Annotated in this window: 105 protein-coding genes, 2 tRNA genes, 1 other RNA gene and 1 pseudogene (1 of these 109 cut by a window edge); 73 read left to right on the forward strand and 36 right to left on the reverse strand. The window is 68.8% G+C overall.

Translation table 11 applies throughout. The features are described from left to right. On the reverse strand, nt 1–434 hold the 5' end (the start) of the coding sequence (locus QRN16_RS18705; protein ID WP_285188881.1) for a hypothetical protein. Its footprint begins 448 nt before the window's first position; 434 of the gene's 882 nt are visible here — the first part of the coding sequence; it begins with the start codon at nt 432–434; the stop codon falls past the left edge of the window. Nucleotides 435–557: 123 nt separating this feature from the next. Then, a complete protein-coding gene (locus QRN16_RS18710; protein WP_027506823.1) occupies nt 558–1,937 on the reverse strand; it encodes a zinc-dependent metalloprotease in 1,380 nt (459 codons plus the stop codon). Between the two features lie 133 nt (nt 1,938–2,070). On the opposite strand from QRN16_RS18710, the gene QRN16_RS18715 reads away from it, so the two are divergent. Continuing rightward, on the forward strand, nt 2,071–3,096 hold the full coding sequence (locus QRN16_RS18715; protein ID WP_056448064.1) for a YlbL family protein: 1,026 nt from the start codon (nt 2,071–2,073) through the stop codon (nt 3,094–3,096). A 17-nt stretch (nt 3,097–3,113) separates the two neighbouring features. On the opposite strand, the gene QRN16_RS18720 is transcribed toward QRN16_RS18715, so the two are convergent. Then, entirely contained in the window at nt 3,114–3,752 is a 639-nt protein-coding gene (locus QRN16_RS18720; protein WP_231476446.1) for a PPA1309 family protein, read from the reverse strand. A gap of 178 nt (nt 3,753–3,930) precedes the next feature. Here QRN16_RS18720 and QRN16_RS18725 point away from each other — a divergent pair, with 178 nt between their 5' ends. Beyond that, nucleotides 3,931–6,927: a UPF0182 family protein gene (locus tag QRN16_RS18725; protein ID WP_222638652.1), complete on the forward strand. Its 2,997-nt coding sequence runs from the start codon at nt 3,931–3,933 to the stop codon at nt 6,925–6,927. 535 nt (nt 6,928–7,462) lie between these two features. Here the strand turns inward: QRN16_RS18725 and QRN16_RS18730 are convergent. Continuing rightward, entirely contained in the window at nt 7,463–7,993 is a 531-nt protein-coding gene (locus QRN16_RS18730) for a transglycosylase family protein (RefSeq protein WP_027506819.1), read from the reverse strand. A gap of 462 nt (nt 7,994–8,455) precedes the next feature. Here QRN16_RS18730 and QRN16_RS18735 point away from each other — a divergent pair. After that, nucleotides 8,456–8,532: transfer RNA gene (locus QRN16_RS18735), tRNA-Met, on the forward strand. A 99-nt stretch (nt 8,533–8,631) separates the two neighbouring features. On the opposite strand, the gene QRN16_RS18740 is transcribed toward QRN16_RS18735, so the two are convergent. The 4 genes from QRN16_RS18740 to QRN16_RS18755 all read right to left on the reverse strand — a co-directional run bounded on the left by QRN16_RS18740 (nt 8,632) and on the right by QRN16_RS18755 (nt 12,478). After that, nucleotides 8,632–8,841, reverse strand: coding sequence for a hypothetical protein (locus QRN16_RS18740; protein WP_037186691.1), 210 nt, complete (start codon nt 8,839–8,841; stop codon nt 8,632–8,634). A 102-nt stretch (nt 8,842–8,943) separates the two neighbouring features. Then, on the reverse strand, nt 8,944–10,164 hold the full coding sequence (locus QRN16_RS18745) for an acyl-CoA dehydrogenase family protein (RefSeq protein ID WP_056447862.1): 1,221 nt from the start codon (nt 10,162–10,164) through the stop codon (nt 8,944–8,946). A 31-nt stretch (nt 10,165–10,195) separates the two neighbouring features. Then, nucleotides 10,196–11,614 carry an acyl-CoA dehydrogenase family protein gene (locus QRN16_RS18750; protein ID WP_027506817.1) on the reverse strand — a complete coding sequence of 473 codons (1,419 nt, stop codon included), beginning with the start codon at nt 11,612–11,614 and terminating at the stop codon, nt 10,196–10,198. A gap of 39 nt (nt 11,615–11,653) precedes the next feature. Further along, nucleotides 11,654–12,478, reverse strand: a complete 825-nt coding sequence (locus tag QRN16_RS18755; RefSeq protein ID WP_285188887.1) for an inositol monophosphatase family protein — start codon at nt 12,476–12,478, stop codon at nt 11,654–11,656. A gap of 57 nt (nt 12,479–12,535) precedes the next feature. Between QRN16_RS18755 and prfB the strand changes: the two genes are divergently transcribed. The 15 genes and pseudogenes from prfB to QRN16_RS18830 all read left to right on the forward strand — a co-directional run bounded on the left by prfB (nt 12,536) and on the right by QRN16_RS18830 (nt 26,476). Then, nucleotides 12,536–13,651: a peptide chain release factor 2 gene (prfB, locus tag QRN16_RS18760; protein WP_027506816.1), complete on the forward strand. Its 1,116-nt coding sequence runs from the start codon at nt 12,536–12,538 to the stop codon at nt 13,649–13,651. Between the two features lie 66 nt (nt 13,652–13,717). Further along, nucleotides 13,718–14,542, forward strand: coding sequence for a mechanosensitive ion channel family protein (locus tag QRN16_RS18765; protein ID WP_081821432.1), 825 nt, complete (start codon nt 13,718–13,720; stop codon nt 14,540–14,542). Then, nucleotides 14,539–14,991: an Rv3103c transmembrane domain-containing protein gene (locus tag QRN16_RS18770; RefSeq protein WP_222650444.1), complete on the forward strand. Its 453-nt coding sequence runs from the start codon at nt 14,539–14,541 to the stop codon at nt 14,989–14,991. The genes QRN16_RS18765 and QRN16_RS18770 overlap by 4 nt, the downstream gene beginning before the upstream one ends. Nucleotides 14,992–15,044: 53 nt before the next feature. Continuing rightward, on the forward strand, nt 15,045–15,734 hold the full coding sequence (ftsE, locus tag QRN16_RS18775; RefSeq protein WP_027506813.1) for a cell division ATP-binding protein FtsE: 690 nt from the start codon (nt 15,045–15,047) through the stop codon (nt 15,732–15,734). A gap of 69 nt (nt 15,735–15,803) precedes the next feature. Continuing rightward, nucleotides 15,804–16,709 (forward strand): permease-like cell division protein FtsX, encoded by a 906-nt coding sequence (gene ftsX, locus QRN16_RS18780; protein ID WP_027506812.1) that lies wholly within the window; start codon nt 15,804–15,806, stop codon nt 16,707–16,709. Between the two features lie 87 nt (nt 16,710–16,796). Beyond that, nucleotides 16,797–17,270, forward strand: coding sequence for an SsrA-binding protein SmpB (smpB, locus tag QRN16_RS18785; protein ID WP_285188891.1), 474 nt, complete (start codon nt 16,797–16,799; stop codon nt 17,268–17,270). Beyond that, nucleotides 17,267–18,136, forward strand: a complete 870-nt coding sequence (locus QRN16_RS18790; protein WP_155957108.1) for a DMT family transporter — start codon at nt 17,267–17,269, stop codon at nt 18,134–18,136. The genes smpB and QRN16_RS18790 overlap by 4 nt, the downstream gene beginning before the upstream one ends. A gap of 69 nt (nt 18,137–18,205) precedes the next feature. Continuing rightward, nucleotides 18,206–19,723 carry an SDR family oxidoreductase gene (locus QRN16_RS18795; protein ID WP_051613594.1) on the forward strand — a complete coding sequence of 506 codons (1,518 nt, stop codon included), beginning with the start codon at nt 18,206–18,208 and terminating at the stop codon, nt 19,721–19,723. 62 nt (nt 19,724–19,785) lie between these two features. Beyond that, nucleotides 19,786–20,156: a transfer-messenger RNA gene (gene ssrA / locus QRN16_RS18800) on the forward strand. Between the two features lie 123 nt (nt 20,157–20,279). After that, on the forward strand, nt 20,280–20,936 hold the full coding sequence (locus QRN16_RS18805; protein ID WP_222638647.1) for an alpha/beta hydrolase: 657 nt from the start codon (nt 20,280–20,282) through the stop codon (nt 20,934–20,936). A gap of 59 nt (nt 20,937–20,995) precedes the next feature. Then, on the forward strand, nt 20,996–22,294 hold the full coding sequence (locus QRN16_RS18810) for an NAD(P)/FAD-dependent oxidoreductase (RefSeq protein ID WP_027506808.1): 1,299 nt from the start codon (nt 20,996–20,998) through the stop codon (nt 22,292–22,294). A 41-nt stretch (nt 22,295–22,335) separates the two neighbouring features. Beyond that, nucleotides 22,336–22,962, forward strand: a pseudogene (locus QRN16_RS18815) (DUF1365 domain-containing protein); the annotation flags it as partial. A gap of 156 nt (nt 22,963–23,118) precedes the next feature. Further along, nucleotides 23,119–24,393, forward strand: coding sequence for an SAM-dependent methyltransferase (locus QRN16_RS18820; RefSeq protein ID WP_285189058.1), 1,275 nt, complete (start codon nt 23,119–23,121; stop codon nt 24,391–24,393). Next, a complete protein-coding gene (locus QRN16_RS18825; RefSeq protein WP_285188895.1) occupies nt 24,390–25,685 on the forward strand; it encodes an SAM-dependent methyltransferase in 1,296 nt (431 codons plus the stop codon). The genes QRN16_RS18820 and QRN16_RS18825 overlap by 4 nt, the downstream gene beginning before the upstream one ends. Further along, nucleotides 25,682–26,476 carry a DUF1295 domain-containing protein gene (locus QRN16_RS18830; RefSeq protein WP_222638644.1) on the forward strand — a complete coding sequence of 265 codons (795 nt, stop codon included), beginning with the start codon at nt 25,682–25,684 and terminating at the stop codon, nt 26,474–26,476. The genes QRN16_RS18825 and QRN16_RS18830 overlap by 4 nt, the downstream gene beginning before the upstream one ends. A gap of 79 nt (nt 26,477–26,555) precedes the next feature. On the opposite strand, the gene treY is transcribed toward QRN16_RS18830, so the two are convergent. The 4 genes from treY to QRN16_RS18850 form a co-directional block, all read right to left on the reverse strand. Continuing rightward, nucleotides 26,556–28,904 carry a malto-oligosyltrehalose synthase gene (treY, locus tag QRN16_RS18835; RefSeq protein WP_285188899.1) on the reverse strand — a complete coding sequence of 783 codons (2,349 nt, stop codon included), beginning with the start codon at nt 28,902–28,904 and terminating at the stop codon, nt 26,556–26,558. 9 nt (nt 28,905–28,913) lie between these two features. Further along, the gene (gene glgX / locus QRN16_RS18840; RefSeq protein WP_285188901.1) at nt 28,914–31,232 is read right to left on the reverse strand and encodes a glycogen debranching protein GlgX; all 2,319 of its coding nucleotides are present in this window, start codon (nt 31,230–31,232) and stop codon (nt 28,914–28,916) included. Nucleotides 31,233–31,312: 80 nt separating this feature from the next. Continuing rightward, entirely contained in the window at nt 31,313–32,242 is a 930-nt protein-coding gene (locus QRN16_RS18845; protein WP_285188902.1) for an NAD(P)/FAD-dependent oxidoreductase, read from the reverse strand. Beyond that, a complete protein-coding gene (locus QRN16_RS18850; protein ID WP_285188904.1) occupies nt 32,239–32,835 on the reverse strand; it encodes a TetR/AcrR family transcriptional regulator C-terminal domain-containing protein in 597 nt (198 codons plus the stop codon). Before QRN16_RS18850 ends, QRN16_RS18845 begins: the two co-directional genes overlap by 4 nt. Before the next feature lie 66 nt (nt 32,836–32,901). Between QRN16_RS18850 and QRN16_RS18855 the strand changes: the two genes are divergently transcribed. Beyond that, the gene (locus QRN16_RS18855; RefSeq protein ID WP_222647060.1) at nt 32,902–33,477 is read left to right on the forward strand and encodes a DUF2567 domain-containing protein; all 576 of its coding nucleotides are present in this window, start codon (nt 32,902–32,904) and stop codon (nt 33,475–33,477) included. A gap of 113 nt (nt 33,478–33,590) precedes the next feature. Next, complete coding sequence (locus tag QRN16_RS18860; protein ID WP_285188907.1) at nt 33,591–34,667, forward strand: GGDEF domain-containing protein; 1,077 nt, start codon at nt 33,591–33,593, stop codon at nt 34,665–34,667. On the opposite strand, the gene QRN16_RS18865 is transcribed toward QRN16_RS18860, so the two are convergent. Next, nucleotides 34,660–35,415, reverse strand: coding sequence for an NUDIX hydrolase (locus QRN16_RS18865; protein ID WP_502944016.1), 756 nt, complete (start codon nt 35,413–35,415; stop codon nt 34,660–34,662). The two genes, QRN16_RS18860 and QRN16_RS18865, sit on opposite strands and share 8 nt — an antisense overlap. A gap of 80 nt (nt 35,416–35,495) precedes the next feature. On the opposite strand from QRN16_RS18865, the gene nadA reads away from it, so the two are divergent. From nadA to hisI, 13 genes are all read left to right on the forward strand, one after another. Then, complete coding sequence (gene nadA / locus QRN16_RS18870) at nt 35,496–36,533, forward strand: quinolinate synthase NadA (protein WP_285188909.1); 1,038 nt, start codon at nt 35,496–35,498, stop codon at nt 36,531–36,533. Continuing rightward, complete coding sequence (locus tag QRN16_RS18875) at nt 36,530–38,170, forward strand: L-aspartate oxidase (protein WP_285188910.1); 1,641 nt, start codon at nt 36,530–36,532, stop codon at nt 38,168–38,170. The genes nadA and QRN16_RS18875 overlap by 4 nt, the downstream gene beginning before the upstream one ends. Beyond that, a complete protein-coding gene (gene nadC / locus QRN16_RS18880) occupies nt 38,167–39,036 on the forward strand; it encodes a carboxylating nicotinate-nucleotide diphosphorylase (RefSeq protein ID WP_056447907.1) in 870 nt (289 codons plus the stop codon). Before QRN16_RS18875 ends, nadC begins: the two co-directional genes overlap by 4 nt. Nucleotides 39,037–39,073: 37 nt before the next feature. Further along, nucleotides 39,074–39,541 carry an SRPBCC family protein gene (locus tag QRN16_RS18885; protein ID WP_027506797.1) on the forward strand — a complete coding sequence of 156 codons (468 nt, stop codon included), beginning with the start codon at nt 39,074–39,076 and terminating at the stop codon, nt 39,539–39,541. A 135-nt stretch (nt 39,542–39,676) separates the two neighbouring features. Further along, on the forward strand, nt 39,677–41,014 hold the full coding sequence (hisD, locus tag QRN16_RS18890) for a histidinol dehydrogenase (protein ID WP_027506796.1): 1,338 nt from the start codon (nt 39,677–39,679) through the stop codon (nt 41,012–41,014). Next, nucleotides 41,011–42,147, forward strand: a complete 1,137-nt coding sequence (locus tag QRN16_RS18895) for a histidinol-phosphate transaminase (RefSeq protein ID WP_285188914.1) — start codon at nt 41,011–41,013, stop codon at nt 42,145–42,147. Before hisD ends, QRN16_RS18895 begins: the two co-directional genes overlap by 4 nt. A 34-nt stretch (nt 42,148–42,181) precedes the next feature. Then, a complete protein-coding gene (gene hisB / locus QRN16_RS18900) occupies nt 42,182–42,799 on the forward strand; it encodes an imidazoleglycerol-phosphate dehydratase HisB (RefSeq protein ID WP_222647117.1) in 618 nt (205 codons plus the stop codon). Continuing rightward, entirely contained in the window at nt 42,796–43,434 is a 639-nt protein-coding gene (hisH, locus tag QRN16_RS18905; RefSeq protein WP_056447919.1) for an imidazole glycerol phosphate synthase subunit HisH, read from the forward strand. Before hisB ends, hisH begins: the two co-directional genes overlap by 4 nt. Then, nucleotides 43,431–43,670, forward strand: a complete 240-nt coding sequence (locus QRN16_RS18910) for a hypothetical protein (RefSeq protein WP_285188917.1) — start codon at nt 43,431–43,433, stop codon at nt 43,668–43,670. The genes hisH and QRN16_RS18910 overlap by 4 nt, the downstream gene beginning before the upstream one ends. Nucleotides 43,671–43,722: 52 nt before the next feature. Next, entirely contained in the window at nt 43,723–44,475 is a 753-nt protein-coding gene (priA, locus tag QRN16_RS18915) for a bifunctional 1-(5-phosphoribosyl)-5-((5-phosphoribosylamino)methylideneamino)imidazole-4-carboxamide isomerase/phosphoribosylanthranilate isomerase PriA (protein ID WP_285188920.1), read from the forward strand. Further along, on the forward strand, nt 44,472–45,317 hold the full coding sequence (locus QRN16_RS18920; protein ID WP_502944017.1) for an inositol monophosphatase family protein: 846 nt from the start codon (nt 44,472–44,474) through the stop codon (nt 45,315–45,317). The genes priA and QRN16_RS18920 overlap by 4 nt, the downstream gene beginning before the upstream one ends. Continuing rightward, entirely contained in the window at nt 45,314–46,087 is a 774-nt protein-coding gene (gene hisF / locus QRN16_RS18925; protein ID WP_222638632.1) for an imidazole glycerol phosphate synthase subunit HisF, read from the forward strand. Before QRN16_RS18920 ends, hisF begins: the two co-directional genes overlap by 4 nt. Then, nucleotides 46,084–46,446, forward strand: coding sequence for a phosphoribosyl-AMP cyclohydrolase (gene hisI / locus QRN16_RS18930; protein WP_056447928.1), 363 nt, complete (start codon nt 46,084–46,086; stop codon nt 46,444–46,446). The genes hisF and hisI overlap by 4 nt, the downstream gene beginning before the upstream one ends. Before the next feature lie 10 nt (nt 46,447–46,456). On the opposite strand, the gene QRN16_RS18935 is transcribed toward hisI, so the two are convergent. Beyond that, entirely contained in the window at nt 46,457–46,963 is a 507-nt protein-coding gene (locus tag QRN16_RS18935; protein WP_056448080.1) for a MarR family winged helix-turn-helix transcriptional regulator, read from the reverse strand. Between the two features lie 140 nt (nt 46,964–47,103). On the opposite strand from QRN16_RS18935, the gene QRN16_RS18940 reads away from it, so the two are divergent. The 9 genes from QRN16_RS18940 (at nt 47,104) to QRN16_RS18980 (ending at nt 56,531) form a co-directional block, all read left to right on the forward strand. After that, entirely contained in the window at nt 47,104–48,645 is a 1,542-nt protein-coding gene (locus QRN16_RS18940; RefSeq protein WP_235578963.1) for an anthranilate synthase component I, read from the forward strand. After that, entirely contained in the window at nt 48,642–49,301 is a 660-nt protein-coding gene (locus tag QRN16_RS18945; protein ID WP_285188924.1) for a TIGR02234 family membrane protein, read from the forward strand. Before QRN16_RS18940 ends, QRN16_RS18945 begins: the two co-directional genes overlap by 4 nt. 114 nt (nt 49,302–49,415) lie before the next feature. Beyond that, nucleotides 49,416–50,225: an indole-3-glycerol phosphate synthase TrpC gene (gene trpC / locus QRN16_RS18950; protein WP_027506784.1), complete on the forward strand. Its 810-nt coding sequence runs from the start codon at nt 49,416–49,418 to the stop codon at nt 50,223–50,225. A gap of 55 nt (nt 50,226–50,280) precedes the next feature. Continuing rightward, nucleotides 50,281–51,540 (forward strand): tryptophan synthase subunit beta, encoded by a 1,260-nt coding sequence (trpB, locus tag QRN16_RS18955; protein WP_027506783.1) that lies wholly within the window; start codon nt 50,281–50,283, stop codon nt 51,538–51,540. A gap of 20 nt (nt 51,541–51,560) precedes the next feature. Further along, complete coding sequence (gene trpA / locus QRN16_RS18960) at nt 51,561–52,364, forward strand: tryptophan synthase subunit alpha (protein WP_502944023.1); 804 nt, start codon at nt 51,561–51,563, stop codon at nt 52,362–52,364. Further along, nucleotides 52,364–53,374 (forward strand): prolipoprotein diacylglyceryl transferase, encoded by a 1,011-nt coding sequence (lgt, locus tag QRN16_RS18965; RefSeq protein ID WP_285189068.1) that lies wholly within the window; start codon nt 52,364–52,366, stop codon nt 53,372–53,374. Before trpA ends, lgt begins: the two co-directional genes overlap by 1 nt. Beyond that, nucleotides 53,352–54,077: a TM2 domain-containing protein gene (locus QRN16_RS18970; RefSeq protein ID WP_051613589.1), complete on the forward strand. Its 726-nt coding sequence runs from the start codon at nt 53,352–53,354 to the stop codon at nt 54,075–54,077. Before lgt ends, QRN16_RS18970 begins: the two co-directional genes overlap by 23 nt. Before the next feature lie 99 nt (nt 54,078–54,176). After that, nucleotides 54,177–55,595, forward strand: coding sequence for a pyruvate kinase (pyk, locus tag QRN16_RS18975; protein WP_027506780.1), 1,419 nt, complete (start codon nt 54,177–54,179; stop codon nt 55,593–55,595). A gap of 60 nt (nt 55,596–55,655) precedes the next feature. Further along, nucleotides 55,656–56,531, forward strand: a complete 876-nt coding sequence (locus QRN16_RS18980; protein WP_027506779.1) for an acyl-CoA thioesterase — start codon at nt 55,656–55,658, stop codon at nt 56,529–56,531. Here the strand turns inward: QRN16_RS18980 and QRN16_RS18985 are convergent. Next, nucleotides 56,506–56,754 carry a helix-turn-helix transcriptional regulator gene (locus QRN16_RS18985; protein ID WP_027506778.1) on the reverse strand — a complete coding sequence of 83 codons (249 nt, stop codon included), beginning with the start codon at nt 56,752–56,754 and terminating at the stop codon, nt 56,506–56,508. The two genes, QRN16_RS18980 and QRN16_RS18985, sit on opposite strands and share 26 nt — an antisense overlap. A gap of 128 nt (nt 56,755–56,882) precedes the next feature. On the opposite strand from QRN16_RS18985, the gene QRN16_RS18990 reads away from it, so the two are divergent. Further along, a complete protein-coding gene (locus tag QRN16_RS18990; RefSeq protein WP_082544652.1) occupies nt 56,883–57,248 on the forward strand; it encodes a helix-turn-helix domain-containing protein in 366 nt (121 codons plus the stop codon). Between the two features lie 9 nt (nt 57,249–57,257). Here the strand turns inward: QRN16_RS18990 and QRN16_RS18995 are convergent, their stop codons facing one another. Genes QRN16_RS18995 through QRN16_RS19005 form a run of 3 tightly spaced genes read right to left on the reverse strand, consistent with a single transcriptional unit; the run spans nt 57,258 to nt 58,866 of the window. Then, nucleotides 57,258–57,917, reverse strand: coding sequence for a YoaK family protein (locus QRN16_RS18995; protein WP_056447941.1), 660 nt, complete (start codon nt 57,915–57,917; stop codon nt 57,258–57,260). Beyond that, nucleotides 57,914–58,411, reverse strand: a complete 498-nt coding sequence (locus QRN16_RS19000) for a DNA-deoxyinosine glycosylase (protein ID WP_285188933.1) — start codon at nt 58,409–58,411, stop codon at nt 57,914–57,916. Before QRN16_RS19000 ends, QRN16_RS18995 begins: the two co-directional genes overlap by 4 nt. Next, a complete protein-coding gene (locus QRN16_RS19005) occupies nt 58,408–58,866 on the reverse strand; it encodes an anthrone oxygenase family protein (protein ID WP_037186651.1) in 459 nt (152 codons plus the stop codon). The genes QRN16_RS19000 and QRN16_RS19005 overlap by 4 nt, the downstream gene beginning before the upstream one ends. Before the next feature lie 72 nt (nt 58,867–58,938). Between QRN16_RS19005 and QRN16_RS19010 the strand changes: the two genes are divergently transcribed. Beyond that, nucleotides 58,939–59,316 (forward strand): hypothetical protein, encoded by a 378-nt coding sequence (locus QRN16_RS19010; protein WP_056447944.1) that lies wholly within the window; start codon nt 58,939–58,941, stop codon nt 59,314–59,316. 21 nt (nt 59,317–59,337) lie between these two features. On the opposite strand, the gene QRN16_RS19015 is transcribed toward QRN16_RS19010, so the two are convergent. Continuing rightward, a tRNA-Leu gene (locus tag QRN16_RS19015) sits at nt 59,338–59,414 on the reverse strand. A 150-nt stretch (nt 59,415–59,564) separates the two neighbouring features. On the opposite strand from QRN16_RS19015, the gene QRN16_RS19020 reads away from it, so the two are divergent. Both QRN16_RS19020 and QRN16_RS19025 read left to right on the forward strand, forming a co-directional pair. Continuing rightward, complete coding sequence (locus QRN16_RS19020; protein WP_027506773.1) at nt 59,565–60,170, forward strand: ANTAR domain-containing response regulator; 606 nt, start codon at nt 59,565–59,567, stop codon at nt 60,168–60,170. 189 nt (nt 60,171–60,359) lie between these two features. Beyond that, a complete protein-coding gene (locus QRN16_RS19025) occupies nt 60,360–61,697 on the forward strand; it encodes an ABC transporter substrate-binding protein (protein WP_027506772.1) in 1,338 nt (445 codons plus the stop codon). Nucleotides 61,698–61,911: 214 nt separating this feature from the next. On the opposite strand, the gene QRN16_RS19030 is transcribed toward QRN16_RS19025, so the two are convergent. From QRN16_RS19030 to QRN16_RS19045, 4 genes are read right to left on the reverse strand one after another with little or no spacing between them, the layout of a single operon-like run. Next, complete coding sequence (locus QRN16_RS19030; protein ID WP_285188937.1) at nt 61,912–62,736, reverse strand: ABC transporter ATP-binding protein; 825 nt, start codon at nt 62,734–62,736, stop codon at nt 61,912–61,914. Next, entirely contained in the window at nt 62,733–63,746 is a 1,014-nt protein-coding gene (locus QRN16_RS19035) for an ABC transporter ATP-binding protein (RefSeq protein ID WP_027506770.1), read from the reverse strand. Before QRN16_RS19035 ends, QRN16_RS19030 begins: the two co-directional genes overlap by 4 nt. After that, the gene (locus QRN16_RS19040; RefSeq protein ID WP_027506769.1) at nt 63,736–64,728 is read right to left on the reverse strand and encodes a branched-chain amino acid ABC transporter permease; all 993 of its coding nucleotides are present in this window, start codon (nt 64,726–64,728) and stop codon (nt 63,736–63,738) included. The genes QRN16_RS19035 and QRN16_RS19040 overlap by 11 nt, the downstream gene beginning before the upstream one ends. Before the next feature lie 2 nt (nt 64,729–64,730). Next, a complete protein-coding gene (locus QRN16_RS19045; protein WP_027506768.1) occupies nt 64,731–66,113 on the reverse strand; it encodes a branched-chain amino acid ABC transporter permease in 1,383 nt (460 codons plus the stop codon). A gap of 215 nt (nt 66,114–66,328) precedes the next feature. Here QRN16_RS19045 and polA point away from each other — a divergent pair, with 215 nt between their 5' ends. Next, nucleotides 66,329–68,992, forward strand: coding sequence for a DNA polymerase I (gene polA / locus QRN16_RS19050; protein WP_222628453.1), 2,664 nt, complete (start codon nt 66,329–66,331; stop codon nt 68,990–68,992). A gap of 81 nt (nt 68,993–69,073) precedes the next feature. Here the strand turns inward: polA and trxA are convergent, their stop codons facing one another. Then, nucleotides 69,074–69,445: a thioredoxin gene (gene trxA, locus QRN16_RS19055; protein ID WP_027506766.1), complete on the reverse strand. Its 372-nt coding sequence runs from the start codon at nt 69,443–69,445 to the stop codon at nt 69,074–69,076. Between the two features lie 103 nt (nt 69,446–69,548). Further along, complete coding sequence (locus QRN16_RS19060) at nt 69,549–70,547, reverse strand: GlxA family transcriptional regulator (RefSeq protein WP_027506765.1); 999 nt, start codon at nt 70,545–70,547, stop codon at nt 69,549–69,551. 83 nt (nt 70,548–70,630) lie between these two features. On the opposite strand from QRN16_RS19060, the gene QRN16_RS19065 reads away from it, so the two are divergent. Together QRN16_RS19065 and QRN16_RS19070 are read left to right on the forward strand one after the other, a co-directional pair. Further along, a complete protein-coding gene (locus QRN16_RS19065) occupies nt 70,631–70,756 on the forward strand; it encodes a hypothetical protein (protein WP_261769712.1) in 126 nt (41 codons plus the stop codon). A gap of 2 nt (nt 70,757–70,758) precedes the next feature. Continuing rightward, nucleotides 70,759–71,652 carry a DMT family transporter gene (locus tag QRN16_RS19070; protein WP_285188944.1) on the forward strand — a complete coding sequence of 298 codons (894 nt, stop codon included), beginning with the start codon at nt 70,759–70,761 and terminating at the stop codon, nt 71,650–71,652. Here QRN16_RS19070 and QRN16_RS19075 read toward each other — a convergent pair. Further along, nucleotides 71,642–72,184 (reverse strand): 2'-5' RNA ligase family protein, encoded by a 543-nt coding sequence (locus tag QRN16_RS19075; RefSeq protein ID WP_027506763.1) that lies wholly within the window; start codon nt 72,182–72,184, stop codon nt 71,642–71,644. The genes QRN16_RS19070 and QRN16_RS19075 overlap by 11 nt on opposite strands. 20 nt (nt 72,185–72,204) lie before the next feature. Between QRN16_RS19075 and QRN16_RS19080 the strand changes: the two genes are divergently transcribed. Beyond that, nucleotides 72,205–73,341, forward strand: coding sequence for an isocitrate/isopropylmalate dehydrogenase family protein (locus QRN16_RS19080; protein WP_285188946.1), 1,137 nt, complete (start codon nt 72,205–72,207; stop codon nt 73,339–73,341). A 4-nt stretch (nt 73,342–73,345) separates the two neighbouring features. On the opposite strand, the gene QRN16_RS19085 is transcribed toward QRN16_RS19080, so the two are convergent. Further along, entirely contained in the window at nt 73,346–74,158 is an 813-nt protein-coding gene (locus QRN16_RS19085) for a class I SAM-dependent methyltransferase (protein ID WP_285189071.1), read from the reverse strand. Between the two features lie 356 nt (nt 74,159–74,514). Between QRN16_RS19085 and rpsA the strand changes: the two genes are divergently transcribed. Then, nucleotides 74,515–75,993: a 30S ribosomal protein S1 gene (gene rpsA, locus QRN16_RS19090; protein ID WP_027506761.1), complete on the forward strand. Its 1,479-nt coding sequence runs from the start codon at nt 74,515–74,517 to the stop codon at nt 75,991–75,993. A gap of 179 nt (nt 75,994–76,172) precedes the next feature. Here the strand turns inward: rpsA and QRN16_RS19095 are convergent, their stop codons facing one another. Then, nucleotides 76,173–76,403: a hypothetical protein gene (locus QRN16_RS19095; RefSeq protein ID WP_081821417.1), complete on the reverse strand. Its 231-nt coding sequence runs from the start codon at nt 76,401–76,403 to the stop codon at nt 76,173–76,175. A gap of 169 nt (nt 76,404–76,572) precedes the next feature. Between QRN16_RS19095 and coaE the strand changes: the two genes are divergently transcribed. Further along, nucleotides 76,573–77,790, forward strand: a complete 1,218-nt coding sequence (gene coaE / locus QRN16_RS19100; RefSeq protein ID WP_285188949.1) for a dephospho-CoA kinase — start codon at nt 76,573–76,575, stop codon at nt 77,788–77,790. A gap of 7 nt (nt 77,791–77,797) precedes the next feature. On the opposite strand, the gene QRN16_RS19105 is transcribed toward coaE, so the two are convergent. Continuing rightward, a complete protein-coding gene (locus QRN16_RS19105) occupies nt 77,798–78,319 on the reverse strand; it encodes a ribonuclease FAU-1 family protein (RefSeq protein ID WP_056448098.1) in 522 nt (173 codons plus the stop codon). A 23-nt stretch (nt 78,320–78,342) separates the two neighbouring features. Continuing rightward, entirely contained in the window at nt 78,343–79,866 is a 1,524-nt protein-coding gene (locus tag QRN16_RS19110) for an ATP-dependent DNA ligase (RefSeq protein WP_056447957.1), read from the reverse strand. A gap of 109 nt (nt 79,867–79,975) precedes the next feature. On the opposite strand from QRN16_RS19110, the gene uvrB reads away from it, so the two are divergent. Further along, nucleotides 79,976–82,138, forward strand: a complete 2,163-nt coding sequence (gene uvrB / locus QRN16_RS19115) for an excinuclease ABC subunit UvrB (protein ID WP_027506756.1) — start codon at nt 79,976–79,978, stop codon at nt 82,136–82,138. Nucleotides 82,139–82,195: 57 nt separating this feature from the next. Here the strand turns inward: uvrB and QRN16_RS19120 are convergent, their stop codons facing one another. Together QRN16_RS19120 and QRN16_RS19125 are read right to left on the reverse strand one after the other, a co-directional pair. Further along, the gene (locus QRN16_RS19120) at nt 82,196–83,080 is read right to left on the reverse strand and encodes an ABC transporter permease (protein WP_222638621.1); all 885 of its coding nucleotides are present in this window, start codon (nt 83,078–83,080) and stop codon (nt 82,196–82,198) included. After that, entirely contained in the window at nt 83,077–85,965 is a 2,889-nt protein-coding gene (locus tag QRN16_RS19125) for an alpha/beta fold hydrolase (protein WP_082544653.1), read from the reverse strand. Before QRN16_RS19125 ends, QRN16_RS19120 begins: the two co-directional genes overlap by 4 nt. A gap of 127 nt (nt 85,966–86,092) precedes the next feature. Between QRN16_RS19125 and QRN16_RS19130 the strand changes: the two genes are divergently transcribed. Continuing rightward, nucleotides 86,093–86,545, forward strand: coding sequence for a universal stress protein (locus QRN16_RS19130; protein WP_027506754.1), 453 nt, complete (start codon nt 86,093–86,095; stop codon nt 86,543–86,545). Between the two features lie 56 nt (nt 86,546–86,601). Here QRN16_RS19130 and QRN16_RS19135 read toward each other — a convergent pair whose 3' ends face one another. The 3 genes from QRN16_RS19135 to QRN16_RS19145 form a co-directional block, all read right to left on the reverse strand. Beyond that, nucleotides 86,602–88,887: a HelD family protein gene (locus QRN16_RS19135; protein WP_285188959.1), complete on the reverse strand. Its 2,286-nt coding sequence runs from the start codon at nt 88,885–88,887 to the stop codon at nt 86,602–86,604. Between the two features lie 155 nt (nt 88,888–89,042). Further along, complete coding sequence (locus QRN16_RS19140) at nt 89,043–90,065, reverse strand: DoxX family protein (RefSeq protein WP_285188961.1); 1,023 nt, start codon at nt 90,063–90,065, stop codon at nt 89,043–89,045. Nucleotides 90,066–90,228: 163 nt separating this feature from the next. Continuing rightward, entirely contained in the window at nt 90,229–90,918 is a 690-nt protein-coding gene (locus QRN16_RS19145) for an MBL fold metallo-hydrolase (protein WP_285188964.1), read from the reverse strand. A 210-nt stretch (nt 90,919–91,128) separates the two neighbouring features. Between QRN16_RS19145 and uvrA the strand changes: the two genes are divergently transcribed. Then, on the forward strand, nt 91,129–94,047 hold the full coding sequence (uvrA, locus tag QRN16_RS19150) for an excinuclease ABC subunit UvrA (RefSeq protein ID WP_222627015.1): 2,919 nt from the start codon (nt 91,129–91,131) through the stop codon (nt 94,045–94,047). A gap of 19 nt (nt 94,048–94,066) precedes the next feature. Here the strand turns inward: uvrA and QRN16_RS19155 are convergent, their stop codons facing one another. Then, complete coding sequence (locus QRN16_RS19155) at nt 94,067–94,459, reverse strand: DUF1844 domain-containing protein (RefSeq protein ID WP_285188967.1); 393 nt, start codon at nt 94,457–94,459, stop codon at nt 94,067–94,069. A gap of 501 nt (nt 94,460–94,960) precedes the next feature. Between QRN16_RS19155 and infC the strand changes: the two genes are divergently transcribed. The 18 genes from infC (at nt 94,961) to tyrS (ending at nt 114,804) form a co-directional block, all read left to right on the forward strand. After that, on the forward strand, nt 94,961–95,638 hold the full coding sequence (gene infC / locus QRN16_RS19160) for a translation initiation factor IF-3 (protein ID WP_285189073.1): 678 nt from the start codon (nt 94,961–94,963) through the stop codon (nt 95,636–95,638). 50 nt (nt 95,639–95,688) lie between these two features. Continuing rightward, on the forward strand, nt 95,689–95,883 hold the full coding sequence (rpmI, locus tag QRN16_RS19165) for a 50S ribosomal protein L35 (RefSeq protein ID WP_027506747.1): 195 nt from the start codon (nt 95,689–95,691) through the stop codon (nt 95,881–95,883). Between the two features lie 47 nt (nt 95,884–95,930). Further along, the gene (gene rplT, locus QRN16_RS19170) at nt 95,931–96,320 is read left to right on the forward strand and encodes a 50S ribosomal protein L20 (RefSeq protein WP_027506746.1); all 390 of its coding nucleotides are present in this window, start codon (nt 95,931–95,933) and stop codon (nt 96,318–96,320) included. Then, nucleotides 96,320–97,159 (forward strand): TrmH family RNA methyltransferase, encoded by an 840-nt coding sequence (locus QRN16_RS19175; protein ID WP_285189076.1) that lies wholly within the window; start codon nt 96,320–96,322, stop codon nt 97,157–97,159. Before rplT ends, QRN16_RS19175 begins: the two co-directional genes overlap by 1 nt. A gap of 85 nt (nt 97,160–97,244) precedes the next feature. Then, nucleotides 97,245–98,324 (forward strand): phenylalanine--tRNA ligase subunit alpha, encoded by a 1,080-nt coding sequence (pheS, locus tag QRN16_RS19180; protein WP_235578964.1) that lies wholly within the window; start codon nt 97,245–97,247, stop codon nt 98,322–98,324. A gap of 48 nt (nt 98,325–98,372) precedes the next feature. After that, on the forward strand, nt 98,373–100,874 hold the full coding sequence (gene pheT, locus QRN16_RS19185) for a phenylalanine--tRNA ligase subunit beta (RefSeq protein WP_285188970.1): 2,502 nt from the start codon (nt 98,373–98,375) through the stop codon (nt 100,872–100,874). 48 nt (nt 100,875–100,922) lie between these two features. Next, a complete protein-coding gene (argC, locus tag QRN16_RS19190) occupies nt 100,923–101,981 on the forward strand; it encodes an N-acetyl-gamma-glutamyl-phosphate reductase (protein WP_285188971.1) in 1,059 nt (352 codons plus the stop codon). Further along, the gene (gene argJ, locus QRN16_RS19195) at nt 101,978–103,219 is read left to right on the forward strand and encodes a bifunctional glutamate N-acetyltransferase/amino-acid acetyltransferase ArgJ (RefSeq protein WP_285188973.1); all 1,242 of its coding nucleotides are present in this window, start codon (nt 101,978–101,980) and stop codon (nt 103,217–103,219) included. The genes argC and argJ overlap by 4 nt, the downstream gene beginning before the upstream one ends. After that, nucleotides 103,216–104,118 carry an acetylglutamate kinase gene (gene argB / locus QRN16_RS19200; RefSeq protein ID WP_285188975.1) on the forward strand — a complete coding sequence of 301 codons (903 nt, stop codon included), beginning with the start codon at nt 103,216–103,218 and terminating at the stop codon, nt 104,116–104,118. Before argJ ends, argB begins: the two co-directional genes overlap by 4 nt. Then, nucleotides 104,115–105,323 carry an acetylornithine transaminase gene (locus QRN16_RS19205; RefSeq protein ID WP_285188976.1) on the forward strand — a complete coding sequence of 403 codons (1,209 nt, stop codon included), beginning with the start codon at nt 104,115–104,117 and terminating at the stop codon, nt 105,321–105,323. The genes argB and QRN16_RS19205 overlap by 4 nt, the downstream gene beginning before the upstream one ends. Continuing rightward, a complete protein-coding gene (gene argF, locus QRN16_RS19210) occupies nt 105,320–106,267 on the forward strand; it encodes an ornithine carbamoyltransferase (RefSeq protein ID WP_285188977.1) in 948 nt (315 codons plus the stop codon). Before QRN16_RS19205 ends, argF begins: the two co-directional genes overlap by 4 nt. Then, on the forward strand, nt 106,264–106,767 hold the full coding sequence (locus QRN16_RS19215; RefSeq protein ID WP_027506737.1) for an arginine repressor: 504 nt from the start codon (nt 106,264–106,266) through the stop codon (nt 106,765–106,767). Before argF ends, QRN16_RS19215 begins: the two co-directional genes overlap by 4 nt. A 53-nt stretch (nt 106,768–106,820) precedes the next feature. Beyond that, nucleotides 106,821–108,047, forward strand: a complete 1,227-nt coding sequence (locus tag QRN16_RS19220) for an argininosuccinate synthase (RefSeq protein WP_056447988.1) — start codon at nt 106,821–106,823, stop codon at nt 108,045–108,047. Beyond that, nucleotides 108,044–109,471, forward strand: coding sequence for an argininosuccinate lyase (gene argH / locus QRN16_RS19225; RefSeq protein WP_285188978.1), 1,428 nt, complete (start codon nt 108,044–108,046; stop codon nt 109,469–109,471). Before QRN16_RS19220 ends, argH begins: the two co-directional genes overlap by 4 nt. Before the next feature lie 109 nt (nt 109,472–109,580). Further along, nucleotides 109,581–112,538: an AMP-binding protein gene (locus QRN16_RS19230; RefSeq protein WP_056448110.1), complete on the forward strand. Its 2,958-nt coding sequence runs from the start codon at nt 109,581–109,583 to the stop codon at nt 112,536–112,538. Nucleotides 112,539–112,587: 49 nt separating this feature from the next. After that, complete coding sequence (locus QRN16_RS19235) at nt 112,588–112,812, forward strand: Trm112 family protein (protein ID WP_027506733.1); 225 nt, start codon at nt 112,588–112,590, stop codon at nt 112,810–112,812. Nucleotides 112,813–112,843: 31 nt separating this feature from the next. After that, complete coding sequence (locus QRN16_RS19240) at nt 112,844–113,491, forward strand: DNA-3-methyladenine glycosylase (RefSeq protein WP_285188979.1); 648 nt, start codon at nt 112,844–112,846, stop codon at nt 113,489–113,491. Nucleotides 113,492–113,535: 44 nt separating this feature from the next. Continuing rightward, complete coding sequence (gene tyrS, locus QRN16_RS19245) at nt 113,536–114,804, forward strand: tyrosine--tRNA ligase (protein ID WP_285188980.1); 1,269 nt, start codon at nt 113,536–113,538, stop codon at nt 114,802–114,804. Nucleotides 114,805–115,156: the final 352 nt, after the last annotated feature.

Below are 115,156 nucleotides of genomic sequence, written 5' to 3' on the forward strand. Positions count from 1 at the left end.
ACGTGCCGGCGCTGGACGCGGCCCGTCGGGGACAACCCGATGGACACCGCATCCGACAGGGGACCGCGTCCCAGAACGAGGACCGTGCGGACGGCGGACGACCGCGGACGACGACGTCCGAGCACGCCCAGTCGTTCGAGTTCGGCCTGCACCGCGGTGAGCGCTGCCGCGTCCACGCCGAGTTCGGCTGCACGCCAGTAGACGTCGGGTATCGACCGTCGTCCGTCCAGGAGACGCAGCACCGAGGCCATGACGGCCGGTGTCACGCCGTCCGGCGGGGTGAGGACCACCCGGCGCTCGGGATGCCAGCCGACCTGCAGCCGACCGTCTCGGCGCACGAGGAGCGTGACCGACTCGGCCAGGTGCGGGAGGCCGTCCCGGTCGGCGCGCGTGCGGGCGATCTCGGGCGAGCTCGCGTGGCGTGTCTCCGTCATGCGCAGACGATGGCACGCCCCACACTGCGGACGGGGGTGTCCCGCGCCGCTTGTCCACAGGCTTACGGCGCTCCGACCTGCGACGCAGTCACGCGGGCGTCGGGAAGTCCCAGGTCGGCGGAATCAGACGGGGGCGGGGCCCTCGTCGTCTCCCTCGGCCTTCTTCTCGGCCGCGCGCTTGCGCTCGAACTCCTCGAGCTGAGCGATGGGGTCGTCGAAGGACCCGGTGTCCCCGCCCACGATGCGATCGATGAAGGACGACGAGTCGTCGAGGTCCGCGGTGTCGGGCAGCAGATCGGGGTGGGCCCACACACCGTCGCGGCCGTCGATACCCGCAGCGTCGGTCAGTCGACGCCACAGATCGGCTGCTTCACGCACCTTGCGCGGCCGCAATTCGAGGCCGATGAGCGTCGCGAAGGTCTGCTCGGCCGGGCCGCCGGACGCGCGACGGCGCCGCATCGTCTCCGACAGCGCGGACGCTCCCGGCAGCCGCTCGCCCAGAGCGGTGGTCACCACCGTGTCCACCCACCCCTCGACGAGGGCCAGCAGTGTCTCGAGGCGCTCCAGGGCCGCCTTCTGCTCCGGGGTCGTCTGCGGCTCGAACGCACCCTGCTGCAGGATCTTCTCCAGCTGGCTCGGGTCGGTGAGCGCGGACGGATCGATACCGCGGGCCGCCTCCTCGATGGCACCGAAGTCCATCCGGATGCCGCGCGCGTACTCCTCGACGGTGGCCAGAACGCGCTGACGCAGCCACGGCACGTGCGAGTAGAGACGGTGGTGGGCGACCTCGCGCGCGGCGAGGAACACGAGGACCTCGCGCTCGGGCAGCTCGGTGCCCTCGCTGAACACCGCGACGGCGTCGGGAAGCAGCGCCGCAGTGTCCGAGGGGCCGAGCGGCAGGCCGATGTCGGTCGAGGTGAGGACCTCCTTGGCCAGCTGGCCCAGCGCCTGGCCCAGCTGTGAGCCGAACGCCATACCGCCCATCTGACCGAGCATGCCGATCATCGGACCGACCATCTGTTGCGCCTCCGGCGGCAACGCGGAGGTCCACATGCCGGAGATCTGCTCGGCGACGGGATCGCACAACCGCTTCCACGTGTCGAGCGTGTTGTCCAACCATTCCTGCGGAGTCCACGCCTCGGTGCGCACCGCGCCGGCCGGGAGGATGGTGGCCTCGTTCAGCCACTGCTCCGCCAGGTGCGCCGCGTCGACGACGGCGGACTTCGATCCCTCCCGCACGGGGGTGGTGGACCCGATCTGCTGGAGGGCCAGCTTCTTCGCCAGGTCGTAGTTCACCGGTCCCGACGTGGCACCGGATCCCATCCCGCTGAACATCTGACCCATCTGCGTGAACATCTGGCCGAGCGCCGCCGGATCGAAACCCTCGGCGCCGAAACCGAATCCGCCGGCACCACCTCCGGGCGTGCCGGAGCCGCCGCTCGACCCCTCGTTCTTGTCCGGGTCGTCGTCGGAATTGGAGAATCCGAAAGGCGTGTTGGTCATGGTTCAACGGTACAAGCCGAACACGGGTTCGGCGGCGATGCCGAGTGCGCCGAGCGCGAACACAGCGACGCCGCGGGCGACGTCGACGCGTCTCCCCGACAGCGTTGACGGTGTCGTTCTCTACTGTGGTGACGTGAATCGAAGGATCGCGACGCTCCTGGTCGCTCTGTTGCCGGTGGTCGTCCTCGGAGTTCTGGGATCTGCGGTCACCGTTCCGTTCGCGGCCCTCGGGCCCGGACCGACGTTCGACACACTCGGTGAGGTGGACGGCAAGCCCGTCGTGGACGTCCAGGGCACCGACGTCGATCGGCCGTCCGGCCACCTGAACATGACGACCGTGGCGGTGCGGGACGAGTTGACGGTGTTCGACGCCCTCGGCCTCTGGCTCAGCGGCAGGCAGGGGCTGGTCCCGCGCGACGAGATCTACCCGCCCGATCGCAGCCGAGAAGAGGTCGAGAACGCCAACCAGGCCGACTTCGCGGAATCCGAGGACAGTGCGGAACTCGCCGCCTTGGATCACCTCGGACTGCCCACGGTGCTCACGGTCGCGCAGATCGGCGACGACAGCCCCGCGGCGGGCGTCCTCGAGGAGGGTGACCGAGTGACCGCGATCGACGGCGCGCCCGTGTCCACTGTGGCCGACGTCCAGAAGGCTGTCGGTGCCGTGAATCCCGGCACGACCATCTCGGTGGACGTCACGCGGGACGGCGCGACGACGACGGAGAACGTCACCGTCGCCGCCCGTCCGGACGACGCCGAGCGCGGCTATCTCGGCATCACCCCGGAGGAGACACCGGACGTGCCGTTCACCGTGGAGTTCAATCTCGCCGACGTCGGCGGCCCGTCCGCCGGACTGATGTTCTCGCTGGCGGTGGTGGACAAGCTCAGTCCCGGCGACCTCAGCGGCGGTGCCTTCGTCGCCGGCACAGGAACGATCGACGCCGACGGCGTGGTGGGTCCCATCGGCGGGATCCCGTACAAGTTGGTCGCCGCACGCGAGGCCGGCGCGACGATCTTCCTCGTTCCCGCGGACAACTGCGCCGAGGCGGCGCCGCGGACGCCGGAGGGGCTACGCCTGGTGAAGGTCACGAGCCTGGACGATGCGATCGGGTCGCTCGACGCTCTGGCCGGTGGGGGAGACGCCCCGTCCTGCTCGTGACGATCCGGGTGCGAACGCTAGTAGTCCTCGTCCTCGGGATCCGCGTCGAGCGTGGCGTGCAGCGCCGCGACGACGTTCGGCGCCAGGTTCTCGTAGGTCAGTAGCTCCGGCGCCTCGTCGAAACTGCTGTCGTCCTCGTTCTCGGGACGCAGCTGCAGCAGGGCGATGGACGGACCGTCCCGAAGTACGGCGACGATGAGCCGCCCGTCGCGCCGGTCGGGGTGCTCCTCGGCCGTGAGGCGCGCGGCCTGGTCCGCCGCGTCGCGATCCGCCAGGAGCGGAGCGAGGGCGCTGTCGAGATCCGATTCGGCCTCGGGCGGCAGAACGACGATCTCCTCGACCAGTGCGCACCCGGCGACCGAGGCCGGCCAGGTGGTCGTGCCGAGGAACTCGTCGAGCGCGTGCGATCCGCCCGCGACGTCGGCGGGCAGCCGCTCCTGGGCGACAGGGGTCAGGTCGGCGCCGTCCTCGAGCTGGTCGAGCAGGCTGGGCTCCGCGGCCGCCAGATCCTCGGTCGGGACCAACGCGAACAACTGAGGCCCCTGGTCCCACCCGCCGGCGTCCACGTAGTCGACGACCTCGCGCACACAGCGGGCGAGGGCGCGTTCGGCGCGGGCGTCCCCGGATTCGGGATCGAACCACTCGCTCCCGGTCACGATGCATCCTCGTTGTCACTCACCGCTCCATCCTCGCATCGAGGGCTAGAGTCGTGGACGTCGCCACGGCGGGACACTTCGCGTTCGAGGGTGTCCGTACAGTGGTCGAAAACGGACATGTGGTGTCGTCACGGTGGTGTCACGAGGCGACGGCGCGCGAGATCTTGGAGTGTGGCACGTGGGCATGAGGCCCCCAACCGGTTTACCGTCGTTGTCGAGACGGAGCCGTACGTTACTGGTCCTGGCGTTGGTTCTGGCCGCGCTGTTGCTCATCGGTCCCCGGTTGGTGGACACGTACACGGACTGGTTGTGGTTCGGGGAGGTCGGCTTCCGCAACGTCTTCACGACGGTGCTCCTCACTCGCGTGATCACGTTCCTCGTCGTCGCTCTGCTGGTGGGCGGCACGGTGTTCGGTGCTCTCACCGTCGCCTACCGGTCGCGTCCGGTCTTCGTACCCACGGCCGGACCGAACGATCCCATCGCTCGCTACCGCACCACCGTCATGTCGCGTCTGCGCGTGTTCGGTATCGGCATCCCGGTCGTCATCGGCCTGCTCTCCGGCCTTGTCGCACAGGGCAACTGGGTCACGGTGCAGATGTTCCTGCACGGTGGATCCTTCGGCGTGCAGGATCCGCAGTTCAACCTGGACGTCGGCTTCTACGCCTTCGATCTGCCGTTCTACCGGTCGATCCTCAACTGGCTCTTCGTCGCCGTCGTCATCGCCTTCTTCGCGGCACTGGTCACGCACTACATCTTCGGCGGCCTGCGCCTCAGCGGCCGCGAGGGTGCGCTGACCAAGTCGGCGCGCATCCAGTTGGCCGTGCTCGCCGGCACCTTCGTCGTCCTCAAGGCGGTGGCGTACTGGTTCGATCGTTACGCACTCTTGTCGAGCAGCCGTAAGGAGCCCACGTTCACGGGCCCCGGCTTCACCGACATCAACGCCGTCCTGCCCGCGAAGCTCATCCTGCTGGCCATCGCCGTCATCTGTGCGGGTGCCTTCTTCGCGGCGATCTTCCTGCGCGATCTGCGGATCCCGGCACTCGCCACCGCGCTTCTCGTCCTGTCGTCGATTCTCGTCGGCGCCGTCTGGCCGTTGGTCGTCGAGCAGTTCTCGGTGCGCCCCAACGCTGCCGACAAGGAGCGGGCGTACATCGAACGGAACATCGAGGCCACCCGAGCCGCCTACGGCATCACGGACGACACCGTGACCTACGAGGACTACACGGGCGTCGGTTCCGCGTCGCCTCGGGACGTCCCCGCGGACCAGACCACCATCGCCAACACCCGTCTGCTCGATCCGAACGTGCTCTCGCGCACCTTCACCCAGCAGCAGCAGCTCAAGAACTTCTACGGGTTCCCGTCCACGTTGGACGTCGACCGCTACGAGATCGACGGGCAGCTCCAGGACTACATCGTCGCGGCGCGTGAGCTGTCTCCCAACAGCCTCACCGGCAACCAGACCGACTGGATCAACCGCCACACGGTGTACACGCACGGCAACGGTTTCGTGGCGGCCCCGGCCAACCGCGTGAACGCCGCCGTGCAGGACGCGACGAGCACCGAGTCGAACAGCAACTCCGGGTACCCGATCTACACCGTCAGCGACCTCGCGTCGCAGGCCGCGGACGACCAGGTCATCCCGGTGGAGCAGCCCCGCATCTACTACGGCGAGGTCATCGCGTCGTCCAACCCCGACTACGCCATCGTCGGTGGCAGCGAAGGCTCGGACGGCCGCGAGTACGACACCGACACCTCGCGCTACACCTACACCGGTTCGGGTGGCGTGAGCATCGGCAACTGGTTCAACCGGTTGGCGTTCGCGGCGAAGTACACCGAACGCAACATCCTCTTCTCGGGCGCCATCGGCGACGACTCGAAGATCATCTTCAACCGCGATCCTCGTGAGCGCGTGCAGAAGGTCGCACCGTGGCTGACCGCGGACGGCAACTCCTACCCGGCCGTGGTCGGTGGAAAGATCGTCTGGATCGTCGACGCGTACACCACGCTGGACCAGTACCCCTACGCGCAGCGCAGTTCGCTCGAGGGACTGGTGCAGGACAGCATCGACGCCAACACGGGTCGACTGCTTCCGCGTGACGAGGTGTCCTACATCCGCAACTCGGTCAAGGCCACCGTCGACGCCTACGACGGGTCCGTGAACCTGTACCAGGTGGACGACAACGATCCCGTCCTCGCCGCGTGGATGGGCGCGTTCCCGGGTGCGGTCCAGCCCGAGTCGGCGATCTCCGACGAACTGCGTCAGCACTTCCGCTACCCCGAGGATCTGTTCAAGGTCCAGCGCGAGATGCTCGCCAAGTACCACGTCAACGATCCCGGCGAGTTTTTCACCAACAATGCGTTCTGGTCGGTTCCCAGTGACCCGACCGTCGAGGGTGGCACCAACCTCAACCAGCCGCCGTACTACGTCCTGATCGGTGATCCGGACACGGGCCAGCCGTCGTTCAGGTTGACCAGTGCGATGGTGGGCTTCAACCGAGAGCTGTTGTCCGCGTACATCTCCGTGCGCTCCGATCCGGAGGGTTACGGCGAGTTCACGGTGCTGCAGTTGCCCACCGACACGCAGACTCAGGGTCCGCAGCAGGCGCAGAACTCGATGACGTCGGACACCCGTGTGGCGTCGGACCGAACGCTGCTGCAGCAGTCCAACAGGATCCAGTACGGCAACCTGCTGACACTGCCCATCGCCAACGGCGGAATCCTCTACGTCGAGCCGCTGTACACCGAGCGCAACACGACGAACACCTCCACGTTCCCGCAGTTGTCCCGCGTACTCGTGAGCTATCGCGAGCCGGGTGCGGGCGGCGGAGTCCGCGTCGGGTACGCGGCGACGCTGGCCGAGGCACTGGACCAGGTGTTCGGCTCCGGTACGGGCAGCGTGGCGACCGCGCCGGGCGGTGAGGCGACAGAGCCCCAGCCGGACAACGGCTCGTCGACCGGCACCACCCCGGCACCCACCGAGGGGTCTGCCACCACGCCTCCGTCCACGTCGGCCGCACCCGCTGCGCCCGTCGACCGGACGGCCGCGGTGAACAACCTCAACAGTGCGCTGGCAGCAGTGCGGACCGCGCAGCAGTCGGGTGACTTCGCCCAGCTCGGTACCGCGTTCGACAACCTGCAGCGCGCGATCGACCAGTACAACAGCACCGGGGGATAGTCGGCCCGGTAGTCACGACCGAAGCCCCGTCACTCGTCACGAGTGGCGGGGCTTCGTCGTGAGCGCGGGTCGTTGTGTTCGGGTCGTTGGGCGCGGGTTCCAGCGCCCCGCACGCGTTGCCGCCGGCGGGTGGGGGTGTGCGGCTTGTGCGACGTGTGCGGATGGCAGTGGTGGTATCGGGGAGCCGGGTTGCGGGGGAGCCGCTGCGTCGACCCGCACGGGTTCCAGCGCCCCGCACGCGTTGTCGCCGGCGGGTGGGGGTGCGCGGCTAAGGAAACGTGTGCGGATCGCCTGCGCCGACGACGGGGCCGGGGCGTGGCCGGGTGTGGGGGAGCCGCCGCGTCGACCCGCACGGATTCCAGCACCCCGCACCCCTTCCCGCCTGCTGGAGGGGGTGTGAGCCCCGAGCGCAGGGTGCAGATCGCGTCGCGGGGCCGGTGCGGCGACACCAGGGCACCAGCAGACGCCCCGCACACGACGAAGCGGGCGCACCCGATGATCGGGTGCGCCCGCTTCGGACGTTCGAGAGGATGCTCTAGCGAGCGAGGCCCGCGAGGACGCCGGAGTTGGCGGCCACGAAGTCCTGGTACTGCTGGCCGACGCCGTACTGCTGGGCCAGTGCTGCGCCCTGCTCGACGGCGGACTGCACGGGTGCCGGTGCGGCGGGTGCAGCAGGCGCGGGAGCGGGTGCCGGTGCGGGCGCCTCGGCGACCGACGTGGTGCCCGACGAGAGGTACTGGCCGCAGGTGGGCCATGCGCCGACGCCCTGGGTCGCGAGAACGTTCTCGGCGACGCGGATCTGCTCGGCCTTGGAGGCGCTGGACGCGGTGCCGGAGCCGCCGTTGGCCGCCCAGGTGCTCTGCGAGAACTGCAGGCCACCGTAGTAGCCGTTGCCGGTGTTGATGCCCCAGTTGCCGCCGCTCTCGCACTGTGCGACGCCGTCCCAGTTGTGGGCGGGTGCTGCGGAGGCGGTTCCGGTGCTCAGGACGAGCGGTGCGGCGACGACGGCGCCGGTGACGGCGGCCCATCCGAGCGCTCGGGTGGTGAAGTTACGTGCAGTGGTCATGCGGGGTAGATCCTCTCAGCGCTGGTCGACGTGAGCGCGCAGGCGAGTGACGCCTGCATTCGCTCGAATCCCTGCCCCCATCGAGTCGGGTCTCCGATCCCGCGGGGCAGAAGAATCCAGCGGCGGGTCGGCCTGGCCCTTGTTTCGGGCCGAGCGCGACGGTAACGAAACAATCACGAGCCGTCACCCGGCCCTCTGGCGAGGTCGGAAACGGGCGAGATGATGGGTTCGTGACATCTCTGCAGGTCATGACGGATGACAACCGTCTCGTGTCCTCTTCGTGACCCCATCGTTATGTGAGGGGGAACACGGGTGAAAAGAGACCGCGGTCACCCTCCGAGGCTCGATCTCGTTGCTCATCAGGCGATTTGCAATTCACCGACGCCGTCCGGTAACTTCTTGTTCAGCAAGAACGCAGTACAGCTTGCACCGCAGACGGAGCCGAAAGGTTCTCGACGCTGACGCGGGGTGGAGCAGCTCGGTAGCTCGCTGGGCTCATAACCCAGAGGTCGCAGGTTCAAATCCTGTCCCCGCTACCACCACGAAAGGCCCGACAGTCTCAGACTGTCGGGCCTTTCGCGTTGCCGCAGGCACCGGCGTCGACTCGATCGGATCAGAGCGACGTCGGTGCCTGGTGCTCAGTGAGAGATGTCTGGATCCGCCGACGTCATGCCCGTGCTGGGCGCGTCGTTCTCGTCGACGTCCCCGCCGGCGTCCGTACGGTCCCCCGAGTCGTCCGTCTCGTCCAGATCGACGGCGTCCGCACCCTCGAGGTGGGTGAGGCCCACCTCGGCCTCCGCGACGAGGCCCTTGGCTTTGTCCTCGATCTTCTTCGCCCAGTCCGACATGGCAGTCTCCCTCGTGTTCGCCGTGCTTCGTCCGTTCCAGCTTGCCAGAACAGCAGAAAGGCCCGGCACACGTGCCGGGCCTTTCTCAGGGTCGCGTGACCGTCACTTCAGCTCGGCGGACGTCTTCCCGAGCACGCGGCGAGCCACGATCAGCTGCTGGATCTGCTGGGTGCCCTCGAAGATGTCGAGGATCTTCGAGTCGCGTGACCACTTCTCGAGCAGCAGGTGCTCGGAGAAGCCGAGCGTGCCGGCCAGTTCCACCGCCTTGAGTGTGATGTCGGTGGCGCTACGGCCTGCCTTCGCCTTGGACATCGACGCCTGCAGCGAGTTGGGCTCCTTGTTGTCCGCCATCCACGCAGCGCGGAGAGCGAGCAGGTAAGCAGCCTCCCAGTCGGCCTCGAGCCGGATGTACTCCGCAGCAGCGGCCGACTGGCTGTAGGTGGCAGCGTCGTAGTCGATGACCACTCCGGCGTCGGTCAGGATCGACCGGAGCTCCTCGAGCGCTGCACGGGCGACTCCGATGGCCATGCCGGCGACCAGAGGACGGGTGTTGTCGAACGTCTGCATGACGCCGGCGAAGCCCTTGTCCGTGTCGACGTCCGGGGAACCCAGGAGGTTGTCCTTCGGAATGCGGCAGTTGTCGAGGAGCAGGGCTGCGGTGTCGGACGCCTTGATGCCCAGCTTGTGCTCGAGGCGTGCGACGGACAGGCCCGGTGCGTCCCGCGGGACGACGAAGGACTTGATCGCGGCGCGGCCCTTGGTCTTGTCCACGGTGGCCCACACGACGATGTGCGTGGAGCGCTCGCCGGCCGTGACGTAGATCTTCTCGCCGTTGAGGACCCACTCGTCACCGTCGAGTACCGCGGTGGTGCTCACGGCGGCCGAGTCGGAACCGAACGAGGGCTCGGTGATGGCCATCGAGGCCCACACCTTGCCGAAGCGCTCGAGCTGCTCGTCGGTGGCGACGGCGGCGATGGCGGAGTTGCCGAGGCCCTGGTAGGGGATGGACAGGGTCAGACCCACGTCGCCCCAGCAGGTCTCGATGACGTTGACCAGAGCGGACATGTTGCCGCCGTTGGCATTTGCGGTCTTGCTCGGCTTCGGAGCGTCGCCCTTGGCCTCACGGCCGCCCTTGGCGCCGCCGATCTCACCGCCGGCGTCGCTCATGCCCTCGATCATGGCGGCCATGGTGTCGAGCTCGACCGGGTAGGCGTGCTCCGCCAGGTCGTACTTGCGCGACACGGGGCGCATGATCTCGGCCGCGACCTGGTGAGCCTGGTTGGCCGACGCCCTGAGCTTGCGAGGAAGTTCGAGATTGATCATGAGAGTTCCAATCGAAAGGTGGGGTGTCGGATCAGATCAGGACGATGCCCTCGGCAACGCCGACGGCGCGGAGATCGCGGTACCAGCGCTCGACCGGGTGCTCCTTGGTGAAACCGTGTCCGCCGAGAAGCTGGACACCGTCGAGGCCGATCTGCATGCCCTTGTCCGTCGCGAGTCGTCGGGCGAGCGAGGCCTCGCGTGCGAAGGACAGTCCCTGCTCCGCACGGGACGCACCACGCTGAATGACCAGGCGCAGACCGTCGAGCTCGATCGCGATGTTGGCCACCATGAAGGCGACGGCCTGACGGTTGCTGATCGGCTCGCCGAACGCGGTGCGGTCGTTGACGTAGGGGACCACGTAGTCCAGGACGGCCTTCGATGTGCCGGCGGCCATGGACGCCCAGCCGAGACGCGCGAGCCGGATGGCGTCGGTGTAGTCGGACACGTGGGCGTCCGCGTCGCCGTCGCCCAGCAGGTTGGCCTCGGGTACGGCGACGCCGTCGAGATGCAGTCGGCCGATGCCCGCTGCACGCAGACCCATGCTGGGGTCCGCCTCGACACTCAACCCGGCGCTGTCCGACTCGACGATGAAGAGAGCGGGACGGCCGTCGAGTTCGGCGGCGACGATGAACAGCTCGCAGGCGGCGGCCGACGGTACGAGGCTCTTGACGCCCGTGAGCTTGTAGCCGCTGGGGGAGCGGACCGCCTTGGTCTGCAGCGCGAACGGGTCGAAGAGCGCGCGCGGCTCGTTCACGACGAGAGCCGCACTGGGTACCTTCTCACCCGTGAAGGACGGCAGGTACGTCTTCTGCTGAGTCTCGGTGCCCCACTGCGTGAGCGCCACCGCCACGCCGCTGGGGGCGAGGATCGGCAGGGCCAGGCCCATGTCCCCGTACGCGAGCGCCTCGGCGACGAGGGCGTTGGTGACGGCGCCGCGCTCACTGGCCGCGCCCTCGAGGTTCTCGGGGACGTTGATGAGGGTGATGCCCAGTTCGGCGGCGCGAGCGACGAGGTCGTCCGGCGATGCCGCGGCCTCGTCGGCGTCGTGCGCTGCCGGGCGCATGATCTCCTCGGCGAACTCGAGCACCGTCTCGACGATCATCTTCTGCTCGTCGTCGGGAGTCAGGTCGAAGTAGTCGAGTCCCTTGGTGGAGGACTCGGGCAGACGCTCGGGCTTGCCTCCGCCGGACACCTTGGAAAAGGTCCGGGTGGCGGCACCGAGCGTCTTGAAGCCGGTCTTCGTGCTCTCGTACGTGACACGGTCGATCGTCTGGCGCAGGTTGTACTTCTCGGCCAGGTCGGAGCCGGAGAGCTTGGTGAGCACGCGCATCGCGGTTCCGATGGCGTCGCGTCGGATCGGGTTGAGCCCGACCGCTGACGTGTCGCGCACCGGGCGCCGAGACGCATCGGTCTTGGTCGTGGGGGCGCTGTCGTTCTTCGTCATGATCACCCAGCTGTTCTCGGTGTTCGGTCGTGGACGGGACCTATCTTACTCGTCGGTAAGTTCGGTGTCTACCGTCGAGTAAGGTCGGCGCGTCAGGCGCCCGAGGACGGCGTCGTGCAGAAGCGCGTTCGACGCCACCGCGCTGCCCCCGTGCGGCCCCGCCGCACCGTCGAGAGCGGTGAAACGGCCGCCCGCCTCCCGTACCAGCACGTCGAGCGGAGCCAGGTCCCACAGTGATACTTCGGGCTCGGCGGCCACATCGATCGATCCCTCGGCGACCAGGCAGTACGAGAGGAAGTCGCCGTAGCCGCGGACGCGCCACACCTCGTCGGTCAGATCCAGGAAGTTCTCTCGCAGACCGGCGTCCCTCCACCCGCTGAGGCTGGAGAATCCCAGGCTCGCCGAGGACGGAGACGCCACCGACGACACCGACAACCGTCGCGGCTCGTCGGCACCGAAGCGTGCGAACGCTCCCAGCCCGTCGGCCGCCCACCATCGCCGCGCGAGAGCGGGAGCGCTGACCACTCCCACGACCGGCACGCCGTCGGAGAGCAGCGCGACCAGCGTCGCCCAGATCGGCACACCGCGGACGAAGCTCTTGGTGCCGTCGATGGGATCGAGCACCCACTGACGCCCGGAGAGGACGGCGTCGCCGCCGAACTCCTCGCCCAACACCGCATCGCCCGGTCGGACCTCGCCGAGCAGCCGCCGGATCTCGGTCTCGACGGCCAGATCCGCGTCCGAGACGGGGGTGAGATCCGGCTTGTCCTCGATGCGCAGGTCCACGGCCAGGAATCGCGCCGTGGTGATGGCGTCGGCCGCGTCCGCGAGACGGAGGGCGAGGGTGAGATCGTCGGCGAGGTCGGTCACGGCACAGGACGTTACTGCGGTGCGGGCCCGTCGGTCGTTGCCGGTAACCTCGGGCGCGTGCATCCTGACGTATCCGCTGACATCGCCGAACTCGACACCACCCTCAAGACCGTGGAGTCGGTGCTCGACATCGAGGAACTCCGTCGCCGGATCGACGAGCTCGAACACCAGGCTGCCGACCCCGAGCTGTGGAACGACCAGGACCACGCCCAGCAGGTGACCAGCGCGTTGTCGCACGCGCAGACCGAGTTGCGGCGGGTCGAGGCGCTGCGCCAGCGGCTCGACGATCTTCCGGTGCTGTACGAGCTCGCCGAGGCGGAAGAGGGCGAGGCCGCCGCCGAGGCGCTCGCGGAGGCGGACGCCGAGCGCGTCTCCCTGCACACCGACGTCGAGCTGCTCGAGGTGCGGACCCTGCTGTCGGGTGAGTACGACAAGCGTGACGCGCTGGTCAACATCCGGTCCGGCGCCGGCGGGATCGACGCCGCGGACTGGGCCGAGATGCTGATGCGCATGTACATCCGCTGGGCCGAGAAGCACGGATACGGCGTGGAGGTCTACGACACCTCGTACGCCGAGGAGGCCGGCATCAAGAGCGCCACCTTCGCGGTGAAGGCGCCCTACAGTTACGGAACTCTGTCGATCGAGCAGGGCACGCATCGTCTCGTGCGCATCAGCCCCTTCGACAACCAGGGTCGCCGCCAGACGTCCTTCGCCGAGGTCGAGGTGCTGCCGGTCGTCGAGACCACCGATCACATCGAGATCCCCGAGAACGACATCCGTGTCGACGTGTACCGCTCGTCGGGACCGGGTGGTCAGTCCGTCAACACCACCGACTCCGCCGTGCGGCTCACCCACATTCCGACCGGCATCGTCGTCACCTGCCAGAACGAGAAGTCGCAGCTGCAGAACAAGGTGTCCGCCATGCGCGTGCTGCAGGCCAAGCTGCTCGAGGTCAAGCGCAAGGAGGAGCGCGCCGAGATGGACGCCCTCAAGGGCGACGGCGGCAGCTCCTGGGGTAACCAGATGCGCTCGTACGTCCTGCACCCGTACCAGATGGTGAAGGATCTGCGGACCGAGTACGAGGTCAACAACCCGTCCTCGGTGCTCGACGGTGACATCGACGGCTTCATCGAGTCGGGCATCCGCTGGCGTATGCGTGCAGAGCAGGAGTAACAGGTGAGCGCCTTCTGGCCACTGCCTCCCGATTTCGTCTTCTGGCTCCAGAACAACTTCCTCGAGATGATCCTGTGGATACTCGGCGGCATGCTCGCGGCGCGGGCGGTGGGGTGGGCCGGCGGCAAGATCACCGGCCGCATCGACCGGACCTACCAGCAGACCGACGCGCTCGTGCGCACCGAGGCGGCGAAACACCGCCACTCGGTGGCGCAGGTCGTCACCTGGGTGGTCGTGGCACTCATCTACGTGCTGGTCGCCATCCGGGTCCTGCAGCGCCTCGGCTTCCCGATCACCAGCCTCGTGGCTCCGGCGACCGTGCTCGGTGCCGCGCTCGGTTTCGGTGCCCAGCGCATCGTCCAGGACATCCTGTCCGGGTTCTTCATCATCACCGAGCGTCAGTACGGGTACGGCGACGTGGTCCAGCTCGCGATCACCGGCACCGCGGGCGACGCGATCGGCACCGTCGAGGACGTGACGCTGCGCGTCACGCGGGTGCGGTCGGCCGAGGGCGAGGTGATCACCGTGCCCAACGGGCAGATCGTCAAGGCGGTCAACCTGTCGAAGGACTGGGCGCGCGCGGTCATCGACGTGCCGGTGCCGCCGTCCGCGGATCTCTCGCGCGTCACCGAGCTGCTGAAGTCGGTGGGCGAGGAGGCCTACCGCGACGGTCGGCTCACCGAGTTGCTGCTCGACGAGCCCACCGTCATGGGTGTCGAGAGCATCGAGGTGGACCAGGTCAACCTGCGCCTCGTCGCCCGCACCCTGCCGGGAAAGCAGTTCGAGGTGGGACGCGAGCTCCGCGCGCGCATCGCTCTGACACTGCGTAACGACGGCATCACCGTCTCGCCCGAACTCTCCGCCGACCGTCCCGTGGGAGGCGAACAGTGACCTCGAACGAACCCGAGAGCCCGGCGACCGAGCACCCGGACGCTCCGCGATCGACGTTCCGCCCCGGGTGGATGTCGCGCATACCGGCGCGCATCCTCGGCCGTTTCCGCACGACCACCGTGGTGATGGTGCTCGCCTTCCTGGCAGTACTGGTGCTGTGGAACAACGTGCGCTTCGACCCGACCCTCAACGAGAACTCGCCGGTGTACGTCCCGCCCGCGCCGTCGTCGTCCGAGGCGCCGCCCCCGGCGGAGACCTACGCCCCGACGACCACCACGTTCCGGTCGACCACGACGCCCGTGCCGACCACGACTGATCCGGCCTCGCCGCAGGACGGTGTCACGACGACCGCGCCGGCGCCCACGACCACCACCGGCACGACGACGCGAGCGCCCGGGTTCCAGCTGCCGACCATCCCCGGTCTGCCGTTGCCGAGCGGAACGAACTGACCCGCGCGTCGCTGTAGCGGCACCGTCGGGACGCGCGGCTACACTGGCGACCCGTGATCAGCGTGGAGAACGTCTCGAAGTCCTACAAGTCCTCGACTCGACCCGCGCTGGACAAGGTGTCGGTGAAGGTGGAGAAGGGCGAGTTCGTCTTCCTCATCGGGCCGTCGGGCTCGGGCAAGTCGACCTTCATGCGCCTGCTCCTGCGCGAGGAGATGCCGACCTCGGGCGACATCACGGTGGCGGACTTCCACGTGAACAAGCTCGCCGGGCGGCGCGTGCCGAAGCTGCGGCAGAGCATGGGATGCGTCTTCCAGGACTTCCGCCTGCTGCAGAACAAGTCGGTGTCGGAGAACGTCGCGTTCGCCCTCGAGGTGATCGGCAAGCCGCGCGGGGTGATCGAGCGGACGGTGCCGGAGGTGCTCGAGCTGGTCGGCCTGTCCGGCAAGGCGGATCGTCTCCCGTCCGAGCTGTCCGGCGGTGAGCAGCAGCGAGTCGCCGTGGCCCGCGCCTTCGTGAACCGGCCGCTCGTGCTGCTCGCGGACGAGCCCACCGGCAACCTGGACCCCGACACCAGCCAGGACATCATGTTGCTGCTCGAGCGCATCAACCGCACGGGCACGACCATCCTCATGGCAACTCACGACAACCACATCGTCGACTCGATGCGTCGCCGCGTCGTCGAGCTCGACAACGGCCGGGTGGTCCGCGACGAGGCACGAGGGGTGTACGGCGTGGGTCGTTAGATCCCGCTCTCGGCTCCGTCCCCTCCTCGCGCCTCGGCGCAACGACCTCTCGAAGAAAGTGTGTGAACCGTGCGCGCTAGTTTCCTTCTCGGCGAAGTTCTCACCGGACTGCGCCGCAACATCACGATGACCATCGCGATGGTGCTGACCACCGCCATCTCCCTCGGTCTGTTCGGTGGTGGCCTGCTGGTCGTGCAGATGGCGGGGAAGACGCAGCAGATCTTCCTGGATCGCGTCGAGGTCCAGATCTTCCTGACCGACGACATCTCGACCACCGACCCGGACTGCACCTCGGGCATCTGCGCCGGCCTCCGCACGGACCTCGAATCGACGCCGTCCGTGGTGTCGGTGCAGTACCTCAACCGGGAGGACGCCGTCGCCGACGCCACCGATCGCGTCTTCAAGGATCAGCCGGAGCTGGCGTCCCTGGTGTCACCCGAGAGCTTCCCCGCGTCGTTCAAGGTGAAGCTCAGCGATCCCGAGCGGTTCGGCGTGATCAACGACGAGTTCGGGGCGCGGCCGGGTGTGCAGAGCGTGCTCAACCAACGCGAACTGGTCGACCGGCTGTTCAGCGTCCTCGCGGGCGTCCGCAACGCCGCGTTCGCGGTGGCTGTGGTCCAGGCCGTCGCGGCGGTACTGCTGATCGCCAACATGGTGCAGATCGCCGCGTTCACCCGTCGGACCGAGGTGGGCATCATGCGCCTGGTCGGCGCCACGCGGTGGTATACGCAGCTGCCCTTCCTGCTCGAGGCCATCGCGGCATCGCTGGTGGGTGCGGTGCTCGCCATCGCCGGACTGTTCACCGCCAAGGCGGCGTTCATCGACTCGGTGCTGGACGACCTGTACCAGGCCAACATCCTGGCTCGGGTGACGACGAGCGACGTCCTGTTGGTCTCGCCGATCCTGCTTCTGGTCGGCGTCGGCATGGCCACGATCACCTCCTACATCACCCTGCGCCTGTACGTCCGGCAGTAGCGCACCCGGCACCCGGAACAAACGGGTGGACGGAGTCCTTATGGTTGTCAGAAGTCACGTCCACCCGCGCCCGAAGGAGTTCCAGCTGTGAAGGAGAAAGGTCGCAAGGCGATTGCGACCAATCGCAAAGCGCGACACAACTACACGATCCTCGACGTCTACGAGGCCGGAGTCGCCCTCGTCGGCACCGAGGTCAAGAGCCTGCGTGACGGGAAGGCGTCGCTGGCCGATGCCTTCGCCACCGTCGACGACGGCGAGGTGTGGCTGCGCGGCCTGCACATTCCCGAGTACATGGCGGGAAGCTGGACCAACCACGCGCCGCGGCGCAACCGCAAGCTTCTGCTGCACAAGCGGGAGATCGAGGTCCTCATCAGCAAGACGCGTGAGGGCAACATGACGCTGGTACCGCTCTCCATGTACTTCAACGAGGGCAAGGTGAAGGTCGAGCTGGCCCTGGCGAAGGGCAAGCAGGACTACGACAAGCGTCAGGACCTGGCTCGCCGAACGGCGGAACGCGAGGTCACCCGTGAGCTCGGTCGTCGCATAAAGGGAATGCGCTGACCGCGATCGTCCTCGCGCTGATCGCGGCGCTCGGGTACGGCGTCAGCGACTTCGTCGGAGGAGTCGCGTCCCGACGCGTCGCCGCGCTGCGCGTGGTGATCGTCTCGTACCCGGTCTCGGTACTCGTCGTGGCGGCGGTGATGCCGTTCGTCGGAGGCACTCTCACCGCGTCGTCCGTGGTGTGGGGTGCGTTGTCCGGACTGGCCGGCGGTGTCGCCGTGTGGTGGTTCTACCTGGCACTCGCCGCCGGGCCGATGGCCGTCGTGTCGCCGATCACGGCCGTTCTGGTGGCCGGTGTACCGGTCGGCGTCGGGCTCGTCCTGGGCGAGCGACCCGGCGTCCTGGCATACATCGGCATCGCGCTGGCGCTGGTGGCTGTGCTCATGGTCAGCAAGGAATCACCCGACGACGCCGCAGGTGACGTGGCCGGCGGACGGACTCTGCGATTCACGCCCCGGGTGGCATGGCTGACCGTCGGTTCCGGTCTGGCATTCGCGTTGACGTTCATCTTTCTCGACCGGGCCGGGGAGGACGACGCGGGTCTGTGGCCGTTGCTGGCAAACCGGGTCACCGCCACCGCCCTCGTGTGGGCGGTCGCCCTCGGCACCGGCATGTTCTCGTTCCCCCGTGGCGGCGTTCTGAAGCTGGCCGCCTGGATCGCTCTTCTGGACGTCGCCGCCAACGCCGCGTTGCTCTATGCCTTCCAGGGTGGGCTGCTGTCCCTCGTCAGCGTGATCGCCTCGCTGTATCCCGCCGCGACCGTGCTGCTGGCCATGGTGATGCTGGGGGAGCGGGTGGCCAAGGTTCAGATCGTCGGCATGGTCATCGCCCTGGGCGCGGTCGGGCTGATCACCGCGGGTGCCTGACCACCTGGCGGTAGCTTCGCTCCGGGTGGGCGCCACACTCGAGGTGCTCCTCTGCTACGAATGGAGTGCATGAACACCGAAGCAGGCGCCCGTGTCGTGGTCACCGGAGCGACGGGCTACATCGGCGGTCGACTCGCCCCGCGACTGACGGAGGCCGGCTACCGGGTTCGCGTCCTCGCCCGGTCGCCTCAGAAGCTTCGCGACGTGCCGTGGGCTGCGGACGTCGAGGTGGTGCAGGGCGATCTGAGTGATCGCGAGTCGCTGGACGACGCGTTCCGGGACGTCGACGTCGTCTACTACCTCGTCCACTCCATGGGGGGATCCGACCACTTCGCCGAGGCGGAGCGTCGGAGTGCGGAGAACGTGGCCGAAGCGGCGAAGGCCGCCGGGGTGCAGCGCATCGTGTATCTCGGCGGCCTCCACCCGGTGACCGGCGCGTTGTCCCCGCACCTCGAATCGCGTGCCGAGGTGGGCCGGATCCTCATCGAGTCCGGCGTCTTCACCGTGGTGCTGCAGGCGGGTGTCGTCATCGGCTCCGGATCCGCGTCGTTCGAGATGATCCGGCACCTCACCAATCGACTGCCCGTCATGACGACCCCCAAGTGGGTGCACAACCAGATCCAGCCGATCGCCGTCCGCGACGTGCTGCACTACCTGATCGAGTCGGCGACCGCTCCGTTCGAGACTTCCCGTACCTGGGACATCGGTGGGCCGGACGTCCTGCAGTACGGCGAGATGATGAACGAGTACGCGAGTGTGGCGGGTCTGCGCAAGCGTCGCATGCTGGTGTTGCCGGTGCTGACTCCCCGACTCGCCGGTCACTGGATCGGGTTGGTCACGCCGATCCCACGCGGACTGGCCATGCCCCTCATCGAGTCACTGCAGTACGACGCCATCGCCCACGAACAGGACATCGACACGGTCGTCCCTCCGCCGGAGGGTGGATTGACCACCTTCGCTGATTCCGTGCACCTCGCGCTGCGGCGCATCGAGGACGGGGAGGTGGAGACCACGTGGTCCAACGCGACCGATGCCGGCGCCCCCTCCGATCCGCTGCCGTCGGACCCCGACTGGGCCGGTGAGGTGGTGTACGTCGACGAACGCGCACAGGACTGCAACGCACCACCGGAACTGCTCTGGGACGTCGTCGAGGGCATCGGTGGTGAGAACGGGTGGTACTCGTTCCCCGCTGCCTGGGTCATCCGCGGCTGGATGGACAAGATCGTCGGGGGCGTGGGACTCAAGCGCGGCCGTCGGGATCCACGTCGGTTGGTCAACGGCGAGGCGCTCGACTGGTGGCGCGTCGAGGAGATCGAGCGCGGGTCGCTGCTGCGTCTGCGCGCCGAGATGAAGGCGCCGGGCGGTGCCTGGCTGGAACTGCGCGTCCTTCCGCGCGACGGCGGGACCCGCTCCCGCTACGAGCAGCGCGCGATCTTCTTCCCGCGGGGGCTGGGCGGACGGCTGTACTGGTTCGCCATCATGCCGTTCCACGGTGTGATCTTCCGCGGAATGCTCGAGAACATCACGGGCAAGGCCGAACGCGCGGCCGACACCGGTGACAAACGGGATGAAACCCGCGTCGGATGACGTTAGACTGACGTGTCCACCGGGAAGACCGGTGGAACGAGACTTCGCCACAGCGGAGGAAAGGGGCTGAACGGTTTCGACTGTGTGCGTCTAGTCAGGGGAAGCGTGCCGGTGCAGGCGAGAGACCACCGCAAGCGTCATCGCAAAAATATAAGCGCCGATTCCAATCAGCGCGACTACGCACTCGCTGCCTAAGTAGCGACTGCGTGTCTGTCAGTCCGATCTTGCCCTCGGGTCGGGTACTGGCATCAGCTAGAGGGCTCACCTGGTCACTCGGTCACGGAGTGATGTGGGACATCAAACAGTGGCTGGGATCGTCATCCAGGCTTGTCTGCGAGATCTGGAGATCCGAGTAGAGGCTTAGCAGACTGCGCACGGAGAAGCCCTGGCAAACCGACACAGGACCCGGGTTCGATTCCCGGCAGCTCCACCGAACGGCCGGACACCATCAGGTGTCCGGCCGTCGTCGTGTCACCCCCCCTGACGTCCGGCAGTGAGGGCGCGACGTTCGCCACTGCCAGGCATCCAGCGGCCGGAGCGCCCCGAATCAAGAACCATGAGTGTTGACGACGTCGCGGCCCCGACTCTGCACGGGCTCCGGTCCGGGCCCGCCGACTCCGCGGTGCTGGTTCTGCACGGCGGCAAGGTGACCAGTCACGACCGTGCCCGTCCGTGGCAGCTGTCGGCCCTGCGCATGGTCCCCTTCACGCGCATGCTCCGGCGCGCGACGGGGCCATCGGTCGCGGTGACCCAGTTGCAGTACCGGTACCGCGGCTGGAACGGCGCCGACCGCAGTCCCGTCGCGGACGCGTGGTGGGCGTGCGAGCAGATCCGCGACACGTACGGACCGGGGACTCCCATCACCGTGCTCGGTCACTCCATGGGCGGTCGCACGGCAGCAGCGATCGCGGGGCACCCCGACGTCGTGGCTCTCGTCGCCCTGGCGCCGTGGTGGCCCGATGGCAGGGAGACCGACACCCTGCGCGCCGATCAGCGCCTGTTGGTCCTGCACGGCACCGTCGACCGGTGGACCGACCCCGTCGCGTCCCGCGCCGCGACCGAACGCGCCGCCGCGCGCGGTGTCGACGCCTCGTTCGTTCCGATGGCGGGAGCGGGTCACTTCATGCTTCGATCACCGCGGACATGGTCGCGGCGGGTACGGGAGTTCGTCGTCGACCAATCGCGCGAGGTGTCGTCTACGAAACCCGAGTGACACTGCGAGCGGTCCGACGCACAGCGGCCGGCCGATCGCATCACGTAGGGAGAAGACACATGGCTCACGATGCTCACACCGACCGGCGCATCGCCGTGGTCGGCGCCGGCGTCGCCGGCCTCACGGCAGCGTACGTGCTGTCGAAGACTGCTCGCGTCACGCTGTACGAGGCCGACGGCCGTCTCGGCGGTCACGCGGACACCCACGTCGTGTCCACCCCGCAGGGTGATCTGCCCGTGGACACGGGCTTCATCGTCCACAACGACCGGACATACCCGACACTGCAGCGACTGTTTCGCGAATTGGACATTCCGACACAGGAATCGGACATGAGCATGTCGATCCGCTGCGACGGATGCGGGCTCGAGTACTCGGGTGGGCAGGGCCTCTCCGGGCTGATCCCCGGCCCCGGCAGCGTGGTCCGCGGTCGCTACCTGCGGATGCTGCTCGAGGTCACCCGCTTCCACCGTGTCGCCCGTGCGCTGCTCGCGTCCGGCGACGACGATGCGACGGTCGCCGATGTGCTTGCCCGGCACGAGTTCTCGCAGTACTTCGAATCGCACTTCATGACGCCCCTCGTGTCCGCCGTGTGGTCGTGCGAGCCGTCACGGGCCCTGGACTACCCGGCCCGGTACCTCTTCTCGTTTCTCGAGCATCACGGGATGCTCGGCGTCGGCGGTTCGCCGACCTGGCGCACCGTGACCGGTGGATCCGCCCGCTACGTCGAGCGTGTCGCCGAGACGATCGCCGAGATCCGTTCGGGTACACCGGTGGCCGCCATCCGTCGGGGCGACCGGTCGGTCGAGATCGAGGACGCCTCCGGGCACACGGAGACGGTCGATGCCGTCGTCGTCGCGACGCATCCCCAGCAGGCGCTGAAGATGCTCGCTGAGCCCACCTCGACGGAGCACCTCGTTCTCGGTGCCATGCCGTACTCGCCCAACGTTGCTCGGCTCCACACCGACGAGAGCGTGCTCCCGCGTCTGCGGCGTGCCCGCGCCTCGTGGAACTACCGCATGCCGGCGTGCGATGCGGCGCCGGGCGGAGTGGTGGTCACCTATGACATGTCACGGCTGCAGCGGCTGCCCGACACCGGCTCCCGGTACCTCGTGACGTTGGGCGACGAGGACGATCCCACGGCCGAGGGTGCCGCACTCGACCCGTCCGCCGTGCTCGAGACGATGCGGTACGAGCATCCCCTCTACACGTCCGAGTCGGTCGCCGCGCAGGCGCGACTCGGCGAGCTCGACACCGACCTGGTCGCTTTCGCGGGCGCCTACCACGGGTGGGGCTTCCACGAGGACGGTGCGGCCTCGGGCCTGCGCGCGGCGGAACGTCTGGGCGGGGTCTGGGCATGACCGCCGTCGACACCCGCGCCGCTGCCGGTACTCGCACCGCCATGATCTACGAGACCTCCATCAGGCACGTGCGGCGCGAGCCGATCGAGAACGAGTTCACGTATCGCAGCTACTCGTGGTTCGTCGACATCGACGCACTCCCGTCGCTGCCCGGCCCGCTCGCGCCGTTCGCGAAGATCGACGCCGCCGACCACGTGGGCGATCCGTCGGCGACGCTGCGGGCCAACCTCGACGACTTCCTCCGGGCACACGGCCGGGTACCCGTCGCGGGGCGGATCACGATGCTGACCAACGCTCGTGTTCTCGGGTACGTCTTCAACCCCCTGACGGTCTACTGGCTGCACGATGTCGCCGGCCGCGTCGAGCACGTGGTCGCCGAGGTGCACAACACCTACGGCGAACGTCACCGCTACCTGCTGGACACGGACGCGCGCGGGGCGGCGCGCACGCCCAAGGAGTTCTACGTCTCGCCGTTCAACGACGTCAGCGGGGAGTACGCGATGCGCCTCCCGGAGCCCGACGGCTCCCTCGCCCTGTCGATCACGCTGCTCCGGGACGGGCACCCCCCGTTCGTCGCGGTCATGTCCGGCACCGGACGCCCCGCGACGACGGGCCGCGTCCTGGGCGTTCTCGCACGAGCCCCCCTCGCCCCGCACGTGGTCACCGCGCGCATCCGGCGTCAGGGGATCGGGTTGTGGGCGCGTGGACTCCGCACGGTTCCGCGTCCGCCGGTGCGCGGCGACGTACCCGCCGTGGTGGACCGGCACGGTCCGCTCTCCACTCCGCTCGGCCCGGCAGTACCCCCTCGATCAGAAGGCACCAGGATGACTCAGTACGCCGTGGCATCGACCGTCGACGCCGAACGTTGGCCCTCCATCGCGACGGCGCCGGTCACCGTCAAGGCGCGCCTCGCCGCGCCCGTCGCCGACGCTCTCTTCCGCAGGGCGGCAGAACATCTCGCGATCCGGGTCGAGATGCCGAACGGCGTCGTCATCGGAGGTGGCGCGAACGATCCCACCGCCCCGGTGATGACGATCCACCGCCCACGCGACTTCGCGGCGCGCGTGGGGGAGAGTGGGCTCATCGGATTCGGTGAGGCCTACATGGCCGGCGACTGGGACGCGCCCGATCTCACGGCGGCACTCGGTGTCTTCGCCGAACGCATGGCGACCCTCATCCCGAAGTGGTTGCAACGCCTGCGCGGCCTGTACATCCCCAAGCAGCCGGTCTCCGAGACCAACACCACGAGCAACACGCGCTCGAACATCTCGCGCCATTACGACCTGTCGAACGAGATGTTCGAACTGTTCCTGGACGAGACCATGACCTACTCGAGTGCGCTGTTCCCGTCGCTGATCCCGCAGCCCGGATGGGACGACATCGCCGCCGCGCAGCGGTCCAAGATCGATCGACTGCTCGATCGCGCGGGGGTGACCGCGGGAACACGCGTTCTGGAGATCGGCACGGGCTGGGGCGAACTCGCCATCCGCGCCGCCGAACGCGGTGCCACGGTGCGGTCGGTGACCCTGTCCACCGAGCAACTGGAACTCGCGTGCAAGCGCATCGACGCCGCCGGCCACGCCGACCGGGTCCAGGTCGATCTCCTCGACTACCGGCTGGTCGACGGCGAGTACGACGCGATCGTGTCCGTCGAGATGATCGAGGCCGTGGGACACCAGTACTGGGGCGAGTACTTCCGCACCATCGACTCGTTGCTCGCCCCCGGAGGCAAGGTGGCGATCCAGGCCATCACCATGCCGCACGAGCGCATGCTGGCCACGCGCAACACGTACACGTGGGTACACAAGTACATCTTCCCCGGCGGGTTCCTCCCGTCGATCCGCGCGATCGAGAGCATCACCGAGAAGGAGACGACGCTGCGCGTGCGAGAGCGTCTGTCCATCGGCGACCACTACGCCCGCACCCTGCGCCTGTGGGACGAGCGCTTCCACGCGCACGCCGAGGAGGCCCGGATGCTGGGCTTCGACGACGTGTTCGCCCGCATGTGGCACTTCTACCTCTGCTATTCCGAGGCCGGTTTCGGCTCCGGCTACATCGATGTCCAGCAGATCCTGCTCGAACGAAGGAGCGACCGATGACCGGCACCCCCACCGTGGCCGCACGGCTCGAAGACCTGATCGCCCCCTTCGTCGGCGGCGCGCTGCCGGTGCACCTGACTGCGTGGGACGGCTCGACCGCCGGCCCCACCGACGCGCCGAAGGTGACGCTGTACAGCCCGAACGTCCTGCGACGGTTGCTGTGGAGCCCGGGGGAACTGGGTGCTGCTCAGGCGTACGTCACCGGTGAACTCGACGTGGAAGGTGACCTCGACGAGGCGCTGACGCACGTGTGGGACGTGGTGCGCACCCGTCGGCTGACGGCCGTGCGGCCCAGCCCGAAGGCGATCGTCGAGCTCGTCCGCACCGCGGCGTCGCTCGGTGTCGTCGGGGTGAAGCAGGCCCGTCCTCTTCCCGCCCCCGCCTCCCAGGCGGTCATCAAGGGTCGACTGCACTCGCTGGTGCGCGATCGCGCGGCGATCAGCCACCACTACGACCTCTCGAACGAGTTCTACGAGATGGTGCTCGACCCGCAGATGGCGTACTCCAGCGGCTACTGGACGTCGGACTCGCCCGACTACGGCCTCGAGGACGCGCAGCGCGACAAGCTCGACCTCGTGTGCCGCAAGATCGGCCTCGGCCGCCCCGGAATGCGGTTCCTCGACGTCGGGTGCGGATGGGGGTCGCTGAGCCTGCACGCGGCGGAACACTTCGACGCGCATGTCGTCGGCGTCACCATCTCCCGCGAGCAGAAGGCCTTCATCGACAAGCGCATCGCGGACCGCGGCCTGCAGGACCGGGTGGAGATTCGCATCCAGGACTACCGCGAGGTGCCCGACGGCCCCTTCGACGCCGTCGCGTCCATCGAGATGGGCGAGCACGTCGGCGAGAAGAACTATCCGATCTACGCGAAGGCGCTGCACGACAACGTGGTGCCCGGCGGCCGGGTGCTGGTGCAGCAGATGTCGCGCAAGGCGGGGGACAACCCGGGCGGCGGTGCCTTCATCGAGTCGTTCATCGCCCCCGACATGTACATGCGGCCCGTGGGTGCGACGGTCGCCATGATCGAGGAGTCGGGTCTCGAGGTCCGCGACGTGCACGCCCTGCGCGAGCATTACGTCCGCACCGTCGACGCGTGGTACGCGACCTTCGAGAGCCGCTGGGACGATCTGGTCGCACTCGTCGGAGACGAGGTGGCGCGGGTGTGGCGCCTGTACCTCGTGGGCGGCGGAATGGCGTTCCGCGACGGCCGGATGGGTGTCGACCAGATCCTGTCCGTCCGCCCGGACGACCGCGGCGTGTCCTCGATGCCGCTGGTCCGGACACACGGATGACGGACTTCTCCTGGTCCGATCTGGCTGTCGTGTCGGCGGTCTCCCTGCTGGCGGTGGTCGTTGTCCTCACCGTCACCGCGGTCGTCGGCTTCCGCATCGGGCGGCACAACGTGGTCGACGTGAGCTGGGGAGCAGGCTTCGTCGCGGTGGCGATCGCCGCAGCACTGGCCGGGTCCGGCGACGGGTGGCGGCGAGTGCTGATGCTGGTGCTCGTCGGAGCCTGGGGCACCCGTCTCGCGGTCTCGATGTTCCGCCGCTCGCGGGGCAAGGGCGAGGACCCGCGGTACGAGAAGATGCTGTCGAACGCGTCGGGCAGCCCCGCTGTGTACGCGATCCGCAAGATCTATCTCACGCAGGGTGTCGCGCTGTGGTTCGTGTCGCTGCCGGTGCAGGTCGCCGCCGTGTCCGACGGATCGTTCGGCGTCGTCACTGCGGTGGGCGTCGCTCTGTGGGTCCTGGGCATCGTCTTCGAGACGGTGGGGGATCGTCAGATGGACGCCTTCAAGGCGGACGCGTCCCGCAAGGGCACCATCATGGACCGGGGCTTGTGGCGGTACACGCGCCACCCCAACTACTTCGGTGACGCCTGTGTCTGGTGGGGCATATTCCTGGTCTCCGCGGCGCACTGGCCCGGTGTACTGACCGTGCTCTCGCCGGTCGCCATGACGTACTTCCTCGTGTTCGCTACGGGTGCGCGGCTGCTCGAGCAGCACATGGCGGAGCGGCCCGGATATCGCGAGTACCAGCAGCGCACCAGCTACTTCGTTCCGCTCCCGCCCCGCAAGGCCTGAGCGGGCCCGACTTCCGGTCACGCACGCAGCCCCGAGGAGGGGTGGTCTGCGCGCGTGACCGGTTCACCTCGAGCTCAGGTCACCGTCGGACGAGGAGCGCGACCGGGAGCGCGGAGAGCAGTGAGGACACGGTGACCGTTCCGCTGAACGACCCACCATTCACGAGGTCGGTCCACTCACCGTCCGGCAACGCCAGCGAGGTGTCACCCCATCCTGCCTCGCCGAGGCGCATCGACCACCGCGTGGCGACGGCGACGACGTCGGCATCACCGTCGGCAGGTCCACGACCGAACGCCACGACGTGGTCGGCGGCGGCGCCGGTCGCGAACACCGGAACGTAGGACCCGCCCACGAAGCTGTCCGGACGGTCGCGACGCAGCCGTGCGGCACACCGGGTCACGTGGAACTTGGCGGCGCCGCTCGCGTCGAGCGCCGGCGTCCCGTCGATGTCCAGCAGAGCCTTGCGGGCGTCGTAGTCCACGTCCCGGCGGTTGTCGGGGTCGACGAGAGAGTCCTCCCACAGCTCCGTGCCCTGGTAGATGTCCGGGATGCCGGGACCCGCCAGGTGGAGGAGCTTCTGTCCGAGCGAATCGCTCCACGCGTGCGGAGCGATCTGCTGGACGAACGTCGTGAGCGAGGGACCCACCGCTCCGTCGACGATGCCGTCGATCCACGTGTGGACGGCAGACTCGAAGTCCTCGTCCACGTCGTTCCAGCCGGTGTACGAGCCCGCCTCGCGGATGGCCTTCTCGGCGTAGGCGTGCAGTCGCTCGCGGTACTCGTCCATGACCAGGCCGTCGGTCGGCCAGGTGCCGACGATGTTCTGCCACAAGAAGAGTCCGGTGGACCCGTTGGGCGACGGAGCCTGCTCCTCCCAGTCGCTCAGGCACGCGCGCCACAGGTCGGGCACCTGGGACAGCACGCCGATGCGCGCCCGGACGTCCTCGCCGCGCTTGGTGTCGTGTGTCGAGAGGGTCGTCATCGCGGCAGGCCACAGCCGGGCCCGCTCGGACAGGCGGAGGTGGAACTCCGGCACCGACCGACCGAAGCGGGACGGGTCACCGCCGACCTCCTGGAGCGAGACCAGCCGCGACGTGCGGTAGAACATGCAGTCCTCGACGCTCTTCGCCATCACGGCGCCCGCGACCTGCTGCAGACGTCCCGACGCCTCGCCGCGTGCGGCCACGGCGGCCGCGACGACATCGAGGGCGGGAACCAGTTCGGGGCGATCCGCGGCGACGTCGCCGAGCAGGCGGGGCAGCATGCCGGCCAGCGGCGCGTAGTCGGAGCGGTACACCGGCATGCGGGCGACGATCTCGGTCACGGCCTGGCGGGCGAGGTCGGCGTCGAACGACGTTCCGGTGTCGCGGGCGATCGCCGCTACCAGGCGCCGCACCTCGGGAGCGAGCTGTGTGCTCGCCGTGTCGGCCTTGATGGTCCGCTCGGCCTCGTGCACCCAGTGTGCGTCCCCCGCGTGGCCGGTGACGTCCGACGACAGTCGCGTCAGCGGCTCCTCGCCCGACGGGTCGAGGAACACCCCACCGAGATCGGCGAGAGCGTCGTACCCGGTGGTTCCGTCGACGGGAAGGGTGACGTCGAGCGGCTCCTCGGCGGTGAGGATCTTCTCGACGACGAGCCACGAGTCGGGTCCGACGACGCCCCGCAAGCGAGCGAGATACTCGGCCGGTGCGGTGAGCCCGTCCGGATGGTCGACGCGCACACCGTCGACGAGACCGTCGCGGAACCAGCTGCCGACCTCGGCGTGCGTCGCGTCGAAGACCGCGGGGTCCTCCTGACGGAGACCGGCCAGGTCGCTGACGGAGAAGAACCGGCGGTACCCGATGCGCCCGGAGCGCCATCCGACCAGTTCGTAGGACTGCTTGTCGTGCAGTGCTTTCGCGTCGTCCCCGCCGTCGTCGGTCGCAGGGTCCACCGGGAAGCGGTTCTCGTAGTAGGCCAGCGTGGCCTCGTCTCCCGACCGGTCGACCGAGAGTTCGTTCACGTCGGCATCGTCGCCCAGCACGGGGAGCGCGATGCGCTCCGCACCGGCCCAGTCGATGTCGAACCACGAGGCGTACTGCGATGCGCGTCCGTGTCTCAGCACGTCCCACCAGAACGGGTTCTCCCGCGCCGTGGCCACACCGAGGTGGTTGGGCACGATGTCGACCACGACGCCCAGGCCGTGGGACCGGCACTCGGCGACGAGGTCCTCGAGAGCGGCTCGACCACCGAGTGCCTCGGAGACGGTGCGCGGATCGGTGACGTCGTACCCGTGGGTGGAGCCCTCGGCCGCCGTCAGGATCGGCGACAGATAGACGTGGGAGACACCGAGTTCGGCGAGATAGGGAACCAGCGACGCGGCATCGCGGAGAGTGAAGCGATCACCCCGTAGCTGGAATCGATAGGTCGAGGTGATCGCGTGGCTCATGTCGCTTCCTTACCCCGTTTTCCGTAGCACCAACAGTGACCGTGCTTGCACCTCGACAGCGGTGCCGGCGACGATGACTCGATCGTCGGCTCCGGTGGCCGAGGCGGTGTCGAGCGCGACGGTCCACTCGTCGGCGTACTTGCCGTCCAGTGTGGTGAAGTCGATCGGCTCGTGATGGGCGTTGAAGCACAGGTAGAACGTGTCGTCGACGACCCGGTTGCCCCGGTTGTCGGGCTCGGGGATGTTCTCGCCGTTGAGGAACACCGCCAGCGACTTGCCGAAGCCGCTGTCCCAGTCCTCCTCGGTCATCTCCTCGCCGGTCGGGGTGAGCCACGCGATGTCGCGCGTCTGCTCCGCCTTGCGGATCGGCCGGCCCTCGAAGAAGCGTCGTCGACGGAACACCGGGTGGTCGTTGCGGAGTGCGATCACGCGGGACGTGAACTCGACCAGATCGGCGTTCGTCTCCGCCAGCGACCAGTCCATCCAGGCCAGTTCGGAGTCCTGGCAGTAGACGTTGTTGTTGCCCTGCTGGGTCCTGCCCATCTCGTCGCCGTGCGCGAGCATCGGCGTGCCCTGGCTCAGCATGAGCGTCGCCAGCATGTTGCGGATCTGACGGGCGCGCAGCGACAGCACCTCGGGGTCGTCCGTCGGCCCCTCGACACCGCAGTTCCAGGACCGGTTGTGGCTCTCGCCGTCGTTGTTGTCCTCGCCGTTGGCCTCGTTGTGCTTGTCGTTGTAGGACACCAGATCGTGCATCGTGAAGCCGTCGTGCGCGATGACGAAGTTGATGCTCGCACCGGGGCGGCGACCCGTCGCCTCGTAGAGGTCGGAGGATCCGGTGAGCCGCGACGCGAACTCGCCGAGTGTCGCCGGCTCACCGCGCCAGTAGTCGCGGACGGTGTCGCGGTACATGCCGTTCCACTCGGTCCAGAGACCGGGGAAGTTGCCGACCTGGTAGCCGCCCTCACCGACGTCCCACGGCTCGGCGATCAGCTTGACCTGGCTCACCACCGGGTCCTGCTGGACCAGGTCGAAGAACGCGCTCAGCTTGTCCACGTCGTGCAGTTCGCGGGCCAGGGTCGATGCGAGGTCGAAGCGGAAGCCGTCGACGTGCATCTCGGTGACCCAGTAGCGCAAGGAGTCCATGATCAGCTGCAGGGTGTGCGGGTGACGGACGTTCAGGCTGTTACCCGTGCCCGTGTAGTCCATGTAGAAATACGGGTCGTCGTCGACCAACCGGTAGTACGCGGCGTTGTCGATGCCGCGGAACGCGATGGTCGGACCCATGTGGTTGCCCTCGGCGGTGTGGTTGTAGACCACGTCGAGGATCACCTCGATGCCGGCTTCGTGGAACGAGCGCACCATCGTCTTGAACTCCGACACGGCCGAACCGGCCATGGGGGAGGACGCGTACTCGTTGTGCGGGGCCATGAAACCGAACGAGTTGTAGCCCCAGTAGTTGCGAAGTCCCCTGTCCACCAGTGTCTGATCCTGCATGAACTGATGCACCGGCATCAGTTCGATGGCGGTGACGCCGAGCTTCTCCAGGTGGCTGATCACGGCCGGATGGCCGAGACCGGCGTACGTACCGCGCAGATCCTCCGGGATGTCCGGGTGGGTCATCGTCATGCCCTTGACGTGGGCCTCGTAGATGACGGTCTCGTTGTAGGGGCGACGCGGCGAGCGGTCGTTCTGCCAGTCGAAGAACGGGTTGACGACGACCGTCGTCATCGTGTGCCCCAGCGAGTCGTGCTGGGGGAAGTGGTTCTCGGACTCGGGCTCGGGCTCTGGATCAGGCTCGGGTGCAACGGTTCTGGCAGTCGCGACGTTGGCGCGGGTCGCGTCGACGGTGCGCGATGCGGTGGCCGATCCCGCGGGGCCGGCGACGTGCGCCTCGCCGGGATGCACGGCGTCGTCGTTCTCCTGCGCTGCGGGCACGGGACGTTCGGGGATGTCGATGTCGTAACTGAAGAGCGAGCGGTCACCGTCGAACGATCCGACGAACGCCTTGCCGTAGGGGTCGAGCAGCAGCTTGCTCGCGTCGCACCGCTGTCCCGCTCCGGGATTCCACGGGCCGTGCACGCGGTAGCCGTACCGCTGGCCGGGCTGGACCTGGGGGATGTAGGCGTGCCAGACGTACCCGTCGACCTCTTCGAGGCGGACGCGGGTCTCGTGACCGTCGGCGTCGATGAGGCAGAGATCGACGGCCTCGGCGACCTCGGAGAAGAGCGCGAAATTGGTTCCGGCGCCGTCGTAGGTGGCGCCCAGGGGATACGCGCTGCCGGGCCATACCTGGATCGATGGTTCGTGTGCATGGTCGACGGACATGCTCGGAACCCTATCCCGGCAGCGGCGAAGGACACCTGTCGGCGAGGTCCGTCGCAGGCCGGAGCGTCGGCCGCCCGGGCTCAGCCCAGTCGTGCGATCAGCGCGTGCCCGAGGTCGGTGCCCGATCGCCAGGCGCTCTCGACGCGGGGCGAGCCCTCCGGGCACCACTGATCCCCGGCGAAGCCGACCAGACGGTCTCCGTGCGAGACGATGTCGTGGCTTGCGTCGTGCTGGGAGGCGGGCTTGGCGAAGGTCCAGCGGTGGGCGTGCGTCCAGATCGGAGTGCCGATGCCCGTGAGCGCGGCGACGGCGTCGACGACGGCGGGGATCGCACCGGCGGGATCGTCGAGGTGTCGCCGGGCGCGCTGCGCGGACGTGTGGGCGACCAGGACCGCGGCTCCGTCGCCCCGGCGTGCGCCGTCGCGCGCGAGGAACTCGACGTCCGCGTCGTCGGACACGAAGGCGGCGTCGGGGAAGGGGAGTCCGGCGGCGTCGTCGTCGGTGAGCCCGAGGACCACCGCGACGACGGGGTCGTAGTCGACGGCGTCGGGCACGGTCACCAGGCGGGAGGCCTGCGGGTCGGGCATGGCCAGGACCACGTGTCCGTCGGGCAACGCCCGAGCCTCGGTGGCGTCGACAGGGATGCCGGACAGCAGGTCCTTGACCAGAGATCGCAGGCCCGCCGGCGTTCCCCACCGCGTGGATCCCGATTTCTGTTCCGGCTCCGCCCCGGCCCGCACCACCGTGAAGGTGTCTGTCCACTCGTGCACGAGACCGCGAGAGGCCCAGTCGGACACGACGTCCCGGAACCCGTCGTCGCGGACGGTGAAGTAGCCGGCGCCCACATCGACTCGGCGTCCGTGCAACTCGGGGGACGACATCCGACCGCCGACGGCGCGGCCCCGGTCACGCAGCACGAACGGGACACCGGCGTCGCGGAGCACGCGAACGCACGCGGCACCGGCGATACCGGCTCCGAGGACGGTGACGGGAGAGGTCGAGGAGGTCACTCGTTCAGCGTACGGACGCGGCTCCGAACGCCGTCGACGAAGAGTTCGAGGCCGAAATCGAACCGAGCGGTGGCATCTCGATCGAGGTCACCGTCGTCGAGGTGTCGATCCGCGGCCAGCGCACCCGCGGACTCCATCTGCAGCCGGGACTGTTCGTCGCTCGTCGCACCCAGCACGTAGTAGAGCAGGGCGTCCGCGGCGTGTCCGGCGTCCTCCGGGGTCAGCCCGGTGGCGCGGAGATCGTCGACGACCGTGGTCCGCACGGGGTGCGTCACCGTGCGGGCGGCCAGGCTGGAGGCGACCACCTCGGCGCCGTCCCGGTGAGCCAGGAGAGCGTCTCGAAGTCCGTGAGCGCGGCCGCGCACGGCGTCCAGCACATCGGAGGTGACGGCAGCGGGTACGGCGTCGAGGCGGCTCAGGATGCGATCGGACACCGCGCCGAGCAGCGCCTGCTTGTTCGCGACGTGCCAGTACAGCGCGCCGGGCGCCACACCGAGCGAGCCTGCCAGTCGGCGCATCGTGAGGTCGGCGAGACCGTAGTCGTCGAGAATGGTCAGTGCGCCGTCGACGACGTCGTCTCTGCGCAACTGCATTCCGCACCTCTCCCGACTCGTGTCGCGGGCCCGTCGGCCACGCAGCGACAGCCTAGGCTGGCCGACGTGAGTGATGTCGACACGACGGGGTTCGCCTCGACCGCACCCGGGATCGGCGATGCGGGTCGGCCGTCGCGCGGCGCGTTCACCCGGCGTTCGATCCGGATCGTGCTCGCGACCGCGGTGGTCGGTGCCGTCCTCGGGATCCTGTGGGCTCTGCTCGCGCCCGTGGAGCACGTCGCCGCCGTCGGTGACGGCCGCGCGATCGTGTTGACCGGCGAGAGCGATCATCGCTTCGACGCACTGGCTCTGTTCCTCTGCGTGACCGCCGCGGCCGGGGTGCTGACCACGGTCGCCGTCTGGGCTCGCGTGGCCGAGCGAGGACCGCGTCTGGTCCTCGACATCGTGGTGGCGTCGGCGCTGGCGTCGGCCGCGGCGATCGGTGCCGGCCTCGCCGTGGGCGCGGTGCGGTATCCGAGTGCCGACGGCGCCCTTCGCGGCGATGTCGTCGCACTCGCCCCCGGTGTCTCGACGTGGCTGGCTCTGCTCGCGCAACCTCTGGCTGCGGCGGTCACGCTCGTTCTCGTCACGGCGCTGTCGCCGTCGGACGATCTGGGTCGGGACGAGTCCCCTGAGGAGTGATCCGTTCGGGTCTCGGACGCCGGGTTCGTCTGCTTGAATGAGCGCTCTCAGGGCGGCCCACGACGGGCCGCGGGCGGGGGCCGACCTCTTCGAACGGCGAGGGTCTCCAGGACGTGGCGAACACCATTCGGCGGTGGTTGACCAGACCCGTCGATTACGCGTGGACCGTCCACTACTTCGAGACGAACACCGCGCTCGGCTCGACCCGCGTCCTCATCGGTCTGTCCTGCCTCCTGTTCTCCGTCCTGTACGTCGTCGCCGGACTCGCCCCGCCGACCGCGCCGACGGGAGCAGCACTGACGATCGTGCTCGTGAACGCGGTGGGGACCGCCGGCGTCGGGCTCGCCTGGATCCGCGGACCGTGGCCCTCACGGAGGATGTCGACGGCCTTCGTCGTGTACGCGGACGTCGGACTCTCCGTGGTGCTCCTCTCGCTGTCCGACCCGCTCGCCGTGCTGCCCTGCACGATCCTGTTCGGCGTCGCGAGCAGTTACGTGGCGACGTTCCACACGCCGCGGGTGTTCGCCGTCCACCATTCCCTCACCGTGGTGGTGTGCGTCGGGTTGTTCGTCCGAGCGATCTGCTCGGAGTCCGTGCTCGGAGCGGCGCGCACCTCGCTCGCCGTCACCTACGGATTGCTCATCGTGATGGTTCTCTTCCTCGCACCGATCTCCATCTACCGCCTGCAGTTCCTGCAACGCGGCGACGTCACCGCCGCGTACGTGGATCCGCTGACCGGCCTGCGCAACCGGCGGGGACTCACCGTCGCGGCGGGCGAACTGCTCGGCACCCGGAACGGTCTCGTCGCGGTGGTCATCGACATCGACCGCTTCAAGTCGATCAACGACCGCTTCGGACACCACCACGGCGACCTCGTCATCCGTCGGACCGCGGACACCATCGACGAGATGTTCCCGTCTCCGTCGATCACGGCCCGCACCGGCGGGGAGGAGTTCGCCGTCGTGACCGCGCTGCCGATGGACGAGGTGCTCGACCGGGCGCGGCGGCTGCGCAGCGCCTACACGGCGCGGTCGGACCACGAGTCGAGTCTGAGCATCGGGGTCGCTCGCGAGGAGCGGGTCGTCACCTCGCACGGCGTGGAGGTGCTGCTCATCTGTGCCGATCGAGCGATGTATTCCGCCAAGGCGGACGGCGGCGATGCCGTCGTCGGCTACGGCACTCTCACGTAGGTGGTCGGAGCGCGGCGAACTCGTCGGTCACACGTAGTGCGCTGTCCCGGAAGCAGTACAGCGCGGCGGGACGTCCTCCGGACGGGCCCGGGGGAGCGGTGTGGCCGGTGGACTCGATGACGCCCCGCCGGGTGAGCACCCGTTGGAGATTGGTGGTGTCGACTTGGTAACCCAGTGCGGCGCAGTAGATGTCGCGCAAGGTCGACAGGCTGAACTCGACGGGCGCGAGCGCGAAGGCGATGTTGGTGTACGACAGTTTGGCCGCCAGTCTCGCGCGGGCGTGCGCCACCATCGTGCCGTGATCGAACGCGGTCTCGGGGAGCGTCGCGACCGGGTGCCACGCAGTGTCGACGGGAAGTCGCGGGTCCCCGACGATGGGGACCAGACCGAGGAACGTCGAGGCGATGCGGCGATCGCCGGGGACCCGCCCGGGATCTGAGAAGACGGACAGCTGCTCGAGGTGGCGTACCTCGCGCACGTCGACCTTCTCCGCCAGCTGACGTCGCGCGGAGTCGGTCAGGTTCTCGTCGTCCCGGAGGAGCCCGCCGGGGAGTGACCAGGTTCCGCGTGCCGGGGCGAGTGCGCGCTGCCACAGCAGCACGCACAGTTCGGCAGGCTCGCGGGGCTGCAGCTCGCGCACCTGGAAGACGACGGACAGCACTTCGTGCACCGGTCGGGTGGCCGGATCGGGGGCACTTCCGGTCGGTCCGTCGGCGGCGGTGCTACGATGAATCACGTTTTCGATCATAAGTCGAAAACCCCGTCGGGTCCATTCCGGCGGATCGGCACCGGCGCACGCAAGCGCTGGACGCACGCGAGGAGCACGACATGGCGATCACCACCACGCGATTCGGCGGGAACTCCGCGGTCGTCGACGGACCGACGGGCTACGCCGGCGTCGATGCCGTCCCGGAGTGGGCCGAGGAGATCCTGCGCCTGGCAGAGGCGAAGAACGCGACGATCCTGGCGCACAACTATCAGCTGCCCGCCATCCAGGACATCGCCCACCACGTCGGCGACTCGCTCGCGCTCTCGCGCATCGCCGCCGAGGCGCAGGAGGAGACCATCGTCTTCTGCGGCGTGCACTTCATGGCCGAGACGGCCAAGATCCTCGCGCCGTCCAAGACGGTCCTCATTCCCGACGAGCGGGCGGGCTGCTCTCTCGCCGACTCCATCGACGCGGCCCAGCTGCGCGAGTGGAAGGCCGAGCACCCGGACGCCGTCGTCGTGTCGTACGTGAACACCACCGCCGAGGTGAAGGGACTGACGGACATCTGCTGCACCTCGTCCAACGCGGTCGAGGTCGTGCAGTCCATCGACCCGGACCGCGAGGTGCTCTTCCTGCCGGACCAGTTCCTCGGGGCCCACGTCCGTCGACAGACCGGTCGCACCAACATGCACATCTGGGCCGGTGAGTGCCACGTCCACGCCGGAATCAACGGCGACGAGCTCACCGCACGGTCGCAGGCGTACCCCGAGGCCGAGCTCTACGTCCACCCCGAGTGCGGCTGCGCGACGTCCGCGCTCTACCTCGCCGGCGAGGGATTCGTGCCCGAGGACCGCGTCAAGATCCTCTCGACCGGCGGCATGCTCGACGCGGCGCGCACCACGGGTGCGAAGCAGGTTCTCGTCGCCACCGAGATCGGCATGCTGCACCAGCTGCGCAAGGCGGCGCCCGGTGTCGACTTCCAGGCCGTGAACGACCGCGCGTCCTGCCCGTACATGAAGATGATCACCCCCGCGGCGCTGCTCCGGTGCCTCACGGAGGGCAAGGACGAGGTGCACGTCGACGTCGCGACGGCCGAACGCGCACGCGCGTCCGTCGAGCGGATGATCGCCATCGGCTCGCCCGGCGGCGGCGAGTGACCACTGCGGCCACTCCGGGCGCACGTGTCGCTGCCGCTCCGGGCGGGAGTGTCGCTCCGGGCTGGGAGGCCGCGGCCGATCTCGTCGTGGTCGGCGGGGGAGTCGCCGGTCTCGCCGCGGCGATCGAGGCGACCCGGTCCGGGCTGAGCGTGCTGGTGCTGAGCAAGGACGCGGCGGGTACGGCGACGCAGTACGCCCAGGGCGGCATGGCCGTCGCGATCGGCGAGGACGTCGAGGCTCACGTGCGCGACACGATCGTCGCGGGCGCCGGTCTGTGCGACGAGGCCGCGGTGCGCTCGATCGTCGGGGCCGGCGCCGACGCGCTGAGTGTGCTCACCGGCATCGGTGCTCGGTTCGACAGCGGCGCGGACGGCTCCATGGCCCGCACTCGTGAGGGCGGCCACTCGGTCGGCCGCATCGTGCACGCGGGCGGCGACGCCACGGGGCGCGAGATCCAGCGCGCTCTGTCGTCCGCGGCGCCCGCGACGGTGAACGGCGCGACCGTGCTCGACGTCCTGGTCGGCGACCGCGGTGTGGCGGGCGTGCTCGTCTCGCTCTCGCCGGACGATCTCCACGCGAACCTCGGCGTGGTGCACGCACCCGCCGTGCTGATCGCCACCGGTGGCACCGGAATGCTGTACTCGGCCAGCACGAACCCGTCCGGCGCCACGGCCGACGGCCTCGCTCTCGCACTGCGGGCGGGCGCGGACGTGGCGGACGTCGAGTTCGTGCAGTTCCACCCGACCGTGCTGTTCCGCCCCGGCGGCCGCGGGCGGCTCCCGTTGGTCAGCGAGGCGGTCCGCGGTGAGGGCGCGCGTCTCGTCGACGCCGACGGCCGCTCGATCATGGCGGGCGTGCACCCGCTGGGTGATCTCGCTCCCCGCGACGTCGTGTCCCGGGCGATCGCCGCTCGGCTGGCCGAGAGCGGCGCTGATCACGTCTTTCTCGACGCGCGGTCCGTGCCCGACATGGCCCTGCGTTTTCCCACCGTCACCGAGGCCTGCCTCGCTCAGGACGTGGACCCGACGGAGCAGCCGATCCCGGTGGCCCCTGCAGCGCACTATGCATGCGGCGGTGTCGTCACAGACGAGTACGGCCGCACCTGCGTCGCCGGGCTCCACGCCGCGGGCGAGGTGGCCCGCACAGGACTGCACGGAGCGAACCGTCTCGCGTCGAACTCGCTGCTCGAGGGCGTGGTGCTGGGGACCCGAGTGGCTCGCAGCGCCCGAGACCGGGTGTCCGTCCGCTCCCTGACGTCCGGCGATCCGTCTGCGCGACACCGGGCGCCCCGGCTCGACAGGGACGTCCTCCAGTCCGCGATGACCCGTCACGTCGGCGTCGTCCGCGACGACACAGGTCTGCGCGAGGCAGCGGCGATCGTGGGAGCCGCTGTCCCGCGCGAGCTCACGTCGACCCACGACGTCGAGGACGCCGCACTGACACTGCTGGCGTCCGCGACCGCCTCGGCAGCTCTCGCCCGCACCGAGACGCGGGGTGCGCACACCCGCGCCGATCACCCCCGGTCCGACGACGCACAGCGCCGCAGCACCGTCTTCCGGCTGGCCGACGACGGCAGCCTCGCGATCGTGCGGAATGCCCGCAGCGCCGACCAGGTCGGCCCGATAGGAGTCTCATGACCACACCCGCCGCTGCTCTCGACCCCGTCGATCGGGACGAGATCCTCCTCGTCGTGCGCCGCGCGCTGGAGGAGGACCTCCGATACGGGCCCGATGTGACGAGCCTCGCCACGGTGCCCGAGGGCGCGCGCACCCGCGCCGCGGTCGTCTCGCGGGCACACGGCGTCGTGGCGGGCCTCGACGCCGCGCTGGCGGTGCTCGACGAGGTGATCGGCGACCACGTCGTGCTCTCCCGGATCGCCGACGGCACCCGGGTCGAGCCGGGTGACGTGGTGCTGTCGGTGGAGGCACCGACCAGGGCCCTGCTCACCGCGGAGCGGACGATGCTCAACATTCTCTGCCACCTGTCCGGCATCGCGACCGCGACCGCGGCGTGGGTCGACGCGGTGTCCGGCACGGGATGCGTCGTACGGGACAGTCGCAAGACCTTGCCCGGGCTGCGTGCGCTGCAGAAGTACGCCGTGCGTGCCGGCGGCGGGCAGAACCACCGCATGGGCCTCGGCGACGCGGCACTGATCAAGGACAACCACGTGGTCGCCGCGGGCTCGGTGGTGGCGGCTCTGCGCGCCGTCCGAGCCGCGGCGCCGGACATCGCCTGCGAGGTCGAGGTGGACACTCTCGAGCAGCTCGACGACGTGCTGGCCGAGGGCGTCGACCTGGTGCTGCTCGACAACTTCCCGCTGTGGCAGACGCAGATGGCGGTGCAACGTAGGGATCGAGCAGCTCCCGCGACGAAGCTCGAATCGTCCGGCGGGCTGTCCCTGGACTCGGCCGCCGAGTACGCGGGCACCGGTGTGGACTTCCTCGCGGTCGGCGCGCTCACCCACTCCGTGACGGTGCTCGACCTGGGGCTCGACTTCGAGTGACGTTTCGCGTGAGCGGGATCCGGGCACAGGACCGCACATGACATCTGTGAGCACTGTGGACCGCGGCGATCGCGTCATCGCCCGCCGCGTGACCGTGAACGCCCCTGCCGACGACCTCTTCGCTCAGGTGGCGGATCCGCACCGGCACGGCGAGCTGGACGGCTCCGGAACGGTGAAGGACACGGTGAAGGGTCCGACGACGCTCTCGCGCGGAGCGAAGTTCTCCGTGGGCATGAAGCAGTTCGGCGTGCCCTACCGCATCACCAGCACCGTCACGGAGTTCACCGACACCGGGGACACCAAGGTGATCGAGTGGCAGCACCCGCTGGGCCACAAGTGGCGCTGGGAGTTCGTCGCGGTGGGCCCCTCGTCCACCGAGGTGACGGAATCGTTCGTCTACGGAACGGCGAAGATCCCGAAGATGCTCGAGGTGACCAAGCAGACGGCACAGAACGCGAACGGCATCACGAAGACGCTGGAGAAGCTGGCAGCCCGCTACTCCTGAGACCATGGTGCGGGCAGGCCGGAGGCCGGTCGGTGGGACCAGGTGGATCGTCCCCCTCGGGGCGCCGGTCGGGGCTCGAGCGATAATCGACGTGCGCCGACCGGCGCGCCCTTGCTCGACCCGAGAGGATCACCCATGACTGCCCGCACCGAGTTGCGACGCGTGGATCTACGCGGCAGCTCTCCGTCCACCGCCGAGCTGCGCGCGGTTCTCCCACGGGGTGGAGTGGACGTGAACTCGGTGCTGCATCTGGTCACCCCGGTGGTCGAGGCGGTGCGTGAGCGCGGCGCCGACGCGGCGCTCGAGTACAGCGAGACGTTCGACCGCGTGCGTCCCGACTCCGTGCGAGTCCCGGCCGCCGAGCTTGAGAAGGCTCTGGACCAGCTCGATCCCGACGTGCGGGCGGCACTCGAGGTGTCCATCGAGCGTTCGCGCATCGTGCACGAGGATCAGCGTCGGTCGGAGACCGTGACCACCGTCGTCCCCGGTGGAACCGTCACCGAGAAGTGGGTCCCGGTCGAGCGAGTCGGACTGTACGTACCGGGCGGCAACGCCGTGTACCCGTCGTCCGTCGTCATGAACGTCGTCCCCGCGCAGGTCGCCGGCGTCGGCAGCCTCGTCGTCGCCTCGCCGCCGCAGGCGGATTTCGGCGGCCTCCCGCACCCCACCATCTTGGCAGCGGCAGCGTTGCTCGGCGTGGACGAGGTCTGGGCGGTCGGCGGTGCCCAGGGCGTCGCACTGCTCACCTACGGCGGCGTGGACACCGACGGTGCGCCGCTCGAGCCCGTGGACATGATCACCGGCCCGGGCAACATCTACGTCACCGCGGCGAAGCGGCTGTGCCGTGGAGCGGTGGGCATCGACTCCGAGGCCGGGCCCACCGAGATCGCCATCCTGGCCGACGACACCGCCGACCCGGTGCACGTCGCCGCCGATCTGATCTCGCAGGCCGAACACGACGTGCTGGCGGCGAGCGTGCTCGTCACCACCTCGGTCGCCCTGGCGGACGCCGTCACGCGCGAGGTCGCCGAGCGCACGCTCACCACCAAGCACTCCGAACGCGTCGCGACGGCGCTGTCCGGTGAGCAGTCGGGCATCGTGCTGGTGGACACGGTGGCCGACGGCATCCGCACGGTCGACGCCTACGCCGCGGAACACCTCGAGATTCAGACCGAGAACGCCTCCGAGGTGGCGGGCCGCATCCGCAGCGCCGGAGCGGTGTTCGTCGGACCGTGGTCGCCGGTGAGCCTCGGCGACTACTGCGCCGGGTCGAACCACGTCCTGCCGACGGCCGGATGCGCCCGTCACTCGTCCGGGTTGTCGGTGCAGACCTTCCTGCGCGGCATCCACATCGTCGACTACTCGCGCGACGCTCTCGACGGCGTCGCGAAGCACGTCGTCGCCCTCGCGAACGCGGAGGATCTGCCGGCGCACGGTGATGCCGTCCGCGTGCGGTTCGAGAGCCGATCGTGACGGCCGCGCCCGGCGCCGGGACCGCACTGTCGGACCTGCCGCTGCGCGACTCGCTCGTCGGGAAGTCTCCGTACGGTGCGCCGCAGCTCGAGGTGCCGGTGCAGCTCAACACCAACGAGAACCCGCACCCACCGTCGGCAGCGCTCGTGGAGGACGTCGCCCGCTCCGTGCGGGAGGCGGCAGCGTCGCTGCACCGCTATCCCGATCGGGACGCCGTCTCACTGCGCACGGATCTCGCCGCGTACGTGGCGGCCCGTACGGGGGTGCCCGTCACCGTCGACAATCTGTGGGCCGCGAACGGATCGAACGAGATCCTGCAGCAACTGCTGCAGGCATTCGGGGGGCCGGGACGCACGGCGCTGGGATTCGTGCCGTCGTACTCGATGCACCCCATCATCTCGGCGGGCACCCAGACCGAGTTCCTCGATCTGCATCGGCGTGACGACTTCTCGCTGGACGTCGACGCGGCCGTGGCCGCGATCGAGTCGATGACGCCGGACGTCGTGTTCGTCACCAGCCCCAACAACCCGACGGGACACAGTCTCTCGCTCGACGACCTCCGGCGTCTCGCCTCCGCGACCACCGGGATCCTCGTCGTCGACGAGGCGTACGGCGAGTTCTCGGCGGCGCCCAGCGCGGTCGACCTCATCGACGAGTTCCCCAGCCGAGTCGTCGTCAGCCGGACCATGAGCAAGGCCTTCGCGTTCGCGGGTGGGCGACTCGGGTACCTGGTGGCCGCTCCGGCCGTCGTGGACGCACTGCTCCTGGTGCGGCTGCCGTACCACCTGTCGGTGCTCACGCAGGCTGCTGCGCGCGCCGCACTGCGCCATGCCGACGACACGCTGGCCTCGGTGGCCGAGCTGGCGGCCGAGCGTGATCGCGTCGTCGCCCGACTCGCCGTCCTGGGCTACCGAGTGGTGCCCAGCAGCGCCAACTTCGTGCTGTTCGGCCTGTTCGACGATGCGCCCGCGGTGTGGTCTCGGTACCTCGATCAGGGTGTACTCATCCGCGACGTCGGCATCGCGGGGCATCTCCGCGTCACCATCGGCACCGAGGCCGAGAACGATCGGTTCCTCGAGGTCAGCGCCGACCTGTCCGAGGACGTCGTCCACTCGTCCGCCCCCGCCACCTGAACCCCAACAGAGGATCCGACCAGTGAGCAGCATCATGACCCCGAACCGCATCGCGCGCATCGAGCGGACCACCAAGGAGTCGTCCATCACGGTGGAGCTGAATCTCGACGGCACCGGCATCGTCGACGTGTCCACCGGTGTGCCGTTCTTCGACCACATGCTCACCGCGCTCGGGACGCACGCGAGTTTCGACCTCACGGTGCACGCGAAGGGCGACATCGAGATCGAGGCGCATCACACGGTCGAGGACACCGCTATCGTCCTCGGACAGGCGCTGGGCCAGGCACTCGGCGACAAGAAGGGAATTCGCCGTTTCGGTGACGCGTTCATTCCGATGGACGAGACGCTGGCACACGCCTCGGTCGACGTGTCCGGTCGGCCGTACTGCGTGCACACCGGGGAACCGGAGCACATGCTGCACGCGATCATCGGCGGCTACCCGGGAACCCCGTACGCCACGGTGATCAACCGCCACGTCTTCGAATCCATCGCGTCCAACGCGCGTATCGCCCTGCACGTCCGGGTGCTGTACGGACGCGACCAGCACCACGTCACCGAGGCCGAGTTCAAGGCCGTCGCTCGCGCCCTCCGCGCGGCCGTCGAGCCCGATCCGCGGGTCTCGGGAGTGCCGTCGACGAAGGGAAGCTTGTGACCAGCAAGTCTGTCGCGTTGCTGGATTACGGTTCGGGGAATCTGCACTCGGCGCAGCGCGCACTCGAACGTGTGGGCGCCGACGTCACGGTGACGTCCGACCACCGCGTCGCGCTGCAGGCCGACGGACTGGTCGTGCCCGGTGTCGGCGCGTTCGGCGCATGCATGGACGGTCTGCTGTCGGTGCGCGGCGACGAGCTCGTCGACAAGCGGCTCGCCGGGGGCCGCCCCGTGCTCGGCATCTGCGTCGGCATGCAGATCATGTTCGACCGCGGCGTCGAGTTCGACGTGCCCGCCACCGGCTGCGGCCAGTGGCCCGGCACCGTGGAGAAGCTGCAGGCCGAGGTGCTCCCGCACATGGGCTGGAACACGGTGCGCCCGGGCGAGGACTCGGTGCTGTTCGCGGGCATGGACCCCGACACGCGCTTCTACTTCGTGCACTCGTACGGCGTGCAGGACTGGGAGATGGCACCGAGCGAGTCGCTTGCCGCTCCGGTTCTCACGTGGGCCGATCACGGCGGCGAGTTCCTCGCGGCGGTGGAGAACGGCCCTCTGTCCGCGACACAGTTCCACCCGGAGAAGTCCGGCGACGCCGGCGCCACGCTGCTCGAGAACTGGCTCCGCACCCTCGGATGAGCGAGCCCCGCGAGTTCTCACTGGGTCGCCACACCGGGCTCGTCCTCGGTGCGGCGACCCTGATGTTCGCCGCGACCACGCTCGTCCTCTGGCTGCTGCAGCCGAGTGGTCCGGTGGGGCTGCTGGTGGTGGCCGTCGGACTCGTCGCCACAGGCGTCTGCGCGTCGCTGGTGGCGAAGGCGTCCGTTCGCCGATCCTTCGGCGAGGAGCCCGACGGGTCCGAGCCGTCCGACTGACGCGCCGCCCTGCCCGGTGTCGCCGCGGATCGTGCCGGTAACCTCGTCGAACGTGAGCCTGGTACTTCTCCCCGCAGTCGATGTCGCCGATGGTCAAGCTGTTCGTCTCGTGCAGGGAGAGGCAGGCAGCGAGACCGCCTACGGCTCTCCGCGCGACGCAGCGCTGGCCTGGCAGAACGACGGCGCCGAGTGGGTGCATCTGGTAGATCTGGACGCCGCCTTCGGCCGCGGTTCGAACCGCGACCTCCTCGCGAGCGTGGTGGGGGAACTCGACGTGAAGGTCGAGCTGTCCGGTGGCATCCGCGACGACGAGAGCCTGCGGGCAGCGCTCGCGACGGGCTGCGCGCGCGTCAACCTCGGCACCGCCGCACTCGAGGATCCGGAGTGGTGCCGCCGCGCCATCGGTGAGTACGGCGATCGTGTCGCCGTGGGACTGGACGTGCGCATCGTCGACGGTCAGCACCGCCTGCGCGGTCGCGGCTGGGTGAGTGACGGCGGCGATCTGTGGGAGGTGCTGGAGCGGCTCGACCGCGACGGGTGCTCGCGGTACGTGGTCACCGACGTCACGCGGGACGGCACTCTGACCGGCCCCAATCTCGAACTGCTCGAACAGGTCTGCGCTGTCACCGACGCGCCGGTCATCGCGTCCGGCGGAGTGTCCACCGTCGCGGATCTGGTCGCCATCGCCACGCTGACCGACAAGGGCGTCGAGGGTTCCATCGTCGGCAAGGCCCTCTACGCCGGCCGCTTCACGCTGCCGGAGGCCCTCGCCGCCGTCGCGGACAGCGCATCGTCGGCGACGTGACCGCCGTGGACCTGGACGCTCTCGCGGCCACCGCGCGCACCCTGCTCGACGGCACCCACGAGCGGTTCGTCGCGGGCGCCGGCGCGCCCAGCGCCGTGGCAAAGGGGCCGGACGACTTCGCCACCGCGGTCGACCTCGAGCTCGAACGTCGGCTGGTCGAGGAACTGCAGGAGCAGACCCAGATCCCCGTGCACGGCGAGGAGTTCGGCGGGCCACCCGTCGAGTCCGACACCGTGTGGGTACTCGATCCGATCGACGGGACCTTCAACTACTCGTTCGGGCTGCCCACGGCGGGCACACTGCTGTCGCTGCTCGTCGACGGGCGCCCGGTCATCGGCCTGACGTGGCTTCCCCTGATCGGCCAACGCTTCTGGGCGGTGGAGGGTGGACCCGTGCATCGTGACGGGGAGGCGCTCCCCGCGCTGCCCACCTCCGCACTCGCCTCCTCCATCGTCGGATTCGGTGCGTTCAACATCGACAGCCGCGGCCGGTTGCCCGGCGCCTACCGGGTGCAGGTGCTCTCGGACATCAGCCGCGTCTCCTCACGGATCCGCATGCACGGGTCGACCGGGCTGGACCTCGCGTACACCGCGGCGGGAACACTCGGTGCGTCGATCGTGTTCGGTCACCATGCGTGGGACAACGCCGCGGGAGCGATGCTGGTCCGCGCCGGCGGCGGGATCGTCACCGATCTGGCGGGCGAGCCGTGGACGGTGACCTCGACGTCGGTGCTCGCCGCAGCCCCCGGCGTGCACGAGGAACTGCTGCAGGTGCTCGCCGGAGTCGGCGAGCCGTCCTCGTACACACCGACATCGCGCGCACGGGAAGGAGTCCGGAGATGAGTGTCGCAGTACGCGTCATCCCGTGCCTGGACGTCGACGCGGGCCGCGTCGTCAAGGGCGTCAACTTCGCCGATCTGCGCGACGCCGGTGATCCCGTCGAGCTCGCCGCGAAGTACGACGCCGAGGGTGCCGACGAGTTGACCTTCCTCGACGTCACCGCGTCGTCCGGTGGTCGCGCCACGATGCTCGACGTGGTGACCCGCACCGCGGAGCAGGTGTTCATTCCGCTCACCGTGGGCGGCGGTGTCCGCACCGTGCAGGACGTGGACACGCTCCTGCGAGCGGGCGCCGACAAGGTGTCCGTCAACACAGCAGCGCTCGCGCGACCGGAGTTGTTGCGCGAGTTGAGCTCTCGATTCGGATCGCAGTGCATCGTGCTGTCGGTCGACGCCCGGACGGTGCCCGAGGGCGAGGCGCCGACGGCGTCCGGTTGGGAGGTGACCACGCACGGCGGCCGCCGCGGTACCGGCGTCGACGCCGTGGAGTGGGCACACCGCGGGGCCGATCTCGGGGTGGGCGAGATCCTGCTCAACTCGATGGACGCGGACGGCACGAAGGCCGGCTTCGACATCGCCATGATCACCGCTGTCCGCGCGGCCGTCCGGGTCCCGGTCATCGCCAGTGGCGGCGCCGGCGCCGTCGAGCACTTCGCGCCTGCCGTGGCCGCGGGTGCCGATGCCGTTCTCGCGGCCAGCGTCTTCCACTTCGGCGAGATGACCATCGGCGACGTCAAGGGCGCTCTGCGCGCGGACGGTGTGGAGGTTCGATGAGCGCCCCCGTTCTCGATCCGGCGATCGCCGACCGTCTCAAGCGCACCGACGACGGACTGGTGTGCGCCGTCGCGCAGGAACGCGGCACCGGTGACGTGCTCATGGTCGCGTGGATGGACGACACGGCCCTGGCCATGACGCTCGCGACGCGCAAGGGCACGTACTGGTCGCGGTCACGGCAGGAGTACTGGGTCAAGGGCGAGTCGTCCGGACACGCACAGTACGTCCACGAGGTCCGCCTCGACTGCGACGGTGACACGATCCTGCTGACGGTCGATCAGACCGGCGGCGCGTGCCACACCGGTGATCACTCGTGCTTCGACGCCGACGTGTTGCTGAGCGAGCCCCCGACCGCGTGAGTACCGGCGGTCAGCCACCGCCGTCGCGGGCGATGCCGGCGTCGAGGTTGGTGACCATGACCTCGGCGAGCGCTCGCATCGTCTCGACCTGCTCGTCGTCCAGCCCGTCGAACACGAGTGACCGCACGGTGGAGACGTGGCCGGGAGCCGTGGCGACCACCTTCGCGTACCCCTCGTCCGTGAGAACGGCGTGGGAGCCGCGGCCGCCGCTGATGCTCTCCCGCCGGGCCCATCCGGCGCGCTCGAGCTTGGTCATCACGTGCGACAGCCGGGACAGCGACGCGTTGGCGAAGTCCGCGAGCTCGCGTAGGCGCAGCCGACGATCCGGAGCCTCGGACAGCGTCGCCAGCACGAAGTAGTCGAAGTGCGTCAGTCCGGAGTCACGCTGCAACTGAGTGTCCAGTGCGGCGGGCAACCGGGTCACGAAGGCGACCAGCACGCGCCAGGCGTCCTGCTGTGCCGGTGTGAGCCAGCGCATCTCGTCCGGCAGTGTCTCGGACGGCGGTGTCGCGGTCATCGGGTGCGCGTTCCTCTCCTCGTGCCGGATCACGACCGACCAGTTCGGTTTCCGACTCGTCGAGTGTCCCACCGCCCGTGCGACCCCCGCGTTCGGCACCTCCCGAACCCGGCGGGACGGCACCCGGGAAGATGACCCCCATGGATTCGCAGAAGGACCCGGCACCCGGAACCACCACCCGGGAGCAGTTCCGCCAACTGGCCGCCGTCCATCGCGTGGTCCCCGTCGTCCGCAAGGTCCTCGCGGACTCCGAGACTCCGCTGTCGGCGTACCGCAAGCTCGCCGGGGACCGGCCCGGCACGTTCCTGCTCGAATCCGCCGAGAACGGGCGGTCGTGGTCCCGGTGGTCGTTCATCGGTGCGGGCAGCCCTAGTGCGCTCACGGTCGTGGACGGCGAGGCCGCGTGGATGGGGGAGACGCCGGCGGGTGCCCCGTCGGGTGGCCATCCGCTGGACGCACTCGGAGCCACCATCGAGCTGCTCCGCTCCGAACGGTTGCCGGACCTGCCCCCGCTCACCGGCGGGATGGTGGGGTATCTCGGCTACGACGCGGTGCGCCACATCGAGCGACTGCCCGAACTCACCGAGGACGATCTGAAGATCCCCGAGATGGTGATGCTCCTCGCGACCGATCTGGCCGCGGTGGACCACCACGAGGGTGCGATCACCCTCATCGCCAACGCGGTGAACTGGAACGGCACCGACGAGCGGGTCGACGAGGCGTACGACGACGCGGTGGCACGGCTCGACCGCATGACCCTCGCACTGTCGTCCGCCGCGGAGTCCACGGTGGCGTCGTTCTCGCGACCCGAGCCGCAGTTCCGGCGCCAGCGGACCTCCGAGGGGTTCGGCGCCGACGTGCACCGCCTGGTCGAGGAGATCGAGGCGGGCGAGGCGTTCCAGGTGGTGCTGTCCCAGCGTTTCGAGATGGAGACCACCGCGACGCCGCTCGACGTCTATCGCATGCTCCGACGCTCCAATCCCAGCCCGTACATGTACCTGATGCACGTCCCCGGCGCGGACGGCGAGACCGCGTTCTCGATCGTCGGGTCGAGCCCCGAGTCCCTCGTGACGGTCGCCGACGGTGTCGCGACGACGCACCCGATCGCCGGGACCCGGTGGCGCGGCGCCACAGAGGAGGACGACCTCTTGCTCGAGAAGGACCTCCTCGTGGACGAGAAGGAGAACTCCGAGCACCTCATGCTGGTGGACCTCGGACGCAACGATCTCGGGCGGGTCTGCGAGCCGGGCACGGTCAAGGTCACCGAGTACCGCCACGTCGAGCGCTACAGCCACGTCATGCACCTGGTGTCGACGGTGACGGGTCGGCTCGACGAGGGCAGGCACGCACTCGACGCCGTCCGCGCCTGCTTCCCGGCGGGCACGCTGTCGGGCGCTCCCAAGGTGCGGGCGATGGAGCTCATCGAGGAACTCGAACCGACCCGCCGCGGCGTCTACGGCGGCATCGTCGGATACCTCGACTTCGACGGGGACGCCGACACGGCGATCTGCATCCGCTCCGCCCTCATCAAGAACGGCACCGCGTACGTCCAGGCGGGTGCCGGCGTGGTGGCCGACTCGGTCGCCGAGTACGAGGACACCGAGGCGCGCAACAAGGCGATGGCGGTGCTCAGCGCGGTGGCCGCAGCGGAGACGGTGACCACCGTCGGAGGCGCCGAGTGAAACGCGGGGGCGTCGGTCTCGCCGCGCTGCTCCTGGCTCTCGCGGCGCTGGCGCTGTGGGCGTCGTCGCGCATGACCTGGGTCCGGGTCGTCAGCTCGGACGGGCTGGGGGAGCAGCAGACGTCCTCGCTCGTCGGGGGTACGTGGGCCGCGGCGACCACGCCGTTGGCCATCGCGGCCATCGCTGCGGTGGCGGCTCTGTTCGCGATCCGCGGACGGTGGACGGTGCTGCTCGCGGTGCTCGTCGCGCTCGTCGGTGTCGGAGCCGCCGTTCCCGCGGTGCAGTTGATCGTCTCGGGCGTGGATCCGGAGCGCGCCGGCGCGCTGGCGGAACTCCCCGGTCGTGCCGAGGTCCTCTCCGCGGAGGCGAGCCGCGCGCCCGCCGCACTCGCGCTCCTGGGCGGTCTGCTCGCGCTGGCCGCCGCCGTCGTGGTCGCGCGCACGTCCCGCTCCAAGGCCGGCCTGTCGGCTCGGTACGACAGTCCCGCGGTGCGCCGTGAGCGCGCCGAACAGGACGTTCGGTCTGCCGCCGTAGACGCCGACGAGGAACCGAGCGAGCGGGCCATCTGGGACGCGCTGGACTCCGGCGCCGACCCGACCGTGACCGACGACGCCACCGGTGTCGACGACCGACCCGGCGGCGGTGAGACCCGCTAGTCGGTGGTGTTACTCCGGCCTCTACTCTGAGCGCACCGGATGAGCAGCGCCACACATCCACTGCGATGTCGAGCAGACATTCACCACTCTGGCGGAAGGACGCGGGGGACACCGATGACCGTTCTCGATTCGATCCTCGACGGTGTACGGGCCGACACGCAGGCCCGTGAATCCGTGGTGGACTTCGCCTCCGTCAAGAAGGCCGCCGCCGCCGCGCGGCCGGCCCTCGACGCCGCCGCCGCGCTCATCGAGCCGGGCATCGCCGTCATCGCAGAGGTCAAGCGCGCCAGCCCTTCCAAGGGTGCGCTGGCCGACATTCCGGACCCCGCCGTGCTCGCGGGTGCCTACGAGTCGGGCGGAGCGCGCGTCATCAGCGTGCTCACCGAGGAGCGCCGCTTCCGCGGATCGCTGGACGATCTCGACGCCGTGCGTCGCGCCGTCGAGATCCCCGTGCTGCGCAAGGACTTCATCGTCGGGCCGTACCAGATCCACGAGGCTCGCGCCCACGGCGCCGACATGATCCTGCTGATCGTCGCGGCTCTGGAGCAGGACGCCCTCGCGTCCCTGCTCGACCGCACCGAGTCGCTCGGCATGACCCCGCTGGTCGAGGTGCACACCGAGGAGGAAGCGGACCGCGCGCTCGAGGCCGGCGCCAAGGTCATCGGCGTCAACGCCCGCAACCTCAAGACACTCGACGTCGACCCGGACACCTTCTCCCGCATCGCGCCCGGCCTGCCGTCGGACATCATCCGGGTCGCCGAGTCCGGCGTCCGCGGCACCGCCGATCTTCTGGCCTACGCCGGAGCGGGTGCCGACGCGGTTCTCGTCGGTGAGGGACTGGTCACCAGCGGCGACCCGCGGTCCGCGGTGCGTGACCTGGTCGCGGCCGGAACGCACCCCTCCTGCCCGAAGCCTGCGCGCTGATTTCAGGCTCCACCCGGCTCGTCGTCCCGGTGTGTCATCGGGCAGACTCGACACCGTGACTACCAGCTATCTTCCGAACTCGAGCGACGGCATCACCGATCGCACCGATCACGACCCCGACCTCGGCGGACACTTCGGTAAGTACGGCGGCCGCTACGTGCCCGAGGCGCTCATGGGCGTCATCGAGGAAGTCACCACCGAGTACGCCAAGGCGCGCGGAGATCGAGACTTCCTCGACGAGCTCGATCGTCTGCAGCGCGACTACACCGGTCGCCCGTCGCCGATCTTCGAGGCGGCGAATCTGTCGAAGCAGGCCGGTGGGGCCCGCATCTTCCTCAAGCGCGAGGACCTCAACCACACCGGTTCGCACAAGATCAACAACGTGCTGGGCCAGGTGCTGCTCGCCAAGCGGATGGGCAAGACCCGCGTCATCGCCGAGACGGGCGCGGGCCAGCACGGCGTCGCCACGGCCACGGCCTGTGCGCTGCTCGGCCTCGAGTGCCTCGTCTACATGGGCGAGGTGGACACCGAGCGTCAGGCCCTCAACGTCGCCCGGATGAAGCTCCTCGGTTCCGACGTCGTCGCGGTGACGTCCGGCTCGCGCACACTCAAGGACGCCATCAACGAGGCGCTGCGCGACTGGGTGACCAACGCGGACGAGACCTACTACTGCTTCGGCACCGTCGCCGGACCGCACCCGTTCCCCATGATGGTCCGCGATTTCCAGCGCATCATCGGCATGGAGGCACGCGCGCAGATGCTGCACGATCACGGCCGGCTTCCCGACGCCATCGCCGCGTGCGTCGGCGGCGGGTCGAACGCCATCGGCATCTTCCACGCCTTCATCGACGACGCGGACGTCCGGCTGATCGGGTACGAGGCAGCCGGCGACGGCATCGAGACGGGTCGCCACGCCGCGACCATCGGTGCGGGCTCGCCCGGCGCCCTCCACGGCGCCTTCTCGTACCTTCTGCAGGACGAGGACGGTCAGACCATCGACTCGCACTCCATCTCCGCCGGGCTCGACTACCCGGGCGTCGGACCGGAGCACTCGTACCTCAACGACATCGGGCGAGCCGAGTACCGACCCATCACCGACACGGAGGCCATGGAGGCCTTCACTCTGCTGTGCAAGACCGAGGGCATCATCCCGGCGATCGAGTCCGCGCACGCCATCGCGGGTGCCGTGAAGCTCGGCCGTGAACTCGGTGACGGCGCCATGATCCTGGTCAACCTCTCCGGTCGCGGAGACAAGGACGTCGACACCGCCGCGAAGTGGTTCGGCATCCTGGACGAGAAGGGCAACGTGACGTGAGCACCCCCACCCCCATCCCGGTGCACTCCGGTCCGTCGCGGTTGGGCCCGGTCTTCGACCACACCCGCGGTGAGCACCGCGCCGCCCTCGTCGGCTACCTGCCCGCCGGGTTCCCGACGGTGCCCGAGTCGATCGACGCCGTGCGCGCGCTCGTCGACAGCGGCTGCGACATCATCGAGGTCGGCGTCCCGTACTCCGATCCCGTCATGGACGGCCCCACCATCGCGGCCGCCGCAGGGCGCGCCCTGGCCAACGGCGCCCGCGTCCGCGACGTCTTCACCGTGGTCGAGGCCATCGCCGACGCCGGTGGCAAGGCCGTCGTCATGACGTACTGGAACCCGGTCATGAAGTACGGCGTGACCGAGTTCGCCGCGAATCTCGCGTCGGCGGGCGGCCTCGGCATGATCACGCCGGACCTGATCCCCGACGAGGCCGGCGACTGGCTCGGCGCCTCCGTGGAGCACGGGCTCGATCGCATCTTCCTCGTCGCACCGTCGTCGACGGAGGAGCGTCTCTCGCGCACCGTGCAGTCGAGCAGCGGTTTCGTCTACGCGGCGTCGACCATGGGCGTGACGGGTGCCCGCGATGCGGTGTCCTCGGCCGCGCCCGCACTGGTGTCCCGCATCCGCGTGCACTCCGACATCCCCATCGGCATCGGCCTCGGGGTGCGTTCCGGTGCCCAGGCCGCGGAGATCGCCGCGTACGCCGACGCCGTCATCGTCGGATCCGCGCTCGTCTCCGCCGTCGACCAGGGTGTCGGCGCCGTCTCCGCGCTCACCGCAGAACTCGCCGAGGGCGTGCGGTCGGCGAAGGCCGCGTCGTGATGCTCGCGGCGAACACCGCCGTGCTCGCCTACATCCCCAGTCCGCCGCAGGGCGTCTGGTACGTCGGGCCGCTCGCACTGCGGGCGTACGCCTTCTTCATCATCGTCGGCATCGTCGTCGCGATCGTGTGGGGTGACCGCCGCTGGGTCGCCCGCGGCGGCGACAAGGGGACCGTCCTCGACGTCGCCGTGTGGGCCGTGCCGTTCGGTCTCATCGGCGGTCGGCTCTACCACGTCATCACCGACGCGCCGACGTACTTCGGCGAGGGTGGCAATCCGATCGACGCCCTCAAGATCTGGCAGGGCGGTCTCGGCATCTGGGGCGCCGTCTTCCTGGGTGGTGTCGGCGCGTGGATCGCCTGCAGGCGACGCGGGATACCGCTCCCGGCCTTCGGCGACGCCGTCGCGCCGGGCATCCTCCTCGCGCAGGCCATCGGCCGCATCGGCAACTACTTCAACCAGGAGCTCTACGGACGCGACACCACCCTGCCGTGGGGCCTCGAGGTCTACGAACGCGTCGACGCCAACGGTCGGGTCGACTCCCTCGCCGGCGTCTCCACCGGAATCGTCGAGCGGGTCGTGCATCCGACGTTCCTGTACGAACTGTTGTGGAACGTCGTCGTCGTCGTGCTCCTGGTGCTGGTCGACCGTCGCTTCCGCCTCGGACACGGCCGCATCTTCGCCCTGTACGTCGCGGGCTACTGCGCCGGACGCTTCGTCATCGAGCTGATGCGCAGCGACTTCGCGACGCTGATCGGCGGCATCCGCGTCAACTCGTTCACCTCCGGCATCGTCTTCCTGCTCGCGCTGGCGTACGTCGTCCTCGCGCCCAAGGGTCGTGAGGAACCGGCCACGCTGCGCACCCGGACCGACGAGGTCGAGCCTGACGGCGAGGTGACGGACGAGGCGGACGCCGATGCTCCGGCGAAGGACGAGGACCGATCCACCGACGAGGTGACCACCCCGACGACGAGTGAGGACGAGGGACGTGACCGATCCGGACAAGCCTGACCTGACGAAGAAGTCGACCGGCTCGGACCCCGTGGGGTCCGACGACGTCACCGGGAGCACTCCCGGTCCGGGGTGGAACACCAACGCCAGTTTCGGCGAGGGTCCGGGTTCCGGCGCCTACCCGTCCTACCCGTCGCCCGGGACGTACCCCGAACCGTCGGCCGGTGACACGGCTGCCTTCGGCTACCCGGTCGGCGAGTACGGCTCCTGGAATCGTGAGCCCGAGTCGACGGACTGGTCCGCACGGCCGGCCGCGGACACCCCGTACGCCCAGCCCCAGTACGGTCAGCCCCAGTACGCCCAGCCGCAGTACGGGCAGCCCCAGTACGGTCAGCAGCCGCAGTACGGGCAGCCACCGTTCGCGGGCGGCCACGGCGTCGATCCGATGGCGCCGTTCGGTCGAGACATGGGGACGGGTGAACCGTTCGGCGACAAGTCGAAGGTGACGGCAGGTGTTCTCCAGTTGGCCCCGCTGCTCTTCGGTCTGCCGCTCGGCATCGGCCGGTTCTACATCGGCTCGACGGTGCTCGGCGTCGCGCAGCTCGTGTCGTTCATCGTGAGCGTCCTGCTGACCGTGACGATCATCGGCGCGTTGATCGGTATCCCGCTCTACGCGGCCGTCTGGCTGTGGTGCCTCGTCGACGGCATCGTGATGCTCGTGAGCAAGGTCCGCGACGGGAACGGCCGACTTCTCAAACCCTGAACGACCTCCCGGTTAACTACTGGCCAGTAGCCCAATTGTCAGGACATAGAGCGGCGTCGTCGATAGGAATCGGGTCCGGCGGGGACTAGGCTTGCGCCCGTGACCCGACGGACGAAGATCGTATGCACCCTGGGACCGGCGACTGCCACCGACGAGAGAATCAAGGAACTCGTCGAGAGCGGAATGGATGTGGCTCGGCTGAATTTCAGCCACGGCGACTACCCCGACCACGAGGCGAACTACAAGCGGGTGCGTGCGGCGTCGAACGCCACCGGGAAGGCCGTGGGCATCCTCGCCGACCTGCAGGGTCCGAAGATCCGGCTCGGCCGGTTCAAGGAGGGCAAGACCACCTGGGCCAACGGTGAGCTGATCCGCATCACGGTCGAGGAGTGCGAGGGCACCCACGATCGGGTCTCCACCACCTACAAGGAACTCGCGCAGGACGCCAAGGAAGGCGATCGCCTCCTCGTCGACGACGGCAAGGTCGGTCTGGTCGTCACCGGTGTCGAGGGCAACGACGTCCTCTGCCGCGTGACCGAGGGCGGCCCCGTCAGCAACAACAAGGGCGTGTCCCTCCCCGGCATGGACGTGTCGGTTCCCGCCATGTCGGACAAGGACACCGAGGATCTCGAGTTCGCTCTGGCCCTGGGAGTCGACTTCATCGCACTGTCGTTCGTGCGGTCGCCGGCCGACGTCGAGCTGGTGCACGCGATCATGGACCGGGTGGGCCGCCGGGTCCCCGTCATCGCCAAGATCGAGAAGCCGGAAGCGGTCGACAACCTCGAGGCCATCGTCCTCGCGTTCGACGCGGTGATGGTCGCGCGTGGTGACCTCGGTGTCGAGCTCCCGCTCGAGCAGGTGCCGCTGGTGCAGAAGCGCGCCATCCAGATCGCGCGCGCCAACGCCAAGCCTGTCATCGTCGCCACGCAGATGCTCGAGTCGATGATCGAGAACTCGCGTCCCACCCGCGCGGAGGCGTCCGACGTCGCGAACGCGGTGCTCGACGGCACCGACGCCGTCATGCTGTCCGGCGAGACCTCCGTCGGCAAGTTCGTCATGGAGACGGTGCGCACGATGGCACGCATCGTGGAGACCGTCGAGATGGAGGGCGACGCGGTTCCGGCGCTCACCCACACTCCGCGCACCAAGCGCGGCGTCATCTCCTACGCGGCTCGCGACATCGGAGAGCGGCTCGACGCACGCGCTCTCGTCGCCTTCACGCAGTCCGGTGACACCGTGCGGCGCATGGCGCGTCTGCATTCGCGGCTGCCGCTGCTGGCCTTCACGTCCATCCCCGAGGTGCGCAGTCAGCTCGCTCTGACCTGGGGCACCGAGACGTTCCTGGTGCCGTTCGTCGACACCACCGACGGCATGGTGCGTGAGGTCGACAAGTCGTTGCTCGAGCTCGACCGTTATCACCGCGGCGACCAGGTCGTGATCGTCGCCGGTGCGCCTCCCGGCACTGTAGGCTCCACCAACTTGATCCACGTGCACCGAATCGGAGAAGAGGACCGGTAAGTGACCGAACTGGGGGGAACGGTCGACAGACCGGAATCGGCGCGTCGGGGGGACGCGCCGATCGCCACGGCGGGGCGCTCACGCGACCTCGACGTGTTGCTGGACATCCTCGACCTCACGGAGGTCGACGAGAACACCTACGTCGGCCGTCACCCGGCAGAGGTCGGGAGCAGAACGTTCGGCGGACAGCTGGTCGCCCAGGCGCTGGTCGCGGCCGGCCGCACCGTCAGCGGGGCGAGGCCGATCCACGCCATCAACGCACACTTCATTCGCGGCGGAGATGTCAAGCGAGACATCACTTTCCGCGTGGAACGTCATCGTGACGGCCGCGCCTTCGCCAACCGTCAGGTGACGGCCTACCAGGGTGACGAGGAGCTGTTCGTCATGCTCGCCGCCTACCAGGACTCGCGCGGCGGCCTCGAGCACAGCGTCGAGTGGCCCGAGGTGGAGTACCCGGAATCGCTGCCGCCGCTGGGCAACCACTTCGACGGGTACGAGGACCGTCTGAAGATGTTCGTGGACGCGCTGAAGCCGATCGACATGCGGTACGCCAATGATCCGGCCTGGATCATGAAGGGCACCGGAGAACGGTCGAACCACAACAGGGTATGGATGAAGTCCGACGGACCGTTGCCCGACGATCCCGCTCTGCACGTCGCCACGATGGGATACGCGTCGGACACGACGGTGCTCGACTCGATCATCACCACACACGGTCTGTCCTGGGGTTTCGACCGCATCGTGGCCGCGACGGTGAACCATTCCATCTGGTTCCATCGTCCGTTCCGCTTCGACGAGTGGATGCTCTACGCCACCGAGTCGCCGGTCGCCGCGGGGTCCCGCGGACTGGCCACCGGCCGATTCTTCTCGCGCGGAGGAGAATTGGTGGCGACCGTGGTGCAGGAAGGGCTCATCCGCCATTTCCCGGCACGATGACGCGGTCGTCGGTCACCACGAAGACGTCGTCGAAGCGGTCGGTCCCGAACTCCGAGAGCAGGCCGGCGATGAATTTCGTTCCGGGCGCGCACTTCCCGCTGAGAATGCGGGAGACCGTGGCCGGGTCGACCCCGATGCGTTCGGCCAGTTGCCCGTCGGTCGTGATGTGAGCGAAGCGCCGTAGTCGTTCCAGCCCGTCGCGGTCCAGCTCGAGATTCGCCATCGATTCCCCCCGGTGATCGATCGTGTCGCGCTCGTTGCGCGCACGAGACGAAAGGTACACATGCACTGGCGGGCGGGCAATCGACACACTGTGCGTGAACTTGCGTCCGTGTCAGTAGTGTTCGCGCCATGGATCAGACGTCCGGGGTGGGGGAGACGTGGTGGGAGTATCTGAACCGCGTCACAGACAGAGCATCACAAGTGGAGATCGCGCGGGCTGCAGGGGTGGACCCCGCGTCGGTCTCGAGATGGAAACTGGGGAAGAACACGCCGAGTGCGGATCGCGTGATCGCGGTCGCACGGCACTTCGGTCGGAATCCGGTGGAGGCGCTCGTCGTCGCGCGCTACCTCGAGCCTCGAGAAGTCGACGCGTCGATCGAGTTGGCCGCCAGCGCCGCCGCGCTGACGGACGACGAGTTGATCACGGCCGTCCGACGTCGACTCGAGCTGGCGCGGGGCATGGTCGCATCGGGGTCACCGGTGAGCCACGACTGACCGGGGTGTTCAGGGCGTGCGCTCGTCGATGACGAAGATCGCGAGCGTCGCCGCCAACACCGCGGCCGGTATCCACGCGGCGCGGACGCCGACGGACCCGGTCGCGGCGGCGCCGGCCAGTGCGCCGAGGACGAACACGGCGATCACGGCGCTGTAGACACCGAACGCCCGTCGGCCGGCGGAGTCGCGGTCGACGATCGCAGCGAAGCCGGCCTCGGTCACGCGCATCAGATTTCCGGTCATCGCGATCGCGATGTAGTTGAGATCGCCGATGTTCCGGAACAGGGCGATCTGCAGCGCGGCGATGAACGAGATCGGCACGGTGACCAGCGCATTCGGCACCGTGGCGGGTACGAAGCCCACCACGGCGAGGATGGCTGCCTGCGCCGCGATGGACCACCGGATCGGCCGGTGCACTCGGCGTTCGGCGCGTCCCGTCTTGATGACGTTGGCGATCGAGACACCGACCACGAACGCGAGGATCGGCCAGAGGTGTTGGGCCGCGTCCCGCCAGTGCGTCCGCGACACCTCGATCGCCAGGAAGATGACGTTGCCCGTCTGCGCGTTGGCGAAGACGCCGCCTCGGCTGACGTAGGTGTAGGCATCGAGGAACCCGCTCGCAGCGGTGACGAGGAGCGCGAAGCGCAGACTCGAGGCCGTCGCGGTCACCGGTCTTCCCTCGCGACGATGCGCCAGGCGTCGACCTTCGCCGCCGTGCTCAGGGCGGCATGGGCAGGGCTGGTGGACGGCAGACGGAACGTCTCGACGGGCCGGGACAGCGCCACGTGGCGAGCGAACAGCCGCGCCGCCGCGGCGCCGTTGAACACAATGCGGTCCAGGGTGGGGTGGGCCGTGAGCAGCGCGTCGATGTCGTTCGGCACCACCGTGTCGCTCTCGATGGCCGAGTCGAGACTGCCCTCGCGAGTGCACAGTTCGAGAACGTCCCACACCGCGACGCCCGCGGCCGTGAGTGCGCGCACGCGCTCCGCGTAACCGGCATCCCCGGGTAGGTGGAGGATGTGAGTCATGATGGGCCAGAACGCATTCCGCGGATGGGCGTAGTACTGCTCGGCCGTCAGCGACGCGACCCCCGGCATGGAACCGAGCACCAGCGTGTGCGGCGAGTCGCCGACGAGCGGGGCGAAGCCGTGCACCACCGTCATGCTGCGACACCGGCGACGACGAACAGCACCGACGCACCCAGTCCTGCGACCACGCGGACGTGGTTCCACCGGGTCCACCGAGTGAGGTATTCGGGCCACACGTCCTCCGCGGCAGCGAGCCGATCGTTGAGCGGCACGTTGACGGCGACGGTCACGCCGAGGCAGCCCGCGACGTAGAGCGCCGCCGCCGCTGCGACGAGAACGGCGGGTGTGCCAGGCTCGAGGAACGCGGTGACGGCGGCGAGGACCGATGCCGCCGCGGTACCGAACAGCAGGACCATGAAGACGGGAGCGACGATGACCACGTTCACGCGCGTCATCACCGCCGTGGCGGCGGACGCGGGCTGTACGCCCAGCGCCGGCATCACGGCGATGGAGAAGGCCAGCAGGACGCCGGCCACCGCAGCGGAACCGACACCCGCCGCGACGACGGCGGCGGAGAGCAGAACGGACACGACGGAGCCTTTCGATGATGCGGCGGTTCTGTCGTCCCATCAGATCACGGTGCCCACCGCCGGGGTCGTCCGATGATCGTCACGAGTGCCTTCTTCGCCGACTACGCGCGCCAGTCGGACCAGAAGCTCGACGTGCTCGGCGGCATCTGGGACTGGTGTGTGGTCCCGTCCCTCGCGCAGCCCGTCGAGGCCTACCTGGTGGTCCTGCTGCAGCGTGGCCCCGACGACGTGTCGGGTGAGCGGGTACGGGTGGAGATCACGGACGGCGAGGACGAGCCTCTGCACGTGTTCGAACTGCCCGTCGCCGGTCACCTCGAGGGGGAGCAGCAGGCTGTGGCGTTCCCGATCTCCTTCGCATGCAGACGGGTGGGGCGCCACGTGCTGCGCCTGACGACGGGGGCGGCCGATCCGGGATTCGCGCTCTCGCTGGACGTTCGATCGATGGCCTGAGCGGCTGCGGGGGAGATGTACTGGTGCCCTCGGTGAGACTCGAACTCACACTGCACGGGTTTTGAATCCGTTTCCTCTGCCAATTGGGATACGAGGGCGAACCGCTCGCGGGGCGAGCTGGTGCGGTCACCGAGTGTAGAAGATCGGTGCCGGATGCGGTGCACCGGTACCCTGACGACGGCCCGGGCGCAGCGTCGAGAACGGCGCCGCCGCGGGGGGAGAAGTGCATCGAGGGAGGGCGAGTCAGCGTGAACACACCGGCACCGTCGCAGCCACGTCGTGTGGTGGTCGCGGAGGACGAGTCACTCATTCGGCTGGACCTCGTGGAGATGTTGCGCGAGGAGGGGTACGACGTCGTCGGCGAGGCCGCGGACGGTCAGGAAGCGGTGGACCTCGTCCGCGCCCTGGTTCCGGATCTGGTGATCATGGACGTGAAGATGCCGCGTCGAGACGGTATCGACGCGGCCTCCGAGATCGCCGCGGCTCGGTTGGCTCCGGTCGTGATCCTGACGGCCTTCAGCCAGCGCGAGCTCGTCGAGAGGGCCCGCGACGCCGGCGCCATGGCGTATCTGGTGAAGCCCTTCACGAAGGCGGACCTCGTGCCCGCCGTGGAACTGGCCGCCAGCCGGTTCACCGAGATCTCCGCGCTGGAGACCGAGATCGCGGATCTCCACGACCGCCTCGACACGCGCAAACTCATCGAGCGCGCCAAGGGTCTGCTGATGACGTCCCAGTCGCTCTCCGAGCCGGAGGCCTTCACGTGGATTCAGCGGGCCGCGATGGACCGCCGCACCACCATGAAGGCGGTCGCCTCCGTCGTCATCGAGACGCTCGGAGACGCCCCCGTCGCGTGACACCGAGTGCCGTGATCCGGCCTCGAAGACTGTGCCAGGCTACGGCTGCGTTAAAACTGGCTGCGTAGACGTCACAGTAAGGTCACAGGGCTTGTTCCACGGGTCGCGAACCGTCGGGGAGCGATAGGTTCTCCTTCACGAGCGTCACGGTATCGGGTGCGTGACGCACATATTTCTAGGAGACGACAGATGGCAAGACGAACCATCGTTCGGACGGCTGCGGTGGTGAGCGTCGCTTCGCTCGCCCTGTTCGGCTGTTCCTCGAGCGACGATTCGAGTTCCGGCAGCGAAACCAGCGCTGCCGGCGGCTCTTCCGCAGCTGCGGAGGCCACCGTGGACACCGACTGCACACCCGAGCAGGCAACTGCCGGCGCGACGCCGGTGACCACTCCGCTCAAGCTCGGCACACTGCTTCCCGAGACCGGTAGCCTCGCCTTCCTCGGCCCGCCCGAGGTCGCCGGCGTGCAGCTCGCCGTCAACGACGTCAACGGCGCCGGTGGCGTTCTCGACCAGCCGATGGAGCTCATCCCCGGCGACTCGGGCGACACCACCACGGACACCGCGAACAGCACCGTCGACCGCGAGCTCGCGGCCGGCGTCAGTGTCATCCTGGGTGCAGCGTCGTCCTCGGTGTCCCTCAAGGTCATCGACAAGATCGCCAGCGCCGGCGTCGTGCAGATCTCGCCGGCCAACACCTCCGACCAGTTCGTCTGCTACGCGGACAAGGGCCAGTACTTCCGCACGGCACCGACCGATGTGCTTCAGGCACAGGCGCTCTCGCAGCTCATCGCCGAGGACGGCGGCCAGCGCGTCTCCATCCTCGCGCTCAACGACCCGTACGGTACGGGCCTGGCGAGCAACACTGTCACCAACCTCGAGGACGCCGGCATCGCGTCCGACCAGATCCAGAAGATCATCTACGACCCCAACGCGCAGTCGTTCAACGCCGAGGTGGACCAGGTGAAGAACTTCAACCCGGACGCCGTCGCCATCATCGGCTTCGAGGAGTCGGCGAAGATCATCACCCGTATGCACGAGATCGGCATCGGACCGTCGGACGGCACCGCCGTCTACGGCGTCGACGGCAACATGGGCAACGCCCTCGGCGAGTCGGTCGGACCCGGCCTGCTCGACACCATGCGTGGCACCACGCCGCTCACCGACGTGGGCGCCGGTTTCCAGGACCGTCTCAAGGCCGTCAACCCGGCTCTGGTCGACTTCAACTACGCCGGTGAGTCCTACGACGCCGTCGTGATCTCCGCCCTGGCCGCGGAGCAGGCGAAGTCCACCGCGGGTGTCGACATCGCGGCGAACATCAACTCCGTCACCAAGGACGGAACGAAGTGCACCACGTTCCAGGAGTGCCTGCCGCTGGTGAAGGCCGGAACCGACATCGACTACGACGGTGTCACCGGTGAGCTCGCGTTCACCGACGGCGGTGAGCCGTCCGTCGGCTCGTACGGCAAGCTGGTCTTCGGACCGGACAACAAGCTCACCACCGAGGACTACATCGTCGTCGGCGGCTGATCTGCAGTAGCCCGGAACGGGCCCGACTCCACTGGAGTCGGGCCCGTTCTGCTGTCGTGAGGCTCGGCTGCTCCTCCCGCGAGTACGTCGACAGTGTTGTGAATACGGCTCGTTGCACGGCACTTCGGACGTACTCGCCGAGGGTGAGGGGCCGCAGACAGCGAGAAGGGCGCCCCGAGCAAGCTCGGAGCGCCCCTGTCGGTGTGCGCGGGTACTACTTCTTCTCTTTGCTCCCCGCCAACGTGCCGAGGTACAGCTCGATGACCTTGGGGTCGTTCATCAGGTTCGTGCCCGTGTCGGTGTACGCATTCTTGCCCTGATCCAGCACGTAGCCGCGGTCACAGATCTGGAGGCACCGGCGAGCATTCTGCTCCACCATGATGATGGAGACGCCTGCCGCGTTGATCTTCTTGCAGCGGATGAAGACCTCGTCCTGGAACATCGGAGACAGTCCGGCCGACGGCTCGTCGAGCAGCAGCACGGACGGTTCCATCATCAGCGCGCGGCCCATGGCGACCATCTGCCGCTCGCCACCGGACAGTGCGCCCGCCTTGATCTTGCGACGCTCCGACAGCAGCGGGAAAAGCTCGCTCACGAAGTCGAACCGTTCCTGGAACTTCTTCGGCCGCAGGTAGATCCCCATCTCGAGGTTCTCCTCGATGGTGAGCGAGGGAAACACGTTCTGGGTCTGCGGAACGTAACCGACGCCCTTCGTCACGAGCACGTGTGCCTCGGCGGAGGTGATGGTGTCGCCGCGCAGCGTGACGGATCCGCTGCGGATCGGGATGAGACCGAAGAGTGCCTTGAGCAACGTCGACTTGCCGGCACCGTTGGGGCCGATGATGCCGACGATCTCGCCGTCGTTCAGATAGAAGTTGCAGTCCTTCAGGATGTTCACGCCGGGGATGTATCCGGCCACCAGGTCGTCGGCACGCACGAGCGCGTCGGTGGCCAGGCGGCGGTGTTCGTCCGCTGTCGCCGCGAATTCTGCTGCGGTGAGCCCGGTTCCCCCGGATGTGGTCGCTCCGGATTCGGTCATGTCGTGGTCCTCTTGTCCGTCCCGATCTCGGGTTCGGCCGCGGAGAGATCTCCGCCCGACTCGAGTGTCTCGACCTCGGCCTGCTCGAGCGCCTCGGCCAGTTCTGCCGTGGCGCCCACAGGATTTCCGTCGGCGTCGAACTCGAGCGCCTGATCGTGGTGGCTTCCCAGGTACGCGTCGACGACGGCCTCGTTGTCCGCCAACTGCGCGGGCGCGGACTCGGCGATGACGCTGCCCTGAGCCATGACCACGACCCAGTCACTGATGTCGCGGATCACGTCCATGTCGTGCTCGACGAAGACGACGGTCATGCCGTCGTCGCGCAGCGACTTGATGTGGCCCAGAAGGCTCTGCGTCAGTGCGGGATTCACGCCGGCCATGGGCTCGTCGAGCATGACGACGGCGGGATCGGTCATGAGCGCTCGCGCCATCTCGAGCAGCTTGCGCTGTCCGCCGGAGAGGGATCCCGCGAGGTCCTCGGACTTCGCGTCGAGTTTGAATCGCGCGAGCAGTTCCCGCGCACGCTCGGTCACCTCCCGCTCCTGCGCCTTCCACGTCCACGGCATGAGCGTGTTGAAGATCCGCTCACCCTTCTGTCCCGTGGCACCGAGCCGGACGTTGTCCAGCACGGTCAGCTTCGACAGTGCCTTCGTCAGCTGGAACGTGCGCACCACACCGTGGCGCGCCACCTGGTGCGGCGTCATCCTGCCCAGCGACTTGCCGTCCATCGACCAGGACCCGGTGTCCGGCTGGTCGAACCCGGTGAGCAGGTTGAACAAGGTCGTCTTGCCGGCGCCGTTCGGGCCGATCAGGCCGGTGATGCAGCCACGCTGGATCTCGAGGTGTGCCACGTCGACGGCCTTGAGGCCACCGAAGGTCCGGGACACGCCGTCGACCACCATGGTCGGGTCGGGCTTGGCGACGCCGGGGGTGTTCGCGACGTCGGCGAACAACGCCGCGCGCACCTCGGCGCTGAGCGGCTTGCGTGCCGCGATGGTGTTACTTGGCATCGAGCTGTACCTCCCGCTTGTTGCCCAGCAGTCCCTGCGGGCGGAAGATCATCAGCACCGCGATGAGGATGCCGAGGAGGACGAATCGTGTGGCGCCGACCTGCTGTTCGGTCATCGGAATGAGCGGGTCGTCGCCGGCGGCGGCCTGACGCAGCAGCACGTCGGGGATCGACAGGAAGAACCAGAAGAGCATGGCTCCGACGACCGGACCGAAGACCGTGGCCGCACCGCCGAGGATCAGTGCGCCGAAGGCGAAGAAGGTCTGCGCCGTCGAGTAGAAGTCGGGGTTGATCGACTTGGTCTGCAGAGCGTTGAACACGCCGCCCATACCGCCGATGACGCCACCGAGGACGAGGGCCTGCATCTTGTAGACGAAGACGTTCTTGCCCAGCGAGCGGGCGGCGTCCTCGTCCTCGCGCACCGCCTTGAGGACGCGTCCCCAGGGGCTGTGCGTGAGCAGGTACACGAGTCCGCACAGGATCAGCACCAGTGACCATCCGACCACCATGGCCCACAGGTCGTCGCCGTAGAACTTCACGCCGACGAACGAGTACTGCTTGCCCGAGTCGAACGGGCTGAGGTTGGTGAACGGATCGGCGAAACCGAAGAGGCCGTTGGTCGATCCGGTGACACCGTTCGACGCGGTGGACCGGAAGACCAGTCGCAGGATCTCCGACGCCGCGATGGTGACGATGGCGAGATAGTCCGCCCGCAGTCGCAGGGTGGGGATACCGAGCACGAGCGCGAGGAGACCGGCTGCCGCGAGTCCGACGAGGATGCCGAGCCACAGCGGCTGTTCGTACGTGATGGTCATGATGCCGACGCCGTATCCGCCCAGCAGGGCGAAGCCGATCTGACCGAAGTTGAGCAGTCCTGCGTAGCCGAAGTGCAGGTTCAGTCCGATGGCGAGAAGTGCGTAAAAGATCGCGGAGGGCCCGACGAGCTGGGCCAGCGATACCTGGATTGCTCCGATGATGTCCATGGTCAGCCGATCCTTTGCCGCGAGCCCAGGATGCCTTGCGGCCGGACGATGAGGATGACGATCAAGACGAGCAATCCTCCGATGTATTTGAGGTCGGGGTTGATCACGAGCGTCGACCACTGCACCAGCAGACCGACGATGACACAGCCGAGCAGGGCGCCGTACGCCGTACCGAGGCCACCGAGGGTGATGCCGGCGAACATGAGCAGGAGGAGCTTGAAGCCCATCTCCCACTGGACGCGTCCGCCGAGCTCGGAGAGCCCGAACAGCACGCCGCCCAGAGCGGCGAGACCGCCGCCCATGCACCAGACGAAGGTCACGACGCGCTCGACGTTGATGCCGGACGACGCGGCGAGATCGCGGTTGTCGGCGACGGCGCGCATGGCCTTGCCGATACGGGTCTTCTGCAGCATGAGCGCGACGAGCACGAGCACCACGACGCTGATGACGATGCAGGCGAGGTTGACGTCGGTGATGGCGAACGGCCCCCACTCACGCTGCACCTGCGCCTGATAGTCCTTGTAGGGCTCGGCGCGGTCGGAGAAGAAGATGAGGATCAGGTACCGCAGGGCGATCGCGAGACCGATCGAGACGACGAGTTGGCCGATGAGGCCGGTCTTGCGTCTGCGCAGCGGTCTCCAGAGTCCGGCGTTGTTCGCCCAGCCGACCGCCACACCGACGATCACCGCCAGGACGGTCGCCGGGATCAGCTGGATCCCGAGCTTCTGGTTGAAGACCCATGCCGCGACGGCACCGAGCGTGACCAACTCGCCGTGGGCGAAGTTGGTGAGCCCGGTGGTGCCGAAGATGAGGCTCAGACCGATCGCGGCGAGCGCGATGACCAGTCCGAAGCGCAGCCCGTCGATGGTGGTGCGCAGGAACTTCTCGTAGAACGGGACGACCGTGGCGCTGCGTTCCTCACCGAAACTGAAGATGACGGTGTTGGCGCGACCTGCCTCCACGGTGCGTTCGACGTCGCCCTGCACGGAGACACCGTCGGGCAGGGTCTCGGGGTCGACGCGGAACGTGTAACTGCCGGGTGAGACCGGAAGTGTCCATCGCCCACCGGTTTCCGACGTGGTGCGAGCCACCTCGGACTCTCCGGAGTCGAGGGCCACGACGTCGACGCCGACGAGGCGTTCACCGGCGTTGTTCAGGCTGCCGCTGACGTTCACCGCGTCGGCGGGTGGAGCGGAGTCGGACTCGGAGCCGCTCGCGGGTGGGGAGCTCGAGCTCGGAGTGGGGGACGGAGTGGGTTCCTGGGCCAGGGCCGTTCCACCGAAGGTGGCTGCGGCGATGAGGCCGAGGAGTACGACGACGAGCGCGCGGACGAGGGCGGCGGTGGCCGTCGTTCGTCCGGGCCGTCGAGGACTCGAGGGGGGCACGGGGGTCCTCTCGGACGGTCGACTAACGCCGAGGAATCTCGGCTCTGCTTGCAATTGTCGGACTCTATCGGGCTCCGGGTATCGAGAACGGCCGCTTCGATTTCTTCGATGTTTCAGTCTTGTTTCGAAGCGGTCGACCGCCGACCACGCCCGTGTCGGTACGCCTCCCTAGACTGACCTGCGTGAGTCCAGTAACCGAGTCCTCGCCCCTCCTGATGCTGATCGACGGTCACTCGGTGGCGTACCGCGCCTTCTACGCCCTGCCCGCCGAGAACTTCAAGACCACCAGCGGGCAGACCACCAACGCGGTGTACGGGTTCACCTCCATGCTCATCAATCTGCTGCGGGACGAGTCGCCCACGCACGTCGGCGCGGCCTTCGACGTCTCTCGCCAGACCTTCCGGGCGGACAAGTTCCCGGAGTACAAGGCCAATCGCATCAAGACCCCCGACGAGTTCGCGGGCCAGATCGACATCACCAAGGACGTCCTCGGAGCACTGGGCATCCCAGTGATGGCGGAGCCGGGCTTCGAGGCGGACGACATCATCGCCACCCTCACCACGCAGGCGGTCGCGGCGGGGTACCGGGTGCTGGTGGTCACCGGCGACCGGGACTCGCTGCAGTTGGTCAACGACCAGGTGACCGTCCTCTACCCGCGCAAGGGCGTCTCCGACCTGACGCGGTTCACGCCGGCGGAGGTCGAGAGCAAGTACGGACTCACCCCGGCCCAGTATCCGGACTTCGCGGCGCTGCGCGGAGACCCCAGCGACAATCTTCCCGGCATCCCGGGGGTGGGGGAGAAGACCGCCACCAAGTGGATCCGGGAGTACGGCAGCCTCGAGGACCTGGTCGACAAGGTCGACACCGTGCGCGGCAAGGTCGGCGACGCGCTGCGCGCCAATCTCTCCAGCGTCGTCCTCAATCGCCAGCTCACCGAGATGGTGCGCGACGTCCCTCTGCCGTACACACCGGATCAACTGCAGCTGGCGCCGTGGGACCGCGAGCGGGTGCACGCGCTGTTCGACGATCTCGAGTTCCGTGTGTTGCGCGATCGGCTTTTCGCCACCCTCTCGTCGACCGAGCCGGAGGCGGAGGAGGGCTTCGAGGTGCGGGGCCGCGCGCTCGAACCGGGCGAGCTCGCCGAGTGGCTCGAGGCGCACACGCAGGACGGTGTCCGCACCGGGCTCTCCGTCGTGGGGACGCGGTCCCCGTTCGACGGTGACGCGTCGGCCGTCGCGTTCGCGTCGGCGGACGGGGAGGGCGCCTACGTCGAGACCATCGGGCTCACCGCCGAGGACGAGCAGGCGCTCGCGGCCTGGTTCGCGGACGAGTCGCGGCCCAAGGCTCTCCACGAGGCCAAGTGGGCGTTGCATGCGCTGCGCGGTCGCGGATGGCCCGTCGCGGGGCTGACCAGCGACACCGCACTCGCGGCCTACCTGGTCCGCCCGGGGCAGCGGAGCTTCGCGCTCGACGACCTGTCGCTGCGGTACCTCAAGCGCGAGTTGCGCATCGAGGACGCCGGCGACGCCCAGCTGTCCCTGCTCGACAGCGAGGACGAGACGCAGGCAGCGGTGGCCGAGGGGGAGATCCTGCGAGCGCAGGCGGTGCTGGATCTCGCGGACGCGCTGGACCGTGAGCTCGACGAGATCGAGTCCGCGCCGCTGCTCTCGGACATGGAGCTGCCGCTGCTCGGCGTGCTCGCCACCGTCGAGAACACCGGTATCGCGATCGATCTCGATCATCTGCACGACCTGCAGAGCCAGTTCGCCGGGGAGGTGAGCGTCGCCGCCGAGGCGGCCTACGCGGTGATCGGCAAGCAGATCAACCTCGGGTCACCCAAGCAGTTGCAGGTGGTCCTGTTCGACGAGCTCGACATGCCCAAGACCAAGCGCACCAAGACCGGCTACACCACCGATGCCGAAGCGCTGCAGTCGATGTTCGAGAAGACCGAGCATCCCTTCCTTCGGCACCTACTCGATCACCGGGACGCCACGCGGCTCAAGGTGACGGTCGACGGTCTGCTCAAGTCGGTCAGCGACGACGGGCGCATCCACACCACGTTCAACCAGACCATCGCCGCGACGGGTCGGCTGTCCTCCACCGAGCCCAACCTGCAGAACATTCCGGTCAAGACGTCCGCGGGCCGTCGCATCAGGGAGGGCTTCGTCGTCGGCGAGGGTTACGACTCGCTGATGACGGCGGACTACAGCCAGATCGAGATGCGGATCATGGCGCACGTCTCCAAGGACGAGGGGCTCATCGAGGCATTCAACACCGGCGAGGATCTGCACAGCTTCGTCGGGTCGCGCGCTTTCGGGGTGCCCATCGACGAGGTGACGCCGGAGTTGCGCCGCCGGGTCAAGGCGATGTCGTACGGACTGGCGTACGGGCTCAGTGCCTACGGCCTCTCCCAGCAGCTCAAGATCTCCACCGAGGAGGCCAAGGAGCAGATGGAGGCGTACTTCTCCCGGTTCGGTGGGGTGCGCGACTATCTGCACGAGGTCGTGGAGGCAGCGCGCAAGGTCGGCTACACCTCGACTCTCTACGGACGTCGCCGCTACCTGCCGGATCTGACGAGCGACAATCGTCAGCGCCGCGAGGTCGCCGAGCGCGCGGCCCTCAACGCCCCCATCCAGGGCACCGCGGCCGACATCATCAAGGTCGCGATGATCGACGTCCAGCTCGGACTGGTCGAAACCGGGCTCACCTCGCGGATGCTCCTTCAGGTGCACGACGAACTGGTGCTCGAGGTCGTCGAGTCCGAACGCGCCGAGGTCGAGGCGTTGGTCCGAGACAAGATGGCGCACGCCATCGAGCTGTCGGTGCCGCTCGACGTCTCCGTGGGAACGGGTCGCACCTGGGACGACGCCGCACACTGAGGCGACCACACGACGACGACGGCGGGCGACGGAATCTCTTCCGTCGCCCGCCGTCGTGGTGCGGGTGTCAGCCCGCGGTGGTCACTCGGCCGCGGCCTGCTGCTCCGCGATCTGCTTGCGGACGTCGTCCATGTCCAGGCCCTTGATCTGGCCGACCAGGTCCTCGAGCGCCGCCTGCGGAAGTGCGCCGGGCTGCGCGAAGACGAGGACGCCCTCGCGGAACGCCATGAGCGTGGGAATCGAGCGGATGTTCGCGGCGGCGGCGAGTCCCTGCTCCGCCTCGGTGTCGACCTTGCCGAACACGACGTCGGGGTGCTGCTCCGAGGACTTCTCGAACGTCGGGGCGAACTGCTTGCACGGTCCGCACCAGTCGGCCCAGAAGTCGACCAGAACGACGTCGTTACCGGTGACGGTCTCGTCGAAGTTCTGCTGGGTGAGGGTCTGCGTTGCCACGAGGATCCTTTCGTCGTGAGTGCCGACCCACCTCGTGTGGGCTCCGGCATGGTGTTCTGTCCACCGTCAACAGGCGGACCCGCGCCGTCATTCCCGAGATCGATCAGACCGAGACGGGCGCCGCCCGGAAGGTGCGCCGGTAGGACTGCGGTGTGGTGCGGCGTAGCCGCAGGAAGTGCTGGCGCAACACCGCCGCGGAACCGAATCCCACGGTGTCCGCGACGGCGTCCACCGACAGGTCACTGGACTCGAGGAGTCGCTGCGCCTCGAGAACACGCTGATCGCTGATCCAGCGTGCCGGGGTCGTGCCCGTCTCCGCCTGGAATCGGCGAGCGAAGGTGCGGGGCGACATCGAGACGCGTGCTGCCAGGACGTCCACGGTGAGGTCCTCGCGCAGGTTCTCGGCGATCCAGTCGATGAGCGGGGCGAGGGTGTCCGAGTCGCAGGTGGGGACGGGCACCGCGACGTACTGGGCCTGGCCGCCGTCACGGTGCGGGGGCACCACCATGCGTCGTGCGATGCCGTTGGCCACCGCGGCGCCCTGTGTGGACCGCACGATGTGCAGGCACAGGTCGATCCCGGCAGCGGTTCCCGCGCTGGTGTAGACGTTGCCGTCCTGGACGTAGAGCACGTTCGAGTCGACCGTGGCGCCGGGAAAGCGCTCGGCCAGGCGCGCCGCATGGCGCCAGTGGGTCGTGCACCGACGTCCGTCCAGCAGTCCCGCCTCGCCGAGAACGAAGGCGCCGGTGCACAGGCTCGCGACGCGCGCGCCTCTTGCCACGGCAGCGCGCAACTTCTCGGCCAGCGGTTCGAGGTCGTGGCCGTCACCGGTGCCGCAGGCGAACGTGCCGTCCGGCGCCGTCGCGGTACCACCCGCGGACATGATGATCAGATCCGCGTCGTCGAGTCGATCGAGGTCGTACGGGACGTCGATGGAGTAGCCGAACCGAGTGCGGATCGGGTCGGGGACGGCCGCGATCAGCGAGAAGTCGTAGACCGGCAGTCCGTCGTCCGACCGGTCGAATCCGAAGACCTCGCACGCGACACCCAGTTCGAACGCCTCGGTCAACGGCAGGAGCGGGACGACCACCTTCGTCAGCATGTCGCCCAGTATGGCAGGAAAACGACGAAACATGTCATTACTGCCACTGTTGGTGAAAACTGCTGCGGCGGAGTATTTCTCGCATGACCTTCTTCCTCGTTCTCGCGACAGTCCTGCTCCTCCTCACTGTCCTCGCCGCCCTCGCACTCGCGGATCGGACACCCGACACCCATGCCGAGGTGACCCGCCACGGCGACTACCGTTTCTGATCGTGCTCGTACTGCAGTTCCTGGCCACCGCAACGGTGTGGGGCGCGAGCTTCTTGTTCATGAAGGTGGGTCTCGAGGGGCTGAGCTTCGTCCAGGTGGTGCTGGCGCGACTCGTCCTCGGTGCGGCCACACTGCTGATCCTGTTGCGTCCCATGCATGTTCGACTCCCGCGGCGAGGAGTCGTGTGGCTCCACTCGACGTTCCTCGCGGTGGTGCAGTGCATCCTCCCGTGGCTGCTGTTCGCGTGGGCGGAGCAGGAGATCGACTCGGCCACGGCATCCATCGTCAACGCGACGACGCCGCTCATGACGACGGTGCTGGCCTTCGCCGTTCTTCCCGCCGAACGGCCGACTCTGCTGCGCGCCGCGGGCCTCCTGATCGGCTTCGCCGGCATCGTCGTGGTGTTCGCGCCGTGGGAGAGCGGTCTGAGTGGCAGCCCGCGTGCGCAGCTGGCGTGCCTCGGCGCCACCGCGTCCTACGGTGTCGCGCTGGTGTACCTGCGTCGGTTCGTCATCCCGCTGGGTGTGCCGTCGTTGGCGGTGGCGACGATGCAGATCGGTCTCGCCGCGATGATGATGCTGGTCGCGGCACCCGTGGTGGCGAGCGACGCGGTGCGTCTCGACGTGCCCGTCGTCGCGTCGATGCTCGCGCTCGGCTGTGCCGGCACCGGGCTGGCCTTCCTGTGGAACACCAACGTCGTGACGGGATGGGGACCGTCCGCCGCGTCGACCGTGACGTACCTCAGTCCCGTCGTCGGCATCGCGCTCGGCGCCCTCGTGCTCGACGAGTCGGTCACCGCGAACGCGGTGCTCGGTACCGCGCTCATCATCGTCGGGGTGGTGGTCACGACAAGGCGCCGAGCCGCCTCGGTGGCCGCGCCGCCTGTCACCCGATGAGCCAGTCGGCTCTCGCGTCGCCGTCCCAGCGACGGACGGCCGACACCTCGGCGTCGACGTCCTGAAGATCGGTCACGAGATGCGATGCCGCGGAACCGATGTCCTCGGGACGCGCGCGCATCGCCAGGGTCACGTGCGGAGTCCAGTGCCCGGGTTCGAGATGCGGGGGAATGCCGGGCGAGTCGGCGAGCGCCTCGTACACCCGCGCGTGCAGATCCAGGAGAGCCGCGGTCGGCACGACGGAGCGGGCCAGGACCGCCCGCGATCCGCCGAAGACCACCAACCCGCCGAGGCGTACCGACTCGGGGAACCGCCACGACCCGGCGTCTCGTCCGTCGGCGATCAGAGCGGCGAGCCGGCGCTCGGCGACGTCGTCGATCCTCGACGCGACCGCGATGGTGACGTGCGGACGGTTGGACGCCCCCGCGTGCCGAGCCTGACTCGGCAGGCCCAGCTCGGCGAGGTAGTTCCACTCGCGCCGGATCGCATCGTCGCTGCGCTCGTCCAGGAGGAGTTCCACCGACTGCACCATGATGGGTAATGATGGCGGCCATGACGAGTGCAGCGCATCCCGGGGCCTCACGGTCCGACGACTCCGGTGCCGGTTCGCGCCGCGCACCGCACCGCATCGGTGTCCTGCACGGCGACGGCATCGGCACCGAGATCGTGCCCGGGACCGTACAGATAGTCGATGCGGCCGTGCAGGCCCTGGGTGCCACGCCCGTCGAGTGGGTGGAGCTGCCCTTCGGTCGTGCGGCACTCGACGAGTTCGGCGACGCGGTACCGCCGCGCACCCTGAGCGCGTTGGCAGAGTTGGACGCCTGGATCCTCGGACCGCACGACAGCGCGTCCTACCCCGAGGAGACGCGGGGGCAGCTGACGCCGGGTGGTCGCATCCGCAAGGAGTTCGATCTGTACGCGAACATCCGGCCGGCACGCGCGTTGCCGGGCGTGCGGGCGACGAGTCCGGACATGGACCTGGTCGTCGTCCGGGAGAACACCGAGGGCTTCTACGCCGACCGCAACATGGCCGTCGGATCCGGGGAGTTCATGCCCACTCCCGACGTCGCCCTGGCCGTGGCGGTGTTCACCCGTCGAGCGTGCGAACGCATCGCCGAGCAGGCGTTCGCCCTCGCGGAGACTCGTCGGCGTCACGTGACCGTGGTGCACAAGACGAACGTGTTGCGATTGACGACGGGGCTGTTCAAGGACGTGTGCATGGAGGTGGCCGAGCGGCACCCGGACGTCGAGGTGGACCACGAGCACATCGACGCCCTCACGGCGAAGCTCGTGCGGTCGGGGGAGACCTTCGACGTCCTGGTGGCCGAGAACATGTTCGGAGACATTTTGTCCGACCTCACCGGCGAGTTGGCGGGGTCGCTCGGGACGGCACCGTCGATCAATGCCTCGGACACCAAGGTGATGGCTCAGGCCGCCCACGGCGCGGCCCCCGACATCGCGGGCCGCAACCGCGCCAACCCGACGGCGCTGCTGCTGTCGGTGGCCGCGATGCTCGAGCACCTCGCGGCGGGACCCGGGCCCGCCGATCACGCACAGGTGGGTGAGCGGATCCGCGCGGCGGTCGAGGCGACGATCGCCTCGGGAGTCGGTACCGCGGACATCGGGGGACTCGCGTCCACGAGCGAGTTCCTCGAGACGGTCGACGCCCACGTGGTGCGTGGTCTCTGACAGGTCAGGCGGTGCAGCAGAAGATCGCGGTGCCGGGGAAGAGCACTCCACGCAACGGCGACCACTGACCCCACTCGCGATCGAGCCACTCCGGCCAGTCGGGTTCGACGATGTCGACCAGAGTCAGCCCGGCGGCGACGATCTCGCGAACGCGGTCGCCCACCGTGCGATGGTGTTCGACGTAGGTGGCGGTGCCGTCAGGATCGAACTCGGCGTACGGCGTGCGGTCGAAGTAGGGGATGGTGGCGGTCAGCCCGGCCGGGCCCGGATCGTCCGGGAAGATCCACCGCATCGGGTGGTTGACCGAGAACACCCACCGTCCGCCGGGGCGCAACACGCGCCGGACCTCACGCATGACTCCGGCGGAGTCGGCGACGAACGGGATCGCGCCGAAGGCCGAGCACACCACGTCGAAGGACGCGTCGGCGAACGGCAGGTTCTCCGCGGAGGCCTGGATCAGTGCGGGTGACGCACTGCCGGGGGACGATGCCTCGCGGGCCGCGATCGCCGCAGCGCCGTGCGCCAGCATTCCGGCCGAGATGTCGAGGCCCGTCGCGCAGGCACCGTGACTGGCCAACCAGCGCGAGCAGGGTGCGGATCCGCATCCGATCTCGAGCACGTCGCGCCCCTCGACGTCACCGAGCAGGTGCACGTCACCCTCGTGCAGACCCTCGGGGCACCACACGAACTCGCCGGCCTCGCTCGTCACGCCGAGGAAGTCGCCGTGGGTGCGGTGGTACTCGTCGGAATCCTGGTCCCACCAGGACCGGGACGCCCGCTCGGAGGATCGGGAGTCGACGCGGCGGCGACCGGGCAGCGGCTCCGCGGGGGCCGCGTCGGCAGCGGGAGCGTGGCCGGGCGTGGACCCGGTCGGACGTGCCGGAACACCGAGATCGCCGGGGGTTTCTGTGGACACGCGCAACACGGTAACCGGGTTTGCTCGGTGCGCGGGGCACCGAGTAGTCTTCGATACGCGAATGTCTGTCTTCGCGTGCACGTGGTCGGACTCCCGCTCGTCGGCGAGGGTCCGTGGCGTGTCCGGGGGGACTGCGTCGTGTCTCGTCTCCCAGCGCTCAAGATACGGCAGCACGCGTGTCCTGTCCGCAGGAAGAACGAGTCTGTCCGACCGAACATCCATCCACCGACCCCAACCCGTCCGGAGCAACTCACCACATGGCCTCATCCACCGTCACCTCGCCGCAGGTAGCCGTCAACGACATCGGCTCCGCCGAGGATTTTCTCGCCGCGATCGACGCGACGATCAAGTACTTCAACGATGGCGACATCGTCGAGGGCACGATCGTCAAGGTCGACCGTGACGAGGTCCTGCTCGACATCGGTTACAAGACCGAAGGCGTCATCCCCTCTCGCGAGCTCTCCATCAAGCACGACGTCGACCCCAACGAGGTCGTCTCCGTGGGCGATGAGGTCGAAGCTCTCGTCCTCACCAAGGAGGACAAAGAGGGTCGTCTGATCCTGTCGAAGAAGCGCGCACAGTACGAGCGCGCCTGGGGCACCATCGAGGAGCTCAAGGAGAAGGACGAGGCCGTCAAGGGCACCGTCATCGAGGTCGTCAAGGGTGGACTCATCCTCGACATCGGTCTCCGTGGCTTCCTTCCCGCGTCGCTCGTCGAGATGCGTCGTGTCCGCGATCTCCAGCCGTACGTCGGCAAGGAGATCGAGGCCAAGATCATCGAGCTCGACAAGAACCGCAACAACGTCGTCCTCTCGCGCCGTGCATGGCTCGAGCAGACGCAGTCCGAGGTGCGCAGCGAGTTCCTGCACCAGCTCCAGAAGGGCCAGGTCCGCAAGGGCGTCGTGTCCTCCATCGTCAACTTCGGCGCGTTCGTCGATCTCGGCGGAGTCGACGGCCTGGTCCACGTGTCCGAGCTGTCCTGGAAGCACATCGACCACCCGTCCGAGGTCGTCGAGGTCGGCACCGAGGTCACGGTCGAGGTTCTCGACGTCGACCTGGACCGCGAACGTGTCTCCCTGTCGCTCAAGGCGACGCAGGAAGACCCGTGGCGTCAGTTCGCCCGTACCCACGCGATCGGTCAGATCGTCCCGGGCAAGGTCACCAAGCTGGTTCCCTTCGGTGCGTTCGTGCGCGTCGAAGAGGGCATCGAGGGCCTGGTCCACATCTCCGAGCTGGCCGAGCGCCACGTGGAGGTCCCGGACCAGGTCGTCACCGTGGGCGACGACGCGCTCGTCAAGGTCATCGACATCGACCTCGAGCGTCGCCGCATCTCGCTGTCGCTGAAGCAGGCCAACGAGGACTACAGCGCCGAGTTCGATCCGTCCAAGTACGGCATGGCCGACTCGTACGACGAGCAGGGCAACTACGTCTTCCCCGAGGGCTTCGATCCCGAGACCAACGAATGGCTCGAGGGCTTCGACAAGCAGCGCGAGGAGTGGGAAGGCCGCTACGCCGAGGCGGAGCGTCGCCACAAGATGCACACCGCGCAGATGGAGAAGACCGCAGCCGACGAGGCGCAGGAAGCTGCGAACGCAGCGGCCGGCTACTCCTCGGAGACCGGTACCCCGTCCGCACAGGGTGCACCGGCGGCAGCAGCTCCCGAGTCCACCGGCGGATCGCTCGCCAGTGACGCTCAGCTCGCCGCTCTGCGCGAGAAGCTGTCCGGCGGAGCCTGATTCGCCGACCCGGCGGAGCATGATCCGCTGATCGACCGCTGAACGAGAGAAGCCCCGAACCGCACAGGTTCGGGGCTTCTCCCGTTCGTGGCACCGGCACCCGACCGGCTCCACACACGAGAGAAGGCCCGATCCGCGCAGGATCGGGCCTTCTCTCGTGTGGTCGGTGGTGCGGTGGGTCAGCTCGCTGCGGCTGCACTCCAGCCGGTGCCCATCTGCACGCCGCGCTTGCGCATGGACGCGAAGCTGTGGCGGGCAGGGCTGATGAGCGAGGTGAACCAGTTGCGGCGATGTTCCGCCAGCGCATCGGCGACCTGAGGGATCAGGATGCAGTGGACGCCGTCGGACATGCCCAGGCGGTGCCGTCCGGACTGCATCCGACCGACTCCCTCTCCCGCAATGGTGTTCATGCCCGTCCTTTACCTGTCGAGTACCGTCTCGCGGAGCCTTCCGGAGAAAATACGAAAGCCTGTTGTGCGCCTCGAAGATAACCGACAGGTTGGGAAACATGGTGCATTTGAGACTGGTGATTCGCGGCGTGTTGATGCGCTGCGCGCCGGACTCGGCCACACTGGGTGCGTGTTGAGAATCGGATTGACCGGTGGAATGGGCGCGGGGAAGTCGACGGTGTCACGCACCCTCGCCGACCTCGGCGCCGTGGTGGTGGACGCCGACAAGATCGCGCGCGAGGTCGTGGAGCCGGGCACGCCCGGACTGGCCGCTCTCGTCGAGCGCTTCGGCGGGGACATCCTGGCAGACGACGGCAGCCTGAATCGACCGGCGTTGGCAGCCAAGGCCTTCGGGGACGAGGAATCCCGCCTCGCTCTGAACGGCATCCTGCACCCCTTGATCGGGCAGCGCACGACCGAACTCGTGAACAGCGCTCCGCCGGACTGCGTCCTGGTGCACGACATCCCGTTGCTCGTCGAATCTCGCACCGCCGCAGCCTTTCACCTCGTCGTGGTCGTCCACGTCGAGGCGGAGGAGAGGGTGCGACGGCTGGTGGCCTCGCGTGGACTGAACGAGGACGACGCCCGCGCCCGCATCGCAGCCCAGGCGACGGACGAGCAGCGCCGCGCCGCCGCCGACGTGTGGCTCGACAATTCCGGGACACCGGAGGCGTTGGAGGCCACCGTCCGTGAACTCTGGGCCGATCGTCTCGAGCTCTTCGCGGCCAACCTCCGCTCGGAGACCGTGGCCCGGACCGCCCCCCGCGTAGTGCCGGCCGACCCGATGTGGCCGGCCGAGGCACAGCGCGTGATCGATCGTGTGCGCCTCGCCTGCGGCGACCGAGCGCTACGGATCGACCACATCGGATCCACCGCGGTTCCCGACTTCCCGGCGAAAGACGTCCTCGACATCCAGGTGACGGTGGCGGATCTCGCCACCGCGGACGCACTGCGCGATCCGTTGACGGCGGCCACCTTTCCGCGCATCGAACACATCACGGCCGACGACCCGAAGCCGTCGGCGGTGCCGGGGGAAGCCGATCCTGCACTGTGGGAGAAGCGTCTGCACGGCGCAGCCGACCCGGGCAGACCGGTGAACATCCACCTCCGGGTCGACGGGTACCCCGGACAGGTCTTCGCGCTCATGTTCCGAGACCGGCTTCGCGCCGACCCCGCCGCTCGGGAGGCGTACCTCGACGTGAAGACCCGTGCTGCCTCGCGAGCCGCGGAACACAGCGAGTACGTGGACGCCATCGAGGCGTTCGTGGGGGAGAAGGCACCGTACTTCGACACTGTGTATCCCGAGGTCGTGGAGTGGGCGGCTCGGACGGGGTGGAAAGCCGACTGATCGCTCCTCAGCGATCCGCCCAGTGGGTCGTCATGCCGAGAGCGGCGAGCCATCCGTCGACGTCGTGGTTCGCCGCCGCGATTCCGTCCACGGCGTCGGACGCCCGACGGATGGCGGCCTCCGTCGTCCGCGCGTCGAGCAACCCGGTGCTGTGCGCGACGAGCAACTCGTCGACGTCCAGGAGCTCGGCGTCGCGGCCGGTACGTACGACGATGTCGAGGTAGTGGTCGACCGAGTGCCACACGTCCCCGTCGCGGACGAACTCGCCGATGTCGACGTAGTGATTCTGGTCGCGGACATGCGTGGGCAGGTAGTGGAAGATCGACGCGCGGATACCCAGGCTGGGGACGATCCACGACTCCAGGTAGTCGAAGGACGGATGGTCCGACGGACGGGCCATGTAGAGCCCCCAGTCGGTCGTCTCGTACACGTCGACCGGGCGGACGACACCTTTCGGATCGGTGTTGGTGCGTCCCGCGACGTCGAACACCTCGACCTTCGGTGGGTGCACGTGTGCCAGACCCGTCATGGTCCGCACCGTACCGCGCACCGTCACGGAGCGGGCGGCGCGAACATGCTGCGCACGCCGTCGAGCGTGTCGGCGTCCGCAGCCACCTTGTCGTCGCGGTAGCGGACCACGCGCGCGAATCGGAGTGCGATGCCGCCCGGATAGCGCGAGGAACGCTGCAGTCCGTCGACCGCGATCTCGACGACCTGCTCGGGCCGCACGTGCACCACGTGCGAGGTCCGTCCCGTCTCGAGAGCCAGGAACCGCTCCGTCTGCCAGGCGAGCATCTCGTCGGTCATGCCCTTGAAGGTCTTGCCCAGCATCACGAACCCGCCGGCAGGATCCACTGCGCCCAGGTGGATGTTGGACAGCAGACCGGACCGGCGACCGGATCCCCACTCGACTGCGAGCACCACCAGGTCGAGCGTGTGCACCGGCTTCACCTTGACCCAGGCGGCGCCGCGCCGTCCCGCGTCGTACGGCGCATCGAGGTTCTTGACGACCACACCCTCGTGACCGGACGCGACCGCCGACGCCGCGAACGAGTCCGCGGCCTCGAGGTCGGCCGTCACCAGCCGCGGCACACGGTTGCCCTCCGGGATCAGAGCGTCGAGAACGGCCAGCCGCTCGTGCAGCGCACGGTCCAGCAGGTCCTCACCGTCCAGGTGCAGGATGTCGAAGAAGAAGGGCGTCACGGCCACACCGGTCGACTGCGCTGTGCGTGACGCCGTCTCCTGGAAGGCCCGCGGACGTCCCTGTTCGTCCAGGGCCAGTGCCTCGCCGTCGAGCACCACGGAGGTGAGCGGCAGGGCGCGCACGTACTCGACGACCTCGGGCAGGCGTGCGGTGATGTCGTCGAGACTGCGGGTGCTGATCGAGACGTCCTCACCGCGACGGTGGACCTGCACACGGATGCCGTCCAGCTTGGTGTCGAGCGCCACGGCGCCGGCGGCGCCACCGGCCGCCTTCGCCACGCCCTCGGCCACGGTGGGGGCGCTGGAGGCCAACATGGGGAGCACCGCTCGGCCCACGGTCAGTCCCAGCTCCGCGAGTGCCGCAGACCCGCCGGTGAACGCGGCCGTCGCGGCCGTCACCGTGGATCCCGACAGCATCGCGGCCCGGCGCACCTCGGGGAGCGGGACGTCGGCCGCGGCCGCCACGGCTTCCTGGACCAGCGCGTCGAGCGCACCCTGGCGGACCTCACCGGTGACCACGCCGCGCAGCCAGGTCTGTTCCGTGTCGGTGGCGCTGCCGAACAGAGCGGACACCGCCGCCGCGCGTGCTGCCTGCGATCCCGGACCCGCCATCGTCGAGACGGCGTCGAACGCCGCGTCGACGGCGGCGACCGTCAGCGTCGGTGCGTCGGCGGCCGGGGGGAGAGTGGCGACGCTGCGCCACCCCAGGCCGGTACGGCGTTGACGCAGAGTGCCGGACGCGTAGAGCGTCACCAGGGCGACCTCCTCGGGAGCGCACTCGGACAGCAGCGCGGCGAGCGCCAGGACCTTGGCCTTGCGGGACCGGGTGGCGGCCACCGTGGCCGAGGTCGCGACGACGCGTGCGAGCAGCATGGGCTCATTGTGACGCGCAGGTCCGACAGCGACGGTCGGTGTACCCGCTGCCGGGTCGTGTGACCCGCCGAACGGCGACTGTGTCGGTGGTCGGGCCTACTCTGGTGGTATGGCTTTTGCAGCTGAACAACCCGTCCTGGCGCACTCCGAGTTCCGTCCCGTGGGCGACATCGAGCGCAGCGATCGTCCCTTCGAGGTGGTCAGCGAGTACAGCCCTGCGGGCGATCAGCCGACGGCCATCGCGGAGCTGACCAAGCGGGTCCAGGCGGGCGAGAAGGACATCGTGCTCCTGGGCGCCACCGGCACCGGAAAGTCGGCCACCACCGCGTGGTTGATCGAGCAGGTGCAACGGCCCACGTTGCTCATGGCGCCCAACAAGACGTTGGCTGCGCAGTTGGCCAACGAACTGCGAGAGATGTTGCCCAACAACTCCGTCGAGTACTTCGTCTCGTACTACGACTACTACCAGCCCGAGGCGTACATCGCGCAGACCGACACCTACATCGAGAAGGACTCGTCGGTCAACGACGACGTCGAGCGGCTCCGTCACTCGGCGACGGCGAATCTGCTGTCCCGTCGCGACGTCGTGGTGGTCGCCTCGGTGTCGTGCATCTACGGTCTCGGCACACCGCAGTCCTACGTGGACCGGTCGGTGCATCTCGAGGTGGGGCAGGAGGTCCCGCGCGACAAGTTCCTCCGGCTGCTCGTCGACGTGCAGTACACCCGCAACGACATGGCGTTCACCCGCGGATCGTTCCGTGTGCGCGGCGACACCGTCGAGATCATCCCGTCCTACGAGGAACTCGCCGTCCGGATCGAGTTCTTCGGCGACGAGATCGAGGCGCTGTACTTCCTCCATCCGCTCACCGGCGACGTGGTGCGCCAGGTCGACAGCGTGCGCATTTTCCCGGCGACCCACTACGTCGCCGGGCCCGAGCGCATGGAGCGTGCGGTGCGGGACATCGAGGCCGAGCTCGAGGAGCGGCTCGCCGATCTGGAGGGCAAGGGCAAGCTGCTCGAGGCCCAGCGGTTGCGCATGCGTACGCAGTACGACCTCGAGATGATCAAGCAGGTCGGCTTCTGCTCCGGCATCGAGAACTACTCGCGCCACATCGACGGGCGACCTGCCGGGACTGCGCCGGCCACACTCATCGACTACTTCCCGGACGACTTCCTGCTCGTCATCGACGAGTCCCACGTGACGGTGCCCCAGATCGGTGCCATGTACGAGGGGGACATGTCGCGCAAGCGCAACCTCGTGGAGTTCGGCTTCCGGCTGCCGTCGGCCACCGACAATCGCCCCCTGACGTGGGAGGAGTTCACGCAGCGCATCGGGCAGACGGTGTACCTGTCGGCCACCCCCGGCAAGTACGAGCTGGGACAGAGCGGCGGTGAGGTCGTCGAGCAGGTCATTCGCCCGACCGGCCTGGTCGACCCCGAGATCGTCGTCAAGCCCACCAAGGGCCAGATCGACGACCTCGTGCACGAGATCCGCCAGCGCACCGAGAAGGACGAGCGCATCCTGGTCACCACGCTGACCAAGAAGATGGCGGAGGATCTCACCGACTACCTCCTCGAGCTCGGTATCCGGGTGCGCTACCTGCACTCCGACATCGACACTCTCCGACGCGTCGAGCTGCTGCGTCAGCTCCGGCTCGGCGAGTACGACGTGCTCATCGGCATCAACCTGCTCCGTGAGGGTCTGGACCTCCCGGAGGTCTCCCTCGTCGCGATCCTGGACGCCGACAAGGAGGGCTTCCTGCGCAGCGGGACCAGCCTGGTGCAGACCATCGGCCGTGCGGCCCGAAACGTGTCCGGCCAGGTGCACATGTACGCCGACAAGATCACCGACTCGATGCAGTACGCCATGGAGGAGACCGAGCGTCGCCGCGCCAAGCAGATCGCCTACAACGAGAAGATGGGTGTGGATCCGCAGCCGCTGCGCAAGAAGATCGCCGACATCCTCGACCAGGTGTACGAGGAGGCGGAGGACACCGAGGCCACCGTGGACATCGGTGGATCGGGCCGCAACGCGAGCCGTGGCCGGCGGGCGCCCGGCGAGGCGGGACGAGCCGGCAGCAGCGGTGTCGTGGAGGGGCGCGACGTCTCGACCATGCCGCGCGCCGAGCTGGCAGACCTGGTCAAGCAGCTCACCGATCAGATGATGAACGCGGCGCGCGAACTTCAGTTCGAGCTGGCAGGCCGTCTGCGCGACGAGATCCAGGACCTCAAGAAGGAGCTGCGCGGGATGGACGCCGCGGGCCTGTCCTGACCCGTCCTCGCACACGAGAAGGCCCGGCACCGACGGACACGGTGCCGGGCCTCGTCGTCAGCTTGTGATGTCCTTCGTCGCGAATCGTCGCCACGCGATGATGCCGAAGATCGTGGCGTACGCGAGCGAGGAGAAGGCGCCGTCGAGCAGGTCGTTCCACGACAGCGTCGGTGACAGCACGCCCGTCCACGACGTCGAGTAGTGGCCGGGCAACAGGTTGCGCAGTGATCCCAGTGCCGTGATCTGATCGAGGATCTGGGCCACGATCGACACCATCACCGTGCCGCCGACCGCGCCCAGGGGCGCGTCGGTGGACACCGACAGGGCGAGTGCCAGCCCGGCCACCCACGTCAGATTGATCGCGATGAAGACGACGCCGATCGCGAGCCTCCCGATCGACAGCCCGAACGACAGGGCATCGCCGAAGGGTGACACCAGCGACCCCAGGCCGTACAGCACGCTGCCCAGGATGAGCGACACCCCCACGAGCGTGAGCAGCGCGGCCAGCGACAGGATCGCCGACACCAGGGCCTTCTGTCGCAGCAGCCGACCTCGCGGAACAGGAACCGCGAGCAGGTAGCGCAGACTCGACCACGATGCCTCGCTGGCGATCGCGTCGCCGAAGAACAGCGCCACCACCACGATCAGCAGGAATCCCACCGACACGAACAGGGCGAAGACGAGAAAGTTCACCCCGCTCTGCGTGCCCAGGTCGATGAGGCTCCCGCTGGCGGTGTCGGAGTCCGACCCGCCCACCGTGAACGCGATGGCCATGATGACGGGCAGCAACGCGAGGAAGCCCAGGGACAACTGGGTTCTCCGCCGCGTGAACTGCCGCGTCAGCTCGGTCCGTAGCGACAGCGTGCCCGCGGGGGTGTACCCCGCGACCCGGCCGTCCGGATGCGCCGCGGCGGTGGTCGTCGGTCGACTGTCGGCGCTCATGTGGTCGTTCCGTTCCCCGAGGATGCTTCCGCCGCATGACGGAGTCGGTCGGTGTCGTCGTGCACGAGGTCGAGGAAGACGTCCTCGAGTCGTGTCGATCGCGACGCGGAGGAGACGCCGATACCGGCGCCCACCAACGTCCGCACCACCATCGCGGGATCGAGCACTCCGAGCTGCGCCTTGATCGCGCCCTCCGGTTCCGCCTCGACGACCTCGCCCATGCCGTCGATGCCTCGCAGCACCGAGACGGCATCGGCGGGCCGATCGACACGGAACTCCAGCGGACCGCTCGCGCCGATCAGATCGTCGACCGTCCCGGAGCTGATGACGACGCCCTTGTTCATGACGACGACGTGCGTGCAGGTCTGCTCGACCTCCGCCAGCAGGTGGCTGCTGACCAGGACCGTGCGTCCCGTCTGCGCGTAGCGGATGAGGACGTCGCGCATGGTGCGGATCTGGGGCGGGTCGAGCCCGTTGGTGGGTTCGTCCAGGACCATGAGGTCCGGGAGTCCGAGCATCGCCTGCGCGATGGCGAGCCGTTGCCGCATGCCCTGGCTGTACGACCGGACCTTGCGGTGGATCGCCGTGCCGAGGTCGGCGATCTCGAGTGCCTCCTCGAGATGGGCGTCCTCCGCCGGTCGGCCGGTCGCCTTCCAGTACAGGTCCAGGTTCTCCATCCCCGAGAGATGGGGAAGGAATCCGGACCCCTCGACGAAGGAACCGAGTCGGGACAGGACCGGCGCCCCCGGAGAGACCAGGTGCCCGAAGACCCGGATCTCGCCGCTGGAGGGCGTGATGAGGCCCATCAGCATGCGCAGCGTGGTGGTCTTGCCGGCGCCGTTGGGGCCGAGGAGCCCGAGCACCTGCCCCGCGCCGACGCGGAACGACACGCCGTCCACCGCGCGGAAGCCGTTGGAGTAGCTCTTCGCGAGATCGGTGATCACCAGCGGGACGTCCACCAGCGACTCGTCCACCTCGGCGACGGTGCGACGCCGGGAGATGAACGATGCGAGAGCGACGAGGGCGGCGACCAGCACGGCGAGCCCCGCGATGCCCACGACGGGGACCCACGGGAACGTCGACTCCGCGTTCTCGGCGGGTACCTCGGGCAGCGCGAGCGTGGCGTCGGAGAGTGTGACCGACACCGCCGCGGGCTCGAGCGGGACGGCGTAGGCCTGGTCGGTGGTGGAGAACGCCACCTCGACGCGATTCCCGGCGGCGACCTGGTATGCCATGCCCGGCAACGTGACGCTCACCGTGGAGGGCTGGTCGGACGGGGGGACCCGCACCGCGGACACCAGGCCGTTGGGCAGAGTGCGTCGACCGTCGTCAGACACGTCGTACAGCTTGGCGAAGAGCACGGTGCCGCTCGGCGAGGTGGTCGGACCGACGGTGACGGACACCGACGACGTACCGACGATCGTGTACGACGAGTCGAGCGGCTCCGTGACGAACGACGCGGTCTGTCCCGGGATGTCGCCCGTCAGGAGTGCGCTCGCGGCCCCGCCGAGCCCGGCCGCGGCGCCGCCGAGGACCGAGGCGGAGCCGACCCCGGGCAGAGACGTGAGAGCAGCCGGGGACCCACCGGGCGGCCGGACGACGGTCTGAGTGTCGTTGCCGGTGGCCGAGGTGAGCGGGAAGTCCTGGCGTTCGGTCGGAGTGGCGTCCGAGAGCCCCGGATACGCGGCGGCGGTGAGCTCGCGAGCCCGATCGCCCTGGTCGGTCGGATCGCCCGCCAACGCGTACGTGAACGCCGAATCGGCGCGCGGGGAGTCGGTCCCGTCCCCGATCAGATGCTGCACCAGGAAGTCGGCGACCGCACCGTCCGCGGTGGCGTCGGTCCCGCCGGCATCGTGGCCGCCGTCGAACCACCGCACCTGGACCGAGCCACCGGCCGCCGCGATCTGCCGCGCGGTGGCGTCGGCCTGGTCGAGTCCGAAGAGGGTGTCGCGCTGGCCCTGCACGAGCAGGGTGGGTGCGGTGATCGAGGAGGCGAACGACCGGGGCGAGCGCGCACGCAGCAGTTCGCTGGTGGCCTCGGACGGTTGTCCGCTCACCGCGGACTCCGCGTACGCGAGACACACCTGGAGGGCGAACCGGCCGCATGCTCCAGCGGGGGCGGTCGATGTCGGAGCGTCGCCGGCTCCACCGGGAGCGGGGGCCGCACCGGCGCCGAAGAAGATGCCGGCCCAGCCGCGCTTCAGGACGCCGGCGTCGCTGCCCTCGGACACGGCGGGTGTCGGTGCCTGCGACGACGGCTCGGCCACCGAGTAGTTGGGAAAGAGGGACTGGTTCAGGTCGTTCCACGTGATCGAGGCGGCGTCCGCGTCGATGCGAGGATCGGTTCCGGCCGCCATGAGCGCGAGCGCGCCGCCGTAGGAACCACCGGCGACGCCGACCCGAGGGTCACCCGGGGAATCGAGTTGCACCTCGGGGCGAGTGGCCAGGTAGTCGATCAGCCCGCGAGCGTCGGCCACCTCACGATCGGGATCGTTGAGGCCGATGCTGCCGGTGCTGAGGCCGAAGCCGCGCGCGCTGTACGCGAGGACGACGAGCCCTCGCGACGCGAGATCCCGTGCCTGGGCGGCCACCGAGTTCTTGTCGCCGCCGAAGCCGTGGGCCAACAACACCGCCGGTACGGGCCCGTCCGTGTCCGGCAGGTACAGCGTCGTGTCGATGTCGACGGTGGCACTGCTGCCCGGACTCTCCGGCAGTGTGCGGACGGCGTCCTCGGTCCGCACCGACGACGCGGAACCGTTCGAGTCGCGCAGAAGTGCGAAAGACGCCACGGCGAGGGCGAGGACGACGAGCACCGCGACGACGACGATCACCGGTCGTCCGAGCGTCGAGGCGCGTCCGGGCAACCGGAATCGGGGTCGTGGCATTACTTCAATGTATGCGAGGGGAGAGACACGTGCTTTCGACCGGAAGCCGCGTCGGGCGGTCGCCGCTGCGACTAATGTCTCGAATCGACACTCGATGATCGTCGGGACATGACCACTGGAGGAATGTATGAGCGCTTACCGCAACGTCGTCGTCGGAACCGATGGCTCCGATTCGTCACTGCGGGCCGTGGAGAAGGCGGCAGCGCTGTCGGGCGATTCCGCCGCGACGCTCTACATCGCGTGTGCGTACTACCCGGCGGACTCGAAGGCGTCCTCGCAGGACGCGGACGCACTGAAGGACGACGCGTACCAGATCACGGGATCCGCTCCGACACAGGAGATTCTGCGTGTCGCGCGGGAGCGTGCGGTGGCGGCCGGCGCCTCGTCGATCGAGGAGCGTCCCGTGGTGGGCAACCCCGTCGACTCGCTGCTCGAGCTCGTCGGCGAGGTGAAGGCGGATCTGCTCGTGGTGGGAAACCGTGGACTGAACTCGCTCACCGGCCGCCTGCTCGGCTCGGTTCCGTCCGATGCGGCTCGCAAGGCGCGCTGCGACGTGTTGATCGTGCACACCACGCACTGACTCTCGAACCACCGCTGGATGCCGTCACGGCACGATCCGTTCGTGCCGTGACGGCATCACTGCGTCACGGGGGCGATGGGTCCCATCACGTCCGGTAGCGGCGATGTGTGGACGATTCCCAGCCGCTGTGTCGCGCGCGTGAGCGCGACGTACAGATCGTTCAGGCCGCGGGCCGAGTCGTCCACGATCCGTGCGGGTTCCACGATGAGCACCGAGTCGAACTCGAGTCCCTTCGCGTCGCGCACCGTGCACACCCGGACGTCGTCGGCCCCCAGGTGTGCGAGCCGCGCGGCGATGTCCGCGGGTGCCAGCACCGCCGACATCCCCGGGCGCGGATGCGCGGCGACGTGGCGTTCGACCGCCGACACCAGATCGTCCTCCGTGACTCGATGCGCCCACGGCGTCTCACCGTTGTCCCGCACCGACCGCGGGATCGATGCGGCCGGGTCGAGCGTCGAGAGAACTCGCCGGGCGATCTCCATGATCGCCGCGGGGGTGCGGTAGTTCACGGTGAGTTCGGTCAGCTTCCACCGTTGCGCCACATAGGGGCCCAGGACGTCCTGCCAGGACGAGGCACCCGCCGTGTCGCCCGTCTGGGCCACGTCGCCCACGAGGGTCATCCATCGATTGGGTATGCGGCGCATGACCATCCGCCACGCCATCTGCGAGAGTTCCTGCGCCTCGTCGACGATGACGTGGCCGTAGGTCCACGTGCGGTCGCCGGCCGCGCGTTCGGCCGCCGTCAACCGGCGTCCGTGCCCCTGACGCTGGGCGAGTCTGTCGGCGTCGATGAGGTCGTACGCCATGAGGATCTCCGGATCGAGTTCGTCCTCGAGATCCTGCGGTGCCGATCCGGTCAGGATGTCGAGAGCGCCCTGGGCGTCCTCGATCTGGGCGCGCCAGCGACGCTGTTCCCGTTCGCGTTCCGCGGCGTCGTCGATACCCAGGAGCTCGGCGAGCTCGTCGAGCAGGGGAGCGTCGGCACCGCTGAAGCGTCCGTCGTCCGACCGTTCGAGGGCGGCACGGTCCTCGGGGTCCCACCCCGGTGCGGCCGTCCGCAGCCGTTCGGCCGAGGCCAGCAGCCCGGCGAGAACGTCCTGGGCGGACAGCTCCGGCCACAGTGCGCCGATCGCACCCATCAGTTCGGGGCTCTCCCGCATCTCGTCGCGGATGTCGGCTATGTCGTCACGGCTCAGCAGATTCGACCCGTCGAGCACGTCACCGCCCACGATGGCGGCGAACTGGTCGGCGAGCAGATCGATCATGGTGGACACGAAGATCGGTCGAGCGAGGTTGTGGGGTCGACGCGAGGACCGCGCTCGTCCCCGTGCGCGCGTGACCATCTTGCGGTCGATCCGCAATGTGTAGGTGTCGAAGTCGACCGACACCGGCTCCGACGGAACTTCCTGACGGTCGCGCACGGCGGCGATCAGGACGTCGACGATGTCGAGGGAGCCCTTGAGTTCCGCCGCGCGCGCGGAGTCCTCGCGGCTCGCGTCGACACCCGGGTACAGATCCCCGATGGTCGACAGCAGCACCCCCGTCTCGCCCAGGGAGGGCAGCACCTGGCCGATGTAGTCGAGGAAGGTGCTGTTCGGTCCGATGATCAGCACGCCGCTCTTGTCCAGCTGCTTGCGGTACGTGTACAGCAGGTAGGCGGCGCGATGCAGGGCCACCGCCGTCTTGCCGGTGCCGGGACCACCCTGCACCACCAGGACGCTGCGATGCGTGGACCGAATGATGTCGTCCTGCTCGCGCTGGATGGTCTCGACGATGTCGTTCATCTGTCCCGTGCGTGCGGCGTTGAGCGCGGACAGCAGAGCACTCTCACCGGCGACACCGTCCGATCCGGTGGCGACGCCGGCGTCCTGCGCCGTCCGGAGGTCCAGGTACTCGTCCGCCACCCCGGTGACGCGACGACTGCGCGTCCGGATGTGGCGACGGCGTACGACGCCCTCGGGGGCGGCGGGCGTGGCGAGATAGAACGGGCGGGCCAGCGGGGCGCGCCAGTCGTAGAGCAACGACTGGTAGTCGTCGTCCTCGTCGAGGATGCCGACACGGCCGATGTAGCGCGGCGCGTCGTCCTCGACGTCGATCCGGCCGAAGCACAGACCGTTCTCGGACGCGTCGTACTTCGCGATGTCGTCGTTGTAGAGAGCCGAGTAGGACTCGCGTTCGCTGCGCGCCTGCGGTGTCCCGCCCGTCTGGAGCAGGACGGCGCTCAGCCGGGACCGTGCATAGGTCCGCAGAGCGTCGAGGCGGTCGTAGAGCAGGGTGACGCGCTGTTGTTCCTGATCGAGGTCGGCGTCGTGCAGATCTGTCGGGGTGCCCTGATCCGGCACATGGTCTCCTGTACGCGAGTAGGGCGGGGTGACGAGGGCGGTCGTGCACCTCTCGGCGGCGCACGGAAGCGCCAGAAAAGTCTACGGGCTCCCGACGGCAACGGCCGGTGCCCCCGATCTCTCGGGAACACCGGCCGTGTGCTGCGGGGAAAAGATCAGAGGTACTGGTGCACCGTGCCCTCGGCGCGGGCCCGTGCCTCCTTGGCGCGCTTCTCGGCTTCCTTAAGCGAGGCCTGCAGCTGCTTCTGCGCGTCCTTGCTGGTGGACTTGTACTGCTTCTTGTACTCCTTGCGCGCTGCGTCGAACTGCTTGCGCGCGTCCTTGCCGGACTTCTTGGCCTGCTTGCGGGCCTTCTTGCCGTACTTCTCCGCCAGATCGCTGCCGTCGGCCTTGGCCTTCTCGGCCAGCTCGGCACCGCGGGACGCGGCGATCTCGGCGTACTTGCTGCCGCGATCCTGGGCGACGTCGGCGAACTCGGATGCGCGTGCCGCGGCCAGATCGGCCCACTTGGCACTGCGCTCCTTCGCCAGCTCGGCGAGCTTGCCGCCGCGATCCTGGGCGACGTCCGCCAGCTCGGCGCCACGCTGCGAGGCGATCTCGACGAGCGGCTGTGCGCGCTCGGCGGCGACGCCCGCGAGCTCCTTGGCGCGCTCGCCGGCGTGGGCGAGCGTCTCGGAGCTGTCCGAGGAGGACACCAGCGGGAGGGCGCCGGCGACGGCGACCTTGGCCGACTTGGCCGCCTTGCGACCGCGCCAGGCGACGGACGGCTTGCCCTCGGTGTCGACGGCGGCGATGAGCAGGCCGCCGAGGAGGCTGACGTTCTTGATGAACTGGGTGCGCTGCAGCGCCTTCGCCTGCGGGTCCGTCTCGTTCCAGAAGGAGTGACCCGCGAGGGTCGTCGGGACGAGGCTGCCCGCGAGCACGGTGGACGCGAGGCGCGGCGCCCGACCGGTCGCGAGAAGGAATCCGCCGCCGATCTGCACCGCGGCGTTGATCTTGACCAGCGTCTCGGGGTCGGAAGGAACGTTCTGCGTCACCTCGTCGGGAAGGGCGTCCTGGCTCTTCTCGATCAGAGGCTTCGCGGCCTGAGCCCTTCCGGCGGGGTTGCGCAGCGCATCCACGCCTCCTGCGATGAAGATGGATGCGAGCATCGGTCGGGCGATCCGGCGGACAATCACTGAGCCTCCTGCGTTGCGGCTGTGGTGTGGGGGACTGCTCTGGCTGCACGAGTGCGGTTGTTCACGCCCATGACATGCATGTGACGCTCTCGAACTGTATCCATACCCCCCGCCCCGGCGATTGAATCGCGGGGCGGGCGGGGGACCGGATCGTGGTGACGGATCACCAGCCGCGGGTCCGCCATTCGTGAAGGTGAGGACGTTCCGAGCCCAGCGTCGTGTCCTTGCCGTGGCCCGGGTAGACGACCGTTCGATCGTCGTAGCGACCGAAGATCCGCGATTCCACGTCGTCCAGCAGCGACACGAAGTTCGCCTCTCCGTCGGTCTTGCCGACGCCGCCGGGGAAGAGCGAGTCGCCGGTGAACAGGTGCACGACGCCGCTCTCGGGGTCCGTGAGCGCGAGCGCGATCGACCCGGGAGTGTGGCCGCGGAGGTGGATCACGTCGAGGGTGACGTCGCCGACCTGCACGGAGTCGCCGTCGTCGAGCAGGCGGGTGGGGGCGACGGGGAGCGGTTCCGCATCGAGCGGATGTGCCGCCGACGGGGCGCCCGTCGCCGATGCGACGTCCTCGAGTGCCTGCCAGTGGTCGAAGTGCTGGTGCGTCGTGACGATCAGCGAGACCTCGGGTGCCACGTGGTCGACGACGGCGCGCAGCGTCGGAGCGTCGTTCGCGGCGTCGACGAGCAGCGATCGGCCCGTCCGGGAACAGACGACGAGGTAGGCGTTGTTGTCCATCGGGCCCACCGAGGTCTTCACGATCGTGGCGTGCGACAGGGTCCGGCGCTGCGAGGCCGTCCCCACGGACACCTCGCCGGTGTAGTCGTCGGAGATCGTCGGTGCATTCTCGGTCATGAGCGTGAGATTACCCACGATGACCGGTCGTGAGCCGGGCGCGGAGCCCGTCGGCCGGTCGAGTCTGTCGGACCTCGGGCATATGGTCGTCGAAGCCTGTCGTGTCCGAACACGACATGTCCGACGAAGAGTGGGCAGTTCACGCGGTCGACGAGAGAGTCGACGCAGCACGTTGCACGGCCGTGGGCCGTGACGAAGGAGAGGACAACCGTGGCGGATCGCCTGGTAGTGCAGGGCGCACGCGAACACAATCTCAAGGGCGTCGACATCGATCTGCCCCGGGACAGTCTCATCGTGTTCACCGGTCTGTCCGGGTCGGGCAAGTCGAGCCTGGCGTTCGACACCATCTTCGCCGAGGGTCAGCGCCGCTACGTCGAGTCGCTCTCGGCCTACGCGCGCCAGTTCCTGGGCCAGATGGACAAGCCGGACGTCGACTTTATCGAGGGCCTCTCGCCCGCGGTCTCGATCGATCAGAAGTCGACCAACCGCAACCCGCGGTCCACGGTCGGCACCATCACCGAGGTCTACGACTACCTGCGCCTGCTCTACGCACGCGCCGGCACGGCGCACTGCCCGCAGTGCGGTGAGCGCATCGCCAAGCAGTCGCCCCAGCAGATCGTCGACCAGGTGCTCGCGATGGAGGAGGGCCTGCGTTTCCAGGTGCTCGCTCCTGTCGTGCGCACCCGCAAGGGCGAGTTCGTCGATCTCTTCGAGCAGCTCAACACGCAGGGTTACTCGCGTATCCGCGTCGACGGCACCGTGCACCAGCTCACCGATCCGCCCAAGCTGAAGAAGCAGGACAAGCACGACATCGAGGTGGTGGTCGACCGCCTGACCGTCAAGGCGTCGTCCAAGCAGCGGCTCACCGACTCGGTGGAGACCGCGCTGCGCCTCGCCGACGGCATCCTGGTGCTCGACTTCGTCGACCGCGAGGAGAACGCCGCCGACCGTGAGCGCCGGTTCTCCGAGCGTCTGGCGTGCCCCAACGGGCACCCGCTGTCCGTCGACGAACTCGAACCCCGCGCGTTCTCGTTCAACTCGCCCTACGGCGCGTGCCCCGAGTGTGCGGGACTCGGCATCCGCAAGGAGGTCGACCCCGAACTGGTGGTTCCGGACCCCGATCTGAGCCTGGCGGACGGCGCCATCGCGCCGTGGTCCATGGGCCAGACGTCCGAGTACTTCGGCCGGCTGCTGTCCGGGCTCGCCGACGCCATGGGCTTCGACATCGACACACCGTGGCGGAAGCTGCCGGCCAAGGTGAAGCGTGCCGTCCTCGAGGGCAGCGAGCATCAGGTGCACGTCCGCTACAAGAACCGGTACGGACGCACCCGGTCCTACTACGCCGAGTTCGAGGGCGTCATGCCCTTCCTGCACCGTCGGATGGATCAGACCGAGTCGGAGCAGATGAAGGAGCGCTACGACGGCTACATGCGGGAGGTCGACTGCCCGGTGTGCGAGGGTGCCCGCCTGCGCCCCGAGATCCTGTCCGTGACCATCGCCGCGGGCGATTTCGGGGACAAGTCCATCGCCGACGTGTGTGCACTGTCCATCTCGGAGTGCTCGAACTTCCTCAACACGCTGACGCTCGGTCCGCGTGAGGAGGCCATCGCCGGCCAGGTGCTCAAGGAGATCCAGGCCCGCCTCGGCTTCCTGCTGGACGTGGGACTCGAGTACCTCACGCTGTCGCGCGCGGCAGGAACGCTGTCGGGCGGCGAGGCGCAGCGCATCCGCCTGGCGACGCAGATCGGCAGTGGTCTCGTCGGAGTCCTGTACGTGCTGGACGAGCCGTCCATCGGCCTGCACCAGCGGGACAACCGCCGGCTCATCGACACGCTCACGCGGCTGCGCAACCTCGGCAACACGCTCATCGTCGTCGAGCACGACGAGGACACCATTCGCACGTCCGACTGGGTCGTCGACATCGGCCCGCTCGCCGGTGAGCGCGGCGGACGTGTCGTGCACAGCGGAACCTACGAGACGCTTCTCACCAACGCGGAGAGCCTCACCGGGGCGTACCTCTCGGGTCGCTCGGCCATCGATGTCCCGGCGGTACGTCGCCCGATCGATCCCAAGCGCAAGATCTCCGTGATCGGTGCCCGGGAGCACAACCTGCAGGACATCGACGTCAGCTTCCCGCTGGGAGTGCTCACCTCCGTGACGGGCGTGTCGGGATCGGGCAAGTCCACGCTGGTCAACGACATCCTGGCGACGGTGATGGCGAACAAGCTCAACGGCGCTCGTCAGGTACCCGGTCGGCACACCCGCGTCAACGGCCTCGACCAGCTGGACAAGCTGGTCCGGGTCGACCAGTCACCCATCGGCCGTACGCCGCGGTCCAACGCGGCCACCTACACCGGGGTGTTCGACAAGATCAGGACACTGTTCGCCGCGACGACCGAGGCCAAGATCCGTGGCTACCAGCCGGGTCGGTTCTCCTTCAACGTGAAGGGCGGCCGGTGCGAGGCGTGCTCGGGTGACGGCACCCTGAAGATCGAGATGAACTTCCTGCCGGACGTCTACGTGCCGTGCGAGGTATGCCACGGTGCCCGGTACAACCGGGAGACGCTCGAGGTCCACTACAAGGGCAAGACCATCGCCGAGGTGCTGAACATGCCCATCGAGGAGGCGGCCGACTTCTTCGAACCGATCACCTCGATCCACCGGTACCTCAAGACGCTGAACGAGGTGGGCCTGGGCTATGTCCGTCTGGGGCAGCCGGCCACCACGCTGTCCGGCGGCGAGGCGCAGCGTGTGAAGCTGGCCGCAGAGCTGCAGAAGCGCTCCATGGGACGCACGGTGTACATCCTCGACGAGCCGACCACGGGTCTGCACTTCGAGGACATCCGCAAGCTGTTGCTGGTGATCAACGGTCTGGTGGACAAGGGCAACACCGTCATCGTCATCGAGCACAACCTGGACGTCATCAAGACGTCCGACTGGGTCATCGACATGGGACCCGAGGGCGGATCCGGCGGCGGAACGATGGTGGCCGAGGGCACTCCCGAGCAGATCGCCGCCGTGCCCGAGAGCTACACCGGCAAGTTCCTGCAGGAGTCTCTCGACGCCGCCTCGACCCCACCGGTCCCGGTCAAGCGGACCCGCAAGCGCAAGCCTGTCGCGGTCTCCTGACCGGGCCGTCGCGTGACGGTCAGTGGACGGGCCCGGTGTACTTCTCGCCGGGCCCGGCGCCGGGCGCGTCCGGGTGCGCCGACTGCTCGCGGAACGCCTTCTGCAGTGCCTGCAGCCCTTCGCGGATGGGGCCGGCGTGCGGCCCCAGGTACTCCACGGAGGCCGTGACCAGTCCGGCGAGTGCGGTGATCACGCGTCTCGCCTCGTCGAGGTCGAGGTGGGGGCTGTCGGACGGATCCGCGTCGGAGAGTCCCAGCTTCTCGGCGGCGGAGCTCATGAGCATCACCGCGGCGCGGCTGATGACCTCGATCGCAGGGACGTCGGCCAGTTCACGCACGTCCGGCTCGAGCTGCGGCGCATTGCCCTCCACCTGGGGAGCACCGGCCTGAACGGCATCATCGGGAGTCGTCATGACATCAGACGATGCCACGATGCGCCGACACCGACGTCCCCGCCCGGTGCGTGACCGGACGGATTCGGTCCGCGAGGGCACCTGGTGTTATTCTTCTTTCCACGACCGCCTTCAGGTGTGTCCGTGTCGGCGCGTGAGTGCCGGGCACGGATGCGGAACCCGGAGGCAGCAAGTGGAGTCCGACTCCCACCACCGCACGGTTCGCCGGGCAGTGGTTCCGGTCCTTCCCAGCCACATCGGGAAGTGGTGCGCTTCGTCGACGAGACGAGGTGGCCCGCGGATGGTGACATCCGTCGACCGGTCGGTACCGGACCCCGCTGCTCGCGATCTCGATCGTGAGCGACGGGGTTTTCGTCGTTCGGAAGGTTCCCGCGGGAACAAATCGGGTGGCCACGGTGTCGAGGTAGACGGAGAGCACGAGCGCCGGTGTGGAGCGCGTAGGACGGCGCACCGCATCGGGTCGAGCACCACCATCCGTCACCGCACTACCGAGGAGGCCCCATCAGCACTGAGACCCGCATCAACGATCGCATCCGAGTTCCCGAAGTCCGACTCGTCGGACCTGGCGGTGAACAGGTGGGGATCGTGCGTGTTGAAGATGCACTCCGCCTGGCTGTCGAAGCCGATCTCGACCTCGTCGAGGTCGCACCCGACGCCCGTCCGCCGGTCTGCAAGATCATGGACTACGGCAAGTTCAAGTACGAAGCCGCGCAGAAGGCTCGTGAGTCGCGCAAGAACCAGACGCTCACGGTCATCAAGGAGCAGAAGCTTCGTCCCAAGATCGACGACCACGACTACGAGACGAAGAAGGGCCATGTCGTCCGCTTCCTCGAGGCCGGGTCCAAGGTCAAGGTGACCATCATGTTCCGTGGACGCGAGCAGTCGCGGCCCGAACTCGGTTACCGCCTCCTGCAGCGCCTGGGCGCCGACGTCGCCGAGCACGGCTTCGTCGAGACCTCGGCCAAGCAGGACGGCCGCAACATGACGATGGTCCTGGCTCCGCACAAGGGCGCCAAGACCAGGGCGAAGGCAGCGGAGGCGTCCAACGCACCGCGCGCCACCGTGCCGCCGCCGGCCTCCGCGCCGACTGCTGCACCCGCCGCCGAGGCGACACCGCCGGCATTCGCTGCTCCGCAGACGCCGGCGACGCCGCAGGCACCAGCCACACCGAGCGCCTGAGCGTTCGGATCCACCAGCACCACCGACCGAAGTAACAGAACTGAGGACTCATGCCCAAGTCGAAGACTCACAGCGGCACCGCGAAGCGATTCAAGGTGTCCGGTAGCGGAAAGATCCTGCGCCAGAAGGCCGGCCGCCGCCACCTGCTCGAGCACAAGTCCTCGCGCGTGACGCGTCGCCTCGACGGCAAGGCCGTCGTCAGCCCCAACGACGTTCCCCGCGTCAAGCGGCTTCTCGGTCTCTGATCTCTTTCCCACCCGGGCCCTAGGCCCCACTACGACAGGATTCACCAGTGGCACGCGTGAAAAGGGCGGTCAACGCCCAGAAGAAGCGTCGTTCGATTCTCGAGGCGTCCAGCGGATACCGCGGGCAGCGTTCGCGTCTCTACACCAAGGCGAAGGAGCAGCAGCTCCACTCGCTCACCTACGCGTACCGCGATCGCCGCGCTCGCAAGGGTGACTTCCGCAAGCTGTGGATCACGCGTATCAACGCGGCAGCTCGGGCGAACGACATCACGTACAACCGTTTCGTGCAGGGTCTGAAGATCGCCGAGGTCGAGGTCGACCGCAAGATCCTCGCCGAGCTCGCGGTCTCCGACGCTGCGGCGTTCACCGCACTCGTCGAGATCGCCAAGGCGGCACTGCCTGCCGACATCAACGCACCGGCCGGAGAAGCAGCCTGATCAGGCGCTTCGACGACACTCCGTCACGACCCGCGGCGCCGCTCACCGAGCGGACTCCGCGGGTCGTTTCGGCTGTCAAGCTGCAGCGCGGCGTCGAACGTCGGCGAACCGGCCTCTTCCTCGCGGAGGGCGAGAACGCGGTGACCGAGGCGGTCGCCGCCGGTGTCGTGCGCGAGGTGTTCGCCACCGAGCGCTGGTTCGACGAGCACCGCGGACTGATCGAGGCGTCGGCCGCGGCCGGTGCGCAGCCGCAGCTGATGACCGAGCGCGCGGCGAAATCGCTGTCGGACACCGTGACGCCGCCGGGAATCGTGGCCGTGTGCACGTCCGTCGTCGTCTCCCTGGCCGAGGCGTTGGCCGCGAACCCGTCACTCGTGACGGTCGTCGTCGACATCTCCGAGCCGGGCAACGCGGGCACCATCCTGCGCGTCTCGGACGCCGCCGGCGCCGGCGCGGTGATCTTCGCCGGGGACAGTGTCGATCCGCTGAACGGCAAGAGCGTCCGCGCGTCCGCCGGAAGTCTCTTCCATCTCCCCGTCGCACGGGAGCGTTCGGTGACGGCGGTACTCGACGCGGTCCGTGCGACCGGCGCCAGTCTGCTGGCGACGACCGTCGACGGTGAACTGGACCTCGACGACGCCGACGACGCGCTGGCCGGGCCCACCGCCTGGGTGTTCGGCAACGAGGCGCACGGGCTGTCCCGCGAGGTCGCGGCTGCTGCGGATCACCGGGTGCGCATTCCCATCCACGGCCGCGCCGAGAGTCTCAACCTCGCCACCGCGGCCGCCGTGTGTCTGTACGCCGGTGCGCGGGTGCAGCGCCGCGGGGGCACCGCCTAGGCTTTCCCCGCCGGGTTCTGCCCGGCGACCGTGAGGAGCACCGCGACAGAGGTGCTCGCCGATCGAGACGATGGAGTGTGTGGACGTGGAGCGCAACGAGGGTGAAGCGCAGGCCGATCAGGCCGTTGCCGACGCGGAGGCGCTGACCGACGCGGCGCTGGACGCAGCCGTCACCGAGGCCGAGTCCGCCTTCGCCGCCGCGTCCGACATCGACGCTCTGTCCGAGGCCAAGATCCACCACATCGGGAACAAGGCGCCCCTCGCGCTCGCACAGCGCGCGTTGGGCTCGCTGCCGAAGACCGAGCGGGCTGACGCCGGCAAGCGGGTCAAGGTGGCGCGTGACCGCGTGCGGATCGCGTTCGACGATCGTCGTGAGGTGCTGCTCGCCGAACGTGACGCGGCCGTGCTCGTCGCCGAGGCGATCGACGTGACCCTGCCGTCCGTCCGCCGCCCGGTGGGTGCCCGCCATCCCATCACCGTCATCGCCGATCAGGTCGCCGACGTCTTCGTGGCGATGGGGTGGGAGGTGGCCGAGGGCCCGGAGGTGGAGACCGAGCACTTCAACTTCGACGCGCTCAACTTCCTGCCCGACCATCCCGCGCGGACGATGCAGGACACGTTCCACGTCGCGCCCGAGGGGTCTCGTCAGGTGCTGCGCACGCACACCTCGCCGGTGCAGGTGCGGTCGATGCTCGAGCGCGACCTGCCGATCTACGTGGTGTGCCCCGGGCGCACGTTCCGTACGGACGAACTCGACGCGACGCACACGCCCGTCTTCCATCAGGTCGAGGGACTCGCCGTGGACAAGGGGCTCACGCTCGCCAATCTCCGCGGCACGCTCGACGCGTTCGCGCGTGCGTTGTTCGGCCCGGAGACGCGGACCCGGATGCGCCCCAACTACTTCCCGTTCACCGAGCCGTCCGCGGAGGTGGACGTGTGGTTCCCCCGCAAGAAGGGTGGAGCGGGCTGGGTCGAATGGGGTGGCTGCGGCATGGTGAATCCGAACGTGCTGCGCGCCTGTGGCGTCGACCCGGAGATCTACAGCGGGTTCGCCTTCGGTATGGGCCTCGAGCGAACGCTGCAGTTCCGCAACGACATTCCCGACATGCGCGACATCGTCGAGGGCGACGTGCGGTTCAGCCTGCCCTTCGGCGTGGCCGGCTGACGCTCGGCCCCTGCAGACAAGCATTCAGACAGAGAGAGTGGAGAAGTCGTGCGAGTGCCCCAGTCCTGGTTGACCGAGGTCGTCCGGAAGGCCGCTCCCGAGTGGAGCGTCACTGCTGACGAGCTCGACGCGGGGTTCGTGTCCGTCGGCTTCGAGATCGAGGACGTCATCCCCCTTCCGGAGATCACGGGCCCGTTGGTCGTCGGCCGTGTGCAGTCCATCGAGGAGTTGACCGAGTTCAAGAAGCCGATCCGCTTCTGCCTGGTCGAGGTGGGCGAGGCGGAGCCCCGCGGAATCGTGTGCGGTGCACGGAACTTCGCGGAGGGCGACCTCATCGTGGCCGCACTTCCCGGCAGTGTTCTGCCCGGCGGGTTCGCCATCGCCGCGCGGTCCACGTACGGGCGCACGTCCGACGGCATGATCTGCTCGGTGTCCGAGCTCGGTATCGGTTCGGATCACTCCGGCATTCTCGTGCTGCCTGCCGGCACGGCCGTGCCCGGCGACGACGCACTCGCCGTTCTGGGCATGGACGACACCGTGTTCGACGTCAACGTGACGCCCGATCGCGGATACGCCCTGAGCGTGCGCGGTCTCGGCCGCGAACTGGCGTGCGGTTTCGACCTGGACTTCGTCGATCCCGCCGACGCCCCGCAGCCCGTCGTGTCCGCGGCCGCCTCCGAGGGCGAGGCGTGGCCCGTCGACGTCCGTTCCGAGTCGGGTGCCACCCGTTTCGCCGCGCGCCGCGTCGTGGGCATCGATCCGGCCGCGGTGACCCCCTGGACGATCCAGCGGCGGCTGCTGCTGTCCGGGGTGCGACCCATCTCGCCCGCGGTCGACGTCACCAACTACGTCATGCTCGAACTGGGCCAACCGCTCCACGCGTTCGACGCCTCCGCGCTGTCGGGCGGGTTGGTGGTCCGCCGGGCCGAGGCGGGGGAGACGCTCCGCACCCTCGACGACACCGTGCGCACCCTCGACCCGGAGGACGTCGTCATCGCGGACGGGTCCGGCGTGGTGTCGTTGGCCGGTGTCATGGGTGGCGCGTCCACCGAGGTGGGCGACGAGACCACCGACATCCTGCTCGAGGCGGCCATCTGGAGCCCGCTCGCCGTGTTCCGCACCGCGCGCCGTCACCGGCTGCCCAGTGAGGCGAGCCGTCGCTACGAACGAGTGGTGGACTCTGCTCTCCCGGTGCGCGCGCTCGACCGTGCCGCCGCACTGCTGGCCTCGATCGCGGGCGGCCGGGTGGAGCCCCTGCTCACCGACATCGATGCACCGACGGTGTCCGACACCGTGACCATGGATCTCGACCTGCCGGACCGGGTCGCGGGTGTGACCTATCCGAGCGGAACCGCGGTGCGCCGCCTCACCCAGGTCGGGTGCGAGGTCGTCGTGGACGTGTCCGAGGCCGGGCGCGGGGTGGCCGTCGTGACGCCGCCGACGTGGCGTCCCGACCTCCGTCAGGCCGCCGACCTGGTCGAGGAGGTGCTGCGACTCGAAGGACTGGAGTCCATTCCGTCCGTCCTGCCGCACGCTCCCGCGGGCCGCGGACTCACCGCCGCCCAGCGTCGTCGCCGGGCGGTGGGTCGGGCACTGGCCTACACGGGGCACGTCGAGGTCCTCGCGCCCGTGTTCCTGCCGGCCGGGGTCTTCGACGTCTGGGGACTCGACGCGGACGATCCGCGCCGGGTGACCACGCGGGTGCTCAATCCGTTGGAGGCGGACCGACCCGAACTGGCGACCACTCTCGTCCCCGGTCTCCTGGAGATCGCCCAGCGCAACGTCTCGCGCGGACAGCGGGATCTGGCGCTGTTCGCCGTCGCGCAGGTCGTCGAACCGGGCGAGGGCACGCGCCCGATCGATGCGCTCGCCGTCGACCGTCGTCCCACCGAGGACGAGATCGACGCTCTGAAGCAGTCGTTGCCGGTGCAGCCGCTGCACGCCGCCGTCGTCCTGACCGGTGCGGTGACGGCACCCGGGCCGTGGGGCGCCGGCCGTCCTGCCGACGCCACCGATGCCTTCAGCGCAGCGAGGACGATCGCGAGCGCGTCCGGTGTCGAGGTGGAACTCCGGTCCGCCCAGTACCTTCCGTGGCATCCGGGCAGGTGTGCCGAAGTCGTTGTCGACGGTGTCGTGGTCGGGCACGCGGGTGAGCTGCATCCCGGTGTCCTCGAGCGCGCCGGTCTGCCGCCGCGGACCTGCGCGGTGGAGATCGACCTCGATCTCGTTCCCACCCGCGAGCCGCTGCCGTCGCCGTCCATCTCGCCGTTCCCCGCCGTGCTGCAGGACGTCGCGGTCGTCGTCGACGAGTCCGTCCCGGCCGCCGCCGTGCAGTCGGCTCTGATGTCGGGGGCGGGCCCACTCCTCGAGGACATTCGTGTCTTCGACGTGTTCTCCGGCGATCAGGTCGGTGCCGGCCGGAAGTCGCTGGCTTTCGCCCTGCGGTTCCGAGCGGCCGACCGTACGTTGACCGAGGACGAGGCGAGTGCCGCTCGCGATGCCGCCGTCGCGGCAGCGGCGACGGCGGTGGGAGCCGAACTCCGACACTGACGGTGCGCCGCTTTTGAATGAGCTTGCACCGTCATGCATAATCATCGTATGGACAGTGCATCGACATCGACGGGCACCCGGGTGGCCGTCGCGGGCGCCAGTGGCTACGCGGGTGGCGAGATCCTGCGTCTGCTGCTCGGACACCCGGCAGTGCTCGACGGCCGGATGACCATCGGCGCCCTGACGGCCGGTGGAAACGCCGGAACCACGCTGGGGCAACACCATCCGCATCTCGTTCCGCTCGCGGACCGCGTGCTGGTGGACACGGACGCCGCGGCCCTGGAGGGGCACGACGTCGTATTCCTCGGGCTCCCGCACGGGAAGTCAGCCGCCCTCGCCGAACAGCTGTCGGACTCCACGCTGATCATCGACTGCGGTGCCGACTTCCGGTTGACCGACGCCGCCGCCTGGGATCGCTGGTACGGCGGGGAACACGCCGGACACTGGCCGTACGGCATGCCCGAGTTGCCCGGTGGTCGGGACGCCCTGGTCGGAGCGACGCGCATCGCGGTCCCGGGGTGCTATCCCACGGCCTCGTCGCTGGCTCTGGCGCCCGCGTTTGCTGCCGGCATGGTCGAGCCCCGCGTAACCGTGGTGGCCGTGAGCGGCACCTCCGGCGCCGGTCGCGCGGCGAAGCCGGACCTGTTGGGTTCCGAGGTCATGGGGTCGGTCCGTGCCTACGGCATCGCCGGCGCGCATCGCCACACGCCGGAGATCACGCAGAACTTGTCCGCCATCGCCGGCACCGAGGTGATCGTGTCGTTCACTCCCGTGCTGGCTCCGATGCCGCGCGGCATCCTGGCGACGTGCACCGCTCCGACGACAGTGTCAGCTTCCGAGGCGCGTGCGGCCTACGAGAAGTACTGCGCCGACGAACCTTTCCTCCACCTTCTCCCGGAGGGGCAGCTGCCGCAGACGGGTTCGGTGGTCGGGTCCAACGCGGTCCACCTGCAGGTGGCGGTCGACGAGGACGCGGGACTGCTCGTGGTCCTCGCCGCCATCGACAATCTGACGAAGGGCACCGCCGGTGCCGCGGTGCAGTCGATGAACATCGCTCTCGGACTCCCCGAGAGCGCCGGACTCTCCACGGTGGGAACAGCACCATGACCGACCACAGCCAGTCCTCTCCCGGCGCCCCCACGCGCGCTCCCGGGGTTCTCGTCCGCACACAGGGTGTGACGTCGGCAGCGGGATTCCGGGCCGCCGGGGTCGAGGCCGGTCTCCGGGCCAAGGGGGGCCTCGACGTCGCCCTCGTGGTCAACGAGGGCCCCGATCTGGCAGCGGCCGGTGTCTTCACCCTGAACAAGATCAAGGCTGCGCCCGTCCTGTGGTCGCAGCAGGTGCTGACCTCCGGTCGGCTCCGCGCCGTCGTCCTGAACTCGGGCGGCGCCAACGCCTGCACCGGTGCGCCCGGATTCCAGGACACGCACCGTACCGCCGAGCACCTCGCATCGACCCTCAGCGACTGGGGAACCGAGACGGGCGCCGGCGAGATCGCCGTGTGTTCGACCGGACTGATCGGCGACCGGTTGCCCATGGACAAGGTGCTCGGCGGTGTCACCGAGGTGGTGCACGAGCTCGCCGGAGGCATCTCGGGCGGCACCGATGCGGCCTACGCGATCATGACGACCGACACCCGGCCGAAGCAGGCCGCGATCCACCACGAGAACGGCTGGAACGTGGGCGGCATGGCCAAGGGCGCCGGCATGCTGGCGCCCTCGCTGGCGACGATGCTGTGTGTCGTCACCACGGACGCGGTGGCGAGCGCCGATCAGCTCGATCGCGCCCTCCGGCACGCGACGGCACAGTCCTTCGACCGACTCGACGTGGACGGCGCGACATCCACGAACGACACGGTGCTGCTCCTCGCGTCCGGTGCCAGCGGCATCGAGGCGACACAGGAGGAACTCGACGCCGCTGTCCTCGCGGTGTGCGACGACCTCGCGGATCAGCTGATGGCCGATGCGGAGGGCGTGACCAAGCGGATCATCGTCAGGGTCGGTGGTGCCGAGTCCGAACAGGACGCACTCGTGGCGGCGCGAACCATCGCACGCGATTCCCTCGTCAAGACGGCGCTGTTCGGCTCCGATCCCAACTGGGGCCGCGTTCTCGCCGCTGTGGGCATCGCGCCGGTCGCGCTCGATCCCGATCGCATCGTCGTGTCCTTCAACGGCAATCCCGTGTGCGTCGACAGCATGGGTGTGCCCGGCGCTCGTGAGGTCGATCTCTCGGCCGTCGACATCACGGTCGAGGTGGACCTCGGTGTCGGCTCCGCGTCGGCGTCGATCAGGACCACGGATCTGTCGCACGCCTACGTCGAAGAGAACTCGGCGTACTCGTCATGACGTCGTCCGAGCCCGTGTCTGCACACGACACCGCACGCATCCTCGCCGGCGCCCTCCCGTGGCTCCAGCAGTGGACGGGCAAGGTCGTCGTGGTCAAGTACGGCGGCAATGCCATGATCGACGATCGACTCAAGGCAGCGTTCGCGGCCGACATGGCGTTCCTGCGCACCGTCGGTATCCACCCGGTGGTCGTGCACGGCGGCGGTCCCCAGATCACCGCCATGCTCACTCGACTCGGACTGGTGGGGGAGTTCCGCGGCGGCTTCCGCGTGACGACGCCCGAGGTGATGGACGTCGTGCGCATGGTCCTGTTCGGGCAGGTAGGTCGCGAGCTGGTCGGACTGATCAACGCGCACGGCCCCTACGCTGTCGGCATCTCCGGCGAGGACGCGCACCTGTTCACGGCGACTCGACGGACCGTGACCGTCGACGGTGTCGCCACCGACATCGGTCTGGTGGGCGACGTGACGACGGTGAATCCCGCTGCCGTGCACGACCTCATCGAGGCCGGGCGCATCCCGGTCGTCTCGACCATCGCTCCCGACGCGGACGGCGTCGTGCACAACATCAACGCGGACACCGCGGCCGCGGCCCTCGCGGAGGCGCTCGGCGCGCAGAAGCTCGTCGTCCTCACCGACGTCGAGGGGCTCTACACGAGCTGGCCGGACCGCGGGTCGCTCGTCTCGGAGATCGAGGCGGACGTCCTCGCCGAACTGCTGCCCGGCCTGGACGCCGGCATGGTCCCCAAGATGGAGGCATGTCTGCGCGCGGTGCGCGGGGGAGTTCCCAGCGCCCATGTCATCGACGGTCGACTCGAGCACTCCGTGCTCCTGGAACTGTTCACCGGCGAGGGCATCGGCACGATGGTGCACGACGGCAGTACGAGAGGACGGGCATGACCAGCACGGAGCAACTGCAGCAACGCTTCTCGAATGCGCTGATGAACAACTACGGCGTGCCGCGCGTGGCGCTGGTCGGCGGTTCGGGAGCCGTGGTGACGGACGCCGACGGCAAGGAGTACCTCGATCTCCTCGCCGGGATCGCGGTCAACATCCTCGGCCACGGACATCCTGCCGTCGTCGAGGCGGTCTCCGCCCAGCTGACGACGCTGGGCCACACGTCCAACCTCTACGCGGCGCCGCCGTCGATCGAACTGGCGGAGCACCTCCTCGAGCACCTCGGTCACGCTGCCGGCGGCGATGCTCGGGTGTTCCTCTGCAACTCCGGCACCGAGGCCAACGAGGCCGCCTTCAAGATCGCGCGTCTCACGGGTCGACCGAACATCATCGCGGCGGAGAACGCGTTCCACGGTCGGACCATGGGAGCCCTCGCGCTCACGGGGCAGGCGGACAAGCGGGCTCCGTTCGAGCCCATGCCCGCCGGTGTGTCGCACGTTCCCTACGGCGACATCGCCGCGCTCGAGGCGGCGGTCGACGAGAACACGGCCGCCGTCTTCCTCGAACCGATCATGGGTGAGGGCGGAGTCGTCGTCCCGCCGGAGGGCTATCTGCCCGCAGCGCGCGAGATCACCGCGCGCCACGGCGCCCTGCTGATCCTCGACGAGGTCCAGACGGGCATCGGTCGTACGGGGTGGTTCTACGCCCATCAGCGGTTCGGCATCGTCCCGGACGTCATCACCCTCGCGAAGGGGCTGGGCGGGGGACTGCCCATCGGCGCCTGCATCGGCATCGGCCCGGCAGCCGCCATGCTCACCCCGGGCAAGCACGGGACCACATTCGGTGGCAACCCGGTGTGTTCGGCGGCGGCCCTGGCCGTGCTGCGCACTCTCGCGTCCGAGGATCTGCTCTCGCACGCCGACCGGCTGGGCAAGATCCTGCGACACGGCATCGAGGCGCTCGGACATCCCCTCGTCGATCACGTACGGGGTGCGGGCCTTCTGCTGGGCATCGTCCTCACCGAGCCGGTGGCGGCCGATGTCGAGACCGCGGCCCGCCACGCAGGCTTCCTGGTGAACGCGGCGCAGGCGAACGTCCTGCGTCTGGCGCCGCCCCTGATCATCACGGACGAGCAGGCAGCATCGTTCGTCCGTGCACTTCCCGCGGTCCTCGACGAGGCGCGGCCGACAGCAGAGGCGACCTCGTGACACTGCGGCACTTCCTTCGAGACGACGATCTCTCCCCCGAGGAGCAGGCCGAGATCCTCGCTCTCGCAGCCGAACTCAAGAAGGCGCCGTTCTCGCGGCGCCCGTTGGAGGGTCCGCGCGGCGTCGGCGTCATCTTCGAGAAGAACTCGACGCGCACCCGCTTCTCGTTCGAGATGGGCATCGCGCAGCTCGGCGGCCACGCAGTGGTCGTCGACGGCCGCAGCACGCAGCTCGGACGCGAGGAGACGCTGCAGGACACCGGGCGCGTGCTGTCCCGCTACGTCGACGCCGTCGTGTGGCGCACGTTCGGGCAGAAGCGCCTCGAGCAGATGGCGACGGGGGCGAGCGTGCCCATCGTCAACGCCCTGTCCGACGATTTCCACCCCTGCCAGGTGCTGGCCGATCTCCAGACGCTCGCCGAGCGCAAGGGATCGTTGAGAGGTCTGCGTCTCTCGTACTTCGGCGACGGTGCCAACAACATGGCGCACTCCCTCATGCTCGGCGCCGTCACCGCCGGCGTCGACGTCACGATCGCCGCCCCGGAGGGCTTCGTGCCGGACCCGTCGGTGCTGGCGGCCACGCAGGAGCGCGGTGAGCGGACGGGAGCGAGCGTGAGCGTCACGAACGATCCGATCGCCGCCGCGACCGGAGCCGACGTGCTGGTCACCGACACGTGGACATCGATGGGACAGGAGAACGACGGCCTGGACCGCGTCGGACCCCTCCGCCCGTTCCAGATCAACGAGTCGCTGCTCGACCGTGCCGACTCGGAGGCACTCGTCCTGCACTGCCTCCCGGCCCACCGCGGCGAGGAGATCAGCGACACGGTGCTCGACGGCCCTCGCAGCGTCGTGTGGGACGAAGCCGAGAACCGGTTGCACGCACAGAAGGCCGTCCTGGTGTGGCTGCTCGAGCAGGCGGCATCGGGACGACGGACGCCGTGACCGCCGAGTCGCAGGGCCCGGTGACGTCGTCGACGCGCGCCGGGCGCCAGGCGCGCGTCGTGGCCCTGCTCTCCACCCACCAGGTCCGATCGCAGCAGGAACTCCAGTCGCTGCTCGCGGCGGAGGGGATCGAGGCCACCCAGGCCACTCTCTCCCGCGATCTCGACGAGTTGGGCGCCGTCAAACTTCGCGCCGCCGACGGCGGTGCGGGCGTCTACGTCGTTCCCGAGGACGGCAGCCCGGTCCGAGGGGTCGCGGGCGGCACCGATCGGCTCTCCCGGCTGCTCGGCGAGTTGCTCGTCTCCACCGACGCCAGCTCCACGATGGCTGTTCTCCGCACGCCGCCCGGAGCTGCGCACTATCTCGCCAGTGCACTGGACCGCGCGGCACTGCCCGAGATTGTGGGAACGGTCGCGGGGGATGACACCATCTTCGTGATCGCCCGCGATCCGCTGTCCGGACGCGAGCTCGCCGACCGCATCGAGAATCTCGCGCGCTGAACCACCAGTCCGAATCCCAGAACGTCCGAATCACACGAAGGAGCACACACCCCATGGCCGAACGCGTCATCCTCGCCTACTCCGGCGGTCTCGACACCTCTGTCGCCATCAGCTGGATCGGCCGCGAGACCGGCAAGGAGGTGGTCGCCGTGGCGATCGACCTCGGCCAGGGTGGCGAGGACATGGAGGTCATCCGGCAGCGCGCACTCGACTGCGGCGCCGTCGAAGCCGTCGTCGTCGACGCTCGGGACGAGTTCGCGGACGAGTACTGCCTGCCGACCATCCAGTCGAACGCCCTCTACATGGACCGCTACCCGCTGGTGTCGGCCATCAGCCGTCCCCTCATCGTCAAGCACCTCGTCGAGAACGCGCGCTCGCACGGCGGCACCGTCGTCGCTCACGGCTGCACCGGCAAGGGCAACGACCAGGTGCGCTTCGAGGTCGGTTTCAACACGCTCGCGCCCGAGCTCGAGGTGCTGGCCCCCGTGCGCGACTACGCCTGGACCCGCGAGAAGGCCATCGCCTTCGCCGAGGAGAACAGCATCCCCATCAACGTCACCAAGAAGTCGCCGTTCTCGATCGACCAGAACGTGTGGGGTCGCGCCGTGGAGACCGGGTTCCTCGAGGATCTGTGGAACGCCCCGACCAAGGACGTCTACGACTACACCGAGGATCCGACGGCCAACTTCAACGCGCCGGACGAGCTGGTCATCACGTTCGACAAGGGACGCCCGATCGCCATCGACGGCCGCCCGGTGTCGGTGCTGCAGGCGATCCAGGAACTGAACACCCGTGCGGGCAAGCAGGGTGTCGGCCGCCTCGACGTGGTCGAGGACCGGCTCGTCGGCATCAAGAGCCGCGAGGTCTACGAGGCTCCCGGCGCCATGGTCCTGATCCGTGCCCACGAGGAGCTCGAGCACGTCACCCTCGAACGCGAGCTCGGCCGCTACAAGCGGCACACGGACCAGAAGTGGGCCGAGCAGGTCTACGACGGCCTGTGGTTCTCGCCGCTCAAGGGTGCACTCGACACCTTCGTCCAGCACACCCAGGAGCACGTGTCCGGCGAGATCCGCCTGGTGCTGCACGCCGGCACCGTCGTCGTGAACGGTCGTCGCAGCGGGGAGTCGCTGTACGACTTCAACCTCGCGACCTACGACGCGGGCGACACCTTCGATCAGTCGTCGGCCAAGGGCTTCGTGCAGCTGCACGGCCTGTCGTCCAAGATCGCCGCCAGCCGTGACCGTGGCGCGGTGGCGGCGCAGGGACAGTCGGACCTGTGACGTCACCCGCTCACGGCACCAACGCGGGCGCTCTGTGGGGTGGGCGCTTCGCGTCGGGTCCCGCGGAAGCCATGGCGGCGCTGAGCAAGTCGACCCACTTCGACTGGGTGCTCGCCCCGTACGACGTCCGTGCCTCCAAGGCTCACGCACGTGTGCTCAACTCGGCCGGCCTGCTGACGGCGGGCGATCTCGAGGCGATGCTCACCGGCCTCGATCAGCTCGCCGCCGACGTCGACTCGGGTGCGTTCGGTCCCGCAGAGTCCGACGAGGACGTGCACGGCGCACTCGAGCGCGGGCTGATCGACCGGGTCGGTCCCGAGCTCGGCGGCAGGTTGCGTGCCGGCAGGTCGCGCAACGACCAGGTCGCGACCCTGTTCCGGATGTGGCTGCGGGACGCGGTGCGGCGGGTGTCGGCGGGCGTGCTGGACGTGGTCGAGGCCCTCACCGGGCAGGCGCAGGCACATCCCGACGCGGCGATGCCGGGCAAGACGCACTCGCAGGCCGCGCAGCCGGTCCTGCTCGCGCATCATCTGCTCGCACACACCCATCCGCTGCTGCGGGACGTGCAGCGCTTCCGGGACTTCGACGGCCGCGCCGCGGTGTCGCCCTACGGTTCGGGCGCCCTGGCGGGCTCGTCGCTCGGACTCGACCCGGAGAAGATCGCCGCGGAGCTCGGGTTCGACGGTTCCGCGGAGAACTCGATCGACGCGACGAGTTCGCGCGACTTCGCCGCCGAGGCGGCGTTCGTCCTGGCCATGACTGCCGTGGACCTGTCGCGTCTCGCCGAGGAGATCGTGTCGTGGAGCACCCCGGAGTACGGCTACGTGACACTCGCCGACGCATGGTCGACGGGCAGTTCGATCATGCCGCAGAAGAAGAACCCGGACGTCGCGGAGCTCACGCGCGGCAAGACCGGGCGACTGATCGGCAATCTCACCGGTCTGCTCGCGACGCTCAAGGCTCAGCCCCTCGCGTACAACCGTGATCTGCAGGAGGACAAGGAGCCCGTCTTCGACTCGGTGCTCCAACTCGAGATGCTTCTGCCCGCCCTGACCGGGTTGGTGTCCACCCTCACCTTCCACACCGACCGGCTGCGCGAGCTGGCGCCGGCGGGATTCACGCTGGCGACGGACATCGCCGAGTGGCTCGTCCGCAACGGTGTGCCGTTCCGGCACGCCCACGAGGTGGCAGGCGACTGCGTGCGACGTGCGGAGTCGCGCGGTGTGGGTCTGGACGAACTGACCGACGAGGAGTTCGCGACGATCGACCCGGCGCTCACGCCGGAGGTCCGCTCGGTGCTCACCGTCGACGGATCCATCGGCTCGCGGGACAGCCGCGGCGGTACCGCGCCCGCGCGGGTGGCGGAGCAGATCATCGTGGTCCAGCGCACCGCGGGCGAGCTCAGGACGTGGATCACGGCCTGACGGGACGACCCGATCCGAGCGGTCGGAGTGGTGTGAGACGCTGTGTCCTCATCGGTCGACGAGTCGTGGACCACACCGACCGAATCGATGCCGCCTTCGAGGAGTGCAGTTGCTGGGAATCGACACCGGGTCGGTCGCGACGTCGTTGCGGCGTGTGGTCGCCACGGCGCAGAACGGGCTCGAGGTCATCCGTCTCGGGGGACTCGAGACGGATGCCGTTCCGTCTCCCTTCTCGGTGGTCGCGCGTGATCGTATGTACCGGCTGCGTCGGTACTTCCCGGAGTCCGAGCAGACGGGTCCGCCCGTCGTGCTCGTACCGCCGATGATGATGTCGGCCGACGTCTACGACGTCACCCGCGACCAGGGCGGCGTCGGCATCCTGCACGAGGCGGGGATGGACCCCTGGGTGGTCGACTTCGGTTCGCCGGCCACCGAGGAGGGCGGGTGGAACCGGACGCTGGCGGACCACATCGTCGCGATCAGCGAGATCATCGACATCGTCGCCGAGCGGACGGGTCGCGAGGTCCACCTCGGTGGGTACTCGCAGGGCGGCATGTTCTGTTACCAGGCCGCCGCGTACCGCTCGAGTCGCGACATCGCCAGCATCATCACGTTCGGCAGTCCGGTGGACACCCTCGCGGCGCTCCCTCTCGGGATCCCGGCGAACGTGGCCACCAAGGGTGCCGAGTTCCTCGCCGAGCACGTGTTCACGCGTCTCGCGGTGACCGACTGGATGGCCCGCACCGGGTTCCAGTTGCTCGACCCGGCCAAGACCGTCAAGTCGCGCATCGACTTCCTGCTCCAGCTCCACGACCGGGACGCGCTCCTGCCCCGCGAGTCCCAGCGCCGGTTCCTCGCGATGGACGGGTGGGTCGCCTGGTCGGGCCCGGCGGTCGCGGAACTGTTGACGCAGTTCGTCGTGCACAACCGCATGATGACGGGTGGGTTCTCCATCCGCGGCAAGGTCGTCTCGCTCGCGGAACTGACCATGCCGATCCTCGCGTTCGTGGGGGAGGTCGACGACATCGGCCAACCGCTCGCGGTGCGCGGCATCCGCAAGGCGGCTCCGCGGGCCAAGGTGTACGAAGCAGGGCTCCGCGCCGGGCACTTCGGACTGGTGGTGGGGAGCACCGCGGCCACGCAGACGTGGCCGAGCACGGCGGGGTGGATCCGGTGGCGCGAGGGCCTGGGGCCGCGGCCGGTCGAGGTGCACGCCATGGGGTACGACGAGCACCCGGCCTCGGAGAGCGGCGTGTCGGTGGGAAATCGTCTCGTCCACACCGCGGCCACCATCGCCGAGGTCGGCCTGGGTCTCGGTCGCGGCATCGCCTCGGCGGCGGCCGGGGCCGTGAAGGGGTCTCGTGAGATCTCGTCCGAGGCCGCTCGCACACTGCCCCGTCTCGCCAGACTCGGCCAGCTGCAACCTCATTCGCAGGTCTCCCTCGGTCGTCTGCTCGGTGAGCAGGCTCGGCGCGCGAGTGCCGGTGAGTGCTTCGTGTTCGACGACCGTGTGTACTCCTACGCCGCCGTGGACCAGCGCATCGACAACGTGGTGCGCGGCCTGATCGTCAACGGTGTACGCCCCGCGATGCACGTCGGAGTGCTGATGGAGACACGTCCGAGCGCACTCGCCGCCGTCGCCGCACTGTCCCGCATCGGTGCGGTGGCCGTCATGCTGCAGCCCACCAGCGATCTCTCGGCGTCGCTGCGACTCGGGCGCGTCGAACTGCTGATCGTCGACCCCGACAATCTGGCCGGATCCGTCGACCACGGACTGGACGTGCTGGTCCTGGGCGGCGGCGAGTCCCGCTCGCTCGACATCGAGGACTCCGACCTGGTCGTGGATCTCGAGCAGGTCGACCCGTCGACGGTGGAGTTGCCGGGGTGGTACGTCCCCAACCCCGGGCGCGCACGGGAACTCGCCTTCGTGCTGTTCAGCGGGAACGACGACACCCTGGATGCCAAGTTCATCACCAACTACCGCTGGGCTCTGTCGGCCTTCGGTACGGCCAGCTCCGCAGGTCTGTCCCGCGGCGACACCGTGTACTGCCTGGCGCCGCTGCACCATTCGGCCGGACTGCTCGTGGCGGTGGGCGGCGCGTTGGCGGGCGGGTCCCGCATCGCGCTGTCGCGCGGTGTCGAGCCCGAGCGCTTCGCGGACGAGGTGCAGCGCTACGGCGTCACGGTCGTGTCCTACACGTGGACCATGATGCGGGACATCCTGACGTCGGAGTCCCTTCCGCACCGAGGACAGCACGCCGTACGGCTCCTCATCGGATCGGGCATGCCCACCAACCTGTGGCGGCACACGCTCGAACGACTGGCACCTGCGCGGGTACTCGAGTTCTACGCGTCCACCGAGGGCGACGTCGTCCTCGCGAACGTGGCGGGAACGAAGATCGGGGCAAAGGGTCGCCCGCTGCCGGGCAGTGCACGGGTGGAACTCGCGGCATACGACGCCGTCTCGGGTCGGTACCTCGTGGACGAGCAGGGATTCGTCCGACACTGCGAGACCGGCGAACCCGGCCTGTTGCTCGGCCGCCCCGGACTGGACGACTCCAGCGGCGCGTTCATGCGTGGTGTCTTCAGTGCCGGCGACGTGTGGACTCCGACCAACCTGCTGTTCCGCCGGGACGAGGGCGGTGACTACTGGTTGCTCGGGCACAAGCGCTCGGTGATCACCACCGCACGCGGACCCGTCTACCCGCAGCCGATAGCCGACGCGATCGGCGAGGCGGAGCCGGTGGACCTGGCCGTGGCGTACGGCATCGGGGAGCACGGTGACCAGTGGTCGGTGTGCGCGGTGACCGTGCGGGCGGGTCAGAACCTCACGGCGTCGATGGTGTCGGACGCGCTTTTGGTGTTGGATCCGGCCGAGCGACCCGACGTCGTGCACGTGGTCGCAGACATCCCGCTGAGCCGCGCGTTCCGACCACTCGACGACACGCTTCGCGCTGCCGGACTGCCCGGTCCGGGGGTCAAGACCTGGTATCTGGCGTCGACGTCCGGCGAGTACAAGCGCATGACGAAGGCAGTGGCGGCGGAGCGCTTCACCGCGCATCAGTAGGGTGAGATCGCGTCGGAAGACCGACGCGACGACGGAACGAGGAGTCCTCTTGAGCGTCGATGCTCGCTTGCACAGCATTCTCGCCTGCCCGCAGGACAAGGGTCCGCTTCTACTGATCCAGGACGAGCTGCTCTACAACCCCCGGCTGCGCCGTGTCTACCCCATCGAGAACGGCATTCCGGTGCTGCTCATCGACGATGCGCGTGACGCCACCGACGCCGAGCACGAGGACATTCTGGCTCGGGCGACCGCGCCCGCTCCGATCGCGGAGTGACGGGAGCGACCGCGACTCGTCGATCGCCGACATGACCGGCCCCGTACTGCCGTCCGAACGACTTCTCGGGTCCACGACTCCCGTCGACGCGGCGACGCGTCTGCTCGGCGCCAGTCTGACCTGCGCCGGCGTCACGCTGCGCATCGTCGAGGTGGAGGCGTACGGCGGAGATCCCGGCGGACCCTGGCCCGACCCCGCGGCGCACTCGTTCCGAGGCCCCACACCGCGCAACTCGGTCATGTTCGGGCCGCCCGGTCGCCTGTACGTCTATCTCAGCTACGGGATGCATCTGTGCGCGAACATCGTCTGTGGTCCTGACGGAACGGCCGGCGCCGTCCTGATCCGCGCGGGTGAGGTCGTCGACGGTCTCGCGGTCGCCAGGACGCGGAGGCCCCGCGCACCGAAGTTCGGCATGGCGCGCGGACCTGGCAACGTCGGGAGTGTTCTCGCACTGTCGTTGGCCCACAACGGTGTTCGTGTCTTCGCCGAGAGCGCGGAGGTGTCGGTGACGCTGTCGGACGAGACGGCGTCACCGGTACAGTCAGGTCCTCGTGTCGGCGTGTCCACCGCTCCCGACCGTCCGTGGCGTTTCTGGATTCCCTCGGTGGCCGTGTCTGCCTATCGACGGAGCCCGCGAGCTCCGACAGACCCCGCCGGGGAGCCCGGTACTCAGGCCTGAGGGCGCCGTCGGGTGACGTGCGTGCATGCGAAAGAATCAGCGGTGTGAGCATCATCGAGGACCTGACCTGGCGTGGACTGATAGCCCAGTCGACAGACATCGAGGCACTGACAGCGGCGACCACCGCGGACGGCCCGATCACCCTCTACGCGGGATTCGATCCGACGGGACCGAGCTTGCACGCAGGGCACCTCGTTCCGCTGCTGGTCCTGTCACGTTTCCAGCGTGCGGGTCATCGTCCGATCGTGCTGGCCGGCGGAGCCACCGGACTCATCGGTGATCCGCGTGACGTCGGCGAACGCGTCATGAACTCGAGCGACAAGGTGGCCGAGTGGGCCGATCGCATCAAGGGTCAGCTCTCTCGCTTCGTCGACTTCGAGGGTGCCGGCGCTGCGGTCATCGCGAACAACCTCGACTGGACCGCGTCGCTGTCGGCCATCGACTTCCTCCGCGACATCGGCAAGCACTTCTCCGTCAACGTGATGTTGGCGCGGGACACGGTGAAGAAGCGCCTCGAATCGGACGGGATGTCCTACACCGAGTTCAGCTACATGTTGTTGCAAGCGCAGGACTACCTACACCTGCATCGGCAGCACGGATGCACCTTGCAGGTCGGCGGATCGGATCAGTGGGGCAACATCGTCGCGGGCATCGATCTCACCCGACGTATGGACGGCGACGCCGTGCACGGGCTGACCGTTCCTCTGGTCACTGCGGCGGACGGCACGAAGTTCGGTAAGTCCACCGGTGGCGGAAGCCTGTGGCTCGACCCCGAGATGACGTCGCCGTACGCCTGGTACCAGTACTTCGTGAACACGGCCGACGCCGACGTCGTGAAGTACCTGCGCTGGTTCACGTTCCTCGATCGTGACGAGCTGGCGGAACTCGAGGCGGCGACGGCAGAACGACCCCAGGCCCGCGCGGCGCAGAAGCGACTGGCTGCGGAGATGACGACGCTGGTGCACGGCGCGGACAACACCGCGGCCGTCGAACTTGCCAGCTCCGCCCTGTTCGGCCGGGGAGAGCTTCGCGACCTGGACGCGGGGACACTGTCGGCCGCGCTGTCGGAGACCGACGTCGCCGAGCTGCCGGCAGGGGAGGAGCGCACGATCGTCGACCTTCTTGTCGACACGTCGCTGTGCGAGTCGAAGGGCGCCGCCCGTCGTGTGGTGAAGGAGGGGGGAGTGTCGGTCAACAACCAGAAGATCGCTGCCGAGGACTGGACTCCCTCCGCGGACGACTTCCTGCACGGTGAGTGGCTGGTGCTGCGTCGGGGTAAGAAGAACATGGCCGGCGTACGGCGCTCGGTGTGAGCCACGCGTGCGCGGGGTCACAGTCGGGGTTCGAGCACTCGAAGGCCCGCGAGGCGCCGGAGCGGCGCGCTGACCTGCATGGTCGCGAGCCCGTCGTGTGGCCGACCTGCGGATTTGACGCACTGTTATCCGTCGCGTAACTTTTGTCGAGTCAGAGCGACACGGACACGGACCGAGACCGCAAGGCCTCGATCACCGGCTCCGTAGATCATCTGACATCCTGGTCACCGAAGAGTTCGAGTCTTGACTCGGCTCCGTGCGGCTGGCTAGGCTGGAACGGTTGCCCCAGATCCTCCTGCTTCGTGTGGGTGGTGGTGGTGTGTGCGTGTTCTTTGAGAACTCAACAGTGTGT

The sequence above is a fragment of the Rhodococcus sp. MEB041 genome (genome assembly GCF_030208955.1).
Classification (GTDB): Bacteria; Actinomycetota; Actinomycetes; order Mycobacteriales; family Mycobacteriaceae; genus Rhodococcoides.

Coding starts and splice junctions, on each gene's coding strand:
- QRN16_RS18710 (WP_027506823.1), bottom strand. CDS start 1,937: ATGACCAACACGCCTTTCGGATTCTCCAATTCCGACGACGACCCGGAC.
- QRN16_RS18730 (WP_027506819.1), bottom strand. CDS start 7,993: ATGACCACTGCACGTAACTTCACCACCCGAGCGCTCGGATGGGCCGCC.
- QRN16_RS18740 (WP_037186691.1), bottom strand. CDS start 8,841: ATGTCGGACTGGGCGAAGAAGATCGAGGACAAAGCCAAGGGCCTCGTC.
- QRN16_RS18745 (WP_056447862.1), bottom strand. CDS start 10,164: ATGATCAATCTCGAACTTCCTCGCAAGCTCAGGGCGTCGGCCAACCAG.
- QRN16_RS18765 (WP_081821432.1), top strand. CDS start 13,718: ATGATCCTGTGGATACTCGGCGGCATGCTCGCGGCGCGGGCGGTGGGG.
- QRN16_RS18795 (WP_051613594.1), top strand. CDS start 18,206: ATGAACACCGAAGCAGGCGCCCGTGTCGTGGTCACCGGAGCGACGGGC.
- QRN16_RS18805 (WP_222638647.1), top strand. CDS start 20,280: ATGAGTGTTGACGACGTCGCGGCCCCGACTCTGCACGGGCTCCGGTCC.
- QRN16_RS18810 (WP_027506808.1), top strand. CDS start 20,996: ATGGCTCACGATGCTCACACCGACCGGCGCATCGCCGTGGTCGGCGCC.
- QRN16_RS18820 (WP_285189058.1), top strand. CDS start 23,119: ATGACTCAGTACGCCGTGGCATCGACCGTCGACGCCGAACGTTGGCCC.
- QRN16_RS18825 (WP_285188895.1), top strand. CDS start 24,390: ATGACCGGCACCCCCACCGTGGCCGCACGGCTCGAAGACCTGATCGCC.
- QRN16_RS18830 (WP_222638644.1), top strand. CDS start 25,682: ATGACGGACTTCTCCTGGTCCGATCTGGCTGTCGTGTCGGCGGTCTCC.
- treY (WP_285188899.1), bottom strand. CDS start 28,904: ATGAGCCACGCGATCACCTCGACCTATCGATTCCAGCTACGGGGTGAT.
- glgX (WP_285188901.1), bottom strand. CDS start 31,232: ATGTCCGTCGACCATGCACACGAACCATCGATCCAGGTATGGCCCGGC.
- QRN16_RS18850 (WP_285188904.1), bottom strand. CDS start 32,835: ATGCAGTTGCGCAGAGACGACGTCGTCGACGGCGCACTGACCATTCTC.
- QRN16_RS18865 (WP_502944016.1), bottom strand. CDS start 35,415: ATGATCGAAAACGTGATTCATCGTAGCACCGCCGCCGACGGACCGACC.
- nadA (WP_285188909.1), top strand. CDS start 35,496: ATGGCGATCACCACCACGCGATTCGGCGGGAACTCCGCGGTCGTCGAC.
- nadC (WP_056447907.1), top strand. CDS start 38,167: ATGACCACACCCGCCGCTGCTCTCGACCCCGTCGATCGGGACGAGATC.
- QRN16_RS18885 (WP_027506797.1), top strand. CDS start 39,074: ATGACATCTGTGAGCACTGTGGACCGCGGCGATCGCGTCATCGCCCGC.
- hisD (WP_027506796.1), top strand. CDS start 39,677: ATGACTGCCCGCACCGAGTTGCGACGCGTGGATCTACGCGGCAGCTCT.
- hisB (WP_222647117.1), top strand. CDS start 42,182: ATGACCCCGAACCGCATCGCGCGCATCGAGCGGACCACCAAGGAGTCG.
- QRN16_RS18910 (WP_285188917.1), top strand. CDS start 43,431: ATGAGCGAGCCCCGCGAGTTCTCACTGGGTCGCCACACCGGGCTCGTC.
- hisF (WP_222638632.1), top strand. CDS start 45,314: ATGAGTGTCGCAGTACGCGTCATCCCGTGCCTGGACGTCGACGCGGGC.
- hisI (WP_056447928.1), top strand. CDS start 46,084: ATGAGCGCCCCCGTTCTCGATCCGGCGATCGCCGACCGTCTCAAGCGC.
- QRN16_RS18935 (WP_056448080.1), bottom strand. CDS start 46,963: ATGACCGCGACACCGCCGTCCGAGACACTGCCGGACGAGATGCGCTGG.
- QRN16_RS18940 (WP_235578963.1), top strand. CDS start 47,104: ATGGATTCGCAGAAGGACCCGGCACCCGGAACCACCACCCGGGAGCAG.
- trpC (WP_027506784.1), top strand. CDS start 49,416: ATGACCGTTCTCGATTCGATCCTCGACGGTGTACGGGCCGACACGCAG.
- lgt (WP_285189068.1), top strand. CDS start 52,364: ATGCTCGCGGCGAACACCGCCGTGCTCGCCTACATCCCCAGTCCGCCG.
- QRN16_RS18985 (WP_027506778.1), bottom strand. CDS start 56,754: ATGGCGAATCTCGAGCTGGACCGCGACGGGCTGGAACGACTACGGCGC.
- QRN16_RS18990 (WP_082544652.1), top strand. CDS start 56,883: ATGGATCAGACGTCCGGGGTGGGGGAGACGTGGTGGGAGTATCTGAAC.
- QRN16_RS19000 (WP_285188933.1), bottom strand. CDS start 58,411: ATGACGGTGGTGCACGGCTTCGCCCCGCTCGTCGGCGACTCGCCGCAC.
- QRN16_RS19010 (WP_056447944.1), top strand. CDS start 58,939: ATGATCGTCACGAGTGCCTTCTTCGCCGACTACGCGCGCCAGTCGGAC.
- QRN16_RS19025 (WP_027506772.1), top strand. CDS start 60,360: ATGGCAAGACGAACCATCGTTCGGACGGCTGCGGTGGTGAGCGTCGCT.
- QRN16_RS19030 (WP_285188937.1), bottom strand. CDS start 62,736: ATGACCGAATCCGGAGCGACCACATCCGGGGGAACCGGGCTCACCGCA.
- QRN16_RS19035 (WP_027506770.1), bottom strand. CDS start 63,746: ATGCCAAGTAACACCATCGCGGCACGCAAGCCGCTCAGCGCCGAGGTG.
- QRN16_RS19040 (WP_027506769.1), bottom strand. CDS start 64,728: ATGGACATCATCGGAGCAATCCAGGTATCGCTGGCCCAGCTCGTCGGG.
- polA (WP_222628453.1), top strand. CDS start 66,329: ATGCTGATCGACGGTCACTCGGTGGCGTACCGCGCCTTCTACGCCCTG.
- QRN16_RS19060 (WP_027506765.1), bottom strand. CDS start 70,547: ATGCTGACGAAGGTGGTCGTCCCGCTCCTGCCGTTGACCGAGGCGTTC.
- QRN16_RS19065 (WP_261769712.1), top strand. CDS start 70,631: ATGACCTTCTTCCTCGTTCTCGCGACAGTCCTGCTCCTCCTCACTGTC.
- QRN16_RS19075 (WP_027506763.1), bottom strand. CDS start 72,184: ATGGTGCAGTCGGTGGAACTCCTCCTGGACGAGCGCAGCGACGATGCG.
- QRN16_RS19080 (WP_285188946.1), top strand. CDS start 72,205: ATGACGAGTGCAGCGCATCCCGGGGCCTCACGGTCCGACGACTCCGGT.
- rpsA (WP_027506761.1), top strand. CDS start 74,515: ATGGCCTCATCCACCGTCACCTCGCCGCAGGTAGCCGTCAACGACATC.
- QRN16_RS19095 (WP_081821417.1), bottom strand. CDS start 76,403: ATGAACACCATTGCGGGAGAGGGAGTCGGTCGGATGCAGTCCGGACGG.
- QRN16_RS19105 (WP_056448098.1), bottom strand. CDS start 78,319: ATGACGGGTCTGGCACACGTGCACCCACCGAAGGTCGAGGTGTTCGAC.
- QRN16_RS19110 (WP_056447957.1), bottom strand. CDS start 79,866: ATGCTGCTCGCACGCGTCGTCGCGACCTCGGCCACGGTGGCCGCCACC.
- uvrB (WP_027506756.1), top strand. CDS start 79,976: ATGGCTTTTGCAGCTGAACAACCCGTCCTGGCGCACTCCGAGTTCCGT.
- QRN16_RS19120 (WP_222638621.1), bottom strand. CDS start 83,080: ATGAGCGCCGACAGTCGACCGACGACCACCGCCGCGGCGCATCCGGAC.
- QRN16_RS19125 (WP_082544653.1), bottom strand. CDS start 85,965: ATGCCACGACCCCGATTCCGGTTGCCCGGACGCGCCTCGACGCTCGGA.
- QRN16_RS19130 (WP_027506754.1), top strand. CDS start 86,093: ATGAGCGCTTACCGCAACGTCGTCGTCGGAACCGATGGCTCCGATTCG.
- QRN16_RS19145 (WP_285188964.1), bottom strand. CDS start 90,918: ATGACCGAGAATGCACCGACGATCTCCGACGACTACACCGGCGAGGTG.
- QRN16_RS19155 (WP_285188967.1), bottom strand. CDS start 94,459: ATGACGACTCCCGATGATGCCGTTCAGGCCGGTGCTCCCCAGGTGGAG.
- rpmI (WP_027506747.1), top strand. CDS start 95,689: ATGCCCAAGTCGAAGACTCACAGCGGCACCGCGAAGCGATTCAAGGTG.
- argC (WP_285188971.1), top strand. CDS start 100,923: ATGGACAGTGCATCGACATCGACGGGCACCCGGGTGGCCGTCGCGGGC.
- argJ (WP_285188973.1), top strand. CDS start 101,978: ATGACCGACCACAGCCAGTCCTCTCCCGGCGCCCCCACGCGCGCTCCC.
- argB (WP_285188975.1), top strand. CDS start 103,216: ATGACGTCGTCCGAGCCCGTGTCTGCACACGACACCGCACGCATCCTC.
- QRN16_RS19205 (WP_285188976.1), top strand. CDS start 104,115: ATGACCAGCACGGAGCAACTGCAGCAACGCTTCTCGAATGCGCTGATG.
- QRN16_RS19220 (WP_056447988.1), top strand. CDS start 106,821: ATGGCCGAACGCGTCATCCTCGCCTACTCCGGCGGTCTCGACACCTCT.
- QRN16_RS19240 (WP_285188979.1), top strand. CDS start 112,844: ATGACCGGCCCCGTACTGCCGTCCGAACGACTTCTCGGGTCCACGACT.